Here is an 87780-nt window from a genome sequence, read left to right as displayed (position 1 = left end):
AGGGATCGCGGCCCGCGGGCGCTCCGCCGCAGGGCGGTGCGGCCCCGGCCGCCCCGCAGGGTGGTCGACCGACCCAGGCGCCGACCGGCCAGGCGCCGACCCAGGCGCCGGGACAGCGGCCCCAGCAGAACGGTGGCCCGGCAAACGGTGCGGGCACTCGTCCGGTCTCGCCCACGAGCGGTCCCGCGACGCGTCCCGGTGCTCCCGCGGGCGCGCCGGGCACGCGCCCGACCTCGCCCACGAGTGGTCCCGGTACGCGCCCCGCGGCGCAGGCCGGTGGTCCGGCGACACGTCCGGGTGCCGCCGCCGGTGCGCCTGGCACGCGTCCGGCCTCGGCCCCTGGTGGTCAGGGCACCCGTCCCGGTGGTGCTGCGGCCGGCAAGCCCGCGGCTGCAGCCCCCTCGGGGGACGACGCGGCGAAGGCGGCCCGCAAGGAGGCCGCCAAGGCCAAGACGGCGGTGATCGACGGCCCGACCCGGCACATCGACCGCTCCGATCTGGCGAAGGATCTGCCGGACCTGTCCGCGGTCAAGCATCCGCTGCCGGGCGACGCCCCCGCGGCGGCCGGTGCCGGCGCCAAGACGGGCGCGCAGCCCGCGGTCGTGGCCGTGCCGATCGACGCGGTCGCGGGTGACCCGTTGCGCGCGACCATCCAGGTGCGCAAGGTCGACCCCTGGTCGACGCTCAAGGTGTCCCTGGTGATCTCGGTGGCGCTGTTCTTCGTGTGGATGTTCGCCGTCGGATTCCTGTACGTCGTGCTCGACGGCATGGGTGTCTGGGATCGCCTGAACAACGCCTTCACCGACATCGTGTCGGAGTCGGGCGACGAGGGCCTCGTCAGCGCCGGGCAGGTGTTCGGCTACGCCGCGCTGGTCGGTGCGATCAACGTGGTGCTCTTCACGGCGCTCGCCACCATCGGATCGTTCATCTACAACCTCTGCACGGACCTGGTCGGTGGGGTCGAAGTGACCCTCGCCGATCGCGACTGACCAGGGGTTTTGGTTCCCCGCCGGGCCGGTTTTGGTCGCGGCCGGTCGGTGGGGTAATCTCATGCCTCGGTTCGGGGAGACAAGTTCAACGCGTCTCCCGGACCGAGGTTAAGGGCCTATAGCTCAGGCGGTTAGAGCGCTTCCCTGATAAGGAAGAGGTCGGAGGTTCAAGTCCTCCTAGGCCCACTCCCCGTGCCGACGAAGGGTTCGAGCATGAAGGTACTGCTTCTCACGGCAGCCGTTGTGACCGTTCTCTTCGGGCTGACCAAGCTGCGGTCGCGCCGCAGTCAGGACGTATGGCACGAGGTCACCAGCCGCTAGCGCGGACGGGGCCTTAGCTCAGTTGGTAGAGCGCTGCCTTTGCAAGGCAGATGTCAGGAGTTCGAATCTCCTAGGCTCCACAGCAGTTACACAACCGAACACGGCATCACATCAACACCCCTCACTTTCCGGTGAGGGGTGTTTTTTGCTGGGTGTGCGTCCCGACGCGGGGGCGGGCCAAGGTCACAAGCGGATCGCATGCCGGGGCAAGTTCATCGAATTGTGTTCGATATCACACGGTCTCGACTACTGTTCGGCTGGGGGAAATCGCAACCGAACCCGGGAGCCGACATGAAACTCAGGAAGATTGTCGCCACTGCACTGTTCGTGACGGCCGCGATGGGCGCCGGGGCGGTGACCGCGCACGCCGACCCAGCCGCGTTGGTCGGCGCCCAGATGCAAGGTCGGGACCAGGGCGTCGGGTATAGCACCGGGCTCGCGCCGGGCGGTAACTCGGTCGTCACCCTGCTGGACGCGGGCGTGTTCCGGGTCTCAGGGGATGGGGCCGGGGTGAGCGTGCTCCGGGATGACGGCTCGCCCATCGGCACGATTCCCCTCGCATATCGCGTGAACGGTGAGACGCACTCGATCGCGCCCGTGATCGGCGACGGCGGCCGGACCCTGACGCTGACCCCGAACACGATCCCCTCGCTCGCTCAACCGGTCGCCTGGGACAACCCCGCGGATCAGCAGCGCCTGATGGGGGAGATCCAGAAGGCCCAGATGGGCGGGATCGTCGGGCAGACCGTCGGCGGCATCATCGGGCTCCTCGTCGGCTGCGTGGTCGGTGTGCTCGCCGGCTGCTTCCCCGGATCGATCATCGGCTCGCTCATCGGTGGCGTGATCGGACTGGACATGGTCGGTGGCGAACCATTGCGGTCGGCGTTCTTCAACTTCGTCGGGCCGCTCCCGACCCTGCCGGGGCTGCCGGCACCCGCGGCGCCCTGATTCGCGCCCGCGCCACAACAGACTGCAGGCACACAGCCCGCGATCAGCTCCTGGTCGCGGGCTGTGCGCTGTGCCTCGCCGAGTGTGCAGTTGTTGGGGCATAAGCCGAGATGGGCCGACGGTAGCTGCACACTCGACGGCCGAGGTCGAGCCTGTGCAATTGTGAACAAACCTGTGCAGCAATTGGTTTCAGTACCGCGCGGTCGGGTGTCGACGCCCGCGAATCGGCACGTCCACCTGCCGAAATGTATGTGTTACCGTGCGTGCGGCTTCGCGACCGGAGTCAACGGACACGGGGCGGAGTCGACGGTGGACAAGAGGGTGCGCGCAAACGGTTGGCGGGGTGCGGTCGTCGCGGCCGCCATGTCGGTGGTCGTGGCCGCGATCGCGGCGCCCATTGCGGCGGCGGCGCCTGCGGACTTCTACACGCCGCCCGCCGACCTGACGGAGAGCGCTCCCGGCGACCTGATCCGTACCGAGCCGTCCGAACTCGCGCTCCGGGTGCCGGGAACCGACGGGGCGTTCCCCGCCGACGGCCGGCGCATCATGTACCGCAGCACCGACGCGAACGGCGCGGCCAACGCGGTCACCGGCACCTACCTCGAGCCGCAGCGGCCGTGGGAGGGCCCAGGACCCCGGCCCCTGGTCAGCCTCGCGGTCGGCACCCACGGCCAGGGCGACCAGTGCGCCCCCTCCAAGCTGCTGAACCAGCTCCTGACCTACGAGGGGCCGATCGGGCTGATGACCGAGTACGAGGTGCTCGGCATCAACGCACTGCTGCTGCAGGGCATCGCCGTCGTCGTCACCGACTACGACGGCCTCGGCACGCCGGGCATGCACACCTACGTCAACCGCGCGGCCGAGGCGCACGCGGTGCTGGACGCGGCCAGGGCCGCCAAGAACCTGCCCGGCACCTCCATCACCGCGGCAGGGCCTGTCGGATTCTGGGGATACTCGCAGGGTGGCGGCGCGGCGGCCGCCGCGGCCGAACTCGCCGCCGACTACGCACCGGAACTCCAGGTGAAGGGCACCTACGCCGGGGCGCCGCCCGCGGACCTCGCCGCGACACTGGCGCAGATCGACGGCTCATTCCTCACCGGCGCGATCGGGTACGCGATCAACGGCCTCGCCCAGGCCTACCCCGAGTTCCGCCCGCTCATCGCGGCCGAGCTCAACGACAAGGGCAAGGCGATGCTGGCGGCGACGCGCGACTACTGCGTCGTCGAGACCGGTGCGCGCTTCGCCTTCCAGAAGACCAGCGAGTACACCCGCAGCGGCGAATCGCTGTCGGTGGTGCTCGATCGGCTGCCGCTGGCGAAGGAGCTGCTGGAGCGGCAGCGGATCGGCAGGGGGACGCCGTCGGGTCCGGTCCTGATCCAGTCCGGCAACCACGACGACGTGGTGCCGTTCGGCCAGGCCGAACAGCTGGCCGGGGCCTGGTGCGGTCGCGGCGCGACGGTGCAGTTCACCGAGAACCCGCTCCCGAGCGTCCTGCCGGGCTCCGTGATCAACCACGGCGCGCCGCTGGTCCTCGGCCTGCCCGAGGCGCTGACCTACATGGTCGACCGATTCCACGATCGACCGGCACCGAGCACCTGCTCGTCCTGACGCCTGCTGGCCCTCCGGTAGCAGGGGCCACCGATACCGTGGGGTGATGTGCTGCCGTCGGCGCGGCGCGATGCTCGTGGCATGACGACCGACGCAGCCTCGCCCCGCAGCTGGGCGCCGACGACGATCTACGTGCTGGTGGCGTTTCTCGCGGGCGGTGTCCTCGTCGCGCTCCAGGCGGTGACCGGTCCCGACGCGGACCTGCTCGAACTGGTGCAGTTCGCACCGGCCATCGCGGTGGTGGCGGTCCTGGCGGTCTGGCGGGGCAGATGGCGGCCGCCGCTGGCACTGGGCATGTGGCGGCCCGACCGCGCCGCCCTCGCGGCAGCGATCGGCTCGGTTCTGGTCATTCTGGCGCTGCCGGCGGCGGTGCTCGTGTCCCTCGGCGCAGGCCCCGACTTCTCGGCCGTCCGGGCCGGCGGGGCGCCGCTGGGCCTGCTGGTCCTCGCGCAGTGCGCCGGGGCGTGTGGGGAGGAACTCGGCTGGCGGGGGTTCCTGCAGCCCTACCTGCGCACGAGGTATTCCGTGCTGGTCACCGGCGTGCTCGTCGGAACCGTGTGGGGGGTGTGGCACGTCCAGGTGTTCACCGCGGGCGCCGCGTACGCGACGGCCTTCCTGTCGGCGACGATCGCGATGTCCGTACTGCTGGCGGTGCTCCTCGACAACGGACGCAAGGGCAGCCTCTTGATCGCCACCGGGTTCCACGCGGCCGTCAATCTCGGCCTGCTGGTGTTCGGCGACGCCGGGGGCCGTGAGCCCCTGCTGTGGTCGTCGATGGCCGTCGCCGCGGCGGGCTGTGCCGCGGCGACAGCGGTGTTCAGGAGTTCTCGACGTCCCGCAGGCTCGGCGGCGCCGGCGCGACCGGCGGCATCTCCCGCCGACGCTGCTTGACGTACACGGCGCCGGCAGCCACGGCCGCACCGAGGCCGATGACCAGCAGCGCCCGCCTGCCGCGCCTGCGGCCCTTGACCTGCTCGGCGGCCACGGCCGCGACGGCCTGCTCGTCGACCAGCGCGAGGGCGGGGACGGCCTTGGGCCGGGAGGACAGTGCCTTCCTGGCCAGGGCGTAGCCCTGGCGGCCGAGGTAGAGGCTCAACGCCCCGGTGCTCTTGGCCACCACTCCGGTGCCCTTCGCGACACCTCCCGTGCCCCTGGCGAACCCGAGCGCCGCGAGCTGCGCGAGCCTCAATGCGCTGCTGACCGTGGAGGATTCGGGTGCGGGGGGTACGACCTCGAGGGTGGGCGCCTGGTCGGCCGGGGCGGGGACAGAAACCGGGGTGGACTTCGTCGCGCGAGTCATCTGTCCACTGTCGCACATGTTCCCTGGGACGGAATGGCACCATGGTGGAGTGACCTCACCGAATCAGACCGCAACCGCAACGCTGCACACCAACCGCGGCGACATCAAGATCGCCCTGTTCGGCAACCACGCGCCGAAGACCGTCGAGAACTTCGTCGGGCTCGCCGACGGCACCAAGGCCTACAGCACGGAGAACGCCTCGGGCACCAAGACCGGACCGTTCTACGACGGCGCCGTCTTCCACCGCGTCATCGACGGCTTCATGATCCAGGGCGGCGACCCGACCGGTACCGGCCGTGGCGGCCCGGGCTACCAGTTCGGCGACGAGTTCCACCCGGAGCTGCAGTTCGACAAGCCCTACCTGCTGGCCATGGCGAACGCCGGACCGGGCACCAACGGCTCGCAGTTCTTCATCACCACCGGCAAGACCCCGCACCTCAACCGCAAGCACACCATCTTCGGTGAGGTCGTGGACGAGGAGTCGAAGAAGGTCGTCGACGCCATCTCCGGAACCTCGGTGGACCGCACGGACCGCCCGCTGGAGGCGGTCGTCATCAACAGCATCACCATCTCCTGATCGGTACCGCGAGATGACCAACCCCGGTTGGGGTGGCGTGTCCGGTGACGGCACGCCGCCCCAACCGCGGTGCGTCCGGCACCCGGACCGGCCCACCGCGCTGTCCTGCACCCGCTGCGGCCGTCCCGCGTGCGTCGAGTGCCTCCGACCGGCCGCCGTCGGCCAGCACTGTGTCGACTGCATCGCCGCCGACGCCAAGACCACCCGTTCGGCCCGCACCGTCGCAGGCGCGCCGCTGCGGACCGGCCTGCCGACCCCGATCGTCACGTACGTCCTGATCGGGCTCAACGTCCTGATCTACGCGATCACGGTGCTCCAGTCCGGCAACGTGGCGAACAACCACCTCGGCTCGCCGCTGTTCACCAGCTGGGCGCTGTGGCCGCCCGCGGTCGCCGACGGCGACCTGGTCCGCGTGCTCGGCAGCGGGTTCCTGCACTTCGGCGCGGTCCACCTGCTGGTCAACATGTTCGCGCTCTGGGTGATCGGCCGCGACACCGAGATCATCCTCGGGCGTTCCCGCTACGTCGCGGTGTACCTCGTCTCGATCCTCGGCGGCTCGGCCGCCGTGATGGCATTCCAGGTGAACGCCGTCACCGCGGGCGCCTCGGGCGCGGTGTTCGGGCTGATGGGCGCGCAGGCGGTGATCCTGCTGCGGCTCAAGCGCAGCCCGGGCCCGGTCCTCGCGATCATCGCCCTCAACGTGATCATCAGCGTGACGATCCCGGGGATCTCGCTGTGGGGACACCTCGGCGGGCTCGTCGCGGGCGCCGCCGCCACCGCGGCGCTGATGTTCGCCCCTGGCAGCCTCGGCACCCCCGCGGAGCGTCAGAAGGCCCGCAACCTCGGCTGGGGCGGTCTCGCCGCCGTCACCGTGGTCTCGGTCGGTGTCATCGCGCTGCGGATGGCGCAGCTGCGGGCCGAACTCGGGATGTAGTCGCCTCGCCGGCTACGGGCGCGGCCGCTCCGGCGGCACCAGCCCGCGGCCGGCGAGCGCCTCGAAGACATCGGTGGGATCGGTGCCGAGGTCCCAGCGACCGAAGATCAGCAGCTTGTCGTCGTCGACGCCCGGCGGCCGCACGTCGATCTCCAGCATCGGCACCCGACGGCCCAGCCGCGGATAGCGCACGATCCTGACCCGGCTCAGCTCCGACGCCTGGTACTCGCGGCGCCCGCTCAGCCGCTGCACCGCGATCCCCCTCGAGTCGTCGAGCACGGCGAGCCGGGGCCGCTGACGCAGCCCAAGTGCGGTGATCGCCAGCAGCCCGAGTGCGCCGAGACCGATCAGCACCCGTCCCGCCGGATCCGACGGCACCGCCGCGGCGGCGAGGAGCATGGCCACCCCGCCGACACCGGTCGCGATCAGCGCACCGGTGGGTGTGGACCATGCGAGCGCGGGGTTGTGCACAGGGTTTTCGGGGTTGTGCACAGGCTCTCCACAGCTATCCACAGGGTTTATCCACATTGGGGATGAATGACAACGATGTAATTGACGCGGTTGGAATGGGGATATCCCCAGGTCAGCGCCATCTCATCGTCATGATGAGGCCGACAACCATGAAACCGAAGCCGATCAGGAAGTTGTAGGCCCCCAGGTCGTTCATCCAGGTGATCTGGTCCGCGGCCAGGTAGTAGACGATCAGCCACGCCAGCCCGAGCAGCATGAAGCCGAGCATCACCGACACGTAGAGCGTGCTGGAGGGGCCGACCTTGACCTTCACAGGCGTGCGGTTCGCGGGATTGATCGTGTAGTCGGTCTTCTTGCGGACCTTCGACTTGGGCATGACGTCCTCGTTGGTTCAGTGCGGATCGTGCGATTGCGTCGGCGTCGGCGTCGACGCCCACCAGGTAGATTCGAGATTACCGGTGGTGAGTACACGCTAGCCGAGCACAGACGTGCCCGGGCAGGGTCTGCTGGGTGGACCCGCGAGCGCAGGCGAGCGCGGACAGGGGGAGGGAGGTGAGGACCGTGGCCGATCCCGATCCGACCGATCCCGATCCCACCGCCTCCCATCGGCAGGCGGCGCACGCCGCGCCGCGGAAAAGGCAGCTCTTCTGGAAGATCTGCGTCCCGGTGGTCTGCGTGGTGACCGGGCTGCTGTTGGCGACCACCCGCGCGGTCTCGGAGGGCAACGAGCTGCGGCGTGGAGACACCACGAGGCTCTCCGACCTGGTGCGCAGTGCGCAGGCCGACGTGGACGACGCGGCGGGGGCGCGCGACGGTCTCGCCGCGCAGTTGGCCGCCCTGCAAGACCAGGCGGCCGGTTCCGACTCCGACGTCGCGGACGTTGTCGAGCAGAGCCGGGCGCTGGAGGCCGCGGCGGGGTTGAGCGAGGTCACCGGACCCGGCGTGCGGGTGACCCTCACCGACGCGCCCCGCGACTCCGACGGCAAGTTCCCCGCCGGCGCCTCGCCCGATGACCTCGTCGTGCACCAGCAGGACGTGCAGAGCGTGCTGAACGCGCTCTGGGCCGGTGGGGCGACCGCGGTCGGGATGCAGGACCAGCGCGTGGTCAACACCTCGGCGCCGCGCTGTATCGGCAACACGCTCTTGCTGCACGGGCGGACCTACAGCCCGCCGTATCAGATGACGGCGATCGGCGACCCGGCCCGGATCGAGGCCGCGCTCGCCGCGGAGCCCGGCGTGCGCACCTTCAAGCAGTACGCGGTCCGCTACGGGCTGGGGTACACCCAGGACGCCTCGGACTCGTTCACCGTGCCGGCGTATACGGGCCAACTGAGGACCAAGTTCGCGAACTAGGCGTCCGCGCCGCCCGTGCGTGTGACCTTCAGTGAAAAGTGGCGGGATTCTTCGAACTCCACACCCTCACCGCCGACGTCGTCGAAACCGCCCGCAGCACCCTCGTCATCGGCGCCACATAGCCCTGCCAAAACCCCGCTAGACGGACGCTCTCAGCGCCGCTGGGTGTTTCTGGGTCCGATCGCTGACCGAGGCCATCGACACATTGACTGCCGGGGCAAGCTGATCTTCCACATCTTCGGCGCGCTCGCCGATTTCGAGCGCAGCCTCATCCGAGAGCGAACCGTCGCCGGCCTCGCTGCCGCCCGCGACCGCGGACGCGTTGGCGGCCGCCCCGCAGCGCTCAGCCCAGCAAAGATGCGCCTCGCCAAGAAGATGCGTGCGGAGGGCACGCCGATGGCGGAGATTGCCGAAGTGCTCGAGGTGGCCCGAAGCACGCTCTACCCGGCACATCGGGTGAGCATGCGCGAGCGGCGAACGTGTAAGACTCGGATAGCCCCCGCGAATCCCCGTTGCCGTGGACGTACCTCCCCGGGCTCCGTTCTGCGTGCAGCTCGGGGAGGTACAGATTTGCCGCAGCCGCCATCGCGATTGTTGAGGCTACGAGATGAGACCTTGACGGTCTCTCATTTCGTAGGCGTCACGCCAGCGGCCGTGTCTTGTAAACGGCACGCAGGACCAGGAACGCTGATCCGGTGGCAATCACGCAAACCAACAACGTCGCGGTTCCTTTGGTCCAACTACCAGCCGAGGCGCCGAAAACGACGCCAAGGACTAAGGACAGAAGAAGCCCTGCGGTCAATGCCTGCCGCTCGTTGATCCTCATGTGGCTACCGTGACTCCTGACGCATTAACCAGTCTCGAACAGCGTCCAGCACAGCGTCCTGCATGCGGAGGCCCTTGGCTGCGCAAGTCATCTTCAGCTGGCGCTGCACCTCGACAGGAAGCCGAGTCCCGAAGGGTGCGAGCGTCGCTCCCTTCAGCGATCGATCCTCCGGTTGAAGTGACCGTTGTGGTCCCCCTTGCACGGGAGGTAGCGCAGCATATGAGACTAGTTCGCCTCGATGGGATCCATAGGGGTGGCCAGATGTTCCCCTGTCCGCATTTGGTAGATGTGACCCCCCGCTGGTCCCCACTTGCACTCCGTGTCTGATTTGTAAACTAAGAAACTTAGAGTACGTAACCTTAGTGCATTTCGGGGGGCATTGGCTTTACGGTTTTACGGCGAACATTCACAATCTCAGGTTGTTAGACGCGCGGTCGCACCCCTTTTCTAGAGCGGTGGGCGTGAACCTCTGGGCTACTTATCGCCCTCGCGCGATTGTCAGACGTGCCCAGATCTTCCCAACAAGAATGGGTGCCACAATGCCACCGATAATCAGACCCACCAGTGCGTCTGCACTTAAACGCGACGCCGCAACCCCGACGAAGACGGCGAGCGTCGCGATGAGCACAGCCCAACCGCCGAACCTGACAACGGGCGCCGTAGTCGGCCGCTCCAACCAACGGGCAGCCGTGGCCGTAATTGCGTAAGCGATTACAGCCACGACAGCCATTGCGATCATGATCCACATCAGCTGCAGTATCCACCCCGGTAGTAGTCAACACCCAGAATGCCGGCGCCGAATGGAAGCGGGGAGCCGGGCAGCAACGGGAGTCCGCCGAGTCCGAAGCCAACCTTGAACTGAACGCACTGACCGGTTGCCGTACCGTAAGCGGCAATGGCGGAAAGTGTCCGCCCACCCCACACCGTGGCGGGATTCGGTAGCCAGGAGGCCACAAATCCCCCGACCCCCATCTTGGCAGTCTCCTGCTTGTTGAGGTAGACGTGGCCGGACACCCATCCCCAGTTCCAGGAGGGGTCGGCGGTCACGGGGAAGGCTGTTTTCTCGGTGAAGTTGACGTACTGAACGAGGCTGTTTCCCTCTACTTTCAGCGAAGTGGAGATCGTGCCACCGTTCGCATCGGTCGCCCATGGCTTCGCGAAGCTGCCGACAGGAAGGCCGGCGGCGTTGTTCACTGTGATCGACCCATCTTCCTGAGGATCGGTGGTGAAGCCGGCCGGCAGGTTAAGGGGGAATTCGTAGCGGCTCGGCGCCGCCGGGTCGGGGATGGTGATCGTGGTCGAGACCTCGCCGTTCGAGCCAGTCTTGGTGTCGAACGACGGTGAAGCGCCGCCGCGTTTGGCAAGACCGTCGTTGGGGATTTGCCAGCTGATTTGTGAACCATCTGTTCCGGTCCCCTGAATCTCCTCGCCAGGAGTGGACGGCGCAGCATGTGCAACTCCGCCAAGAGGCAGAATTGCGGCCATTGCAATAGTGGTCAACGCGACACGAGAACGAACCTTCATGGATCTCCCTGGTTGGAGGATTGGCGGACTTATCTCCGCTCGGGCCAAGGATGCTTTATTCGTGTTTTTGCGTCAATGGCCAACCCGGAATGGGAGGATGAATCTTCGAAATTTATACGCGGGCTATCTTGTTAGCATTCCAAAATGGGAGGTGGCCAGCATGAGAATGTAATAAAGATAGAAATCTAACAACTTAACAATATTTTCAAATAGGTGCCGGCATCGCCGTCACCCGGGCTCTGGCCTCAGCTCGGCCCCGCGAGCGCGGCCGTGTCGGCGGACGTCCGTCAGCGCCGCGGTCGGCGCTCCCTGACAGAGTCCATCGATACGCTGTGACCTTCAGTGAAAAGTGGCGGGATTCTTCGAACTCCACACCCTCACCGCCGACGTCGTCGAAACCGCCCGCAGCACCCTCGTCATCGGCGCCACATAGCCCTGCCAAAACCCCGCCACCTTGGGCTGAAAGTCACAGCCCGTGCACGATCCGTACCCCAGGTGGGGTGCAGATCGCGCACAGCCGGCGAAGCCGCATATCCTGCTGCAATGCGCATCCTGGTCGTCGACAACTACGACAGCTTCGTGTTCAACCTGGTGCAGTACCTCGGCCAGCTCGGCACCGAGGCCACCGTCTGGCGCAACGACGACCCGCAGCTCGCCGACCGGGACGCCGTCGCGGCGGAGTTCGACGGGGTGCTGCTCAGCCCGGGACCGGGCACGCCGCAGCGGGCCGGCGCGAGTATGGACCTGGTCGCGGCCTGCGCGGCGGCCCGTACCCCGCTGCTCGGTGTGTGCCTGGGTCACCAGTCCATCGGTGCCGCGTTCGGGGCCACCGTCGACCGGGCGCCGGAACTGTTGCACGGCAAGACCAGCCAGGTCAGCCATGACGGCACCGGGGTGCTTGCCGGTCTGCCCGATCCGTTCACCGCGACCCGCTACCACTCGCTGACGGTGCTGCCGGAGACGATGCCGGACGAGCTGATCGCCACCGCGCACACCGACACCGGCATCGTGATGGCGATGCGGCACCGGGAGCTGCCGATCCATGGCGTCCAGTTCCATCCGGAATCGGTGCTGACCCAGGGCGGCCACCGGATGCTGGCGAACTGGTTGGAGGTGTGCGGGCAGCGGCCGCCGGAGGCGCTCGTCGCGACGCTGGAGGCCGAGGTCGCGCAGGCGCTGGGGTCGGCGCTCACCCACAACTGAACCACCGCCGGGTCGGCGCCGGGCCAATCGGACGGCGCGGCTGGTGTTCGGCGTTTGGGCACGAAATCATGGCGATCTGGCCATGGTCTTTGCCCCAAAGTCTGCCTAGCGTGGATCTGCGCGGCCAACGAGGAGTTCGGGCCGCGCGCGGCGGCCCCCAATCGGACGGCGGGCCGTGGCCACCGTTCGAACACTCGACCCGAGAGGTGGGCCAATCATGGCCGACAAGGTGAACATCGTTCTGGTGCACGGCGCTTGGGGGGACGGCTCGCATTGGCGCCACGTCATCCCGACCCTGCACAACGCCGGGCACAAGGTCGTCGCCGTGCAGAACCCGCTGACCTCGCTCGCCGACGACGTGGACCGCACGCGAAAGCTGGCGGAATCGATGGACGGGCCGACGTTGCTCGTCGGTCACTCCTACGGTGGCGCCGTCATCACTGGGGCGGGGCACGCCCCGAATGTCGTTGGTCTGGTGTATATCTCGGCCTTCGCGCCCGATGAGGGGGACAGCCTCGGCAGCATCTTCGCCCGCACCGATCAGCCGGCGGGGGCGGCCAACATCGCCCCCGATGCGCAGGGATTCCTGTGGATCGCACAGGACAAGTTCCAGGAGAGCTTCAGTCAGGACCTCGACGACACCGAGGCCCTGGTCATGGCCACGACGCAGAAGCCGATCTCGGGTCAGTGCTTCTCCGACCCGTCGGGCCCACAGGCCTGGAAGCAGAAGCCGAGCTGGTACCTCGTCTCCGGCCAGGACCGGATGATCCCGCCGGAGACCGAACGGTGGATGGCCGAGCGCATCGGTGCCCGCGAGACCGTCGAACTCGACGCCGGTCACGCCTCGCTGGCATCGCATCCGCACGAGGTGACCCAGCTGATCCTGACGGCGGCCGCCGCCGTCGGCTGACTCAGCAGAGTCCCCGGCCACCTGGCGCGGTGGCCGGGGACCGTGCGTGTCAGCGCTCGCTGCCGTCGCCCGAGGGTCCGTGTCCCATGCCGTCGGCGTACGCGCCGTGGCCGTGGGCCTTGTCCTGGACATCCTTGAGGATCGCCAGCTGATCGTGCTCGTTCTTGTGGGCGGCCGCGGCGAGGGCATCGGACTGCTCGGCCGGGTCGGCGACGAGCAGGCTGCCGGAGCCGGGTTTGCCTGCCGAGCCGAGCTTGTTCATCTTCTTCGGGACCGTGGTGCCCTGGTACTCCAGCGGGATCGGGTGGCCGTGGTCGTCCACGGGCCCGAGCGGCTGGTGGACCTCGACGTACTCACCGTGCGGCAGACGCTTGATCACGCCCGTCTCGATGCCGTGCTCGAGCACCTGGCGGTCGCTGCGCTGGAGGCCCAGGCAGAACCGGTAGGTGACGAAGTAGGCGATCGGAGGCAGCACCACGATGCCGATGCGGCCAATCCACGTCGTCGCGTTGATCGAGATGTCGAACTTGAACGCGATGATGTCGTTTACGCACATGATCGTCAGGATGGCGTAGAACGTCAGGGCCATCGCGCCGAGCGAGGTGCGCACCGGAACGTCGCGCGGACGCTGCAGCAGGTTGTGGTGAGCGTCGTCCTTGGTGAACTTCCTCTCGATCCACGGGTAGGCGATCAGCACCGTGAACACCAGGCCCATGATGATCGCGACCGCGAACACCGCCGGGATCGTGTAGGTGCTCCACAGGTAGACCTCCCACGCAGGCCACAGACGCGCCATGCCGTCGGTCCACATCATGTAGATGTCGGGCTGGACGCCCGCGGACACCTGGGACGGGTTGTACGGGCCCAGATTCCAGATCGGGTTGATCTGCAGCAGGCCACCCATCACGGCGAGCACGCCGAAGGTCAGCGCGAAGAACCCACCGGACTTGACCGCGAACACCGGGAGGATGCGGACGCCGACGACGTTCTGCTCCGTGCGGCCGATGCCGGGGAACTGGGTGTGCTTCTGGTACCAGACCAGCGCCAGGTGCGCGCCGATCAGCGCCAGGATGATGCCGGGCAGCAGCAACACGTGCGCCACGTACAGGCGCGGGATGATCAGATCGCCGGGGAAGTCGCCATCGAAGATCAGCCACTGCATCCAGGTGCCGACCACCGGGATGCTGAGCGTGATGCCCGACAGCGCGGCGCGGAGGCCGGTTCCCGACAGCAGGTCGTCGGGGAGCGAGTATCCGAAGAACCCCTCGAACATCGCCAGGATCAGCAGCAGGCAACCCATCACCCAGTTCGCCTCACGCGGGCGTCGGAACGCGCCGGTGAAGAAGATGCGCAGCAGGTGCACGACGATCGCCGCGGCGAACATCAGCGCCGCCCAGTGGTGGATCTGCCGGACGAACAGGCCGCCGCGAACCTCGAACGAGATGTTCAGCGCGGTCTCGTACGCCCGGGACATCTCGACGCCGCGCAGCGGCTGGTAGGCGCCGTCGTAGACGACCTCCGCCATCGACGGGTCGAAGAACAGCGTCAGGTACACACCCGAGATGAGCAGGACGATGAAGCTGTAGAGCGCGATCTCGCCGAGCAGAAATGACCAGTGCGTCGGGAAGACCTTGTTGATCTGCCTACGCACGCCTGCGGCAAGGTGGTACCGAGAATCGGTGCTCTCGGCCGCCTTGGTGGCGTGAGCGGAGACCTTGGACCCGCGACGGCTCATGTCGTGGCCCCTCTCCCACAGGAACCGCAAGTCCAGCGTCGAACCCGTGTCCGGCCTATGTCGTGGGCGCAGCGGCGGCCTGGCAAGGCCGAACTTGAGCGCGCAGCGCACACGCTTCTCAACTACTCAGTGCTCTTGCAGTTTAGTCCTGGCGGCGTCCCGGGTGAAGGGATACCCAGCACGACTCCGGCGCGTCTGTGGGCCCCGGACCTGCGCCGACTCCGCGATCACCGTCCTCGCGCCGGGTAGGGATCCATCGCCCGGCCCACGCCCTCGGCCATCTGATCCGGGAGCATCCGGTTGGCCGGCTCACCGCGCCCGCTCGCCCGCAACCGGGCGCGCGGGCGCCGGGGTGATCGGCGCCGCGATCGTCAGCCCGCGTCCCCGGACAGGAGCTTCGTGATCGGGGCCATGTCGAAATAGTCTCGCCACGAGATGATTTCGCCCGACTCGATCTCGAAGACGCCCATAACGGGCAACTCCACGTGCTTGTCGCCGAGGTCGAACCGGTCGGTGCGTTCGTTCAGGACGACGGCCCCGTTGGCAGCCTGGTGGTGGATGGAGAACTCGATGCCCCCGAATGCCGAGATGAAGCCGTGCAGGAAATCGGCGATGGCGGCGCGTCCGCGCAACGGTTCCATCGGAATGTTGTGGTACACAGCGTCTTCGCTGAAATAGCCGGCGATCGTCGTCGCGTCTCCGTCCCTCCACTCGGCACAGAAGGCGGTGACGAGGGCTGCTGGGTCGGTGTGCGGGTGCGCGGTGGGTGCATCCGGGGAGGTGGTCATTCGCGGTCCTCTCTGAGGCTGAATCGAGTTGTGGGTCAGTTGATCTGGAGCGGAAGACTGAGATGACGCCGAACGAAGATGCTCGGCACCCAGGCCGCGTCGTCGGCGAGGGCGATATCGGAGCTGCGTTTGATGAGCATCGTGACCGCGGCCAGTGCTTCCATCCGCGCGAGCGCCGATCCGACGCAGAAGTGCGTGCCCTTGCCGAAGGCGAGGTGGGAGCGGATGCTCGGGCGATCGAGGACGACCTCGTCGGGACGCTCGAACCGTGCCGGGTCGCGGTTGGCCGAACCCCACAGCAGGAGCGCGTGACTGCCCGCGGGCAGCGTCACCCCGCCCAGCGTGGTGTCCGCCACGACGTGCCGATGATGCGCCCGGAACGGGGACTCCAGCCGGAGCGCCTCGTCCAGGAAATGGTCGACGAGGGCGGGGTTGTCGCGGAGCCAGTTCTGGATCCCCGGGTTGGTGGCGAGCAGCCGCGCCGAGTTGGCGATCAGCCCTGCGGTGGATTCACCGCCCGCACCGACCAGTTGCACCAGGATCAGTACCGCGACATCGTCGGTGAGGTCGCCGTCGGCGCAGGCGCGCGCGAGGACACCCATGAAGTCGTCCTGCGGGTCCTTCTTGGCCCCGACGAACTGGGTGTGCAGGTAGCCGGCCAGCTCGACGGACGAGGTCACCAGCTGACCGAGCCGGTCCGCGGTGACCACTCCGCCGAGCAGCTCGGTGCTGTCGTACGCCCAGGTCAGCAGCTGCGGGACGTCGCTCTCGGGCAGCCCGACGAGGTTGGCGATCAGCGCGAGGGGGAGCTTGTCCGCCATGTCGGTCGCGTAGTCGATCCGGCCGTCCCGCAGGCCCTCGTCCCACAGCCGATCGGCCAGGCGGTCGACGGTCGGACCCAGCGCGCGAATCCTCTTGCCGAGCGTCTGCAGCACCAGCTTGCGGTGATGCGCATGCGTCGGATCGTCGGCGGTCGCGAGGACATGGATCGCCTGCCCGCCCCCGTCCATGTCGAAGGTCAGCGGCGGCCCGTCGGGCTGCTGGACGAGGACGCCGGTCAGGTTGGACGAGAAGTCGTCGACGCGCGCCGCGGCCTCGCTGACCAGTTCCCAGGTGGAGACGAGGTAGAAGTCGGTTCCCGGGACCCGATGGACGGGCGAGTTCTCCCGCAGCGCGCGGTACAGCCGGTTCGGATCGTCGAGATTCGCGGGGTCGAAGATGTCGATCCCCTCGAGCGGCAACGCGGTCATCGAGGCTCCCACCGATAGTAGAACTGGTTTCAGATGCCCCACCGTCCACCCGCTGCCGAGGGCCTGTCAAGGGTGCGGACGAAGATGAGATTGTGGGCCGTGACCTGCCCGAACGGGAAATCTCACGCTGCCGATCCGGTATGGCGCCGTCCCAGCTCACCGCGGTGTGACACGGGATGAGTTGTAGACTTGGAGACAGATTTGTCTCAACATGAGATGGACCCGAGACAGCGTTCGGAGGCGTTTCGTGGACGAATCGGACGCGGGGTCGGATTGGCTGGCCGGCGGCAACCGGCGCGCGCTCGCGGTGGCGAGGATCCATGCCGCCGCGGCGGAGTTGTTCCTGGAGCGGGGGCTCGATCGGGTCAGCGTCGAGGATGTCGCGGCCAGGGCCGGGTGTTCACGGGCCACCCTGTACCGCTACGTCGGCGGCAAGTCCGCCCTGGTCGGCGGGGTCGTCGCCGCGGCAGCGGCTGCGGTGGCTCAGCAGGTCGCGGCGACGGTCGAACCGCTCAGCGGTTCCCGACGGATCGTCGAGGCGATCCTGATCTCCGTCGCCGCCGTGCGAGCCGATCCGGCGCTCGCCCAGTGGGTGACCAACTCACGGACCGGCCGCGGCGACGACTATCTCGCGTCGTCTCCCGAACTCGGCAGGGTCGCGACGGCGTTGACGGGCATCGCGCCCGACTCGGAGGCCGCGCAGTGGATCGTGCGGGTGGTCATCTCGCTGCTGACCGTCCCGGCGGGCGACCCGGCGACGGAGCGCCGGCTCGTCGAACGCTTCGTGGAGCCGGCATTCCGCTAGCTCGCCTGCTCACGGTCCTGCCGACCGCGATCGGTGCCGCGTTCAGCCGGGCCTTCCGGAAGCGCTTCGCCGCCTCACCGCTCCGGTCGCGACGAACCCAGTCGTCCACTCCGGAGCGGTGAGGCGGTCCCGGCTAGCGGGGAATGCCGAGCTGACCGATCCCGACCGAGATGGTCGCGGTCTTGGAGATCTCCGAGCCGGACGGCTGCGCCTGGGTGACCACCTTGCCGACCTGATCGGTCTCCAGGGTGGCCTCGGGATGCTGAACGAGCTGGCTCGAGGATCCCGTCCAGCCCGCGCGCCGCAGGGAGTCGAGCGCCTGCGACACGCTCTGGTTGTTCAGGTTGGGCATCGTGACCATGTTGCCGTTCGACACCCGGATCTTGACCGTGGCGCCCTTGGTCGCCGCGCTGCCGCCGGTCGGGTCGGTGGAGACCACCTCGCCCTTGGGCTTGCCGGAGTCGATGTTCTCGACCTGGACCTTGAAGCCGGCTCCCTCGATGTTCGGCTGCGCGACGTCGAGGGTCTGGCCGACGACGTTCGGGATCCGGATCTGTTCCGGTCCGCTGCCGAGGGTGATCTTCACGGTGCCGTCCAGCGCGACGTTCGACCCGGCGTCCGGCTTCTGCGAGACCACCTTGTCCAGCTGGTCTTGCGTCGACGTGGCGGTGCTCACCGTCGGGTCCAACTGCAGCCCGATCGCGTTCAGCGCCTGCGCCGCCTGCGCCTGCGTCATGCCGGTGAGCGTCGGGACCTCCACCTCCTGCGGACCGGTGGACACGTCGAGGGTCACGGTGGTGCCCTCGTCGGCCCTGGTCCCCGCGACGGGGATGCTGGTGATGACGTTGCCCGAGGCCACCTCATCGCTGGCCTTCGGCTGCGTCTGTACCCGGAAACCGAGGTCCTGCAGCGCGTTCTGCGCCTCCTGTGCGGACTGGTTGGTGACGTTCGGGACGGTGACCTGCGCGGCCTTCGAGCCGGGGCCGAGCGACCACAGGAACGCGCCGACGATGCCGATCACCGCCAGCGCCGCCACCGACAGCAGCACCGCGCGTACGGCCTTGCGGCTGCGCGGTTGGCCGTCCTCCGGCCCTGGCGCGGCCGCCTGCGCCACCGGCGGGGGCGAGGCGGGGGGCGCCCCGTACCGGTTCGGCGCGTCGACCGCACCGAGGATCGTGGTGCGGTCCTCGTCGTTCATCACCATCGGCGCGCCGGGACGTTGACCGCCGAGCACCCGCACCAGATCGGAACGCATGTCGGCGGCGCTCTGGTACCGGTTGGCCGGGTTCTTGCTCATCGCCTTGAGGATCACCGAGTCGAGCTCGCGCGGCACGTTCGAGTTCACGCTCGACGGCAGGGCCGGGTCTTCCCGGACATGCTGGTACGCCACCGCGACCGGGGAGTCGCCCTTGAACGGCGGTTCCCCGGTGAGGATCTCGAACAGCACGCAGCCGAGTGAGTACACGTCCGAGCGGGCGTCGACCTGTTCACCACGCGCCTGCTCGGGCGAGAGGTACTGCGCGGTGCCGATCACCGCGGAGGTCTGCGTCATGGGGCTGGACGCGTCGGAGATGGCGCGGGCGATGCCGAAGTCCATCACCTTCACCGCGCCTGCGCGGTTGATCATGATGTTGGCCGGCTTGATGTCGCGGTGCACGATGCCGTTGCGGTGGCTGAAGTCCAGCGCCGCGCAGACATCGGCGATCACCTCCATCGCCCGCCGCGGAGCCATCGGCCCTTCGGTGCGGACGATGTCGCGCAGCGTGTCGCCGTCGACGTACTCCATCACGATGTACGGCAGTGGACCGCCGTCGGTCTCGGCCTCGCCGGTGTCGTAGACGGCCACGATGGCCGGATGGTTCAGTGCCGCCGCGTTCTGCGCCTCGCGGCGGAAGCGGAGGTAGAACGTGGGGTCGCGGGCGAGATCGGCGCGCAGCACCTTGATCGCCACGTCCCGGCTCAGGCGCATGTCGCGGGCGAGGTGCACCTCGGACATGCCACCGAAGCCGAGGATCTCGCCCAGCTCGTAGCGGGAAGAGAGCTTGCGGGGTGTGGTCATGGCTGTCCTTGAGGGGCCGGCTCGAGTTCTTCCGGCGTGGTCGTGGCGGTGGTGGTGCGGCGGGTCGTCGTCGTCGTGGTGGTGGTCGTGGTGGTCGGTTCCGTCGTGGTGGTCGTCGGTTCCGTTGTCGTGGTCGGTTCCGTCGTGGTCGGTTCCGTCGTGGTGGTCGTCGGTTCCTCTGTCGTGGTCGTCTGTTCCGTCGTGGTGGTCACGGGCGGGCGGGTGGTCGTGGTGACCACCGGCCGTGACGTGGTCACCTTCGGCGGCGCCGGATCGCTTGGCGCTCCGCCACCGCCGAACAGGAGGATCCCCACGGAGATCAGCAGGGCCGCGAGCAGCAGTCCGCCGCCGCCCCACGCCAGGATCTTCTGTCCCTTGGTCATGCCCGTCGCCACCGCCGGCACCGACCCGGAATCGGGGCCAGCATATTCGCGCTGGGACGTGGGCAACATCTGGGTCCCGACGATCGGCGGCACCACGCCCGTCCCCGGTCGCGGCGGCAGGCCGGCCCCCGGCAGCGGCGGCCGCGCGCCGGACCTGACCACGGCGACCGCGTCGGCGAACTCGCCGCCGCTGCCGTACCGCGCGGCCGGGTCCTTGGCCATCGTGATGTCGATCAGCTCGCGCACGTTGGGCGGCAGATCCGCAGGCAGCGGGGCCGGCACCTCCTGGACGTGCTTCATCGCCACCGTCAGCGCGCCGTCGCCGACGAACGGGCGCCTGCCTGCGAGGGCCTCGTAGCCGACCACGCCGAGCGAGTACACGTCACTGGCCGGTGAGGCGTCCTGCCCGAGTGCCTGTTCGGGTGCGATGTACTGGGCGGTGCCCATCACCATGCCGGTCCGGGTCACCGGGGAGGCCTCGACGGCCTTCGCGATACCGAAATCGGTGATCTTCACCTGGCCTGCGGGGGTGATCAGGATGTTGCCCGGCTTGACGTCGCGGTGCACCACGCCCGCCTCGTGCGCCACCTGCAGGGCGCGGCCGGTCTGCTCGAGCATGTCGAGCGCGTGCGGCAGCGCCAGCCGGCCGACCCGCCCCAGCACCGCGTTGAGCGGTTCGCCGTTGACCAACTCCATCACCAGGTACGCGGTGGACTGGCCGACGCTGTCGAGCGTCTCGCCGTAGTCGTAGATCCCCGCGATGCCAGGGTGGTTGAGCTGGGCGGTGGTGCGGGCCTCCGTGCGGAAGCGCTCCAGGAACTCGGGGTCGGCTGAGTACTCCGACTTGAGGACCTTGACCGCGACCCGGCGGTGCAGGCGGTTGTCGGTGCCCTCCCAGACCTGGCCCATGCCGCCGGTGGCGATCAGCCGCTGTAGCCGGTACCGGTTCGCGATCACCGCGCCGTTGTTCAGAGTCATCTCTCAGCCCCCCTGCCGCAGTCCGGCTTCGATGACGGCCCGCCCGATCGGTGCCGCGACCGAGCCGCCGGTCGCGGCGAGAGCGCGGTCGCCGCCGTTCTCGACCAGCACCGCGATCGCGATCTCCGGGTTCGCCGCGGGGGCGAACCCGATGTACCAGGCGTGCGGAGGGGTGTTGCGGGGATCGGTGCCGTGCTCGGCGGTGCCGGTCTTGGACGCGATCTGGACGCCGGGGATCTTGTTGCCGCCGCCGGTGTTGTTCTCCGAGCCGATCATCAGGTCGGTGAGCGTCGCCGCCACCTGCGGGGACACCGCCTGCCCCAGCGACTCGGGGTGGGTGGTCGCCAGGTTGGACAGGTCGGGACTCTGCAGCTGGGCCACGACGTGCGGCTGCATCCGGACGCCGCCGTTCGCGACGGTCGCGGCGATCACGGCGTTCTCCAGCGGCGTCAGCGCGACGTCGCGCTGGCCGATGCTGGACTGCCCGAGCGCGGCGTCATCGGGGATGGACCCGACGGTGCCGTCCGCGACCGGCATCGGGATGCCGGGCGAGTCGGGCTGGATGCCGAACCCGGCGGCCTTCTCCTTCAGCGCGTCGGCGCCGGTCCGGATGCCGAGCTCGACGAAGGCCGTGTTGCAGGACCTGGCGAAGGCCTCCCGCAGCGAGGCGGTCGGGCCGCTGCCGCAGGTGCTCCCGTTGTAGTTCTCCAGCGTGGTGTTGGTGCCGGGCAGCGTGATGTTCGGTGCCGCGGTCAGCTGCTCCTCCGGGTTGGCGCCGTTGCTCAGCGCGGCGGCGGTGACCACCACCTTGAACGTGGAGCCGGGGGGATACGACTGCGAGATGGCCCGGTTGAGCAGCGGCTTGTCCTCGTCCTCGTTCAGCGCCTCCCATGCCTGGGTGCTGACGGCGCCGTCGTGGCTGGCCAGCAGGTTCGGGTCGTAGCTCGGCGTGCTCACCATCGCAAGCACCTCGCCGGTGCTCGGCTTGATCGCGACCACCGAGCCGGTGTAGCCCTTCGCGGTGAGCTGGTCGTACGCCACCTGCTGGACGACCGGGTCGAGGGTGGTGACCACGTTGCCGCCGCGCGGGTCGCGCCCGGAGACCAGGTCGAAGAACCGGCGCCCGAACAGCCGGTTGTCGGAGCCGTTGAGCACCTGGTCCTCGGTCCGTTCGAGTCCCGTGCTGCCGTAGAGCATCGAGTAGAAGCCGGTGACCGGCGCGTTGGCGAAGGGGCTGGACGGTGCCGCCGGGTTCGGCGGGTACGTGCGCAGGTACTTGTAGCGGTCGTCGGTGGGGATCGACGCGGCCAGCACCTGGCCGCCCGCCGAGATCTGTCCGCGCTGGCGCGAGTACTCGTCGAGCAGGACCCGGGAGTTACGCGGATCGGTGCGCAGGTCGTCGGCCTTGATGACCTGCACGTACGTGGCGTTGGCCAGGAGTGCCACCACCATCACCATGACCGCCATCGCGACGCGTCGCAGGGGCGTGTTCATGGGCGCCTCAACATTTCGGTCGGTGCGTCCGCGATGGGGGCGGGTCCCTTCTTCGTTGGCTTCGGTGGGGTCCGCGCCGAGTCGGAGATCTTGATGAGCAGCGCCAGCAGCAGGTAGTTCGCCAGCAGCGAGGAGCCGCCGTACGACATGTACGGGGTGGTCAGGCCGGTCAGCGGGATCAGCTTGGTCACGCCGCCGACGACGACGAAGACCTGGATCGCCACGGTGAACGAGAGCCCGGCCGCGAGCAGCTTGCCGAAGCTGTCACGCACCGCAAGCGCGGTCCGCAGCCCGCGGATGACGAAGATCAGGAACAGCATCAGCACGGCGGCGAGGCCGATGAGCCCGAGCTCCTCGCCGATCGTGGCGACGATGAAGTCGGTCTTCGCGAACGGGACCTGGGACGGGCGCCCGCTGCCGAGGCCGGTGCCTGCGAGCCCGCCGGTGGCGAGCCCGAACAGCGACTGCGAGATCTGATACCCGGTGTTGTTGTAGTCGCCGAGCGGGTCGAGCCAGGTGTTCACCCGGACCCGGACGTGGCCGAAGAGCTGGTAGGCGAACACGAACCCGAGCGCGAGCAGCCCGCCGCCGATCAGCAGCCATCCGACCCGTTCGGTGGCGATGTAGAGCATCACCAGCACGGTGCCGAACAGCAGCAGCGAGGTGCCGAGGTCCTTCTCGAGCACCAGCACGCCGATCGAGACGATCCAGGCGACGAGGATCGGCCCGAGGTCACGGGCGCGCGGCAGGTCCATCCCGAAGAAATGCCTGCCCGCGGTGGTGAACAGCTCGCGCTTGGACACCAGGACCGAGGCGAAGAAGATGATCAGCAGGATCTTGGCGAATTCTCCTGGCTGAATGCTGAAGAACGGCAACTTGATCCAGATCTTCGCGCCGTTCACCTCGGACATGGATGCAGGCAGCACCGCGGGGAGGGCGAGCAGCACCAGGCCCGCAAGGCCGAGGGTGTAGCTGTAGCGCGCCAGCAGTCGGTAGTCCTCGAGGAACACCAGCACCGCGATGAAGCCGGCGATCGCGAGCGCGGTCCACAGCACCTGCTGATTGGCGTCTGGGGAGGGGATCTCCCACCCGAACGAGGCCGCCGTCGCGGCGTCGGCGAGGTCGAGTCGGTGGATCAGCACCAGTCCGAGGCCGTTGAGCAGCGCGACGATCGGCAGCAGCAAGGGGTCGGCGTACGGCGCGAACCTGCGCACCGCGAGGTGGGCGACGACGAACAGGACCGCGTAGGCGAGCGCGTACTTGGCCAGGTCGAGGGTGATCTTCTGCTCCTGGCTCGCCTCGACCAGGATCAGCGACAGGGTGGTGATCGCGATGGCGCAGCAGATCAGCAGCAGTTCGACGTTGCGTCGGTTCGATTGCACGGGTGCGGGCGCGAACCCTCCGGCCGGACTCGGGAAGGAGGGCCCCGATGGTGCCGCGGAGACAGACATCAGCGGCCGGTCCTGCAGTTCTGCCCGGGCACCTGTGCCTGAGCCAACTCGGAGGGGGTGGGCGTCGGCGGCGCCGCGGAGGGCGGCGGTTGGGTGGTCGGCGTGGCCGTGGCACCGGGCGCGGCGGGGCCGGCGGGTGCGCCGGTCGCCGGGGGAGCGGGAGGCACGGGGGTGGTGGTCTGGCACACCGGGAGCAGGTCGGCGGTGGCGAGACGGCTCATCTGCCGCTTGGCGTCGTCGAGGCTGCCCGACGGCAGGCCAGCCCGCACCTGTTCACGGGCCGAGGGCTGCAGGTCGTCGACCATCAGCATGGTGCAGTTCGTCGGCTCGGCGTCCGGGGTCACCAGGCTCAGCGAGCCGCTGTTGGTGATGCACCCGACGAGGTTCGCCTCCTGCAGTGAGTACCCGAACACGGAGCCGGGGACACCACGCAGCACGGTCACCCGGCTGTCGTCCGCACCCACGTAATAGTTGCTGCGGATCAGGCTGCGCCCGATCACGAGCCCCACGACCACGACGGCGATCAGCCCCAGCCCCAACAGGATCCAGGTCAGCCGTCGCTTCGGCTTCGCGGCCTCGGTGTCGACCGGGCCGGTCACCCGGCGCGGGGTCGCCCGCGGCGGGCGCATGGCCGCGGCCCGTCCTGCGGCGGTGTCCGGCGGCGGTGAGTCTTCCTCGTCCTCGTGGGAGGCGGCGCCGGCAACGATGGGATGGCTCTGGCCGTAGTCGAGGTCGATGACGTCGGCGACGACCACCGTGACGTTGTCGGGACCGCCGCTGCGCAGCGCCAATTCGATCAGCCGGTCGGCGGACTCGCCGTGCTCACCCTCGCCGAGCACCTCCGAGATCGTCTCGTCGCTGACGACATCGGAGAGTCCGTCGGAGCACAGCAGGTACCGGTCGCCTGCGCGGGCCTCCCTGACCGTGAGGGTCGGCTCGATCTCGTTGCCGGTCAGCGCCCGCATGATCAGCGAACGCTGCGGGTGGGTGTGCGCCTGCTCGGCGGTGATCCGTCCCTCGTCGACGAGGGACTGGACGAAGGTGTCGTCGCGGGTGATCTGGGTGAGCACGCCATCGCGCAGCAGGTACGCGCGCGAGTCGCCGATGTGCACAAGGCCGAGCCTGCTGCCCGCGAACAGGATCGCGGTCAGGGTGGTGCCCATGCCGTCGAGTTCGGGCTCGTCCTCGACCTGATCGGCGATGGCGGCGTTGCCCGCGCGGGTCGCCGCCTCGAGCTTGCCGAGCAGGTCCTCGCCGGGCTCGTCGTCGTCGAGGTGCGCGAGGGCCGCGATCATCAGCTGGGAGGCGACCTCGCCGGCGGCGTGGCCGCCCATGCCGTCGGCGAGCGCGAGCAGACGGGCGCCCGCGTACACGGAATCTTCGTTGTTCGAGCGCACCAGGCCACGGTCGCTGCGCGCCGCGTAACGGAGGACGAGGGTCACGGGCGCAGCTCGATCACGGTCTTGCCAACGCGAACCGGGGTACCGAGGGGCACCCGCACCGCGGTGGTCACCTTCGCCCGGTCCAGGTAGGTGCCGTTGGTCGATCCGAGATCCTCCACGTACCAGTCGGTTCCGCGCTGAGAGAGCCGAGCGTGCCGGGTGGAGGCGTAGTCGTCGGTGAGCACGAGGGTGGAATCGTCGGCCCGCCCGATCAGGACGGGCTGCGAGCTGAGCGTGATGCGGGTGCCGGCAAGCGCGCCCTGAGTGACGATGAGGAACTTGGCCACCTTCGGCTTGCCGAAGGAGGGCAGCACCGAGGAGCTACGCGAATATCGGGGCGGCACACGCACACCCGAGGCGGCGTAGACGTCGCTGCGCAGGGCCCGGAGCACGCCCCAGACGAACAGCCACAGCAACAGCAGGAAGCCCGCCCTGGTCAACTGCAGGATGAGTCCCTGCACGGCGGTCCACCTCCTCATTCGTGGCGATCGGGTGGTCCCGAACTCCGGCTTTTTACTGGCAGCATCTTATGGCGATACGGCCTGTGTCGATCGCTATATGGGTGCGCAACCACCATACGGAATCCGAAGGGGCTTCCGCTGGTTCGGTTGTTACCGCCGTGGCGGGTCAGAGGATACGGACCAGGATCTCGGAGTTGCCCGCGCGGATCACGTCACCGTCGGCGAGCTGCCAATCCTGAACCGGCGCGCCGTTCACGGTGGTGCCGTTGGTCGAGCCGAGATCGGAGAGCATCGCGACCTGGCCGTCCCAGCGGATCTCGATGTGCCGACGCGAGACGCCGGTGTCGGGCAGCCGGAACTGGGCCTCCTGGCCGCGGCCGATCACGTTGCGGCCCTCGCGGAGCTGGAAGTTGCGGCCGCTGCCGTCCTCGAGCTGCAGGGTGACCGTGAAGGTGCGGTCGGCATCGAAGCCCGAGTACGCGCCCGCGCCGTAGGGCTGCTGGTCGTAGGCCGGGTAGTCCTGGCCGTACGCGCTCTGCTGGTAGTCGTAGCTCTGCGGGGCCTGGGGGGCCTGCGGGGCCTGCTGTGCGGGGTAGCCGGAGCCCTGCTGCTGCGGCGGGTAGGCGGGGGACTGCGGCGGGTAGACCGGCGCGCCCTGCTGGTAGCCGCCCTGCGCGTACGGATCGCTCGCACCCTGGGCGTACGGGTCGCCTGCCCCCTGCGCGTACGGATCGCCCGCCCCCTGCGCGTACGGATCGCTCGCACCCTGGGCGTACGGGTCGCCCGCGCCCTGCGCGTACGGATCCTGGTAGCCGCCGCCGTAGGGCCGCTCGTAGCCGTTGCGCGGCTGCTCGCTCGCGTAGCCGTTGTTCCGCGGCTGCTCGCTGGGGTAGCTGTTGCCGTTGGCGTAGCTGTTCGAGGCGTATGCCGGCTGGTATTCGGGCCGGCCCTCGTTGTCCGCGGGCTCGCGGTTGGCGTCGTAGCCTGAGTTCTGCGTCATGGGGCCAGCTCCTGGGTTCGGATGAGCGGAGGGTCGAGGTAGCGGGACTGCGTGCACTTCCGGGCCTGGGCTACGAGCCGGTGGCCGCCCCGCATCGGGGTCCACCGTCCCGCTGGTCCGGAACTGGCCCGTGTGCAACGCCGGGCTCGGTTCGAACCGCACGGTGATGGGGCCATAGGTCTGCCATCCCTGGTCGCGGATGAAGCCCTCAAGGTGTCGGGCGAAGGCCTTGACTGTCAAGTCCCGGTCCGTCGCCAGTTCGTCGTGATCGGATTCGTTGATGGTGATCACGTACATGTTGGGGGCCAGCAGGTGTCCGCCATCGAGGTGCTGAACCCGGTCGGTGGCCTCCTGCTGGAGTGCGGATTCCACCTCTTGGGGCATGACGCCGCCGCCGAAGACCCGGGCAAAGGCATCCCCGACGGCGCCCTGCAGCTTGCGCTCGAATCGCTGGACGATCCCCATCGTGGCTCCTCTCCGGTCCCGGTGGCGTGTCGCGGCCTCGATGCCGCCCCTGCATGATATCTACCTTTGCCGGATGCCCGTGGGGGTGATCGCTTCCTTCGCAGGTCGGGGGGGCGAATCGTCATTCCCGACCGGTACGTGTTAATGTTTCCGGCGTCGCTCGGGCGAGTGGCGGAATGGCAGACGCGCTGGCTTCAGGTGCCAGTGTCCTTCGGGACGTGGGGGTTCAAGTCCCCCTTCGCCCACCATAAGCAGTTCGACGAACTGCGACGAACGAGGCCACGAACTCGAAAGAGATCGTGGCCTCGTTTTTTTGTCGGTCCGAGAGCGACAGGTCGCGCCCACTCGAACCCGATTCCCTCATCGACGGTCCGGTCGGTGTGCCGCTCGCCGAGCAGAGGTCCTGCGCGGTGATCGGCACTTGGTCTGGTGACCTTTACCACAGTGCGATCGAGTCACGATCCGGTCACGCTATGGTTACCGACAACACTGACCGCAGCTGACATGTTCGCTGCGGTCAGTAGTCATTTCGGGGCAATTTCGTCGTCATCCGAGCCTGGTCACCAGGCCGATCGCGACATCCCGCAGCGGCGTCAGCCGGGTTGCGGTCGCCACCCTCCCCATGGTCCTCGAGGCGCGCATCAGCGCGCGGGTGGGCCGTCGACGGCGCCGGTCGTAGCGGCGCAACGCCTCGGACACGTCCGCGCTCTCGGTCAGCGCCCTGCCGAGGGCCACCGCGTCGATCATCGCCTCGCACGCACCGCGGCCCAGGTTCGGTGCCATCGCGTGGGCCGCGTCGCCGATCAGGGCCACGTTGCCCCGCACGTACGACGGCAGCGCCGGGCTCTCGTAGAGGTCGTGGTGGAGCAGCACGGCGGGGTCGATCCGATCGAGGACCGCCCGGACCTCGGCGTGCCAGGTGCCGAACCGCTCGCGCAGGAACGCGGCTCCGCCGTCGGAGTTGTCTGGTCGTTCCGCAGGCTCCACTCCCGCGATGTCCGGTTTCATGCGGACCGCGGCGAAGAAGTTCGTCAGGCCGCCGTCGCGCGGGCTGATCCCGAAGAGGGCGCCGTCCCCCCAGGTCTCGGCGGAGTTGTCGGCGGTGCCCGGCACCCAGCCGCGCCAGGCGGCCATCCCGAGCGGGCGGGGTCGGTAACGCTCGCCGAACACCGCGTCCCGGATCCGGCTGTTGATGCCGTCCGCGGCGATCACGACGTCCGCCCCGTCGCCGCCCTGGTCCCCGGTGCTGTCGTAGTGCAGCACTCCCGGACCGAGGGGCGCGGCCAGGGTGCTCAGCAGCCCGGGCCGCGACAGCAGGGTGGTCGACCCGCCCCGCACCGTCACACGGGCGATCGCGGTGCCGTCCGGGCGCAGCAGCGAGCCGGACGACTGCGGCACACCGAGCTGGCGGACCCGGTCGCCGAGTCCGATCGCGTCGAGGGCGGCGAGCGCCTGCGGCCACAAACCGAGCGCGGTGCCGGTGGCGGGTGGTCCGTCCGCGCGCTCGTGCACCCGAACCTCCCATCCCGCCCGGATCAGGTAGTTCGCGGCGGTGAGACCGCCGATGCCGCCGCCGACGACGGTTGCTGTGCCCCTCATGTACGTCACGTTACTACGGATGTAGTGGCATTACTACTGTTGTAGTGTCGCGCTATGTCCGGTAAGCGTGAACGCGTCCTCGACGCCGCCATCGAGGTGCTCGGCACGCGCGGCATGCGCGGGCTCACGCACCGGGCCGTCGACGAGGTCGCCGGCATCCCGCAGGGATCCACCTCGAACTACTTCCGGACCAGGGGATCGCTGCTGGAGGCCGTCATGTTCCGGCTGGTCGAGCGCGATCGCGAGGACTGGCGCGCGCTCGCGGCGGTGCCGAGGCCCACCTCGGTGGACGAGTTCGCCGCCGGGCTGGCCGGGTTCGTCAGGTCGGCGACCGGGCCGGACCGGGTTCGGACCGCTGCCCGGTACGCGTTGTTCGTCGCCGCGGTGGCGGAGCCGGAGTTGGCGACCCCGCTCGGCCGGGCCAGGGCCGAACTACTCACCTGGGCGACGGACCTGCTGGCCGGGCTCGGGGCGGCCGAGCCGGATCGGGGATGCCGAATCCTGGCGGACTACCTGGACGGGATGATCCTTCACCAGTTATCAACGCCCGCAGCACAATTCGATCCCGCGAGTGAGATCGCGGCGCTCACATGCGCCCTGCTCGGTGCGGATCCTGGCCGCCCATGAGTGCCGCGAGTTCCCGGTCTATGCACTGGTCAGGCGGCCAAAAAGGCTAACCTAAGTTGGCGCGGCACGGGGGTGCTGAATTATCGTGTTCGGAACATGCTGGACACACAACCGTCCAGATAGTCACTCAGCCACGTCGGCGGAGGCGGGGACACATCCCGATCACCGTCTGCCGCCGCAGCTGAATGGGCGCGCCGGCCCAGTGTTGCGTCGGCGCTTTGTATTGCCACGTGATGGCCATCAGCGTTGCTGGTCGTCTGTGCATCTGACGCACACGAAGGCTAGGTATGAAGCAATTTCCAGGCCACAGGTCTCACGGACCCCAGGGCCTCTATGACCCCGCGAACGAGCACGACGCCTGTGGTGTCGCGTTCGTCGTCGACATGCATGGTCGCCGCAGCCGCGACATCGTCGACAAGGCCATCACCGCGCTGGTGAACCTCGAACACCGTGGTGCTGCCGGTTCCGAGCCGAACACCGGCGACGGCGCGGGCATCATGCTGCAGGTCCCTGACTCGTTCCTGCGCGCGGTCGTCGACTTCGACCTGCCCGCCGAGGGCGCCTACGCGACCGGCATCGGGTTCCTCCCGCAGGCCGCCGCGGCCGCCGACGAGGCCGCCGCAGGCGTGGAGAAGATCGTCGCCGAAGAGGGCCTGACGGTCCTCGGCTGGCGCGAGGTCCCCACCGACGACTCCTCGCTCGGTGCGATGGCGCGCGAGGCGATGCCCACGTTCCGGCAGGTCTTCGTCGCCGCGGCCGACGCGTCGGTCACCGGCGTGGCCCTGGAGCGGCGCGCCTACGTGATCCGCAAGCGCGTCGAGCACGAGCTCGGCGACGGCGGAGCAGGCGAGGACGGCCCCGGCCGCGAGTCGGTGTACTTCCCGAGCCTGTCCGGCCAGACCTTCGTCTACAAGGGCATGCTCACCACGCCGCAGCTCAAGAGCTTCTACCTCGACCTCCAGGACGAGCGGATGGAGTCGGCGCTCGGCCTCGTGCACTCGCGCTTCTCCACCAACACCTTCCCGTCGTGGCCGCTGGCGCACCCGTTCCGGCGCGTCGCGCACAACGGTGAGATCAACACCGTCACCGGCAACGAGAACTGGATGCGCGCTCGCGAGTCGCTCATCGAGTCCGACGTGTTCGGCGAGGGTGCGATCGAGAAGATCTTCCCGATCTGCACCCCGGGCGCCAGCGACACCGCGCGCTTCGACGAGGTGCTCGAGATGCTGCACCTCGGTGGCCGCAGCCTCCCGCACGCCGTGCTGATGATGATCCCCGAGGCGTGGGAGCGGCACGAGAGCATGGACCCGGCCCGCCGGGCGTTCTACGAGTACCACTCCGCGCTGATGGAGCCGTGGGACGGACCCGCCTCGGTGTGCTTCACCGACGGCACCGTGATCGGCGCCGTGCTGGACCGCAACGGTCTGCGCCCGAGCCGCATCTGGGTGACCGACGACGGACTGGTCGTGATGGCCTCCGAGGTCGGCGTCCTCGACATCGACCCCTCGAAGGTGATCAAGAAGGTCCGCCTGCAGCCGGGCCGGATGTTCCTCGTCGACACCGCGCAGGGCCGGATCATCAGCGACGACGAGATCAAGTCGGAGCTGGCGGCCGAGCACCCCTACCAGGAGTGGCTCGACGCCGGGCTGGTCCACATGGCCGACCTGCCCGAGCGCGACCACGTGCACATGAACCACGAGCGGGTGCTGATCCGTCAGCAGATGTTCGGGTACACCAACGAGGAGCTGAACGTCCTCATCGCGCCGATGGCCAAGACCGGCGGTGAGGCGCTCGGTTCGATGGGCACCGACACCCCGATCGCGGTCCTGTCGGCTCGTCCGCGCCTGCTGTTCGACTACTTCTCGCAGCTGTTCGCGCAGGTGACCAACCCGCCGCTGGACGCGATCCGCGAAGAGGTCGTCACCAGCCTCGGCGGCAGCATGGGACCGGAGGGCGACCTGCTCAACCCGGGCCCGGCGTCCTGCCGCCTGCTCGCGCTGCCGCAGCCGATCCTCAATAACGATGACCTCGCCAAGCTGGTCCACGTCAACGACGACGGTGACTTCCCCGGCCTGCGTTCGGTTGTCGTGCCCGGCCTGTACCGGGTCGCCGACGGCGGCAAGGGCCTGCGCAAGGCGCTCGACGACATCCGCTTCCAGGTCTCGCAGGCGATCGCGGGCGGGGCCCGGATCATCGTGCTGTCCGACCGGAACTCGAACGAGACGTTCGCCCCGGTCCCGTCGCTGCTGCTGACCTCGGCCGTGCATCACCACCTGGTCCGCGAGCGCTCGCGCACCAAGGTCGGACTCGTCATCGAGACCGGTGACGCCCGCGAGGTGCACCACATGGCCACGCTCGTCGGCTTCGGTGCCGCGGCCATCAACCCGTACATGGCCTTCGAGACGATCGAGGACATGATCGAGGGCGGCGACCTCACCGGTATCACCTTCGAGGACGCGGTCAAGAACTACATCAAGGCCGCGGGCAAGGGCGTGCTGAAGGTGATGTCCAAGATGGGCATCTCCACGCTCGCCTCCTACACCGGCGCGCAGCTGTTCCAGGTGATCGGCCTGTCGCAGGAGCTGGTGGACGAGTACTTCACCGGTCTGAACTCGCACCTGGGCGGCATCGGCCTGGACGAGCTCGCCGCGGACATCTCGATCCGGCACGCGTCCGCGTACCTGAACCGTCCCGAGGAGCGCGCGCACCGCGAGCTCGAGGTGGGCGGCGAGTACCAGTGGCGCCGTGAGGGCGAATACCACCTGTTCAACCCGGACACGGTGTTCAAGCTCCAGCACGCCACCCGCACCGGCCAGTACGAGATCTTCAAGGAGTACACCAAGCTCGTCGACGACCAGTCGGAGCGCCTGGCCTCCCTTCGTGGCCTGTTCAAGTTCAAGAGCGGTGTGCGCCAGCCGATCTCGATCGACGAGGTGGAGCCCGCCTCCGAGATCGTCAAGCGCTTCTCGACCGGTGCGATGAGCTACGGCTCGATCTCCGCCGAGGCGCACGAGACGCTGGCCATCGCGATGAACCGTCTCGGCGGTCGCTCCAACTCGGGTGAGGGCGGAGAGCACCCCTCGCGCTTCGAGGTCGAGGCGAACGGCGACTGGCGCCGGTCCGCGATCAAGCAGGTCGCGTCCGGCCGGTTCGGCGTGACCGCGCACTACCTCAGCAACTGCACCGATATCCAGATCAAGATGGCGCAGGGTGCCAAGCCCGGCGAGGGCGGCCAGCTGCCGCCGCACAAGGTGTACCCGTGGGTCGCCGAGGTGCGCGGGTCCACCCCTGGCGTCGGCCTCATCTCGCCGCCGCCGCACCACGACATCTACTCGATCGAGGATCTCGCGCAGCTGATCCACGACCTGAAGAACGCGAACCCCGCGGCTCGCATCCACGTCAAGCTGGTCTCCGAGGTCGGTGTCGGCACGGTCGCGGCGGGTGTCTCGAAGGCGCACGCCGACGTGGTGCTGATCTCCGGTCACGACGGTGGCACCGGCGCCACCCCGCTGACCTCGGTCAAGCACGCGGGCGCGCCGTGGGAGCTCGGCCTCGCCGAGACCCAGCAGACGCTGCTGCTCAACGGTCTTCGCGACCGGATCGTGGTGCAGGTCGACGGTCAGCTCAAGACGGGCCGCGACGTGGTCATCGCCGCGCTGCTCGGCGGCGAGGAGTTCGGATTCGCCACCGCGCCGCTGGTGGTCTCCGGCTGCATCATGATGCGCGTGTGCCACCTCGACACCTGCCCCGTTGGCGTCGCGACCCAGAACCCGGTGCTGCGCAAGCGTTTCGCGGGCAAGCCCGAGTTCGTGGAGAACTTCTTCATGTTCATCGCGGAGGAGGTGCGTGAGCTGCTCGCCGAGCTCGGCTTCCGCACCGTCAACGAGGCTGTCGGCCAGGTCGACGCGCTGGACACCACCAAGGCCCTCGAGCACTGGAAGGCGTCCAAGCTGGACCTGTCGCCGATCCTGGCGAAGACCGAGTCGGGCTTCATGGACCAGGATCTGTACTGCACCGGTTCGCAGGATCACGGTCTCGAGAAGGCCCTCGACCAGCAGTTGATCGCACAGAGTCGTGCGGCCATCGACAGCGGTCAGCCGGTGAAGTTCGAGTCGAAGATCACCAACGTCAACCGGACGGTCGGCACCATGCTCGGCCACGAGGTGACCAAGGTGTACGGCGGTGCGGGCCTGCCCGAGGACACCATCGACATCACCTTCACCGGATCGGCGGGCAACAGCTTCGGCGCCTTCGTCCCGAAGGGCATGACGCTGCGGCTCTTCGGCGACGCCAACGACTTCGTCGGCAAGGGACTGTCGGGTGGACGCATCGTGGTGCGCCCGCCGCTGCAGGCCGCCGACGGGTTCGTCGCCGAGGAGAACATCATCGCGGGCAACGTGATCCTGTTCGGCGCCACCGGCGGCGAGGCCCTGATCCGCGGCATCGCGGGCGAGCGTTTCGCGGTCAGGAACTCCGGCGCGACGGCCGTGGTCGAGGGCGTGGGCGACCACGGCTGCGAGTACATGACCGGCGGACGGGTGGTCGTGCTCGGCGCGACCGGACGCAACTTCGGTGCCGGCATGTCCGGTGGCGTGGCGTTCGTCTACAACCCGGACAAGTCCTTCGAGAAGGATCTCAACACGGAACTGGTCGATCTCGAGGATCTCGAGCACGAGGACTTCGGCTGGCTGAAGGGTGCCATCGAACGGCACCGGGACGAGACCGGGTCCGAGGTTGCCGCCCGCATCCTCTCGGACTGGTCTCAGCAGGTGAATCACTTCGTGAAGGTGATGCCGCGCGATTACAAGAAGGTGCTCGTGGCGATCGACACCGCGAAGAAGAACGGAACTGACGTGGACGAGGCAATCATGGAGGCAGCTCGTGGGTGATCCAACCGGCTTCCTCAAGCACACCTCGCGCGAACTGCCGGTCCGGCGGCCGGTGCCGCTGCGGCTGATGGACTGGAAGGAGGTGTACGAGGACTTCGATTCGAAGACCCTCCGCACCCAGGCCAGCCGATGCATGGACTGCGGTATCCCGTTCTGCCACAACGGTTGCCCGCTCGGGAATCTGATCCCCGAGTGGAACGACCTGGTGCACAAGGATCGCTGGCGCGACAGCATCGACCGTCTGCACGCGACCAACAACTTCCCGGAGTTCACCGGTCGGTTGTGCCCGGCGCCCTGTGAGGCGTCCTGCGTGCTCGGCATCAACCAGGATGCGGTCACCATCAAGCAGGTCGAGGTCGAGATCATCGACCGCGCCTTCGACGAGGGCTGGGTCAAGCCGGTTCGGCCGTCCAGCCTGACCGGCAAGAAGATCGCGATCGTCGGCTCCGGGCCTGCCGGCCTGGCCGCCGCCCAGCAGCTGACCAGGGCCGGTCACACCGTGACCGTGTTCGAGCGTGCCGACCGCATCGGTGGTCTGCTGCGCTACGGCATCCCCGAGTTCAAGATGGAGAAGCGCCACATCGACCGGCGCCTGGTCCAGATGGAGTCCGAGGGCACCATCTTCCGCCCGGGAGTCAATGTCGGCGTGGACATCTCGGCCGAGCAGCTGCGTGCGGACTTCGACGCCGTCGTGCTGGCCGGTGGCGCCACCGAGGCTCGTGACCTCCCGATCCCCGGCCGCGAGCTGGACGGCATCCATCAGGCGATGGAGTTCCTGCCGATCGCCAACCGCGTGCAGCTCGGCGATGCGGATGCACCGTCGATCACCGCCGAGGGCAAGAAGGTCGTCATCATCGGCGGCGGTGACACCGGCGCGGACTGCCTCGGCACCTCGCTGCGCCAGGGCGCGGAGCTCGTGCACCAGTTCGAGATCATGCCGCGTCCGCCGGAGGCCCGCGCGGACTCCACCCCGTGGCCGACGTACCCGCTCATGTACCGGGTCTCCTCGGCGCACGAGGAGGGTGGCGAGCGGGTGTTCGCGGTCAACACCGAGCAGTTCACCGGCGCGGACGGCAAGGTCACCGGGCTCAAGGCCCACGAGGTCAAGATGGTCGGCGGCCGCTTCGAGAAGCAGGAGGGCACCGACTTCGAGCTCGAGGCCGACCTGGTGCTGCTGGCGATGGGCTTCGTCGGACCGGAGAAGCCGGGCCTGCTGACGGACCTGGGCGTCGACCTGAACGAGCGCGGCAACGTGACCCGTTCCGGCGAGTGGGCGACCAACGTGGACGGCGTGTTCGTGGCCGGTGACATGGGCCGCGGCCAGTCGCTCATCGTGTGGGCCATCGCGGAGGGTCGCGCCTGCGCGGCCGCCGTCGACAAGTTCCTCGAGGGCGAGACCTCGCTGCCCTCGCCGATCGTTCCCACGGCGGCACCGCAGCGATGATCACGGGCCGGTAACGGCCTGTAACCGAACGGCAACCCGCCGTCCCGACCACTCGGGGCGGCGGGTTTGCTGCGTAATGGGTGATTTCCGGCGCTGTCGGTCAGATGGACGAATGTTCAGAAAAGCGGGGACGTCTCGGTTTGGTGACGGTTAGGCTTCGGCCGATTCTGTGATGTGAGTCACGCCACTGCAAACCCACTCCGGTGGGCCGTTCAGGAGGTAACCGTGCTCTTGTCCATGACCCGTCGCCTCGCGACACCCCTCATAGCGGCCGGTGCCGCGATGACACTGATGCTCGGCGGTGCGGCCACCGCCGCCGCTCAGGAGACACCCCCGCCGCCCGCGTCGTCGGGCGACAAGACGGCCGACAACTTGCGCTGGAACCTCAGCCTGACCGCCGTGAACGGGACCGCGGTCAACCCCGCAACGCCGGGTGTCAACGTCGTCCACCCGGGCGACACCGTGACCTACACCGCCAAGATCTGGAAGACCGCGGGCATCGGCCGGTACATGACCGCGATCCGGCAGATCCAGCCCGCGGGCTTCCAGTACCTCTCGCACACGATCAGCAAGCAGTCGAACGTCACCAACGAGGGCGCCGCGGGCGTCAAGGCGACGTGCACCGGCGGCGGCTGCAACTCGGTGCCGATCCTGGGCACCAAGGGCTACCTGGACAACGTGAACTTCGACGTCACCTACCAGATCCCCACGACCCAGGCCTTCGGCGACTACAACGCCGGCTTCGTGTTCGACGTCTATGCGTTCAGCACGCAGTCGGGCGCCAACCCCGCGGGCGCGTGGGTACGTGTCGTCGACCCCGCCGTGAACACCACAACGGACCTGCAGGTCCCCGCGACCGCCAAGACCGGCACCCCGGTCGACCTCACCGCCAACGTCGGGCCCGCCAACGCGGTCGGCACCGTGCAGTTCAAGGACGGTGCCGCGAACATCGGCGGCCCCGTCGGCGTGGCCAACGGCAACGCGACGCTGTCGCACACCTTCGACTCGGTTGGCGCGCACAACATCTCCGCCGTGTTCACCGCCGGTCCCGGCTTCCACGACTCGACCTCCGGGGTGAAGACCGTCGACGTCACCGCCGACACCACCACCGCGATCCAGGTCCAGGCCACCGCGCTGGTCGGCGACGACGTCCAGGTCACCGCGACGGTCACCCCCGCGACCGCGGTCGGCACCGTGCAGTTCAAGGACGGCGCGACCAACGTCGGCGAACCGGTCCCCGTGGTCAACGGCACGGCCTCGATCACCCGCAAGTTCGACGAGGCGGGCACCCACAGCTTCGTCGGCGTCTTCACCGGCACCGCCGGCTACACCGACTCGGTGTCCCCGCCTGCCGAGCTGACCGTCAAGGACGCCGACTGGGGCACCACCACCACCGTGCTCGAGCCGGTCACCGCGGTCGTCGGTACCTCGGTGAACCTGTCGGCCACCGTGCACCCGATCCCGACCGGCGGCACCGTCAAGTTCCTGGTCAACGGCACGGAGGTGGGCACAGCACCGGTGGGCACCGGTGACGGCGTCGCCATCCTGCCGCACACCTTCGGCGCCGCGGGCACCGCCAACGTGGTCGCCGAGTTCACGGGGACCACCGGCTTCACCGGATCCACCTCGAGTGGCTTCACCGTCACCGTGAACGAGCCGGACACCCGTGAGGCCACCACCACGGCCCTCGCGGTCACCGGCAACGCGGCCGTCGGACAGGCCATGCAGTTCAAGGCGACTGTCGCGCCCGCGGGTGCCAACGGCACCGTGCAGTTCAAGGTCGGCACCACCCCGATCGGTGGCCCGGTGGCCGTCGTCAACGGCGTGGCCACGATGTCGCACACCTTCGCGGAGGAGGGCACCTTCGGCGTCACCGCCACCTTCGTCGGCGGCGCCGGGTTCAAGGACTCGGTGTCCGGGCCGTCCGTGGTGAACGTCGCGGCCGCAGGCACCCCCGGTGGCACGGGCAGCCTCGACACGGGATCACTGTCCAGCCTCTTCGGTAGCTAGCCGACCCACCCCACCACCGGCCCTGGGCGTGACGCGTGCACGCCCAGGGCCCGGGTGGGATCCAGACTTTCCCTATCTCAGGAGAATTCATGCAGAACAGAAGAATTCGGCGGATAGCGACCCCGATCACCGCGGCGGCCGTCGTCGGGATCACCGTGTTCGGTGGCATGCCCGCCCAGGCCGCCCCGATCACCACCAACTTCACGGCCGCCTGCCTCGCGACCCCGTCGGCCGTCGCCGGACCGACCGTGCAGGCGCAGCCGTCGTCGGTGACGATCGACGCCCCCACGACGGTGGATGCCGGTCAGGAGTACGAGGTCACCATCGCGCCCCCGCCGATCACCTACCCCAACTCGGTGTCGGGGGCGAGCGTGCAGAACGTCTCGCGGATCAAGATCGACGTCGACGTGCCGCAGAACGCGGAGTTCCTCGGTGCGGACATCGTCCCGGGAACCAGTTCCGGACTCAGTGGTGTCGCACCTAATGTCTTGCGGGTCAACGAGAACGGCACTGTCGACCCCAACGGGACGATCATTCGTCTCTCGGGCAACAACGCCGTCATCGGTAACGGTCCCAACTCCAGCAAGAACTCCGAGGGCGGCATCGTCGCACCCGCGGCGAGCGGCGCGAACACCACCTTCCAGCTGCCCAAGGTCAAGGCTCGACTGCGGGCCGGGGCCTCTGGCAACGTCCAGATCAAGCTGCGCACCGGCGGTGACGCGGGGAAGTGGGCCAACGACAAGAACTTCCTGACGTTCCTGCCGAAGGCGACGCTGATCATCACCGCATGGGCCCCGACCCAGTGCACCCCGCGTGACAGCGAGACCGCGCCCCTCAACGGGGGTGCGGGCCCGCTGGCGACGACCAGCATCACCGAGGCGGACAAGGCCACCACCACCACGCTCGCCGGCCCTGGCACCGCCAAGAACGGCACCCCGGTCACCCTGACCGCCAACGTCGCTCCCGCGGCAAACGGGGGCACGGTGCAGTTCAAGGACGGTGACGCCACGCTCGACGACCCGATCGCGGTGGCAGGCGGCAGCGCGGCCCTCACGACGACGTTCACCGCCGACGGCGACCACTCGATCACCGCGGTCTACTCCGGCGCACCCGGATTCGTGGGATCCACCTCCGCGGCCAAGATCGTCAAGGTCACCACCGACGCGCCGCCGGACACGGTGACCACCACCACGGTGGAGGCCCCGGCCGACGCCAAGGTCGGCCAGGACGTGAACCTCACGGCGCGGGTCACCCCCGCCGGCACCGGCGGAACGGTGAACTTCATCGTCGACGGTGGGGCCCCGGTGACCGGCATGGTCGGCACCGACGGCATCGCCGTCGCCCCGTACACCTTCACCACGACGGGCACCCATCGGGTGGTCGCGAAGTTCAGCGGTGCACAGGGTTTCGCGCCGTCGACCTCGCTCGCCTTCCCGGTGAGCGTCACCACGCCCGCGCCCGCGGACGTGGAGACCACCACCACCCTCGCGGCACCCGGCACCGTGGAGAAGAACGTCCCGGTGACGCTGAGGGCGACGGTCGACCCGGCCAACGCCAAGGGCAAGGTGCAGTTCAAGATCGGCACCTCGCTGATCGGTGGTCCGGTCGACGTGGTCGACGGGGTGGCGACGCTGCCCACCACGTTCCACAACTCCGGCACCTACAACGTCACGGCGGAGTTCACCGGTGACGCCGGGTTCACCAGTTCCGCCTCGGCTCCGCAGACGCTGACGGTGCCCGGCGCAACCGGTCCGGGGAACGGCGGCGGACTCGGCAGCCTGGAGAGCATCTTCGGCTCCTGATCGAGGCCGAGTGCCCGGGTGCGTCGTCGGCTCACGGCCGGCGGCGCACCCGCGCTCGCTACACCCCTGCGGTGAGCGCGACGGTCAGCGGAACGACCGTCAGGCAGCAGATCGCGGCCGCGAAGAGGGCGATCACCACGCCGCGCCGCCAGCGTCCGCGGGCACCGCTGGCGGCGGTCACGAACAGGATGAACCCGACGCAGACGGAGACGATCGTCAGGATCACGGGTGTGTCGACCATGGTTCGATTCTGCCCGCAGGCGGGCTCTCGCCCGCGGCCGCCCCGGAGGCGTCGCAGAGGGTGGGATCGGCGCGCGAGATCACCGGTGGTTGCGGTAGCGTCTCGTTAATCGTCTGTGCATCTTTTTGATACCTCCCGATGGCAGCATGTGCTGGCCAGGCCGGGAATCGGAAGGAAAGAGGGGGCTCGCACAATGCGCCTGAAGAAGTCCATCGCAGTGCTGTCCGCGTTTGCTGCTGCCACCGTGGGGACGGTGCTCTCCGGTACGGCCGCCCAGGCCGCTCCGGCGGCAGGCAATTGCCCGAGTATGTACGTGGTGGCCGTCCCGGGTACCTGGGAGACGTCAACGCAGCCGGACAAGCGTCCCGGCCCCGGCATGCTCGCCGCCGTGACGAATGCGCTTCCCGCGTCGAAGATCCGGGCCGACTACGTCACCTATGCGGCGACCGCGTTCCCGTGGGAGGCCGAGGTGTACGGGGCGTCGAAGAAGCAGGCCACCGATAACGCGCGGGGCATGCTCGAAGCGATGCAACGGGACTGCGCCAACACACGTTTCGGCATCATCGGCTACAGCCAGGGTGCGGACGCGGCAGGCGATCTGGCCGCGGAGATCGGCACCGGCACCAGCACCATCCGGCCCGAGAGGGTGGCGGCCGTCGGGCTGCTGTCCGACCCGCGCCGCGCGGACAGCGATGTGCTGATCGGCCCGGCCGTGCCGGGCATCGGCTCGGGCGGCCCGCGAATCGGCGGTTTCGGCTGGCTCAGCGATCGCACGGTGACCTTCTGCGCACCAGGGGACCTGTACTGCGCGACCGAGCGCACCGACTTCGTCACCAGGCTGGCCGGATTCCTCGCGCAGAACTCGGATCCCGGCTCCTCGGATTCGCCGCGCTACGGCGACGAGGCGACGATGATCTGGAACGACCTGCTCGGCGCGGGCGGCATCCCGACCCTGCAGAACCAGCTCACCGACGAGGCGAACAAGGGCCGCCGTAAGCAGCTCGAGCGGTTCTACGGGTCCGGCGCCCACCAGGATTACCAGGGCTACGCGGTCGACGCCGCCGGGAACACCCCGACCTCCTGGCTGGCCGGCTGGCTGCGCGACCGCGCCTGATCCCCGAGGGGTTGCTCCCCGTCACCGCCTCCGATCCCGCGATGAACCCGCTTCATCGCGTGATCGACCGGCCCCGGCGCCGGACTCACCGGTTTCTCTGGTCAAGGAGAGCAGGGTCCGGCACAATGCCTGCGACCGGCGGACAGCCGGTCGGGCGTGAGGGAGCAGCGGCATGCGATCGTCAAGTGAAGCGGCCTTGGGTGCGCGGGAGCTCGTTGTCGCGCTCGCGTCGGCGATGGAGACGCAGAGCGAGGAACTCGCGGCGCGGGTGATCGACCGGCTGACCTCGGAGATGGAGGAGGCCCGGGATCCGCTGATCGCCACCATGCAGGCCGCCGCCACGGTGGAGTCGCTGGCGTCGATCCGCCAGATCCTGCAGCACCGGATCGAGGCGGGGCGAACGGATGCACCGGCTGCGGCGTTCGAGCACGTGCGGCGACTCGCGCAACGCGGGGTCTCGCCCGCTGCGATGGAGCGGGCCAACCGCCTGTCCACCGACACCGTGATGCGGTGGTGCCTCGAGCAGATGGAACTGCTCACCGACGATGCCGCGGTGGTCGCGCAGGCGGCGGTGCTGATCATGACCGACACCGCCGGTTACGGCGACCGGGTGGCGCACCAGCTGGCGGCCGCCTACGAGGTCGAGCGTGAACAGTGGCTGCGTCGCAGCAGCGTCTCGCGGGAAGCCTGCATCGGAACGCTCCTGACGGGCCGGGTCACGGACCTGCCCGCCGCCGAACTGACCCTCGGATACCGGCTGTCCCAGCGCCATCTGGGCATGGTGCTGTCGACCGAGCACGCCGGATCCGGTGACGACGAGACGGGCTTCCTCGAGCGTTCGGTCGGCGCCCTCGCGAAAGGGCTCGGCTGCGCAGGGCCGCCACTGGTCCTGCCGCGCGCCGACAACGAGGCGTGGGCCTGGTTGTCCGTCGCGGCGTCGGTCGACCTCTCGGCGATCGAGCCGATCGTGGCCGGCTGGGAGCGCCCGGTCACGATCGCGTTCGGGGTGCCTGCCGAGGGGGTGGCCGGGTTCCGGCGCACCCACGAGCAGGCGATGTCGGCGCAGCTGGTGGCGAAGAACTCGGCGCGTCACGGTCCGCTCGTCGTCTCCAGCACGGAGGTCGGCGCGATCGCGCTGATGTGCGCGGACATGCCGGCCACCGTGAGATGGGTGCGCGACATCCTCGGATCGTTGGCCGTGGACGATGCCGCGAGCGAGCGGCTGCGCGAGACGATCCGCGTGTTCCTGGCCAACGGTGCCAGCTACACCGCGACCGCGGAACAGCTGACAATGCACAAGAACTCGGTGGTGTACCGGCTCCGCAAGGCCGAGGATCAGCTCGGGCACAAGCTCAGAGACGGCCGTCTCGACCTGGAGATCGCGCTGGCGCTGTGTCACTGGCTCGGCGCGGCCGTGCTCGAGGCGGCACCGGATTCGGCCGCCCCGAGCACCGGCGGCTAGCGGACCAGGCTCAGCGGTTCCCGCGTCGCCGACCTGATGAAGTAGGCGATCTCGTCGATCGCGCGCTGTGCCTCCGGCACCACGTCGGCGGCCGCCTGGAATACGTGCACCTGCTTGCGCCACACCTGGAGCTCGCAGGGCACGCCCGCCTCGGCGAGCCGGTCGGCCATCAGCTCCGAATCCGGCAGCAGCAGCTCGTGCGACCCGACCTGGATCAGCACCGGCGGCAGGCCCCGCAGGTCGCTGTCGACCGGGCACATCCGCAGCAGGTCGCGGACCGACCCCGACCGGCTGTCGGTGCGGCCGGAGATGCGGGCGAGCTCGCCGAGCGCATGGCTCGGGAGCATGGCGTCGCGGCCTGCGTTGCGGTGCTCGGTCTTGCGGGCCGGATCCATCTCGGTGAGGGGCGAGAGCGCCACGATGCCTGCCGGACCGGGCAGGCCCTGCTCGCGGAGGGCCAGCGGGATCATGAAGGACAGGTAGCCGCCCGCCGAGTCGCCCGCGATGACGATCTGATCGGGCCGGTAGCCCTTGGCCAGCAGCCAGCGGTAGCCGTTGACCCCGTCCTCGATCGCGTCGCCGATGCTGTGCGCCGGGAGCATCCGGTAGTCGACCATCAGGACCGGCGCCTGTGCGGCGGCCGAGATCCGCGAGACCAGGCGCTGGTGGGTGCCGATCCCGCAGAACATGAATCCGCCGCCGTGTAGGTAGAGGACGACGCGATCGCTCTCGGCGCCGTCCGCCTTGACCCACTGTGCGCTGCAGTTGTCGAGCAGGATCGTGTGGCTGCGGGTGCCCTCGATCGGGGGATGCATCACGGCGCTGATGTCGTCGAGGAACTTCATCGGCCAGGGCAGCGTCGACGCCTTCGCCCACATCGAGATGACCGGGCGGACCGTCATTCGCAGCGCGTGGGCCAGCATGCGCGACTGCATGCTGGTGCCGTGGATCTCCTGGCGATCAACCGTGGTCGGGAGGTGTCCCGGCTGCGGCGCGACGGCGCCGTCGACGAACCGGGCCTGCACCGGACCGAACTCGCGGTCGCCGGCACTGGCAAATTCCACAACTTCACTGCTGGTCACGTTGACATCCTTGGGGCTTCGCAGGGAACGCGATCGTCATCGGTGCGCGCGGCGTTGACGCCGCCTGCGCGGTCAAAATGTGATGGCGGTCACTGACATTTCAAGGACATTAGGGCGGATCGCCCGCCCTGCCACCGGGCGCACCGCACGAGAAATCCGACGGCTTCTGTACTGAGCGTCCAGTTTTTACGTACAAGCGTCCAGTTTGGGGTTCGGATAAGCCCGACGAGGGCGCCCGAGGGCAAGTAGCGTGACCGGAAAGGGCCGCACGGGGTGGCCGTGAGGGAGAGGGAGTCGATGTCGGATCTGAAGGTGGTGGCCACCATCGCCGCAAAGCCCGGTTCGGAGCGGATCGTGCGGGACGGCCTGTCCACCCTCGCCGCCGCCAGTCGTGGTGAGGACGGCTGCCTCGGCTACGAGCTGTACGAATCGTCTTCGGCCCCCGGCACTTTCGTCACGGTCGAGGTGTGGACCGGTCAGGAGGCACTGCAGGCGCACATGGCGACGCCGCACCTGCAGGCCGCGCTGGGCACGTTCGGTTCCCACCTGGCGGGTGCGCCGCAGATCCACCCGCTGACCCCGATCGAGGTCTGAGTCCGGGATCCGGTCGCTACGGGCGGTGCCGGATCAGCAGGTCCCGCACGTGGCCGGTCTCGTTCACCGAGGCCACCCGCGCATTGCCGTTGCGGGACACCAGGACACGGGTGATCGACGCATAGTCGATCGGGAAGGTGAGCGGCCGGTCGAGGCCGAGCAGGCCCTGCAGGTACACGTTGATGACGCCGCCGTGCGCGAACACGGCCACGGTGTCGTCGTGGGCGGCCCCGGCGATCACCCGGTCCAGGCCCTCGTGGACCCGGGACCGGAACTCCGGCTCGTCGACGAAGTCGGGGAGGTGCCCGGCCAGGATGCGGGCGTAGGCCTCCGGGGCGATCGTCTTCGCCTCGTGGATGGGCACGTAATGCGCTCGGCGGTGGTCGTACTCGGCGAGCCCGGCATCGGCGGCCACGGTCAGTCCGCGGGCTGCCGCGACCGGGGCCGCCGTCTCGAGGGCGCGTCGCTGCGGGCTGCTGACGATCGCGGAGATCGGGTAGGGGTCGAGGGCGCCGGGGAGCCGTCCGGCCTGCGCGTGACCCTCCGCGGTGAGGCCCGGGTCCGCACCGTCGGCGGACTCGGCCGCGAGGATTCGTTCGGGCAGCGCGTGACGGATCAGCAGCAGTTGCACCCGGTCAGACTGTCATGCTGGCGATCAGGGCAGCGACCGAGGCCGGACGGTCCGCCATCATGTTGTGCCGGGCGGGCCGCAGCGATTCGAACCCGGCGCCGAGCCGGTCGGCGAGCCGCCGCTGCGCGCGGACCCAGCGGCGCGACCGGCCGGAGTCGGCCGCCACCACGAGGGTCGGGGGCAGGGGGCCGAGGGGGCGGAGCTGCTCGAGCTCCACGCCGAGGTCCGGGTACGCCGCGTTCTCGATCAGGGCCGATCGCAGGTAGTCGGGGTCGGTGAAGGTCTGCCGGATCCAGTCGACCGCCGCCTCGTCGGGAGCGCCGTGGGTGGCCAGGCGCACCCATGGACCGGCCAGCCGCTGGAGCCCGCACGCGGAGGCGCCTCGAGCGAGGCCGGTCGAGACGCCGAGCCGCCACCGGCGGGGGAGTGCGACGGGGTGGCGCGCGGGGATGCTGGTGTCCAGCAGCACCAGGGCCGCGGCCCGGCCGGGGTGCGTCCGGGCGAACCCCTCGGCGTACCAGCCGCCCATCGAGTGGCCCACCACCGTCACGGGCGCGGGCACCCCGACCGCGTCGAGCACCGCACCGATCCGGTCGGCTTCCCCGCGGACCGTCGGCGGCTCGTCGGAGGCGGGGCTGAGCCCGAACCCGGGCCGGTCGAACCGCACCACCGTGCAGGCCCGGGCGAGCAGGGCCGCGACCGCGTCCCAGTCGAACCAGTTGCCCGCGAGGCCGCCGACGAGCACCACCGGCGGGCCGGACCCCTCCACCAGCATGTGCAGGGATCTGCCGCCGACCTCGACGAAGGTTCCCGGTGGTTTCACGTGGAACCCCGTCGGCCTTCCTGCGCGGCGATCAGTGCGGCGAACACGATCCAGCCGGTGACCGCGATCAGCTGCAGTCGCTGTGCGTAGCCGAGGAGCCAGACCTCGTCGCCCCGACCGTCCATGTCGACGGCGAAGAGGGTCCACACGGTGCCAACCGTGTAGAGGCCGACGACGCCCAGCCCGTACCAACGCAGCGGCCGCGGCCACCCGTAGCGGTAAGCGGCGAGGATGAAGGCGAACACCGACACGGCCGCGGCGGTCGCGGCGGCCGAGCTGGTGATGGCGTGGAGCGACCGGACGGCGTGCAGCAGGCCGGCCTCCTCGCGGCTCGCGCACTCGCTGCTGCCGTGGGCGGAGCAGGCCAGCGGCATCCGGGAGTCCAGGAAAGTGCTGACCGCGAACACCGCGAGGCCGACCCAGCCGATCGTGGTCAGCAGCCGGCGTGGCCGCAGCGCCAGGCCGAACCCCGCCGCGGTGGCGAGCACTATGCCGGTGAGCAGGTCCCCGGTGCGGAAGAGGAAGCCGTACGGCTGATCCAGCGCGGCGAGTTCACTGACGTAGGCCCGGCTCGGGTCGAGGCCGGTCGGCAGCACCCACTCCAGCATCCAGGACGAGTACAGCACCGCCCCGAGCGCCAGCAGTCCGATCAGGATCCGGCGGACCCACCGCTGGGTGTCGGGCGCGGTGTCGGTGTCGGTCACTGTCGCGGCTTGGCCAGGGGGAACGCCAGTGATTCCCGGATGCTGCCGCCGGTGATGAGCATGACGATCCGGTCCACGCCCATCCCGATCCCGCCGGTCGGCGGCATCGCGTGCTCGAGGGCCTGCAGGAAGTCCTCGTCCAGCTCCATCGCCTCCTCGTCACCGCCGGCCGCCAGCAGCGACTGCTCGGTGAGCCGCCGACGCTGGTCGACCGGATCGGTGAGCTCGCTGTAGGCGGTGCCGAGTTCGACGCCCCAGGCCACCAGGTCCCACTTCGCGGCGACGCCGGGGATGGTGGGGTGCGGCCGGGTCAGCGGCGACATCGAGGTGGGGAAGTTGGTGTAGAAGGTGGGGAACTCGGTCTGGTCCTCCACCAGGTGCTCGTACATCTCCTGTGCCACCGCGCCCGCGTCCCAGTCGGACTGGTGCGGGATCCCGTTCTCGTCGCACAGCCGCCGCAATTCCTCGATGGGGGTCTCGGGGGTCACCTCGACGCCCAGCTTCTCGGCGACCGCGCCGTGCATGGTCTTGACCGGCCAGTCGCCGGAGATGTCGACCTCGACCGGCACGCCGTCCGGTCCGGGGCGCAGGATGACCTCCCGGCCGTGTGCGGCCACCGCCGCGGCCTGGATCAACTCCCGGCACAGCACCATCATCCGCTCGTAGTCGCTGTGCGCCTCGTAGGCCTCCAGGATCGTGAACTCGGGGTTGTGCTTGAAGTCCACCCCCTCGTTGCGGAACACCCGGCCGATCTCGAAGACCCGCTCCATGCCGGCCACGCACAGCCGCTTGAGGTAGAGCTCCGGCGCGATGCGCAGGTACAGGTCCAGGTTGTAGGCGTTGATGTGGGTGAGGAACGGGGCCGCGTTCGCGCCGCCGTGCACCTGCTGCAGGATCGGCGTCTCGACCTCCAAGAAGGCGCGCGAGGTGAGCGAGTCCCGCAGCGACTTCACCACCACGCTGCGGGCGGTGAGCAGGTCCCTGGCCTCGGAATTGATGGCGAGGTCCAGGTAGCGCTGGCGCACCCGGGTCTCCGGGTCGGACAGGCCCTTCCACTTGTCCGGCAGCGGGTGCAGGCACTTGCCGTTCATCCGCCACTCGGCGGCGAGCACGGACAGTTCGCCCTTGCGGCTGCGTCCGATGGTGCCGCTCACCTCGATGAGGTCGCCGAGGTCGAAGTCCGCGGTGAACTCGTCGAGCCGGTCGCCGACGGTGGTTCGGTCGAACAGCACCTGCAGGTCGCCGGACCAGTCGCGGACCTCGGCGAATGCGACGCCGCCGTAGGCGCGGATCCGCATGAGCCGCCCGGCGATCCGTACCCGGGTGCCCTCCGGCGACGAGGCGGCCGCGGCGACGGTGTGGGTGGGCGGGTAGGCCACCGGATACGGGTCGATGCCGTCGGCGGCCATCCGGTCCAGCTTGTCCATCCGTACCCGGACCTGTTCCGGGCGACGGGGGCCGACGGTCTCGGTGGCGAGCGTGGCGACGTCGTCGGGCGCGCTGCCGTCGGAGTGCAGCAGCCCCGACGCCGCCACCGCCTGCGGCACCGCGACGTGGGTGCCGGTGTGCTTGCTGATGTCGCGGCGCCCGAAGCGCGGCAGCGTGACGAAGCCCTCCGCCACCGCGGACGCCATGCCGACCTTCGGCAGCACCCGACTGTCGGAGAAGCACAGGTAGCGCGGGGCCCAATCCGGTTGGTATTTCACGTTGGAGCGGTACAGCGCCTCGAGCTGCCACCACTTGGAGAAGAACACCAGGATCGATCGCCACACCCGCAGCACCGGTCCGGCGCCGATCCGGGCACCCTCCTCGAAGACCGACCGGAACACGGCGAAGTTCAGCGACACCTTGTTGACGCCGAACCGGTCCGCGCCGGTGGCGAGCTCGGTCACCATCAGCTCCACGACACCGTTGGGCGCCTTCGGGTTCCGGCGCATCAGGTCGAGCGACACCCCGGTCGGACCCCACGGCACCAGCGAGAGCATGCCGAGCACCTCGCCCTCGGCCGAGTCCTGCGCGCCCGGGTCCGTCTCGCCGATGGCCTCGACCAGCAGGCAGTCGCCGTCGGCGACGTCGCCGAGCCTGCCAAGGGCCATCGAGAAGCCGCGCTCGGTCTCGGTGTCGCGCCAGGCATCCGCCCTGGCGATCACCTGCGCCATCTCCTCGGGCGGGATGTCGCGATGGCGTCGCATCCGGACGGTGACGCCCTGCTTGCGAACCCGATTGACCGCCTGCCGGACCTGACGCATCTCGCGGCCGTTGAGATTGAACTCGCGGGTGTGCAGGATCGCCTCGTCACCGAGCTGGAGGACGGTAAGCCCGGCGCGCGCGTAGGCGGTGGCGCCGAGCTCGCTGGCCCCCATCACGGCCGGGGTCCACCCGTATTTGGAGGCCAGGTCCAGCCACGCGTCCACCGCGTGCGGCCAGGCCTCCTCGTCGCCGATCGGGTCGCCGCTGGCCAGGCAGACGCCGAGTTCGACCCGGTAGGTGACCGCCGCCTTGCCGCTCGGCGCGAAGATCACGGCCTTGTCGCGGCGGGTCGCGAAGTAGCCGAGCGAATCGTCGGCGCCCGAGCGGGCGAGCAGTCCGCGCAGCGCCGACTCGTCGTCCCCGGTCAGTGCGTTGTTCGAGCGCTGTGACCGGAACAGGGTGATCACCGCGGCCAGCAGTGCGAGGGCACCGAACAACCCGAGCAGGGTGTTCACGAAACCGTGTGTGCGCCCGTCGAACTGCTCATTGTCCAAGACCACGACGCCCGCGACCCGGTTGAGCGACCAGAGGAGCCGCTGATCCGACGGCAGGGTTCCCGGGAACACCTCGACCAGGGCCCAGCCGACCAGGGTGCCGATGGCGAGGCCGAGGAGCAGCACCCCGAGCGCCTTCCAGCCCGCGCCGCGCCGGACCCGCGTGTAGAACTCCTTGCGCGCGGCGATGAGCACGCCGATCACCGCGAGGTGGACGACGAGGGCCAGCGCCGCGTTCATGTCCTTGTCGGCGATCGCCTGGGCGAGATTCGCGACGGCGATGAGCACCAGGTAGATGGTGAGCAACCACCACGCGATGCGCTTGCGGCTGGCCAGGGCCGCCGCGAGCAGCGCCAGCACCAAAGCCCAGGAGATGCTGGTGTCCGGTGCGTCGAAGTAGTAGGTGTCGATGTACTCGCGCGGGCCCCGGAAGAGGTACCGCAGCACGGGGGAGATGCTCCACAGGAAGACCAGGGTCGCGTAGATGCCGATCACCACACCGGCGATGTGCGGCACCTCCCTGAGGCGCCCGGTGGTGGGTCTGCCCAGGCGCTTGGGTGTCGGATGAGCGGACTCGAGCGACGTTTCGGTCGTGGTGGTCGGCGTCATCTACCCAGTGTGAAGGGTTCTCCCGCGGTGTGGGGGATGATGAACGAGTGCCTGCGCCCCAAGATGTACCGATCCGCGACGAGTCGATCCGCCTCGGCCAGTTCCTCAAACTGGCGAACCTGATCGAATCGGGCGCCGATGCCAAGGCCGTCATCGCCGACGGTCTGGTCAGCGTGAACGGCGAGGAAGAGGTCCGCCGCGGCCGCCAGTTGCACGAGGGCGACGTGGTGGAGATCGGTGGGATCAGCGTGCGGGTGTCGCGCTAGGTGGTCGCTTGAGTAATCTCGCCCTCGAAGTCGGGGTGCGGATTCGACACGATGAGAGCCGATCCGTCCATGGCGACGCGGCCGTGGGCGAGTTTGTCAGTCTGAGGAAGGCTGAAGAGGCCTGCGACGAACACTGCCACTGAGCTGAAGAAGATGATCGTCATCATCCCGTCCTCGCCTCGCCCTCTGAGTGCGAAGAGCGTGCAGAACAGAAATATGCCGGCTACGAATGCCAGCAGAGAGAATCCGAAGCGCCTCCGTCGGTAACGCAAGCATTCATCGCAGAACGGCCATTCATCCCAGAGGAAAAGAGACTGCGCGCGGATGCGGTTCCACTCGATGATTTGCCAAAAGGCGATGAAGCAAGTGATGCGCTTCCACCTGGGGTAACCCGGTCCCGTGAACGGCAGTACCGGCACTGACGAAAAATGCGTACTGCGGCGTCCTGCTGCGGCCTGTCCGTGCGCAACGCATACGTCCGGCGCAGGTTGGATCAACTCGTAATTTCGATCGCGCAGAAGGTGTTTCGTTGCTGCTGGCCCGTGGAGATCATCGTCGGCCTGTGGGCGAATCGGCAGACGAATCTCCGGAGGCGTGGCAGCTTGCACCGGCCAATGATTGCGTACGCGGTTGAAGTCGGCAACCAGTTCGTCCGTCGACGGGCCGGGTGGCCCGGCGTGGTAGCGTCCCGAATCCGGGGGTGGATTCAATGAGTGACTTGGTCGTCGAACCCGACGATATCGACAGGTTCGCAGCGCGAATGGGCGAGCTTTCCGAGCAATCCAGGCAGGCACTGGACTATCTGAACCGGTGGTTGGCGATTGACTACGGTGATGGGCGGATATTCGTCACGGCAGTGGAAGCCGCATCCTCGATAAGAGATTCACTCAGCGACACCTATCGCACTCTCGAACGACTGAACTCGGATGCCAGTTCTGAGCTGCGCAGGACTGCTCAGATGTACCGGGCTACCGAGAATGTCACGGCGTTCGAGCTGGACCGAACGTACGGATCGCGGCATGACTGAACAACCGAGCGCGCACCTCGCACAGCCAGGAGCGGCCGATCCGATTCCGGATGCACTCGAAGACATCGTTGGCCTCCAGTACATCAGTCCGTCGTATTGGTTTGAGAAGGCCCTGACCACGGTTTTCGATTGGAATCCGTACGAGCTCGCAGCACAGCAGGTTGCGGGCGATTGGGAAGCGGTGCGCAAGGCGGGTGATGCAGTCAAGAACCTCGCAGATTTCAACCTCGCGCATGCCGATGCGGTCAAGGCTGCTTCCGCAGATGTGGCTCATTCGTGGAGAGGCAACGCGGCGGACGCGGCTACGAGTTACTTTGCAGGGCTTGCTGACGGCTTGGATGCGCAGTCCCGTGGAATGAGCGCGATCGCTGGTCAACTGGACCAGATGGCTCTGGGAATGTACGAGACGCAGCAGGCGATCAAGGGGTTGCTCTCGACATTGACGGACCAACTAATTGTGTTCGGTGTGGAGCTTGCCGCCACAGCTGCGCTCAGTGCAACGGTTGTGGGCGGTGTTGCGCTGGGTGCTGCGGCGGCCTTCCAGGTCACTCGAATTCTGGCGACCTGGGACAGTGTCGTGACTTGTTGGACTGCGGCGTGGAACGTCGCGCAGGGGGCGATCGGCCTGATCGCCGGGTACCTTGCCGGAATCAACGGCGTCGACGTGGGGTCGCTGCCTGGGGCTTCGTACGATCATCCGGGGGCATAGGTGAAGGTTGAAGGTGGAGAGCCGGTAATCGATCTGGCCGGAGGCGACCCTGGAGTTTCCCGGCATCTGCGGGATGTTCTTCAAAAGCTGTCCGAGCGTAGCCATGACAGGGAGTTCAAGGAACTGGTCGAGGACGTCCTCTCCGGGCGCCGCGGGCTGCGAGATGTTGCCTCATCCCCCGTCTTTGCGCGGGAATTGGATCCTCTCGTTGCAGCAGGTGCAAGAAAGTTCACGGAGTTGTCCGAGGAACAGAGAGCTGACCTTGCCGCTGAAGGCGACAGACAACTCAGCCAGTTGGGGTCGGATTCTCGAAGGTCAGATCGTGCCTCCGTTCACCCCGATGTCGACGAAGCCGACGACGACTACTTTTCGAACCGGGGTCCGGTCTTGAGATCCGACTGGTAGCACCCGTCGCCTCAACTCGACGAGTCGAGCGTGCAGCTGTCGGGGCATCGTCCGAGTGGAGACGCCGACAACTGCACGCTCGGCGGTCAGACCACGAGCGGGACGAGGGCCTTGCGGTCGGTGGGGTAGTCCTCGAACTTCTCGCGGTACCACTTGTGGGTCGCGATCGCTCGGGGGATCAGGTTGCCCGCGGTGATCAGGAAGATGACGACGCCCGCCAGGGACCAGGTCAGCAGGGCGAACCCGGCCCAGGCGATGAGCTCGCCGAGGTAGGCCGGGCTGGTGACGAACCGGAACCCGCCGCCGTACGGGATCTTGTACTCGGTCGCGCCGGGGTTCTGCTTGTCCCGGAGATTGCGCACGATCGACTCGGACGACACCAGCAGGGCGAACCCGCCCAGGTAGATCACCACGCCGATGAGGAATCGGGGGTCGGTCAGCCACTCGGTTCCGTACTGGTTCAGGTAGTCGTGGCTGAAGAAGGCGCCGTTGAGGTAGCCGTGCATGCAGGTCACCAGCATGCCCATGCCGATGACGGAGACATTGAAGGTGCTGCGCTTGCCCGGGACCTGCCGGATCGACAGCGGGAAGAACCAGCCGCGGTTCGCGTAGTGCAGCAGCCAGATCCCGGCGAGGACCAGCGAGGTGGGCTCGAACCGGTTCGGGCCTGTCAGGAAGAAGATGGCGAAGACCACCGTCGCGGGGATCTCCATCAGCCACCAGCCCAGCTTCGGGTTGAGGTTGAACCCGAGGTTGGTCGAGCTGAATCGGCCGTACGAACTCTGGGCGAAGAAGCCGCCGATGATGACGAATGCCGCGAAGGCGAAGGCGATCGTCAGGACGGTGTCGTAGACCGTGTTCCCGGTGTACCAGTGCATCGAGATCCTTCATCGTGCGAGCGGCCGGCTCGGCCACGTTCGAGGTGGAGCCGCCCGATCGCGACACCAAACTGGAACACGTTCTACCACGTCTCGATTCTGTCCGCGGCGCTATCGCGCGATCGGTGCGTTGGCGACAAGCCCTGGAAAGGGCGCGGTTTGGCCGCTCAGGCGAGGCGGGGCGCACGAATCGGTGGCGCGCCCCGCTCGGCAACGTCCGAGAAAATTGAACGCGGGCGGGCCCTACTCGACGTATTGCTGCTCGAACTCCGCGGTGGGCGGAGTCGGGGTGATGATGTCGATGAGGATGCCGCCGGGGCCGGCGATGATGAAGTGCCGCTGCCCGAAGTCCTCCGTGCGGATGTCGAGCACCGCGGGGTGGCGTCCGAGTGTCACGAGGCGCTCGTACTCGGCGTCCACGTCCTCGACCTCGAAATTGAGGATGAGGCCCTGTGCGCGCGAGCGGTACCCGTCGGGGATGGTCTCGTGGGTGTGATCGAGGATCGCGAGTTCGAGGTCGGGTTCGCGTCGAAGGCTTACGTACCAATCGGATTCGAATGTCGACTCGAAGTCGAACCAGCGGCGAAAGAAGTCCGCCGATTCACCGACGGTGTCCGTGCAGATCACCGGATAGAAGCTCGTCTTTGCCATGAGGCTCTCCGTTCACGATAGATACGTACGCAATGTATGTGTCTGCACCATACGCATACACTGCGTACGTATCAATGGGTCAGCGAAGGGGTCGGATTGAGTCCGTCGAAGAAGGAGCAGACCGCGACGACGACGCGAGCGCTGCTCGCGGTGGCCGTCGAGATGTTCGCCGACCGCGGATACGGCGCGGTCGGACTCGACGACGTCGCAAGGCAATCCGGTCTCACGCGCGGTGCGGTCTACCACCACTTCGGCAGCAAGGCGGGACTGTTCGACGCCGTCGTGGAACAGGTGCAACGCGAGGTCGCCGAGCGTGTCGGTCACGCCGCGGCCGCGGCGGGGAATCTGTGGGACGCCCTCGTCGTGGGCTGCCACGAGTTCGTCCGCGCCGGGTCGGACCGCAGGGTCCATCGGATCATGCTGATCGATGCGCCTGCCGTGCTCGGCTGGCAGCGCTGGCGGGAGCTCGACGCGGCCAACTCGGGTCGCCTGCTGCAGGAGGTGCTCGACGAGTTGCAGGCGGAGGGCACAATCGCTCCCGGACTCGCCGAACCGGCCGCACACCTGCTGTCCGGTGCGATGAACGAGGCGGTGCTCTGGGTGGCCCAGTCGGAGGTCCCCGGTCGGGACCGGGAATCGGCGCTGGCGACGCTCGACCATCTGCTGGGCTCCCTGCGGCAGCGCTGACCTCGTCGAGAGTGCACCTACCGCACGCCCCACTCGGCCGATGCCCCGACAACTGCACAATCGGCGGGACACCGCGCCCGGGGCTCGCAGGGCACCGGATGGGTATCGGGCGCACAACTCCGCACGGGGTGTCCGAATTGTCCACGAATCCTTGGGCTTTCGCGTCGCGTGACGTGGACGTGAACCCCCGGCGTCAGTAATTCCCTCCCGGTTCACGGGGAGGACACGAAGCATGCACGAAGTGCGTCAGTGCACTGAATAGCGTCCGGTCATCGTTGTTCATCGATGAAGGGATCGGACGTGACCACCTCACCACTCAACCGCAGGGCGTTTCTCGGACGCACCGCGCTCACCGGGCTCGGCGTCGCACTCGCGGGAAGCGTTGACACCCTGTTCCGGCCCCAGGTCGCGGCCGCGGTGCCGGGGACGGCGCCCGGGTACGGCCCGCTCGTTCCCGACCCCAACAAGATCCTGTCGCTGCCCGCGGGATTCTCCTACACGGTCGTCTCTCGCTCGGGAGAAACCCTGCTCGACGACGGCTCGCCGGTCCCGAGCGACCCCGACGCGAACGGCGTGTTCGCGAACGGAAACGGTGCCACCATCGTGACGAATCACGAGGTCGGCAGCAACGAGCCCTTCGGTGTCCCGGTGGTCGACGGTCTCACCTACGACCCGGGTGCCCGCGGCGGCACCACCACCGCCACGGTCGGGCCGAACGGGGCACGTCAGGGCCAGTACGTCAGCGTGGCCGGAACCGTGAACAACTGTGCCGGTGGCATCACCCCGTGGGGCACCTGGCTCACCTGCGAGGAAACCGAGGCCCGCGCCGGATCGAACGGCTTCACCCGCGACCACGGCTACGTCTTCGAGGTCGCCCCGGCCAGCCAGGCTGCGAACGTCGGCAAGAGCCCGATTCCGCTGAAGTTCCTGGGCCGGTACGCGCACGAGGCGGTCGCCGTCGACCCGGCGACGAGTGCCATCTACCTCACCGAGGACGCATCCAACCCGAACGGCCTGTACTACCGGTGGACCCCGCCGCAGGGTTTCGTCGGCGGCCCTGGCGCGCTCCACGCGCTCGCCCAGTCGGCCGGCGGGGACACCGCGGGCAGCCTGCAGGCGATGAAGTGCCTCTCCGGCGGTACCCACGTGCCGGACCTGTCCCGGGCCACCGAACCGGGCGTCCGCTACACGGTGCAGTGGGTCGACGTTCCCGACCGGGACGCGAAGTCCACGTCGGTGCGCAAGCAGTTCACGAACGACCAGGTCACGCGCAGTCGCAAGCTCGAGGGTCAGTGGTGGGGCGATGGCGGTGTCTACTTCGTCGCCAGCTTCGCCCGCACCAGTGACGGCAGCGTCGCCGAGCACGACGGCCAGGTCTGGTTCTACAACCCCGCCACCGAGACGGTCGAGCTCAAGACCCTCTTCGGTGTGAACCCGGACCCGGCCGTCGACACCGGGAACTACGACGGCCCCGACAACATCACCGTTTCCCCGCACGGCGGCATGATCCTCGCCGAGGACGGCGAGGGCATCAGCCACCTGATCGGTGTGACGGAGGAGGGGCAGCCGTTCCCGATCGCCCGTAATGAGCTGAACGACAGTGAGTTCTGCGGCCCGGCGTTCAGTGCCGACGGGAAGACCCTGTACGCGAACATTCAGACACCCGGCCTGGTCCTTGCGATCACCGGGCCGTGGCGTCGCGCGGCGGGGGGTTCGGTCTTCGGCTCGTAGCGGCGAGTGTGCACCTGTCGGCGGATATCGCGGGTGGTCGCGTCGCCAGGTGCACACTCGGCTGCGGTGAGGGCGTCAGCTGCCGGGCACTGTTCTATGGCGTCTCGCGGTGCCACACTGGATGGGCCAGCCACGTCTTCTCGAAGGGCGGCACGGCGATGAGGACAACACCACAGCGCAGGACGTCCCGGTACGTTCGGGTGACCGTCACCATGATCGTGATGATGGTGCTGCACATGGGATTCGGCGGCGTCACCGCATCGGCCGTCCAGATCGGGCGGACGCAGGGCGGCGCGGTGTCCGCGGTCGCGAACGTCTCGACGCACCAGTTCACGGTCAGCATCGACGGGCAACCGGTGCGGACCATGCCGGCCTCGATGGGTAAGCCCGGCCACGAGACCCCGCTGGGGACCTTCCGGGTGCTGGAGAAGTTCCGCGACATGGTGATGGACTCGTCGACCTACGGCGTGCCCATCGACTCGCCCGAGGGATATCGGCTGTATGTCGAGTACGCGGTCCGCATCACCTGGGGCGGCATCTTCGTGCACGCCGCGCCGTGGTCGGTCGAATCGCAGGGGGTCGAGAACGTCAGCCACGGCTGCATCAACCTGAGCCCCGAGAATGCGCAGTGGTTCTACGAGAACGTGCAGATCGGCGACCTGGTCACCGTGGTCGGTTGAACCGACAGCCTCCGCGCACCCGCCGAGTGTGCACCTACCGCGTACCGCACTCGGCGGATGCGGCGGCGACTGCATACTCGGCGGGCCGGGGTTACGCCTCCGCGCGGACGACGACGCCGTCGTCGTCGCTGTAGACCATCTCGCCGGGGTTGAAGGTGACGCCGCCGAAGGAGACCGGCACGTTCTTCTCGCCCGAGCCGGTCTGGGTGCTCTTGCGCGGGTTGGTGCCGAGGGCCTTGATGCCGATCTCGAGGGTGCGCAGGATCGCCGAGTCGCGGACCGCGCCGTTGACGATCACGCCCGCCCAGCCGTTGGCGACGCCCTTGCCGCCGATGATGTCGCCGACCAGCGCGGTGTGCACGCTCGCGTCGCCGTCCACCACCAGCACGCCACCGTTGCCGGGCTCGCCGAGGGTCTGCTTCACCAGCAGGTTGTCCTGGAAGCACTTGATGGTGGTGATGCGGCCGGAAAAGACTGCGCGGCCGCCGAACTGGATGAACTGAGTGTCACAGCTGCGGATGTCGGGGCCGATCTCGTCGGCCAGATCTGCGGTCGCTACCTGCTCAGTCATCTGTTCTTCCCTTCGTCTGTTGAACGCATCCACCCTAGTTCGCCGCGGGCCCGCCGCGGCCGTGGCGCTGCTCATAGTCGTCGCGGGTGCTGTCCGCCCGACGCTGCGCCTTCTCGTTGAGCAGTTCCGGGTCCAGGCCGTGGGCGAGCAGCCGGTGCCTGCGGTAGATGTTCATCAGCGCGATCGCGAAATACAGCACGGGGAACAGCAGCAGCGCCATCATCGCCAGTGGGATCCACCGCTCGCCGGGGATGAGCAGGTAGAACGCCAGGAACAGCGGGATCAGCGGCAGTGTGAAACGCAGCACGTAGCGCACCGAGGCACCGGGGCCCACCAGGTCGTTGCGTACCCAGTCCTGCATGGAGTCGGGCAGGGTACGGCCGAACAGGTAGCCGAGGTACTGCGTGAGGGAGGGTTTGCGCTGGTCGGGCATGGTCATAGGGTAGGGCACCCGAGTCGGGCCGAACGCCCGCCGGGTGACGGATCGACCCGGCGGCGGTGCGCCATCGAAACCGCCCGCTCGAGGCGAGAGCGGGGGACCCGAGTTGCAGACCGACCGGTACGTGTCCTAAATTTCTGGTTTGCTCCCTTCCGGGAGTACCGGAGGCCTGTTGTGCGGCCCCGGAGGCAACACCGCAGCGAGACCGGCTCCGACTCGGGGCAGGCAATGTATTCCGGGGGGAATATGTATTTCGGGGGAATCGTCCCGCGCTTTGCGCCGGACCAGGTCATCTATCGCGTCCCGCGCCTTGCGGCGCTGACCCGTCGTGCTCTCGGCCGACACGGTTCTTCTCCTCTTCGCTGACCCAGCAACCACGTCATCCATTCGCGGTCACGCCGATCGGCGGCACCGCGCGGCCCATTGCGGCCTCGGATCGCGTCGGCACCATCGCGACCTCACGTGGTGGTGCCACCACCACGAAACTTCGAAGGAGAACCAATGAACCACCACAATGGCGCCCGTCATCGCGCGCGCACCGAGCGTGCGACGGTGGTGGGTGTGATCCCGCTGGCGATCGCGATCACCTGCGCGGGACCGGCTTTCGCCCAGCCCGGTGTGATGGTGCCGGAGGCCGAGCAGCCCGGCGTCGTGGCGGAGTCCGCCCCAGCTCCCGAGCCTGCGCCCGAGGTCGAGCCCGCCCCGGAGCCGAAGACCTACTGGATCGCGCCTCCGGTTGAGTACGCCGAGGTGCCCACCCGTCCGGTGCCCACCTACGACTACACCGAGCCCGTCGCGCCGGTGGAGTTCCAGGAACTGCACCTGCCCGTCGCGGTCGAGGTGGTGGCCCCCATCGAGGCGCCGAAGGAGCGGCTGCGGATCGGTGACTACGTCTCCGACCAGCCGAACTGGCTCTCCGACGAGTACCTCAACCGGACGAACAACACCTCCGCCGTGATCGAGGCGCAGGTCAACACGTTCTGGAAGTCCATCGGCGTGGATGCCAGCCGCTCGGACCGCATCGCCGCGGCGACGGTCGGCGGCGCGGCGGCAGGCGCGGTCACAGGCGCGGTCACCGCCGGTGTCCCGTTCGCGGTCGGCGGGGCCCTCATCGGAGGCACCATCGGCGGTAACGCGGGCCTGGCCGTCGGCAACGCGTTCATTCCAGGATTCGGCTGGGTCGCGGCCGGTCCCGTCGGCACCGCAGCAGGCGCCGCGATCGGCGCCGCCGCGGCCGGAATCCCCGCGGCTGCGGTTGGCGCGGTCGTGGGTGGCGTGGCGGGCGGCGCCGCGGGTACCGCCTTCGGCGCGGGCGACAGCCTCGGCACCCCGACCGAGCTCGTCCTGCCGAACGTCACCGAGCCCGACGCCGCGGCGCTGAAGCTGCAGGCAGGCGAGGAGTACGCCCGGCTCGCCATCGAGCAGCCGGCCGCGGCCACCGCCGTGGTCGATGCGGTCGTTGCGGCCCCGCAGCTCGCGGAGCAGGTCACCGGCCAGGCGGTCGTTGCCCGCGAGGCGACCCTCGCCCAGCCGGGTGGCGAGCAGGTCATCGCCGGACTCGACGCCGCCGCGGTGGAGCTGAATCACGCGTTCGGTCCCGCCGCGGGCATGGTCGGCGAGGCGTTGGCCGCGGGCCGGGACGGCCTGGCCGTCTAGGGCCGCCAGCGCACCGGCAACAGGAGGTTCGACATCGTGGGCACGCGACAACCGCCGCCCGGCGGTCGATTCGGCGAATCGTCGTCAGATCAGCGTCGCCCGCCCCCATGGGTCCCGATAGCCGGCCCGAAGCCGGGCACCTCCGACCCGGGCGCACCGGGTGCCTGGTTCGACAAACCGCAGGACGGTGCGCCGCCGGTCATCGACACCGGCTGGGTGCCGCCGCAGTCCCAGCCGGGGTGGCTGCGGCGGCACCGGGTCGACGTGGCACTGGGCGCCGTCGTCGCGGTGGTCGTCGCGGGCGGCGCGGCGACCGCGTTGCTGCTGGCCGACCGGGGGGCGTCCGACGGCATGGTCTCGCCTGCCACCTCTCCCGCGGCGTCCGACGCGTCCGACGAGCCCGTCGAGGCGACATGGTGCGCCGGATTCGCCGACGGGGAGCTGGTCTCACCCGACTCGTCGGACCACGGCGCCGCGACGATCGCGGGATTCGAGGACGCCTACTACGTGGCCCGCGACGGGGTCAGGGCCCGCACCTACGTCGCGCCCAATGCCCTCGTCGCCTCCGCGGAGCAGATCGGGCAGGGAATCTCTCAGATCCCCACCGGTACAACGCATTGCCTACTCGTGAAGCGGATCGGTGAGGGAAGGTACGCGGTCGACGTGTTCGACCGACGGCCCGACAACAGCGCCAATCACTACCGCCACACCTTCACCACCGCGGCGGACCCGGCGTCGCCGACAGGGGCCGCCATCACGTCCATCACGCTTCGAGAGGGGAAGTGACCCGGCATGAGCCGCGGCTACACGGATTCGACCCGCACCTGGGCGATCCACACCTACCGGCAGACCCGCGACCAGTACCGGTCGCGGCTGGAGTGCTGCGCCGCCATCGCTGCGGACGTGGGCGCGCACGCGAACACCGTGGTGCGCTGGGTCAACGACGAGCTGGGCCGGCCGCGAGTCGTGTCGGAGGAGGACCTCCCGCAGCGAGTCCGGGACCTCGAGGGTGAGGTCCGCAGGCTGAGGCAGGCGAATCGGGAACTGAGCGAACGTATTTCGCTCGGTCCGTGATCCGCGTCCGCTCACTGCCGGGAGCGGCGCCGCTGCCGCGCGTTGGCCATCCCGACCGCGGCGCGCAGGACGTGCGGTGCTCGGCGGGCGGTTTGCAGCACCGCCCGATCGATCATGTTCAGGCTCAGAGGCTTTCGCGATGCGGATGACGGCTCGCCCTCGGCCGGGGCGTCGGTGGCCGCCAGGGCGTACAGCTGCCATCGGCCGGGGACGCCCTTGAGTTCGTGCGTTCCGTGGTCGACGAAGGAGAGGCCGGACCCGACCACCAGGTCCCGGACGGTCCGCGAGACCAGCACCTCGCCCGGCCCGGCCGCGGCCCCGATCCGGGCGCCGATGTGCACGGTCATTCCGGTCAGTTCGGCTCCGATGCCCTCGACCTCGCCGGTGTGCACGCCCGCGCGCACAGCCAGCCCCAGGTCCTCGGCCTGCCGGCACACGATCCGGGCGCACCGGACCGCGGCCGCCGGGCCGTCGAACACGCTGAGCGTGCCGTCGCCCGCGACGTTCACCAGCCGGCCACCGGCCAGCTCGACCTCGTTGCGGACCTGCCGTTCATGGGTGGCGCGCAGGTCGCGATAGGGGCCGTCGCCGATCCGGGCCAGCGTCTCGGTGGACCCGGCGATGTCGGTGAACAGCACCGAGGCGAGATAGCGCTCGGCGTCGACGGGCCGATGGACCCCGGTCGCGACCTCCTCGATGTGGTCGATGATCGGTATCCAGGCCTCGCCGAGCGACGCACCGGGTGCCGCGGCCTCCAGCGTGTGCAGCGTGGCGTGCGGGATCGAGTCGGTGACGTAGCGGGAGACCGCCTCGGGCATTGAGCTGGCCGCCGGGTGGAGCACCCGCGTCGTGCACTGGACGAGGGGGAGGGCGTCGGAGCAGTCGATCCGGAGCAGCCACTCGAGGTGCGCGCGGGCGGCCGCGGGCGGCGCGGAGCAGCGTTCGAGCAGCGCCAGCAGCCTGCGATTGAACGGCGAGTCCTGGCTGGGGTCCCACATCGACATGAGCTGGCCGGAACCCCAGTTGTCGTAGACCTTCCGCCAGCCCTCGACGTAGCGGGCCAGGGAGTCGGGGTCCCAGCCGTGCGGGATGTCAGGGCCGTCGCGGAGCATGCCCTCGATGAACGGTTGCTGCAGCAGCAGGCCGTTCACCCGCTCGGGCGCGCGGGCGGCCAGCAGCACCAGGGGCCCACAGGTGCTGCCGATGCCCACCATGGTGGCGCGTTGCATGCCGATCGCGTCCATCACCGCGAGCACGTCGTCGGCCTGCTGTTCGAGGGTGGGGATGTGGTCGACGGGGTCGGACAGGCCGAGGCCGCGGCGCTGGAAGTAGACGGTGCGCGAGAAGGTCGCCGTCCGCTCGAAGAGGTAGTGGATGTGCGGATCGGTCCACATCAGGTCCGGGTGCAGACCGATCTCGAGGAACAGGACCACGTCGGCGCCGCTCTCGCCCACGACCTGATAGGCCAGCGCGTGCCCGTCGCGCTCGACGTACCTGGTACCCGGTGGGTCCATGATTCCAGGCTAGTCGGGTCAGTCGGATCGACGGGACAGTCGGCGCTGCCGCGCATTGGCCATCCCGGCCGCGGCGCGCAGGACGTGCGGGGCGCGGCGGGCCATGCGGAGCACCGCCCGATCGATGATGGTGAGGCTCAGGGTTTTTCGCGATTCGGTCGAGGAATCGCCCTCGGTCGCCGCATCGGTGGTGGCGAGGGCGTACAGCTGCCATCGGCCGGGGACGCCCTTGAGTTCGTGCGTTCCGTGGTCGATGAACGAGAGGCCGGAGCCGACCACCTGGTCCCGCACCGCGCGCGAGACCAGCACCTCGCCCGGCCCGGCCGCGGCCCCGATCCGGGCGCCGATGTGCACGGTGATCCCGGTCAGCTCCGTCCCGATGCCCTCGACCTCGCCGGTGTGCACGCCCGCGCGCACAGCCAGCCCCAGGTCCTCGGCCTGCCTGCAGACGGTTCGCGCACAGCGGATCGCCGCCGCCGGGCCGTCGAACACGCTGAGGGTGCCGTCGCCCGCGACGTTCACGAGCCGGCCATCGGCCAGTTCGACCTCGTTGCGGACCTGCCGTTCGTGGGTGGCGCGCAGGTCGCGGTAGGGGGCGTCGCCGATCCGGGCCAGCGTCTCGGTGGATCCGGCGATGTCGGTGAACAGCACCGAGGCGAGATAGCGCTCGGCGTCGACGGGCCGATGGACCCCGGTCGCGACCTCCTCGATGTGATCGAGGACCTCGATCCAGGCCTGACCCATCGAGGTGCCGGGCGGAAGCGGCGGAAGTACGTGCAGTGTGCCGTGCGGGATCGCCTCGGTGATGTGCCCCGAGGCCGCCAACGGGACCGCGCTCTGCGCGGAGTGGAGCACACGCGTCCCGCACTGGATGGACCCGAGCACATCGAAATAGTCGATCCGGAACAACCATTCGAGGTGTGCGCGGGCCGTGGCGGGGGTCGCCGAGCAGCGTTCGAGCAGCGCCATCAGCCGCCGATTGAACGGCGAGTCCTGGCTGGGGTCCCACATCGCGATGACCAGGCCCGAACCCCAGTTGTCGTAGACGGCCCGCCACCCGTCGACGAAGCGGTCCCGCGCCTCGACGGTCCAACCCCGGGGCAGGTCCACGCCCTCGCGGAGCGCACCCTCGACGAACGGCTGCTGGAACACCAACCCGACCACCCGGTCCGGGGTGCGGGCCGCGATCAACGCGAGAGCGCCGCAGGTGCTGCCGATGCCGACGAGGGTGGCGCGTTGCATGCCGATCGCGTCCATCACCGCGAGCACGTCGTCGGCCTGCTGCTCGAGGGTGGGGACGTGGTCGACAGGGTCCGACAGTCCGAAACCGCGGCGCTGGAAATACACCATCCGGCAGAAGGTCGCGGCACGCTCGAAGACATAGTGGATGTGCGGATCGGTCCACATGAGATCGGGGTGCAGGCCGATCTCGAGGAACAGGACCACGTCGGCGCCGCTCTCGCCCACGACCTGGTAGGCAAGCGCGTGACCGTCGCGCTCGACGTACCTGGTACCCGGTGGGTCCATGATTCCAGGCTAGTCGCCGGACCAACCCTGTCGGGAGGACCACCGCTGCCGCGCGTAGGCCATGCTGACCGCCGCCCGCAACACCTGCGGCGCCCGCCTGGCGGTCCTGAGCAGGGCCTGATCGATCAGGCTCAGGCGCGGCGCCTTCCGCGAGACGGTCCGTGGTGTGTGATCGGCACCGGCGAGGGCGTACAGCCGCCATCGCCCGGGCACTCCCTTCAGCTTCCGTTCCCCGTGGTCGACGAAGGAGAGCCCGGATCCCATCGACAGGTCGCGGGCCGCGCGCGAGACCAGCACCTCGCCCGCTGCCGCCGCCGCTCCGATCCGCGCGCCGACGTGCACGGTCATCCCCGTCAACTCCGGGCCTGCGCGCTGTACGTCGCCGGTGTGCACCCCCGCGCGGACCTCGAGGCCGAGTTCCCTTGCGCCCCTGCGCACCCGCTCGGCGCAGCGGATCGCGGCGACCGGGCCGTCGAAGACGCTGAAGGTGCCGTCGCCGGTGACGTTGACCAGGCTTCCGCCCGCCTGCTCCACCTCGACTCGGACGCTGCGTTCGTGCGCGGCCAGCAGATCGCGGTAGGCGTCGTCGCCGATGCGTGCCAGGACCTCCGTCGATCCGACCGGGTCGGTGAACAGAAGTGCGGCGAGGAAGCGGTCGGCGTGACCCGGGTGGTGCTCTCCGGTTGCGACCACTTCCACGTGATCGAGAATCGGCACCCAGGCCTCGCCCAACGAGGCGCCCGCAGGAGCCTGCGGCAGAAGATGGAAGCTGCCGTTCGGGATCAAATCGGCCACATGGCGCGACGCCCCCCTCGAGACCGGACTCGCGGGCACGAGCAGAACTCGGGTGGGGCATTGGATCGAGGGCAGGGCCTCGGAATAGCCCACACGGAGAATGTGTTCGAAGTGCGCCTGTGCGGTCGCGGGCGTCGATGTACAGCGCTCCAGCAATGCCATCAGGCGTCGGTTGAACGGTGAGTCCACCGCCGGATCCCACATCGGAACGCTCGCGCCAGATCCCCAGTGTGCATACGCCGATCGCCACCCGCCGATGAACCTCTCGATGTCGGCTGGATCCCAACCGGGCGGTGTCCCGGTCCCGAGCAGGCGCTCGGCGAACGCCTGGATGAGCACGAGGCCGGCGACACGCTCGGGCGCTCGAGCGGCGAGGAGCGCCACCGGTCCACACGCGCTGGCGACTCCGACGAGTGTTGCCGACCGCATCCCGATCTCGTCCATGACCGCGAGCAGGTCACCGGCCTGTTGTTCGAGGGTGGGGATGTGGTCGACCGGGTCGGACAGGCCGACCCCGCGGCGCTGGAGGTATGCCGTGCGGGCAAAAGTCGTTCCCCGGTCGAGCAGGTAGTGGATCTGCGGGTCCGTCCACAGCAGGTCGAGGTGCATGTTGAGCTCGAAATACCAGACCACGTCGACGTCGCCCTCGCCCACGACCTGGTAGGCAAGCGCGTGACCGTCGCGCTCGACGTACCTGGTACCCGGTGGGTCCATGAGTCCAGGCTAGCCGCCGGACCAACCGTGTCGGGAGGGCAGCGCGACGGTTTCGGGGCGTGTGGTCCGTTACGGGTGCGGGTGCGGACCGCTGTCCGGACCGTGCAGGTGGGCTCGTTCCCCGTCCCGGTCGAAGATGGTGAGGATCTCCACGGGGCCGCCGTGCGCCCCGATGGCATGCGGGACCATGGTCGAGAACTCGGCCGCCTCACCGGCCTGGACCAGCAGTGTTCGCTCGCCCAGGTGCAGCCGGGCGGTGCCGGACAGCACGGTGAACCAGTCGCGTCCCGGGTGCACCCCCAGCTGGTCCGCCGTGGTCGGACGGTCGGGGGTGATGCGCATCTTCGCCACGGTCACACCTGGCAGGGCCCGGTCGCGGGAGAGGAGCCAGGTCGTCACCCCCGGCGTGTGTTCGGGCTGCGGACGGATCACCACGTCCTCGTCGTCCGCCGACTCGACCAGTTGATCGAGGGTGGTGCCGAGGGCCCGGGCGATGGGGACCAGCTGATCGAGGGCGATCCTGCGGTGCCCGGTCTCGATGCGGCTCAGGGTGGAGGGGCTCAGGAAGCAGCGCGCCGCGAGGGCGTCCAGCGACCAGCCCCTGGCCAGGCGAAGGCCGCGGATGCGCTGCCGGATCATGGCGTCCATGGTGACTTCTTGCGTCATAGGCAAGATGGTATGCCTATTGCGCATGACGCGCCTAGGGTGGAGCCATGACGCAGCACTCCCACCAGCATGGACATACCCACGGCCACGCACACGGCCATCACCACGAACACGGACACCACGACGAGTCGGGCCTGGCGGACATGCTGGACCTGGACGCGGAGGTGCACGGCGCTCGCCTGGGTGAGGTGACGGACTGGGTGGGGCAGCTCGCCCCCGACGCCCCGCGCGCGGTCGCCGACATCGGTGCCGGGACGGGCACCGGCACACTGGAACTCGCGCGCCGGTTCCCCGAGGCCGAGTTGATCGCGATTGACTCGTCGCAGGCGATGCTCGAGCGCCTCCTGGCATCGGCACGCGAGGGCGGTCTGGTCGACCGGCTGCGCGTCTTGCAGGCCGACCTCGACGCAGGCTGGCCCGCGGTCGGCGAGGTCGACGTCGCCTGGGCCGCGTTGTCGTTGCATCATGTCGCCGACCCGGACCGGGTGCTCCGCGACATCTACGACGCCCTGAACCCGGGCGGCTTGCTCGCGGTCATCGAGATGGACGCGTTGCCGCGCTTCCTGCCCGATGACGTGGGTGTGGGCAGACCCGGACTGGAATCACGGTGCCACGAGGCCATCGCCCGGGCGAACTGGAATGCGCACCCGAACTGGCGGCCGCACCTGGAGGCGGCAGGGTTCGAGATCGCCGAGCAGCGCACCTTCACCTTCGACGTGAGTCCCTCGCAGGCGAGCATGGCGCGGTACGCGCAGACATTCCTGACTCGCGTGCGCGCCTCCCTCGGCGACAGTCTGGCCGCCGACGACCTCGACACCCTCGACCAGCTCCTGGGGGGTGACCGACCCGGCTCGCTGCAGCGGCGCAGCGACCTGAGGCTCCGGGGCAGCCGGACCGGATGGGCGGCCCGCCGACCCTGAGTTCCCGGGAGGCGAGACGCGGATGGCGAAGTCGTCTCGGGGAGCACATCATTCGTGTTAGCTGGTCGCGAACCATCTCATCTGAAGCAAGGATCTCGGTCGTGTCGCTCAATATTGCCGATCTGTACGAGGCGGTCGCGGACGCGATTCCCGACCGCGTGCCGTTGATCTTCGGATCGCCGGACCCCGCGGGCGCCGGTCCTGGCACGTCACAGCGCCGCACCTACGCGGAGCTCGAGCAGCGGGCCAATCGGCTCGCCCACCATCTGCAGTCGGTCGGGGTGCGGCCGGGCCAGCACGTCGGCATCCACATGCGCAACAGCATCGAGTACGTCGAGGGCCTGCTCGCCTGCCTGAAGATCCGGGCGGTGCCGATCAACGTCAACTTCCGGTACACCGACGCGGAGCTGGTCTACCTCTACAACAACTCCGAGATCGTCGCCCTCATCGTCGAGGAGGAGTACCTGCCGACCGCCACCGCCGCCCTGTCGCGCTGCCCTGGCGTGGGGCACCTGTTGACGGTCGGCGCCGACTACGAGGCGGCGCTGGCGGCGCAGTCCCCGGATCGGGACTTCCCGCCACGCAGCCAGGACGACCACTTCATCATCTACACCGGCGGCACCACGGGCATGCCAAAGGGCGTGGTCTGGCGGCACGAGGACTTCTTCTACGCCGCGCTGTCCGGCGCGAACCTGAGCGGCCCACCCCGCACCAGCGTGGCGGAGGTGGTCGAGGCCGCGGCGGCGAACACGAATCCGGCCGTGCTGATGCTCATTCCGCCGCTCATGCACGGGGCTGCGGTCTACTCGCTGCTGACCGCCTTCCTCATGGGGGCGCCGCGGGTGATCGCGCGCAGCTTCGACCCCGTCGAGGTGCTGCGGCTGATCGAGGCCGAGAAGATCGCGGGCATCACCGTCGTCGGCGACGCCATCGCCGGGCCGATCGCGGACGCCATGACGGCGCACGCGGGGGAGTACGACCTGTCCTCGCTCAAGCTGATCGGCTCCGGCGGTGCGCTGTTCTCGCCGCAGCTCAAGGACCGGCTGCGTGAGCTGGTGCCGGGGCTGGTCATCAAGGACGCCTTCGGCGCCTCCGAGTCCGGCAACGACGGGGTCGTCGAGTTCGGTGACGACGGCGCCAAGCGGATCAGGGCCAACCCGAACATGCTGCTCGTCGACGAGCGGGGCCGGGCCATCGCGCCGGGCTCGGACGAGATGGGCTACATCGCGCGCCGCGGTCACGTGCCGGTCGCGTACTTCGGCGACGAGGAGAAGACGGCCGCGACGTTCCCGGTGGTGGAGGGGGTGCGGATGGCCATCCTCGGCGACATGGGGCGGATGGAGGCGGACGGCACCATCGTGCTGCTCGGCCGCGGCTCGATGTGCATCAACTCCGGCGGCGAGAAGGTGTTCCCCGAGGAGGTGGAACAGGCCCTCAAGACGCACCCGGCGGTGGTCGACGCCCTCGTCGCCGGGGTGCCCGACGCCCGGTTCGGCGAGCGGGTCGCCGCGGTGGTGCAGCTGCGCGAGGGCGATCAGGGCGCCGACCCCGCCGAGATCGCCGAGTACTGCCGCGAGCACGTCGCGGGGTACAAGATCCCGCGGTCGATCGTGGTGGTGCCGTCGATCGTGCGGTCGCCGAGCGGCAAGGCGGACTACCGCTGGGCCAAGGAGACGGTCGCGCAGGGCTGAGGCGCACTCCCCTGTGACGCCGGCCACGGACCAGGTAGGTTGTGTGTAACCGCAAGAACTACTCACCAGTAGGGGTATGAAATGCCTGCTCCGTCCGCCGCGACCTTCGCGCGGCTCGCCGACCTCATCGCCATCCCGGATGCGGCGAGCCGCCCGACCCGCCCCGTCGTCGAGGCCTTCACCGGCCGCGAACTGACGACCGTCCCGGTCGGCACCGCGGAGGACGCGGTGGCCGCGATCGAGCGCGCCCGGGTGGCGCAGCGGGAGTGGGCCAAGCGTTCCGCCGACGACCGCGCCCGCGTCTTCCATCGCTACCGCGAGCTGGTGCTGGAGAACCGCGACGCGCTGATGGACATGGCGCAGGCGGAGACCGGCAAGTCCAGGGCCGCCGCCCTGGAGGAGGTCCTCGACATCGCCATGACCGCCCGGTACTACGCCCGGCTCGCGCCGAAGGCGCTCAAGCCGAAGCGGGTCCAGGGCATGCTGCCCGGCCTCACCAAGACCGTGGTGCACCATCACCCGAAGGGCGTCGTCGGCGTCATCTCGCCGTGGAACTACCCGATGACCCTCGCGGTGTCCGACGCCATCGCCGCTCTGATGGCAGGCAACGCGGTGGTCATCAAGCCGGACAGCCAGACCCCGTACTGCGCGCTCGCCTGCGTCGACCTGATGTACCAGGCCGGGCTGCCGCGCGAGGTGTTCGCGGTGGTCCCCGGCCCCGGATCCGTGGTCGGCACCGCGATCGTCGAGAACACCGAGTACCTGATGTTCACGGGATCCACCGCAACCGGCCAGCTGCTCGCCGAGCAGGCCGGCCGCCGGCTGATCGGCTTCTCCGCCGAACTCGGTGGCAAGAACCCGATGATCGTCACCAAGGGCGCCAACCTGCGCGAGGTGGCCGATGCCGCGGTCCGCGCCTGCTACTCGAACTCCGGCCAGTTGTGCATCTCCATCGAGCGGATCTACGTCGAGCAGCCGGTCGCCGACGAGTTCACCAAGCTCTTCGGTGAGCGGGTCAGGAACATGACCCTGGCCCCCGGCTACGAGTTCGGCATCGAGATGGGCAGTCTTGTCTCCGAGGCACAGGTCAAGACCGTGTCCGGCCACGTCGACGACGCCGTGGTCAAGGGCGCCACCGTGGTCGCGGGCGGCAAGGCGCGCCCCGACCTGGGCCCGCTCTTCTACGAGCCGACGGTGCTCACCGGCGTCACCGACGAGATGGAGTGCGCCCGCAACGAGACCTTCGGTCCGCTGGTGTCGATCTACCCGGTCCCCGACGTGAACGAGGCGATCCGGCTGGCCAATGACACCGAGTACGGCCTCAACGCCAGCGTCTGGGCGGGCAGCAAGGCCGAGGGCGAGGCCATCGCGGCCCGGGTCCGCGCAGGCACCGTCAACGTCGACGAGGGGTACGCACCCGCCTGGGGCAGCACCGCGGCGCCGATGGGCGGCATGGGTGTGTCCGGCGTCGGCCGCAGGCACGGTCCCGAGGGTCTGCTCAAGTACACCGAGTCGCAGACCATCGCGACCACGCGGGTGCTGAATCTCGGTGGGCCGCGCGGACTTCCGCCGAAGGTGTGGGCAAAGGTGCTGGCGCCCTTCATCAAGGTGCTGCAGTACGTCCCCGGACGCTGACCGGATGGATCGCGCGAGCGTTCTCATCGAGGCCACGCCGTCGGCGGTGTGGGATGTGGTCACCGACATCGCGGGCATGGGCCGGTTCAGCCCGGAGAACACCGGCGGCCGGTGGACCGGCGGTGAACCGGTGACCGCCGGCGCGACCTTCACCGGCAGCAACCGGCACGGCCCGGTGCGGTGGACCACGCACTGCACGGTGGTCGATGTGGTTCCCGGCGAGCGGTTCTCGTTCGAGGCGGACCAGCCGAAGGCGCGCTGGAGCTACCTGATCGAGCCGAACGGAGCAGGCACCCGGCTCACCGAGACCAGGGAGATCTACGGGACGCCTGCGCTGTGGGTGCGGATCGTGCAGCGCTCGAAGGTGCTCGGTCGTGACCGGGACACGCTGATGCGGGCGGGCATGGAGACCACGCTGGGGCGGATGAAGGCGTTCCTGGAGGCGTAGGGCACCTGCCCGGATCCCGCTCGGCGCCGCGGCGAATCCATCGAAAGTATGAAACTCGGCGCGCCCCCTGCATTTCGCGGCGACGGGGGGTGGTGGCGATGATGGAATCGTGGTGGCGCCGTTCGGCGCCCGCTGTTCACGTGGAAGGGGCACCCCCATGACCACCGAGTCAACCGACTTGGAACCGAGGGCCGACCGGCGCGCCTGGATCGGACTCGGGGTGCTCGCCGCGGGACTGTCCATGATCGTGGTGGACGGCACCATCGTCGGCGTCGCGCTGCCGGTGATCATCACCGACCTCGATCTCGACCTGACCGACGCCCAGTGGGTCAACAGCGTCTACTCGGTGGTGTTCGCGGCCCTGCTGCTCACGGCCGGACGGCTCGGCGACCGGCTCGGCCGCCGCAACATGTTCATCCTCGGTGTGCTGGTGTTCCTGGCGGGCAGCGTGTTCGCCGCGCTCGCCACCAACGCGACCTCGCTCATCATCGCCCGCGTCATCCAGGGCGTCGGTGGAGCATTCGTGCTCCCGACGACCCTCTCCAGCGTGAACGCGACCTTCCGCGGCAAGGACCGGATCGTGGCGTTCGCCGTGTGGGGAGCGGTGATCTCGGGCATGGCTGCGGTCGGCCCCCTGCTCGGCGGCTGGCTCACCACCTACTTCACCTGGCCGTGGATCTTCATCGTGAACGTCCCGATCGGCATCGCGGTGATCATCGGTGCCCTGTACGCGGTCCGCGAGACCAAGGCCACCATCACCGAACCCGGCCTCGACGTGGACGGGCTGCTGCTCAGTGCGATCGGCTTCGGCGGCGTCATCTTCGCCCTGATCGAGGGGCAGAGCCTCGGCTGGTGGAAGCCGATCGCTCCGTTCAGCGTGTTCGGGCTCGAATGGCCCGCGGACGCGCCGGTGTCGGTGGTCCCGGTTGTCGGCGCGATCGGCCTGGCGAGCCTCGTGCTGTTCGTGGTCTGGGAGCGGCACCGGGCCCGCGGCAGCCACCGGTCCGCGATCCTCGACCTGAGCCTGTTCTCGGTTCCGACGTTCAGCTGGGGCAACCTGACCGCGCTCACCGTGGCGATCGGCGAGTTCGGCCTGCTGTTGGTGCTCCCGCTGTTCCTCGTGAACGCGCTCGGCCTGACCACGATGGGCGCAGGTCTGGTGCTGGCCGCGATGGCGCTGGGCGCCTTCGCCTCCGGCGCCGCGGCCCGGCACGTCGCAGGCGCGATCGGCGCGCCGAAGACGGTGATCCTCGGCCTCGCGCTCGAGGCGGTCGGCGTGGTCGTGGTGGCGCTGTTCATCTCGGCGACGGTGTCCCCGTGGCTGCTCGCCGTGCTGCTGGCGGTGTACGGCGCGGGCCTGGGTCTCGCGTCGGCGCAGCTGACCGGGACCGTGCTCGCCGACATCCCTGCGGAGAAGTCGGGCCAGGGCTCGGCGACGCAGAGCACCGTGCGCCAGCTCGGCGCCGCGCTCGGGTCCGCGGTGCTGGGTGCGGTGCTCTCGGTCTCGTTGGCGCAGAACCTCAGCGACAGCCTCGAGCCGGTCACGGCGGTGCCGCCGCCGGTGCAGGAACAGCTCGTCACGGCGACAAGGGACTCCGCGGGCGGCACCATCTCCGGGCTCCGCGAGCAGGGCGAGGAGGGCAAGCTCGGCCCGTCCGGGCCCGAGGTGACCGCGGCGCTGTCGGAGGGATTCGGCGACTCGACCCGCACCTCGCTGTTCGTGGCGTCCGGGTTCCTGGCGCTCGGCCTGGTCAGCGCGACCGCGCTGAACGCGCGGTCCCGCAAGGAGACCTAGCCGGCCGCCCGGTCGCGGTCGTAGGCGGCGACCACCCGCTTCGGGGCGGTCAGCCGCCACGCCTCCTCGACGAGTTCGGCCAGCTCCTGCGGATCGACGCGGTCGAGGACGACGTCGATCCAGCCCCAGCGCCCGAAGAACGGGGCGACCAGGAAGGTCTCGGGGTCCTGCGCGAGCAGCGCGGCCTGATCGTCGCGGGTGGCCTTGAGGCACGCGGTGGGCGCGCCGTATCCGACCATCGCGAACATCTTCTTGCGCACCCGGAACGTCGGCTGGTTGCCCCAGTTGTCGACCACGATCTCCTCCGCCTCGGGGAGGGCCAGCATCAGTGCGCGTACATCCTGCTCGGAGGGCATGACGCAGTTATAACCTCGCCCGCCGACACCCGCACAGTTCAGGCGGTGGTGGCGAGCGCGGCGGCCAGTCCGAAGGCGACGGCCATCGCCAGCACCTCCAGCACCGCGCGCCGCAGCGAGTCGGCCGCCTGCATACGGTGCGCTCCCGCCGCGGGCACCCAGGTCCGTCGCCACCACCAGCCGAGCGCGCCGAGCGCGAGCAGCGCCGCGGACTTGGCCAGCACGATCCGCCCGTAGCCGGTGTCGAACAGCGCGCCGACGCCGCCGAGTTTGACCGCGGCGTCGATCACCCCGGTCACCGTCAGCACCGCGACGCACCGCCAGGCCAGCTCCGAGTAGTGCGGCAGCAGCGTGGCCCATGCGCCCCTGGCCCGCAGCAGCAACGCCATCGCGACGAGCGGTCCCAGCCACAGCGCGGCGGCGAGCGCGTGCGCGGCGCCGAGCAGCGAACCGAGGGTCTGCGCCGACATGTGCCCGGTGACGGGACGGGCCGCGAGCGCGACCGCGGCTAGCACCGCGACGGAGGTGATCGGCCAGTTCGCGCCGCGCCGGAAGGCCAGCGCCGCGATCACCGCGATCGCGGCGGTGCAGGCCACGGTGGCGCCGCCGATCTGGCCCGCGTTGACGTCGCCGAGAAACCGGCCGAACGTGGTCGAGGAGAGCGCGCCCGCCCCGATCTCGGTGGTCTCCGCCGCCGCGGCGACCACCAGGGCGACCTCGGCCAGGGTCCAGGCCCCGGCCAGCGCCGCGATCGGCCGCCACAGCTCGCCGCGCGCGATCACCGGCCGCGTCTCGGACCGCTGCAGCCACTCCAGTGTCGTCAGGCCGAGCACCGTCGCCCCGAGGAGGACGGCGAGCACCCGGATCAGGCTCGACGGGTCGGGGCCGGCCGGGTGGGCCAGCAGCCAGGCCATCCCGACCCCGGCCAGGCCGGCGGGCGCGGCGAACAGCAGCCATCGTGGCGAGATCTGCCACTGCCGCCGGGCGCCCGCCGAGGCCACCGCGGTCAGCTCTTGCCGCTGGGCCGGCGCAGCGCGAACGCCAGGCCGCCGCCGAACACCAGCACACCCGCGACGATGAACGGCCACATCGGCAGCCCGTCCGAGTCGCCGCCCTCGGCGTCGGCCTTGTCGCCGCCCGGCCTCGCGCCCGGGGTGCCCGAGCCCTGCTCGGTGAGGGTGAAGGTGCGGGTCCCGCTGACGGGGTGGCCGTCGGCTGAGGTCACCCGGTAGGCGATCGTGTAGACGCCGGTGGGGCCGAGCTCACCGACCGGGACGCTGACCGATGGGCCCTGCACGGTGGGCTCCCCCTTCGACCACAGGTTGCCGTCCGGGCCGACCACGGTGAGGGTGGCGAAGCTGGGCTGCATCGGTTCGTTGAACGTGATGACGGCCTGCTCCGGGCCAACCGCGACGGACGAGCCGTCCGCGGGGGTGGACGCGGTCACCACCGCGTGGGCCCCGGCGACGCCCGCGCCGAACAGCGCGGCCACCGCCGCGAACATCGTCACGGCCAGGACGCGGACCCGGGCGCTCATGAGCGCCGCCCGCGGACGGTCGCGCCGACGCCGAGCGCGGCGCCGAGCGCGCCGAGCACCAGGCCGATGCCGCCGAGCCAACGGGCCGTGGTGTCGACGCCGTCGTCGTCGCTGATGGCGGCGGAAGCGGTCGCAGCGCCGTGGCCGTCCTCGGACTCCGACGCGGGGGCCAGCGCGAGGGCGGGCGCCGGCTTGTCGGGCTCGCTGCCGTCGGGGCCGGGCTGCTGGTCCCAGTTCACGACCTGGCCGTCGCTGTAGGTCTGCGTGGCGGCGAAGGACACCTCGTCCTGCTCCGGCAGCGGTCCCGTGGACAGCAGGAACTGCTGGAACTGGCCGGGTCCGACGCTGACGCCGGGATCGGCGGTCCAGGTGACCGAGGTGGCCTCGCCGGAGGCGGCGTCCTTGGTGACCTGCGACGTCCAGCCGGGCATCGGCTCGGTGCGGGCGGAAGCCAGATTGGGCAGCGCCACCGTCAGCTTGGTGGTGCCCGCGGTCTCCGACTCGGTGGGCACCTTGAAGGTCAGGACGGTGTAGCCGCCCTGCTCGGCGCCGGGGGCGCTGACGGAGACGTGAGCGGAGGCGAGTCCGGTGCCGAGCAGCAGGACACCGCCGGTGGCGCCGACCGTGAGGAGGGCGCGGGAAATGAGGGTGGTCATGGGGTTCTTTCTCTCGAGAGGGAGGGCGGGCTCGGGTCGCCGAGTCCGCTATGCGGGTACCGCCGCGGGCGGTCCCCGTCTCGAGATGCAGAAGTACAGCAGTGTCACCGGCGCGATCGGGTCTGTCGGCGCGGTGCGAAGCGAGAAGTTGGTGCGCGGCAGCGGATTCCAGCGACGCAGGACGGACCGCAGCACCCGGGTGATCGGGCCGTACACGGCCTCCGCGGCCAGGATCAGTGCGGCACACAGCGCCGTCGCGACGGTGTGGGCGGCGAGCATCGTCAGCCCGCGGGGGGAGAGCTCCGGGGCGTGGAACTGGTGCGCGGTGAGGGCGGTCGAGAGCGCGAGATGCCCGACGAGCTGCCCGGCGGCCAGCGCCCCGAGCAGCGCGACCCGCCCGCCGCGCAGGCTGCCGGTGAGCGCGCCGACGGCGGCGCAGCACAGCACCAGCAGCGTCAGGGTCGAGGAGTCCGGGTACCCGCCGCCCGCGACCCCATGGCCGGCCACGGAGAGCGCCGCGGTGAGCGCCCCGACCGCCGCGGCGCGCAGGCGGGCGGGGTGGGCGGGGCGGGCGGTCGGCATCTTCGGAGTGGTCGAGCCTGGGGTCAGCGGACGCCGAGGCGGGCGAGCAGGTCGGCCTCGACGCCGTCGAGCTCGGCCGAGATCGCGTGGTGGGCGGCCCTGCGGCGCTGGACCGGCATCTGCTCGGCGGCGCGGACGGCCGTGTTGAGCTCGGCCAGCCGACCGAGGACGGCGCCGGTGAACCGGGTGGTCTCGGGGTCGGGGTACTGGGCGGCGATGGCGTTCGCGGACCGCTCGGCGCCTGCGATCCGGGCGCTGAGGTGGGCGCCGTGCCCGGTGTAGGTGCCCAGCTCCTCGGCGGCGATACCCATCTTGTTGGCGCGCTGCTGGTCGAGCTGGGCGCGCAGCACGGTGGCGCCGCGGTAGACGAGGGGGGCGAGCACCGGCGTCAGCAGCCGGGCGATGCCGAGGTACTTGCGGACCTGGCCGACGCTGAGCTTGCCGCGGGTGGCGGCCTTCTCCTGCGCCTTCAGCGTCGCGAGCTGAGCCTTCTCGACCTTCTTCGCCGACTTGGCCTCGGTGCGCATCTTCTTGCGATCGTTGCGGGCGCCGAGCTTCGCCTCGACCTTCGCCTTGTGCTTGAGGGCCTTCGCCTCGGCACGCCGGGTCGCGCGTGTCTTACGTTTCCTGAACAAACCCATGCGTAAGGCCCCTCATTCTTGGCGCTCGAGCTTCGGCACACCTCGTCCCCGACAGCCTATCCGCGACCGCCCCGGGCCACGGCGGCGAGTCCGGCAGGGCCCGCTCCGGCGCGGTCCGGTCGCTCCGCGGGCTCCGGTCCCGGTAGGCGCGGTGCGGGTTGTCGGTGCGACGGACCATAATCTCGTCATCGTGAACTCTTCGCAGGACCCCCGGGATCCGCACCAGGACGCCGAGCCGGGCCGTAACGGCACTCGGTCGGTGCTCATCGACCCCAGGACGCTCACCACGTGCCGGCACCGGGTCCACCTGGATTCGGCGTATCCCGAGCTGATCGCCTCGGCGCCGGAGGACATCGGCGTCCAGCAGCGCCGGGAATCGGCCCAGTCGCACCGGGAGGACATGCTCCGGCGGTTGATGGCGCCGGGCGGTCACAGCTGGGTGCTCATCGATCAGTCCGGCCCGACGCGCGAGCGGGCCGCGGCGACCCTGCGGGCGTGCGCGGAGGGTGCGGACCGGATCTGGGGCGCGGTGTTGCCGCTCGAGTTCGACACCGGCAGGCGCGGGCGGGCGGAGCTGTTGATCCGGGACGCCGACGGTGGGGGATACATCCCGGCCATCGTGGTGAACCACAAGGTCACCGACCCGGGCAGCGGCGCGGTCACCTCCGGGCTGGACGACTGGGCGCCGAGCGTGGACCCGGACCGGAAGGTGCGCGCCCAGCTCCGCGATCAGCTCCGCCTGGCCCACCTGCAGCGCATGCTCCAGGCGCAGGGCGTCGCGAGCCCGTCGATGCTCGGCGGTGTCATCGGGTACGGCGGCGAGCGTTTCCTGGTGCACGACCTGGCCGCGGTGATGGACGTCTACGACGAGCGGTTCGCCGACCGGCTCGCCGTCGCGCGTGGCGACCGCTTCACCTCCCCGTCGCAGATCGGCGAGTGCCGGTCCTGCCCCTGGTGGTCGCGGTGCAAGGAGAACCTGACTGCCGCGCGGGACGTCAGCCTGGTGGCGACGGGCTCGCGGGCCGAGACGCTGCGCGCGGCCGGGGTCTACACCATCGACGACCTCGCGGCCTGGGACGGACCGGCGCCGGAGGAGTGGCAGGGCAACGGGTTCGAGGACACGGTGGTGATCGCGAAGGCCTGGCTGGGCGGGGTCCCGCTGGTGCGGCGGCAGCCCGAGGTCACGGTGCGCCGGGCCGACGTCGAGGTCGATGTGGACATGGAGAGCTACCAGGAGCACGGCGCCTACCTGTGGGGCACGCTGCTGACCGCGGACGGCGTCACCCAGCCGTACCGGCCGTTCGTCACCTGGGACCCGTTGCCGACCCGGGACGAGGGTAGGTCTTTCGCGGAGTTCTGGGGGTGGCTGATGGGGGTGCGGGAGCAGACCCTCGCCGCTGGCAAGACCTTCGCGGCCTATTGCTATTCCCGTGCGGCGGAAGACAAGTGGCTGCTCGACTCGGCGACCCGGTTCGCCGGGATGCCGGGCATCCCGACGGTCGCGCAGATCCGCGCCTTCATCGACAGCCCGGACTGGGTGGATGTCTACCAGGCGGTGAGCGACCAGTTTGTCTGCCCGAATGGTAAGGGACTCAAGAAGATTGCGCCCGTCGCCGGGTTCAATTGGCGGGACGCGGACGCAGGCGGCGAGGCGTCGATGAGCTGGTACCGGGATGCCGTCGGCTACGACCACGAGCCGGATCTCGAACAGCGCGAGCGGTTGTTCGTCTACAACGAGGACGACGTGCAGGCGACGCGGGTGCTGCGGGAGTGGATGACCGAGCGCGCGGCGGCGGAGACCCCGCTGGCCTCGGAACTGTAGGCGCCTGCGGCGCCCGTGCGCGGTTGACGAGTCCTGGGACCCGCCGACCACGCACGGGCAGCGGAGCTGCCTAGCGCGGCGCCATCCGGAGCGCGCCGTCCATGCGGATGGTCTCGCCGTTGAGGTAGTCGTGTTCGACGATCATCTGCGCGAGCTGCGCGTACTCGGAGGGGTTGCCCAGGCGGGACGGGAACGGCACGCCGGCCTCGAGGCCCTTGCGGTACTCGTCGGTGACGCCCGCGAGCATCGGGGTGTCGATGATGCCGGGGGCGATGGTGTTGACGCGGATGCCGAACTGCGCCAGGTCGCGAGCGGCAGGGACGGTCATGCCGTGGACGCCGCCCTTGGAGGCGGAGTAGGCGATCTGGCCGATCTGGCCCTCGAATGCGGCGACGGAGGCGGTGTTGATGACGACGCCGCGCTGGCCGGACTCGTCGACGGTGTCGGTCTTGGCGATCGCGTCGGCGGCCAGGCGCATCACGTTGAAGGTGCCGAGCAGGTTGACGGTGATGACCGTGCGGAACAGCTCCAGGTCGTGCGGGCCGTTCTTGGACAGGATGCGGCCGGCCCAGCCGACGCCCGCGCAGTTCACGACGGTGCGCAGCGGCACGCCGGAGGCGACGATCTGGTCGACGGCGGCCTGGACCTCGTCGCCGCTGGTGACATCGGTGGGGATGAGGGTGACGCCGGCCGGGACGCTGTCGCCCGCGCGCTCGATGGACTGGGCCAGATCCAGCCCGAAGACGGTGGCGCCTGCGTCGGCGAAGCGCTTGGCGGTGGCGGCGCCGAGACCGGAGGCCGCACCGGTGACCAGTGCCGCGGTTCCCTGGAGTTCCACTGTTCGATCCTCTTTTCTGGCGGCCACCGTTGGCCGACCGGTAGTGACCTGAACGATAGCGCCCGGTCGTGAGTCTGGTTAACGACGGTTCACCGAACAGTGTGCCAGCCTGACCGTTCCGGCCGACGCTAGTCGTTGCGTATAACGGTTGACCTGCGAAGATGCCGATTCTCGATTTCGCTGCGGCGCCGGCCGGCCGGCCCTAGTCTGACGCGGTCGGGGGGCGTTCCGTGGGTTGTGGCCGCCCCGGTCATCACACTTCGAACGAAGGGGATTTGAATGTTGCGAAGCCTGGCGCGCCGAGGCGCGTCCGTCCTTGTCGCCGCGGCTGTGCTCGGCGGCGGTCTGGCCCTCGGCGGGGGCACGGCTTCGGCCGAGGAAGTCCCAGGAAGCGCGAGCGGCTCCGTCGAGATGATCAATATCCTCACTTCCGAGATGGCCAGGGCCTTCTCTTCCGTGCTCACCGCCGCCGCCGGCAGCTCCGAAGATGACGGCAGCGTGTCCTTTTCGTGTCGTGGGCAGGGCGCGGACTGCCCGATCTAATCGAGGCACTTCTCGCATGGTTGCGCGGGCGCGCGGCCGGTTCCCGGTCGCGGCATGGAACAGCCGCATCCATTCGGCCGCGATGCCGCCTGCTCAGGGTTCCTGGGCGGGCGGTGTCGTGTGTTGATCGTCGAGCCTTAGTGGTCATCCTCGTCGTGATGGACGGTGAGTCGTCACCCGGTCGTGTTTAACGCTTTGACCTGGGGAAATTCCATGCACGATTCGGCTGTCCGGCCTGGCCGCTTCGTCCTATGCTGGCGCGGTCGGGGGGCGTTCCGTGGGTTGTGGCCGCCCCGGTCATCAAACTTCGAACGAAGGGGATTTGAATGTTGCGAATTCTGGCGCGCCGTGGCGCGTCCGTCCTTGCCGCTGCTGCTCTGCTGGGCGGCGGTCTGGTCATCGGAGCGGGCACGGCGTCGGCCGATGAACTCCCCATCACCGGCTCAGCAGCCGTGGACGTATTACTTGGGAATGTGGGCGATGCGATCGGCTCCCTGGTGACGATCAGCCAGATACCTTATGACGCCTGGGTCAACAACGGGTCCATAGACACCGGCAGCGCCCCATCCGGCACTGTTTTTTGTACCCCGCGGGACGAGGACTGCCCGCTTTAGACGAGGCGCTCTCGCATGGTTGTAGGGGCGCGATCCGGTTCCCGCTTGTCACGGCGTGGAACAGCCGCACCCAGTCGATCGTGTACCGCCCGCCCGGGTTCCCTGGCGGGCGGTTTCGTGTGCTGATCGCCGGGTCCTCGTGTTCGTGCCCGGTGTTGTCGAGGCGTGCTTCTCCTGGTTCGCGTTTAACGCTTTGAACTGCGGAAAGTCGAGTTTCCGTTCGGCCGTAGACCTGGTCGATTCGTCCTATGCTGGCGCGGTCGGGGGGCGTTCCGTGGGTGTTGGCCGTCCCGTCATCACGTGGAACGAAGGAATCTTCATGTCTCGTACACTGGCGCGCCGAGGCGCGTCCGTCCTTGTTGCCGCGGCTGTGCTCGGCGGTGGTCTGGGCCTCGGCGGGGGCGCGGCATCCGCCGCGGAATCCTCCTCCGCCCCGGTGGGCTCCGTCGGCGGCGTCGTCGACCTCGCCCTCCTGGCCGTCGCCTTGGGCTCCCTCCTGGGTCTTGATTCCGCGCTCGGGGCGGTCGGCTCCGTCGAGCCCGGCAACGTATGGACGGGATGCGCGGCCAACTGCCCGCCTCCGGGCACCCCGATCGGATCGATTGCCTGGGACGACTGGATCAACGGGCGCCCTCCGGGTACCTCCATGCCCGATGGCGGTGGCACTTCGGGATAGTGCACGCCGTTTCGGTCGCCCGCCCGGGGTTCCCGGGCGGGCGGATTCATCTACTGAGTGGAAGGTGCTCACGGCCGCGCTCGTCGTCCTGCGATGTGCTGTCGCCCGGGTCGGGTTTAACGCTTTGACCTGCGGAGAGTCGCGGCTCGATTCGGCTGCGGGACTGACCGATTCGTCCTATTCTGGCGCGGTCGGGGGGGTGTCCGGCGGCTGTGGCGCCCGGTCATCGCATGTCGAAATGGAGAAACATATTGTCCAACAACATGATGCGCCGCAGCGCATCGATCCTTGCCGTCGCGGCGATCGCCACCGGCGGGCTCACGATCGGTATGGGCACCTCGGGTGCGGAGGTGAGCGCCGGATGCGGCTCGGTATGCCCGAGCGAAAAGCACCTGGAACAGATGTTGACCCACGAAGGCTTCGAGATCACCTATCGGTACCCCGAAAGGGCCGTCGGGGGCGATCCGGCGACCTTTCGAATCACCGTCAAGAATGTGGGCGACCCTGACCGGGGAATCACCAAGCTGGTCCACAACAAGCCGCTCAATTTCGCGTTGACCGGTGTCACCACCAATCGGATCAGTCATGTGACTGCCGGCAATCAGGACCGCCTCGACCCGATCGTGCTCGATCACGTGCATGATCCGGAGGCTCGCACCGGCACCTTCACCGATCCTTCCGGAAACCCGGTGAGAGTTGGCGACGGACTCCAGTTCGACCTCACCTACACAGCGGCCCATTCTCAGAAGTTGATCGAAGGCGCCGGTGTCAGCGGGTTCACCCTCGAGGGGCCCGGCTTCACTCCGGTTGTGTCGCCACCGGTGGGCACGGTGACGGGCGGCAACCTGATGGTCCCCCTCAGCTGATCATCTCGGGATGATCGGCGTGATCATCAAATATTGTTGTGGAACAAGCTATTTCGTGTAATTCTGGCGCGGCCGGTTGGCGCTCCGATGGGGTGTGGCCGCCCGGGTCATCACTACTTGAAACGAGGGAATCTTCATGTTTCGAACTCTGGCGCGCCGTGGCGCGTCCGTCCTTGTTGCCGCGGCACTGCTCGGCGGCGGTCTGGCCCTCGGTGGGGGCACCGCCTCGGCCGAGGAAGCCCCCGGCAGTGTGGGCGGACTCGCCAGCGGCTCCTTCGACATCCTGAACGGTGTCGTCTCCGCCCCTGTGCTGTTGTTTACTGATCTGATGAAGGTCGCCGCCGGCTCGTCAGATTCCGACAGCGTCACTAGTGGGCAGACATGCTCGCTCAGACAGGACCGGGATTGTCCGTTCCTCCCGTGACGGGGAGGGCGATGGTGGCATCGATCGTCGGCAACTGCTCCTGATCCACGGTGGTGGTCGCGGCCGAACCGGGCGCGACCACCACCTCGATTGCTGCCGCGACGGCCTAGGGCCGACGGGCGCCGTGTCAGGAGCAGTCGATGCAGCGCAATGCGGCGGGCAGCACGTCGAGCCGCTCGGCGCCGATCGATTGCCCGCACTTCACGCATATCCCGTAGCTGCCGTCGTCGACCCGGCGCAGGGCGGCGTCGAGATCCTCGAGGTCCTGCCGCGCGTCCCCGAGCAGCGATGCGACCTGGGCGCGTTCGAACGCGATGGTCGAGCCCTCGGGATCGTGCTCGTCGTCGTTTGTGCTCAGCTCCGAGCCATCGAGGATGTCGTTCAATCGGGCGTTCAGCGATTCGATCCGATGCACGGTCGCGGCACGTTCCGCCGCGATCCTGCCGCGGGCGGTGGCAGCGGCGGACTTGGTCATGTCCGGTACAACGCCGCGGCGCAGCCGATGCTTCCGTCGGGCCGTGACCCGGTCCCGTTCACGGCGCGTGGAAGTCTGTCAGCTCGTAGTGGAGCGTGGGGGTGCGCATGACCTTGTGCGCCGCCCGCACCATGACACGCTGCAGGATCGGGAAGCGGCGGTCGATGGCCTGGGCGGCGGCGTCGGCCTGGGCGCCGGTGAGCAGGTGCGCGGTCGCATCCGCCTCCTCGCCGGTCGGCTTGCCCGACCACGTGCAGGGCCACATCCGCACGTCGGGGAAGTTCCGCAGCCGCTTGTTCTTCGAGGCCCTGCCGGGTGTCCGGAAATACGCGTGGGTTCCGTCGACCGCGATGTTCACGGGGGTGTCGACCCAGCTGCCGTCCCGTTTGCGGGTCTGCAGCAGCACCACTTTGGCGGCCGCGATCGGTTCCGGGGGAACTCGTTCGGTCATGTCACCCCTCCTGTGGGTGCCTGCGAGACCCTTCCAGTATCCGTCGAATCTTCGGTTTGCGGCTGGCGGCCTCGTGCTCGGGAGCCCCGGCGCGGCGGGGACCGTTTCGGGACAGTGTTTAACGCTTTGACCTGCGCAAAAGCGATACGCGATTCCGACGCGGCGCGCCGTTTCGCCCCTTACTCTTGGCGAGTTCGTGGGGCGGGCGGTGGGCCTGTTCTCTCAACAGTGAAGGAGACATTGTCGATGGTCGGACAGCTGGTGCGTAGGGGTGGTTCGGTGCTCGCGGCGCTGGCCGTTGTCGTAGGTGGGGCGACGATGGGTGCGGGCGTCGCGGGGGGCGCGCCTGGCGGAGGGTTCGGAAGCTCATGCTCCGGGCTCTACGAAGAGCTATGCGGCGAGGCCTTCCTGGATCACGGCGCGAAAGGCAACATTCTGCTGGGATACCAGGGTCCCGCCAAGGCTGAAGTGGGCAGTGAGGTCACGTACTACCCGAGCTTCACTGCTCGGGATGGCATACCCGGGTTGGCAGTAATGAGCGTCACTCACCATGCTCCGCGAGGGTTTGAATTCGTCGGGGCCGAGGTGACTTCCCGCCCGCGATTCGCGGCGGATGCGAAGCTGGACTCGACCGCGGTGGTGGATCCCGTCACGGGGGATGTGACGGTAACGGCGCCCGCAGGTGGCTGGGCCATCCCGACGTCGGCAACCGATGCCGGCTCCCTCAGCGGGTCCCTGTTTGTCGGCTTGCGCTACAAGGTGGTCGAGTCGTATCTCGCTGGCACCACCGGGGTGACGTTCACCGGCACCGACGTCCCGGCGTCGGAGGGGTGGCTGGCGACGGGGGCAACCCGAGTCACATCGGGTATCGGTGGCCTCGGCAGCTCAGGAAACTGATTGCCAACGCCGCGCCGCCCCTGGGCGGCGTGGCGGTGGTGGTCTCGCTGCGGTTCACCCTGCCTGATGGTCGAGGGGCGGTGGGGGATTCCTCGTCTGGCCCGGAAGTGGACCGTTCTCGACAGTGTTTAACGCTTTGACCTGCGCAAACTGGCACACCAATTCCGATGCCGGGCACCAGTCTCGCCGCTTACTCTTGGCGGGCTACCGGGGCGGGGTGGGTACAGGGCTCGCCGGTGTTCCACGATCGAAGGAGATCAGGTCAATGGCAATTGCTGGACAGCTGGCGCGTGCGGGTGGGGCGGTGCTCGCGGCGCTGACCGTTGTCGCCGGGGGCGCGGGGCTGGGTACCGCGGCCGCGGCATCCACGGCCCCCGAATCGGCAGAACCGATGATCAATTTCTTGGCTCTAACCATGCTGGGAAGTACCTCGACGGACCACGCCACCTGTGTGCCAGGCGATCCAGACCCGATGCCCTGCGACAACGGTACGTTCCACAGCTCGAATCGCGGCGAGTTGGGGGCGGTCTTCAGTGGGCCCCACAGCCTCAAACGGGGCGAAAACGTCCAGCTCGATGCACAGTTCTTCGCGTTCGCGATGCCCAACGGCGGCCTACACCCCTCGCGGCCCGACAAGGTGGTCACGAGCGCCACGATCAAAAACCCGGATGGCTTCGTCTTCGCCGGCGGTGACGTCACGGCCTACACGCACGATGAGGCAGGAGCCGTGGACAGTGGCAGCGTGACCGCGCTCGACGCGACGTTCACGGTCGACCCCGTCACCGGCGACGTCACCGCCACGCCCCCTGCAGGGGGTTGGGACATCCCGAGCGTCGAACGCGCGGGGGGCGGTTTCTCATCCGGAATGGTCCACGTGAAGGTCAACTACCAGGCGACCGAGCTCGTGCGTGACGGGGAGGCGGCGGTGGGTTTCATCGGTACGGGGGTCCCGGTCACGGAGTGGTTGCCTTCGCCCACGATCGATGTCATGCCTGAGCTGGGTGGTTCTGGCAGTTAGCGACAGCGGTCTACCCCGTCACCGGTCGAGGGGCTCGCGGGTCTCCTCGACCGGTGCGGGGGCGATTGTTCTCGAGCGCGCCCAGCGGACGACGCCCGCCACGACCGCGACCGCGAGGATCGCGCCGCCGGCGATCGGGCCGGCCGCGCTGCCCGGGAACAGGCCCTGGAGCAGCAGCATCACGCCGAAGACGAAGAACAGGGTCGCGGCGGCGAGCTGGATGAACCGCTCGGGCAGGTGCTTGCCGAGCACGGCGCCGACGACGATCGCGAGAGCGTCGGCCGCGACCATGCCGACCGTCGAGCCGATCCACACGCCGACCCAGTCGTTGTCCGCGGCCAGCGTGATGGTGGCGAGCATGGTCTTGTCGCCGAGCTCGGCCAGGAAGAAGGCCGAGGCGACCGCGAGGAACGCCGAGGCGCCGACCCGGGAGGCCTTGTTCTGCTCGTCGTCGCTGAGGCTGTCGCCGCGAAGGGTCCACAGGGCGAAGATCACGAAGGCGATGCCGCCGAGGGTGCTGATCAGGTTCGTGGGAATGGCCACGCCGAGGTAGTGGCCGACGCCGACCGAGACCAGGTGCACGACGGTGGTGGCGACGGTGATGCCGCCGATCACCACCCACCACTTGTAGCGCAGCGCGAACGTCATCGCCATGAGCTGGGATTTGTCGCCGAGTTCGGCGACGAAGATGACGCCGAAGCTGAGCAGCAACGCGGCAAGCATGCGGACCTCCTCCGTTATCTGGTTTCGGAGGATGTTGGGAACTGTTCCTCCGGCCGCCGACGTGTGGACGTCGACAGCCGAAGGTCTCGCCCACCGTGCCTGTCGCGTGAACGACGGCGCCGGTTCGGGCAGCCGGGCGCATCGGATCTGACGATGCTGACCAGTATGTCGACTGCTCGATTGGGGGCTACTCCCCTTCGCTAGGCGTAAGACTACCCCAGGTCAACGAGATCGCAAAGCGCACAACAAGTTTGGGAGACCGAACTTTGTTCTTCCGGTCCGCGTCAGGAGGCAAGCAGCATGGCCAAAACGGCGGTGTCGGGGTCGGTGTTGGGATCGAGGCTCATCCGGCTGACCAGGGACGTGACGGTGCCGTCGGCGTCCGCCTCCACCCAGGTCGCCCGGTGGTCCAGTCCGAGATGCGGCACGCCCGGCAGCAACAGGCAGCCCGAGGCCGCGCCCACGCACTCGGGTAGAGACGGCATGGTCTCTGACGGCGGGTGCAGGACCAGCAGGGCGGGCGGTTGATGCTCCGCGAAACACCCTGGCGTGAGGGCGGATTCGCCGATCACCGGGCCCTCTGCGACCACGAGACCGACGGTGCCCGGTTCCGGGTCCTCGGGAACGTCTTCGTGAGCGCCGAAAACCGTTGAGGTGGGGAGTAATCCGGGTACGCAGGCGACCCGGACCGCGAACACCAGGAGCTGAGCCCACTCCTTGGTGGTGTCCGGCCACCGGCCGGAGATGATGAACCCGCGAAGGGCCCCGGCGGCATGGAACGGCGAGACGCCGATGTGTCCGTGCTGGTTCACGTCCGTCCCCCTTCCGCGCGACGGTGCCCCGGGAGCGCATCCCGTGACACCTCCAGGATGCGCCGAACTCGGCTGGCAGACAAGCGGGATGGAGTGCCAGCCCGGCCGTGGGACGTCCTACGCTTGCGGGGCGGGAACCCGCACCCGGACCCGCCGTACGGCGCCGCCCCTGTCTCGTTCCGCTTCCTCGGGAACCCACGTTTGGGCGGTGCAGACGAACAGGTCGCGACCGTCGGGCCCGCCCAGCGCGAGCGAGTAGGGGTTGGGCGCGGACAGGCGGTCCGTGATGGCGCCGTCGGCGTCGACGCGGAAGATCTCGTCACCGAACGGGGAGGCGACCCAGACGCCGTCCTCGGCGTCGATCGCGAGGCCGTCGGGTTGCACGGTGGCGTCGAACTCGGCGATCACCCGTCGCTGTTCGAGGCCGCCGTCGGGTTCGATGGTGAAGCCGGTCAGCCGGCCGGGGGTGGATCGGCTCTCGGCGACGATGAGGGTGGTGCCGTCGGAGGTCACGACCATGCCGCCCGCCAGCACCATCGCGGTCGCGACGTCGTGGACGGTGCCGTCGGGTTCGATCATCGCCAGGTCGGCGGGCCGCGGCGGCCGCGGGGGATCGCTGCCGTCCCCGGCGTTTCCGACGTACGCGCGTCCGAACCGGTCGACACACATGTCGTGCAGGTACCAGGTGGCGATGCCGGAGAGGTCGGCGTGCACGACCAGGGTGCCGTCCGATTCCCTGCGCAGCACGAGCAGGTCGCGGGTGGAGGCGATCAGCAGCCGTCCGTCGGGGAGGAAGCCCAGGCCCGCGGGTCGGCCGGGAACCTCGGCCATGGTGTTGAGCGCGCCCGTCACCGGGTCGTACGCCAGCACCTCACCGGCGTGCGTGTCCGAGAACCACAGGTGCCGGTCGTGCCAGCGTGCCCCATCGGGAAAGGTCAGACCCTCGACGAGGGTGTCCATCCCTCAACGATACGACCGTTTGCCGGAAACGACTCCGCCGCGCCCGGAGGTCGGGCGCGGCGGAGGGGGTCGAACTGTGCGTGATGTGCACCCCGATCGGGGTACGACTCACGCACGGGCGGGGGATCCGCTTAGACGATGAGGCCTGCGGTCTGGGTGCGGGCGCGGTCGAAGCGGGCGGCGACGTCGTTCCAGTTGACGATGTTCCAGAAGGCGTTGACGTAGTCGCCCTTGACGTTCTGGTAGTCGAGGTAGAAGGCGTGCTCCCACATGTCGAGCATGAGCAGGGGGGTGAGGCCGATGGAGATGTTGCCCTGCTGGTCGTAGAGCTGGACGATGATCAGTCGCTGGCCGATGGAGTCCCAGGCGAGGATGGACCAGCCGGAGCCCTGGATGGCGTTGGCGTTGGCGTTGAAGTGGGTGCGGAAGGCGTCGAAGCCGCCGAACTGGTCGTCGATGGCTGCGGCGAGTTCGCCTTCGGGCTTGTCGCCGCCGTCGGGGCTGAGGTTGTTCCAGAAGACGGTGTGGTTGGTGTGGCCGCCGAGGTGGAAGGCGAGGTTCTTCTCGTGCAGGTTGACCACGGGGGCGACGGCGTCGGCGGCGCGGAGTTCGGCGAGCTTGTCGAGTGCGGCGTTGGCGCCTGCGACGTAGGCGGCGTGGTGCTTGTCGTGGTGCAGTTCCATGATCTTGCCGGAGATGTGCGGCTCGAGGGCGGCGTAGTCGTAGGGCAGTTCAGGCAGCGAGTAGACAGACACGAGGG

83 protein-coding genes, 3 tRNA genes and 2 pseudogenes are annotated in these 87780 nt (G+C 69.1%); 45 read left to right on the top strand and 43 right to left on the bottom strand.

Annotated features, from left to right (window positions below):
* The 6 genes from RM1_RS17115 to RM1_RS17090 all read left to right on the top strand — a co-directional run.
* Positions 1 to 989 (top strand): DUF3566 domain-containing protein (locus RM1_RS17115; RefSeq protein WP_072752946.1); only part of this gene is annotated, 989 nt, incomplete at its 5' end.
* Between the two features lie 112 nt (positions 990 to 1101).
* Positions 1102 to 1175, top strand: a tRNA-Ile gene (locus RM1_RS17110).
* A gap of 142 nt (positions 1176 to 1317) precedes the next feature.
* Positions 1318 to 1390, top strand: a tRNA-Ala gene (locus RM1_RS17105).
* Positions 1391 to 1601: 211 nt separating this feature from the next.
* Complete coding sequence (locus RM1_RS17100) at positions 1602 to 2258, top strand: DUF8020 domain-containing protein (RefSeq protein ID WP_072752933.1); 657 nt, start codon at positions 1602 to 1604, stop codon at positions 2256 to 2258.
* 363 nt (positions 2259 to 2621) lie between these two features.
* A complete protein-coding gene (locus RM1_RS17095) occupies positions 2622 to 3866 on the top strand; it encodes a lipase family protein (protein ID WP_174562965.1) in 1245 nt (414 codons plus the stop codon).
* A gap of 81 nt (positions 3867 to 3947) precedes the next feature.
* On the top strand, positions 3948 to 4757 hold the full coding sequence (locus RM1_RS17090) for a CPBP family intramembrane glutamic endopeptidase (RefSeq protein ID WP_072752944.1): 810 nt from the start codon (positions 3948 to 3950) through the stop codon (positions 4755 to 4757).
* On the opposite strand, the gene RM1_RS17085 is transcribed toward RM1_RS17090, so the two are convergent.
* On the bottom strand, positions 4684 to 5166 hold the full coding sequence (locus RM1_RS17085) for a hypothetical protein (RefSeq protein WP_072752932.1): 483 nt from the start codon (positions 5164 to 5166) through the stop codon (positions 4684 to 4686). The genes RM1_RS17090 and RM1_RS17085 overlap by 74 nt on opposite strands.
* A 49-nt stretch (positions 5167 to 5215) precedes the next feature.
* On the opposite strand from RM1_RS17085, the gene RM1_RS17080 reads away from it, so the two are divergent.
* Both RM1_RS17080 and RM1_RS17075 read left to right on the top strand, forming a co-directional pair.
* Positions 5216 to 5743, top strand: a complete 528-nt coding sequence (locus tag RM1_RS17080) for a peptidylprolyl isomerase (protein WP_072752931.1) — start codon at positions 5216 to 5218, stop codon at positions 5741 to 5743.
* Between the two features lie 13 nt (positions 5744 to 5756).
* Positions 5757 to 6677, top strand: a complete 921-nt coding sequence (locus tag RM1_RS17075) for a rhomboid family intramembrane serine protease (protein ID WP_072752930.1) — start codon at positions 5757 to 5759, stop codon at positions 6675 to 6677.
* 12 nt (positions 6678 to 6689) lie between these two features.
* Here the strand turns inward: RM1_RS17075 and RM1_RS17070 are convergent, their stop codons facing one another.
* A complete protein-coding gene (locus RM1_RS17070; RefSeq protein ID WP_245816411.1) occupies positions 6690 to 7169 on the bottom strand; it encodes a PH domain-containing protein in 480 nt (159 codons plus the stop codon).
* A 91-nt stretch (positions 7170 to 7260) separates the two neighbouring features.
* The gene (gene crgA, locus RM1_RS17065) at positions 7261 to 7524 is read right to left on the bottom strand and encodes a cell division protein CrgA (RefSeq protein WP_027502149.1); all 264 of its coding nucleotides are present in this window, start codon (positions 7522 to 7524) and stop codon (positions 7261 to 7263) included.
* Positions 7525 to 7802: 278 nt separating this feature from the next.
* On the opposite strand from crgA, the gene RM1_RS17060 reads away from it, so the two are divergent.
* The 3 genes and pseudogenes from RM1_RS17060 to RM1_RS27275 all read left to right on the top strand — a co-directional run bounded on the left by RM1_RS17060 (position 7803) and on the right by RM1_RS27275 (position 9320).
* Positions 7803 to 8501 (top strand): DUF881 domain-containing protein, encoded by a 699-nt coding sequence (locus RM1_RS17060; RefSeq protein WP_072752943.1) that lies wholly within the window; start codon positions 7803 to 7805, stop codon positions 8499 to 8501.
* Between the two features lie 15 nt (positions 8502 to 8516).
* A pseudogene (locus RM1_RS27200) lies at positions 8517 to 8771 on the top strand (hypothetical protein); the annotation flags it as partial.
* An 87-nt stretch (positions 8772 to 8858) separates the two neighbouring features.
* Complete coding sequence (locus RM1_RS27275) at positions 8859 to 9320, top strand: hypothetical protein (protein WP_501193745.1); 462 nt, start codon at positions 8859 to 8861, stop codon at positions 9318 to 9320.
* Positions 9321 to 10074: 754 nt separating this feature from the next.
* Here the strand turns inward: RM1_RS27275 and RM1_RS26220 are convergent.
* Positions 10075 to 10851 carry a hypothetical protein gene (locus RM1_RS26220; RefSeq protein WP_143069520.1) on the bottom strand — a complete coding sequence of 259 codons (777 nt, stop codon included), beginning with the start codon at positions 10849 to 10851 and terminating at the stop codon, positions 10075 to 10077.
* Positions 10852 to 11394: 543 nt separating this feature from the next.
* Here RM1_RS26220 and RM1_RS17040 point away from each other — a divergent pair.
* Entirely contained in the window at positions 11395 to 12054 is a 660-nt protein-coding gene (locus RM1_RS17040; RefSeq protein WP_027502147.1) for an aminodeoxychorismate/anthranilate synthase component II, read from the top strand.
* A gap of 217 nt (positions 12055 to 12271) precedes the next feature.
* A complete protein-coding gene (locus RM1_RS17035) occupies positions 12272 to 12964 on the top strand; it encodes an alpha/beta hydrolase (RefSeq protein WP_072752925.1) in 693 nt (230 codons plus the stop codon).
* 49 nt (positions 12965 to 13013) lie between these two features.
* Here the strand turns inward: RM1_RS17035 and qcrB are convergent, their stop codons facing one another.
* The 3 genes from qcrB to RM1_RS17020 form a co-directional block, all read right to left on the bottom strand.
* On the bottom strand, positions 13014 to 14699 hold the full coding sequence (gene qcrB, locus RM1_RS17030; protein ID WP_072752924.1) for a cytochrome bc1 complex cytochrome b subunit: 1686 nt from the start codon (positions 14697 to 14699) through the stop codon (positions 13014 to 13016).
* Between the two features lie 371 nt (positions 14700 to 15070).
* Positions 15071 to 15487: a limonene-1,2-epoxide hydrolase family protein gene (locus RM1_RS17025; RefSeq protein WP_072752923.1), complete on the bottom strand. Its 417-nt coding sequence runs from the start codon at positions 15485 to 15487 to the stop codon at positions 15071 to 15073.
* A gap of 35 nt (positions 15488 to 15522) precedes the next feature.
* Positions 15523 to 16737: a cytochrome P450 gene (locus tag RM1_RS17020; RefSeq protein ID WP_072752922.1), complete on the bottom strand. Its 1215-nt coding sequence runs from the start codon at positions 16735 to 16737 to the stop codon at positions 15523 to 15525.
* 247 nt (positions 16738 to 16984) lie between these two features.
* On the opposite strand from RM1_RS17020, the gene RM1_RS17015 reads away from it, so the two are divergent.
* Complete coding sequence (locus RM1_RS17015) at positions 16985 to 17542, top strand: TetR/AcrR family transcriptional regulator (RefSeq protein WP_245816407.1); 558 nt, start codon at positions 16985 to 16987, stop codon at positions 17540 to 17542.
* Between the two features lie 133 nt (positions 17543 to 17675).
* Here the strand turns inward: RM1_RS17015 and pknB are convergent, their stop codons facing one another.
* The 7 genes from pknB to RM1_RS16980 all read right to left on the bottom strand — a co-directional run bounded on the left by pknB (position 17676) and on the right by RM1_RS16980 (position 27275).
* The gene (pknB, locus tag RM1_RS17010; protein WP_072752920.1) at positions 17676 to 19601 is read right to left on the bottom strand and encodes a Stk1 family PASTA domain-containing Ser/Thr kinase; all 1926 of its coding nucleotides are present in this window, start codon (positions 19599 to 19601) and stop codon (positions 17676 to 17678) included.
* Positions 19598 to 20962 (bottom strand): serine/threonine-protein kinase, encoded by a 1365-nt coding sequence (locus RM1_RS17005; RefSeq protein ID WP_072752919.1) that lies wholly within the window; start codon positions 20960 to 20962, stop codon positions 19598 to 19600. The genes pknB and RM1_RS17005 overlap by 4 nt, the downstream gene beginning before the upstream one ends.
* A 3-nt stretch (positions 20963 to 20965) precedes the next feature.
* Positions 20966 to 22456, bottom strand: coding sequence for a peptidoglycan D,D-transpeptidase FtsI family protein (locus RM1_RS17000; protein WP_072752918.1), 1491 nt, complete (start codon positions 22454 to 22456; stop codon positions 20966 to 20968).
* The gene (locus RM1_RS16995) at positions 22453 to 23907 is read right to left on the bottom strand and encodes an FtsW/RodA/SpoVE family cell cycle protein (protein WP_072752917.1); all 1455 of its coding nucleotides are present in this window, start codon (positions 23905 to 23907) and stop codon (positions 22453 to 22455) included. Before RM1_RS16995 ends, RM1_RS17000 begins: the two co-directional genes overlap by 4 nt.
* On the bottom strand, positions 23907 to 25349 hold the full coding sequence (locus tag RM1_RS16990) for a PP2C family serine/threonine-protein phosphatase (RefSeq protein ID WP_072752916.1): 1443 nt from the start codon (positions 25347 to 25349) through the stop codon (positions 23907 to 23909). Before RM1_RS16990 ends, RM1_RS16995 begins: the two co-directional genes overlap by 1 nt.
* Positions 25346 to 25810: an FHA domain-containing protein FhaB/FipA gene (locus RM1_RS16985; protein WP_027502765.1), complete on the bottom strand. Its 465-nt coding sequence runs from the start codon at positions 25808 to 25810 to the stop codon at positions 25346 to 25348. Before RM1_RS16985 ends, RM1_RS16990 begins: the two co-directional genes overlap by 4 nt.
* A 166-nt stretch (positions 25811 to 25976) precedes the next feature.
* Complete coding sequence (locus RM1_RS16980; protein WP_072752915.1) at positions 25977 to 27275, bottom strand: FHA domain-containing protein; 1299 nt, start codon at positions 27273 to 27275, stop codon at positions 25977 to 25979.
* Positions 27276 to 27437: 162 nt separating this feature from the next.
* On the opposite strand from RM1_RS16980, the gene RM1_RS16975 reads away from it, so the two are divergent.
* Positions 27438 to 27523: transfer RNA gene (locus tag RM1_RS16975), tRNA-Leu, on the top strand.
* Positions 27524 to 27821: 298 nt separating this feature from the next.
* Here the strand turns inward: RM1_RS16975 and RM1_RS16970 are convergent.
* Positions 27822 to 28874 (bottom strand): FAD-dependent monooxygenase, encoded by a 1053-nt coding sequence (locus tag RM1_RS16970; protein WP_072752914.1) that lies wholly within the window; start codon positions 28872 to 28874, stop codon positions 27822 to 27824.
* Between the two features lie 54 nt (positions 28875 to 28928).
* Between RM1_RS16970 and RM1_RS16965 the strand changes: the two genes are divergently transcribed.
* The 5 genes from RM1_RS16965 (at position 28929) to RM1_RS16945 (ending at position 39646) form a co-directional block, all read left to right on the top strand.
* Positions 28929 to 29501: a TetR/AcrR family transcriptional regulator gene (locus tag RM1_RS16965; RefSeq protein ID WP_072752913.1), complete on the top strand. Its 573-nt coding sequence runs from the start codon at positions 28929 to 28931 to the stop codon at positions 29499 to 29501.
* A 287-nt stretch (positions 29502 to 29788) separates the two neighbouring features.
* Positions 29789 to 34390, top strand: coding sequence for a glutamate synthase large subunit (gene gltB / locus RM1_RS16960; RefSeq protein WP_072752912.1), 4602 nt, complete (start codon positions 29789 to 29791; stop codon positions 34388 to 34390).
* On the top strand, positions 34383 to 35834 hold the full coding sequence (locus RM1_RS16955; protein ID WP_027502758.1) for a glutamate synthase subunit beta: 1452 nt from the start codon (positions 34383 to 34385) through the stop codon (positions 35832 to 35834). The genes gltB and RM1_RS16955 overlap by 8 nt, the downstream gene beginning before the upstream one ends.
* A 225-nt stretch (positions 35835 to 36059) precedes the next feature.
* Positions 36060 to 37844, top strand: a complete 1785-nt coding sequence (locus RM1_RS16950) for an Ig-like domain-containing protein (protein WP_245816405.1) — start codon at positions 36060 to 36062, stop codon at positions 37842 to 37844.
* An 89-nt stretch (positions 37845 to 37933) separates the two neighbouring features.
* Positions 37934 to 39646: an Ig-like domain-containing protein gene (locus tag RM1_RS16945; protein WP_072752910.1), complete on the top strand. Its 1713-nt coding sequence runs from the start codon at positions 37934 to 37936 to the stop codon at positions 39644 to 39646.
* A 58-nt stretch (positions 39647 to 39704) separates the two neighbouring features.
* On the opposite strand, the gene RM1_RS16940 is transcribed toward RM1_RS16945, so the two are convergent.
* Positions 39705 to 39887 (bottom strand): hypothetical protein, encoded by a 183-nt coding sequence (locus RM1_RS16940; RefSeq protein ID WP_072752909.1) that lies wholly within the window; start codon positions 39885 to 39887, stop codon positions 39705 to 39707.
* A 193-nt stretch (positions 39888 to 40080) separates the two neighbouring features.
* Here RM1_RS16940 and RM1_RS16935 point away from each other — a divergent pair, with 193 nt between their 5' ends.
* A complete protein-coding gene (locus RM1_RS16935) occupies positions 40081 to 41001 on the top strand; it encodes a cutinase family protein (RefSeq protein ID WP_083576784.1) in 921 nt (306 codons plus the stop codon).
* A 172-nt stretch (positions 41002 to 41173) separates the two neighbouring features.
* On the top strand, positions 41174 to 42463 hold the full coding sequence (locus tag RM1_RS16930; RefSeq protein WP_072752908.1) for a PucR family transcriptional regulator: 1290 nt from the start codon (positions 41174 to 41176) through the stop codon (positions 42461 to 42463).
* Here the strand turns inward: RM1_RS16930 and RM1_RS16925 are convergent.
* Positions 42460 to 43545: an alpha/beta hydrolase gene (locus RM1_RS16925; protein WP_343286939.1), complete on the bottom strand. Its 1086-nt coding sequence runs from the start codon at positions 43543 to 43545 to the stop codon at positions 42460 to 42462. The genes RM1_RS16930 and RM1_RS16925 overlap by 4 nt on opposite strands.
* A gap of 297 nt (positions 43546 to 43842) precedes the next feature.
* Here RM1_RS16925 and RM1_RS16920 point away from each other — a divergent pair, with 297 nt between their 5' ends.
* Entirely contained in the window at positions 43843 to 44139 is a 297-nt protein-coding gene (locus tag RM1_RS16920) for a putative quinol monooxygenase (protein ID WP_072752940.1), read from the top strand.
* Positions 44140 to 44155: 16 nt separating this feature from the next.
* On the opposite strand, the gene RM1_RS16915 is transcribed toward RM1_RS16920, so the two are convergent.
* From RM1_RS16915 to lysX, 4 genes are read right to left on the bottom strand one after another with little or no spacing between them, the layout of a single operon-like run.
* Positions 44156 to 44770, bottom strand: a complete 615-nt coding sequence (locus RM1_RS16915; RefSeq protein ID WP_072752907.1) for a histidine phosphatase family protein — start codon at positions 44768 to 44770, stop codon at positions 44156 to 44158.
* Positions 44771 to 44774: 4 nt separating this feature from the next.
* A complete protein-coding gene (locus RM1_RS16910) occupies positions 44775 to 45593 on the bottom strand; it encodes an alpha/beta fold hydrolase (RefSeq protein WP_245816403.1) in 819 nt (272 codons plus the stop codon).
* Positions 45590 to 46297, bottom strand: coding sequence for a DUF998 domain-containing protein (locus RM1_RS16905; protein ID WP_245816401.1), 708 nt, complete (start codon positions 46295 to 46297; stop codon positions 45590 to 45592). The genes RM1_RS16910 and RM1_RS16905 overlap by 4 nt, the downstream gene beginning before the upstream one ends.
* Positions 46294 to 49650, bottom strand: coding sequence for a bifunctional lysylphosphatidylglycerol synthetase/lysine--tRNA ligase LysX (gene lysX, locus RM1_RS16900; protein WP_072752906.1), 3357 nt, complete (start codon positions 49648 to 49650; stop codon positions 46294 to 46296). The genes RM1_RS16905 and lysX overlap by 4 nt, the downstream gene beginning before the upstream one ends.
* Before the next feature lie 47 nt (positions 49651 to 49697).
* On the opposite strand from lysX, the gene RM1_RS16895 reads away from it, so the two are divergent.
* Complete coding sequence (locus RM1_RS16895) at positions 49698 to 49916, top strand: RNA-binding S4 domain-containing protein (RefSeq protein WP_027502747.1); 219 nt, start codon at positions 49698 to 49700, stop codon at positions 49914 to 49916.
* Here RM1_RS16895 and RM1_RS16890 read toward each other — a convergent pair.
* Positions 49913 to 50524 carry a hypothetical protein gene (locus RM1_RS16890; protein ID WP_143069500.1) on the bottom strand — a complete coding sequence of 204 codons (612 nt, stop codon included), beginning with the start codon at positions 50522 to 50524 and terminating at the stop codon, positions 49913 to 49915. The genes RM1_RS16895 and RM1_RS16890 overlap by 4 nt on opposite strands.
* Before the next feature lie 101 nt (positions 50525 to 50625).
* On the opposite strand from RM1_RS16890, the gene RM1_RS16885 reads away from it, so the two are divergent.
* The 3 genes from RM1_RS16885 to RM1_RS26215 are packed head-to-tail and all read left to right on the top strand — an operon-like array spanning position 50626 to position 52057.
* Complete coding sequence (locus tag RM1_RS16885) at positions 50626 to 50943, top strand: type VII secretion target (protein WP_072752904.1); 318 nt, start codon at positions 50626 to 50628, stop codon at positions 50941 to 50943.
* A complete protein-coding gene (locus RM1_RS16880) occupies positions 50936 to 51652 on the top strand; it encodes a WXG100 family type VII secretion target (protein ID WP_072752903.1) in 717 nt (238 codons plus the stop codon). Before RM1_RS16885 ends, RM1_RS16880 begins: the two co-directional genes overlap by 8 nt.
* Entirely contained in the window at positions 51653 to 52057 is a 405-nt protein-coding gene (locus RM1_RS26215; protein WP_072752902.1) for a hypothetical protein, read from the top strand.
* Between the two features lie 86 nt (positions 52058 to 52143).
* On the opposite strand, the gene RM1_RS16870 is transcribed toward RM1_RS26215, so the two are convergent.
* Together RM1_RS16870 and RM1_RS16865 are read right to left on the bottom strand one after the other, a co-directional pair.
* A complete protein-coding gene (locus RM1_RS16870; RefSeq protein WP_072752901.1) occupies positions 52144 to 52935 on the bottom strand; it encodes a phosphatidylethanolamine N-methyltransferase family domain-containing protein in 792 nt (263 codons plus the stop codon).
* Positions 52936 to 53178: 243 nt separating this feature from the next.
* On the bottom strand, positions 53179 to 53586 hold the full coding sequence (locus RM1_RS16865) for a VOC family protein (protein ID WP_072752900.1): 408 nt from the start codon (positions 53584 to 53586) through the stop codon (positions 53179 to 53181).
* A gap of 96 nt (positions 53587 to 53682) precedes the next feature.
* Between RM1_RS16865 and RM1_RS16860 the strand changes: the two genes are divergently transcribed.
* The 3 genes and pseudogenes from RM1_RS16860 to RM1_RS16850 all read left to right on the top strand — a co-directional run.
* Positions 53683 to 54273 carry a TetR/AcrR family transcriptional regulator gene (locus RM1_RS16860; protein ID WP_092667911.1) on the top strand — a complete coding sequence of 197 codons (591 nt, stop codon included), beginning with the start codon at positions 53683 to 53685 and terminating at the stop codon, positions 54271 to 54273.
* Positions 54274 to 54573: 300 nt separating this feature from the next.
* Entirely contained in the window at positions 54574 to 56004 is a 1431-nt protein-coding gene (locus tag RM1_RS16855) for an alkaline phosphatase PhoX (protein WP_072752937.1), read from the top strand.
* Positions 56005 to 56291: 287 nt separating this feature from the next.
* Positions 56292 to 56684: pseudogene (locus RM1_RS16850) on the top strand (L,D-transpeptidase); the annotation flags it as partial.
* 91 nt (positions 56685 to 56775) lie between these two features.
* On the opposite strand, the gene rraA reads toward RM1_RS16850, so the two are convergent.
* A complete protein-coding gene (gene rraA, locus RM1_RS16845) occupies positions 56776 to 57255 on the bottom strand; it encodes a ribonuclease E activity regulator RraA (protein WP_027502742.1) in 480 nt (159 codons plus the stop codon).
* A 34-nt stretch (positions 57256 to 57289) separates the two neighbouring features.
* Positions 57290 to 57688 (bottom strand): DUF5313 family protein, encoded by a 399-nt coding sequence (locus RM1_RS16840; RefSeq protein WP_027502741.1) that lies wholly within the window; start codon positions 57686 to 57688, stop codon positions 57290 to 57292.
* 507 nt (positions 57689 to 58195) lie between these two features.
* Between RM1_RS16840 and RM1_RS16835 the strand changes: the two genes are divergently transcribed.
* From RM1_RS16835 to RM1_RS16825, 3 genes are read left to right on the top strand one after another with little or no spacing between them, the layout of a single operon-like run.
* On the top strand, positions 58196 to 59350 hold the full coding sequence (locus RM1_RS16835; protein WP_072752898.1) for a hypothetical protein: 1155 nt from the start codon (positions 58196 to 58198) through the stop codon (positions 59348 to 59350).
* Positions 59351 to 59386: 36 nt separating this feature from the next.
* Positions 59387 to 60136, top strand: a complete 750-nt coding sequence (locus RM1_RS16830; protein WP_072752897.1) for a DUF8176 domain-containing protein — start codon at positions 59387 to 59389, stop codon at positions 60134 to 60136.
* A gap of 6 nt (positions 60137 to 60142) precedes the next feature.
* Positions 60143 to 60424, top strand: a complete 282-nt coding sequence (locus RM1_RS16825; RefSeq protein ID WP_072752896.1) for a hypothetical protein — start codon at positions 60143 to 60145, stop codon at positions 60422 to 60424.
* 11 nt (positions 60425 to 60435) lie between these two features.
* Here RM1_RS16825 and RM1_RS16820 read toward each other — a convergent pair whose 3' ends face one another.
* The 4 genes from RM1_RS16820 to RM1_RS16805 all read right to left on the bottom strand — a co-directional run bounded on the left by RM1_RS16820 (position 60436) and on the right by RM1_RS16805 (position 65640).
* Positions 60436 to 61938, bottom strand: a complete 1503-nt coding sequence (locus RM1_RS16820; protein ID WP_072752895.1) for an adenylate/guanylate cyclase domain-containing protein — start codon at positions 61936 to 61938, stop codon at positions 60436 to 60438.
* Between the two features lie 18 nt (positions 61939 to 61956).
* Positions 61957 to 63465: an adenylate/guanylate cyclase domain-containing protein gene (locus RM1_RS16815; protein ID WP_072752894.1), complete on the bottom strand. Its 1509-nt coding sequence runs from the start codon at positions 63463 to 63465 to the stop codon at positions 61957 to 61959.
* A 9-nt stretch (positions 63466 to 63474) separates the two neighbouring features.
* On the bottom strand, positions 63475 to 64974 hold the full coding sequence (locus tag RM1_RS16810) for an adenylate/guanylate cyclase domain-containing protein (protein WP_072752893.1): 1500 nt from the start codon (positions 64972 to 64974) through the stop codon (positions 63475 to 63477).
* Between the two features lie 69 nt (positions 64975 to 65043).
* Complete coding sequence (locus tag RM1_RS16805; protein ID WP_072752892.1) at positions 65044 to 65640, bottom strand: helix-turn-helix domain-containing protein; 597 nt, start codon at positions 65638 to 65640, stop codon at positions 65044 to 65046.
* Positions 65641 to 65687: 47 nt separating this feature from the next.
* Between RM1_RS16805 and RM1_RS16800 the strand changes: the two genes are divergently transcribed.
* The 5 genes from RM1_RS16800 (at position 65688) to RM1_RS16780 (ending at position 72129) form a co-directional block, all read left to right on the top strand.
* On the top strand, positions 65688 to 66560 hold the full coding sequence (locus RM1_RS16800; protein ID WP_072752891.1) for a class I SAM-dependent methyltransferase: 873 nt from the start codon (positions 65688 to 65690) through the stop codon (positions 66558 to 66560).
* Positions 66561 to 66661: 101 nt separating this feature from the next.
* A complete protein-coding gene (locus tag RM1_RS16795; RefSeq protein ID WP_072752890.1) occupies positions 66662 to 68251 on the top strand; it encodes an acyl-CoA synthetase in 1590 nt (529 codons plus the stop codon).
* Positions 68252 to 68332: 81 nt separating this feature from the next.
* Positions 68333 to 69886 carry a succinic semialdehyde dehydrogenase gene (locus tag RM1_RS16790; protein WP_072752889.1) on the top strand — a complete coding sequence of 518 codons (1554 nt, stop codon included), beginning with the start codon at positions 68333 to 68335 and terminating at the stop codon, positions 69884 to 69886.
* Positions 69887 to 69890: 4 nt separating this feature from the next.
* Positions 69891 to 70334 (top strand): SRPBCC family protein, encoded by a 444-nt coding sequence (locus RM1_RS16785; RefSeq protein WP_072752888.1) that lies wholly within the window; start codon positions 69891 to 69893, stop codon positions 70332 to 70334.
* A gap of 157 nt (positions 70335 to 70491) precedes the next feature.
* Positions 70492 to 72129: a DHA2 family efflux MFS transporter permease subunit gene (locus RM1_RS16780; protein ID WP_072752887.1), complete on the top strand. Its 1638-nt coding sequence runs from the start codon at positions 70492 to 70494 to the stop codon at positions 72127 to 72129.
* Here the strand turns inward: RM1_RS16780 and RM1_RS16775 are convergent.
* Genes RM1_RS16775 through RM1_RS16750 form a run of 6 tightly spaced genes read right to left on the bottom strand, consistent with a single transcriptional unit; the run spans position 72126 to position 75901 of the window.
* Positions 72126 to 72485 (bottom strand): MmcQ/YjbR family DNA-binding protein, encoded by a 360-nt coding sequence (locus RM1_RS16775; RefSeq protein ID WP_027502730.1) that lies wholly within the window; start codon positions 72483 to 72485, stop codon positions 72126 to 72128. The genes RM1_RS16780 and RM1_RS16775 overlap by 4 nt on opposite strands.
* A 38-nt stretch (positions 72486 to 72523) precedes the next feature.
* Positions 72524 to 73495 (bottom strand): CopD family protein, encoded by a 972-nt coding sequence (locus RM1_RS16770; protein ID WP_501193744.1) that lies wholly within the window; start codon positions 73493 to 73495, stop codon positions 72524 to 72526.
* Positions 73492 to 74022, bottom strand: coding sequence for a copper resistance CopC family protein (locus RM1_RS16765; RefSeq protein WP_072752886.1), 531 nt, complete (start codon positions 74020 to 74022; stop codon positions 73492 to 73494). The genes RM1_RS16770 and RM1_RS16765 overlap by 4 nt, the downstream gene beginning before the upstream one ends.
* On the bottom strand, positions 74019 to 74678 hold the full coding sequence (locus RM1_RS16760) for a YcnI family copper-binding membrane protein (protein ID WP_072752885.1): 660 nt from the start codon (positions 74676 to 74678) through the stop codon (positions 74019 to 74021). Before RM1_RS16760 ends, RM1_RS16765 begins: the two co-directional genes overlap by 4 nt.
* Before the next feature lie 48 nt (positions 74679 to 74726).
* The gene (locus RM1_RS16755; RefSeq protein ID WP_072752884.1) at positions 74727 to 75260 is read right to left on the bottom strand and encodes a hypothetical protein; all 534 of its coding nucleotides are present in this window, start codon (positions 75258 to 75260) and stop codon (positions 74727 to 74729) included.
* A gap of 23 nt (positions 75261 to 75283) precedes the next feature.
* The gene (locus RM1_RS16750; protein ID WP_072752883.1) at positions 75284 to 75901 is read right to left on the bottom strand and encodes a DUF6474 family protein; all 618 of its coding nucleotides are present in this window, start codon (positions 75899 to 75901) and stop codon (positions 75284 to 75286) included.
* A 259-nt stretch (positions 75902 to 76160) separates the two neighbouring features.
* Here RM1_RS16750 and RM1_RS16745 point away from each other — a divergent pair, with 259 nt between their 5' ends.
* Positions 76161 to 77723 (top strand): TM0106 family RecB-like putative nuclease, encoded by a 1563-nt coding sequence (locus RM1_RS16745; RefSeq protein ID WP_072752935.1) that lies wholly within the window; start codon positions 76161 to 76163, stop codon positions 77721 to 77723.
* A 70-nt stretch (positions 77724 to 77793) separates the two neighbouring features.
* Here RM1_RS16745 and RM1_RS16740 read toward each other — a convergent pair whose 3' ends face one another.
* A complete protein-coding gene (locus RM1_RS16740) occupies positions 77794 to 78561 on the bottom strand; it encodes an SDR family NAD(P)-dependent oxidoreductase (protein WP_027502723.1) in 768 nt (255 codons plus the stop codon).
* 869 nt (positions 78562 to 79430) lie between these two features.
* Here RM1_RS16740 and RM1_RS16730 point away from each other — a divergent pair.
* The 4 genes from RM1_RS16730 (at position 79431) to RM1_RS26210 (ending at position 81684) form a co-directional block, all read left to right on the top strand.
* Positions 79431 to 79718 carry a hypothetical protein gene (locus RM1_RS16730; protein ID WP_072752881.1) on the top strand — a complete coding sequence of 96 codons (288 nt, stop codon included), beginning with the start codon at positions 79431 to 79433 and terminating at the stop codon, positions 79716 to 79718.
* Between the two features lie 319 nt (positions 79719 to 80037).
* Entirely contained in the window at positions 80038 to 80394 is a 357-nt protein-coding gene (locus RM1_RS16725; protein WP_143069501.1) for a hypothetical protein, read from the top strand.
* Positions 80395 to 80645: 251 nt separating this feature from the next.
* Positions 80646 to 81260, top strand: coding sequence for a hypothetical protein (locus RM1_RS16720; protein ID WP_092667912.1), 615 nt, complete (start codon positions 80646 to 80648; stop codon positions 81258 to 81260).
* A gap of 136 nt (positions 81261 to 81396) precedes the next feature.
* Complete coding sequence (locus RM1_RS26210; RefSeq protein WP_143069502.1) at positions 81397 to 81684, top strand: hypothetical protein; 288 nt, start codon at positions 81397 to 81399, stop codon at positions 81682 to 81684.
* Positions 81685 to 81811: 127 nt separating this feature from the next.
* On the opposite strand, the gene RM1_RS16715 is transcribed toward RM1_RS26210, so the two are convergent.
* Both RM1_RS16715 and RM1_RS16710 read right to left on the bottom strand, forming a co-directional pair.
* Positions 81812 to 82159 (bottom strand): TraR/DksA family transcriptional regulator, encoded by a 348-nt coding sequence (locus RM1_RS16715; RefSeq protein ID WP_072752878.1) that lies wholly within the window; start codon positions 82157 to 82159, stop codon positions 81812 to 81814.
* Between the two features lie 58 nt (positions 82160 to 82217).
* The gene (locus RM1_RS16710; protein WP_072752877.1) at positions 82218 to 82610 is read right to left on the bottom strand and encodes a PPOX class F420-dependent oxidoreductase; all 393 of its coding nucleotides are present in this window, start codon (positions 82608 to 82610) and stop codon (positions 82218 to 82220) included.
* 246 nt (positions 82611 to 82856) lie between these two features.
* Between RM1_RS16710 and RM1_RS16705 the strand changes: the two genes are divergently transcribed.
* Positions 82857 to 83507, top strand: coding sequence for a hypothetical protein (locus RM1_RS16705; RefSeq protein WP_143069503.1), 651 nt, complete (start codon positions 82857 to 82859; stop codon positions 83505 to 83507).
* Between the two features lie 265 nt (positions 83508 to 83772).
* Positions 83773 to 84525: a hypothetical protein gene (locus tag RM1_RS16700; protein ID WP_072752875.1), complete on the top strand. Its 753-nt coding sequence runs from the start codon at positions 83773 to 83775 to the stop codon at positions 84523 to 84525.
* Positions 84526 to 84543: 18 nt separating this feature from the next.
* Here the strand turns inward: RM1_RS16700 and RM1_RS16695 are convergent, their stop codons facing one another.
* The 4 genes from RM1_RS16695 to RM1_RS16680 form a co-directional block, all read right to left on the bottom strand.
* A complete protein-coding gene (locus RM1_RS16695; protein WP_072752874.1) occupies positions 84544 to 85248 on the bottom strand; it encodes a TMEM165/GDT1 family protein in 705 nt (234 codons plus the stop codon).
* A 284-nt stretch (positions 85249 to 85532) separates the two neighbouring features.
* Positions 85533 to 86060 carry a peptidase gene (locus RM1_RS16690; protein WP_072752873.1) on the bottom strand — a complete coding sequence of 176 codons (528 nt, stop codon included), beginning with the start codon at positions 86058 to 86060 and terminating at the stop codon, positions 85533 to 85535.
* A 117-nt stretch (positions 86061 to 86177) separates the two neighbouring features.
* Complete coding sequence (locus tag RM1_RS16685; protein WP_072752872.1) at positions 86178 to 87020, bottom strand: SMP-30/gluconolactonase/LRE family protein; 843 nt, start codon at positions 87018 to 87020, stop codon at positions 86178 to 86180.
* A gap of 131 nt (positions 87021 to 87151) precedes the next feature.
* Complete coding sequence (locus RM1_RS16680; RefSeq protein ID WP_072752934.1) at positions 87152 to 87775, bottom strand: superoxide dismutase; 624 nt, start codon at positions 87773 to 87775, stop codon at positions 87152 to 87154.
* Positions 87776 to 87780 lie beyond the last annotated feature (5 nt).

Origin of the sequence: Rhodococcus maanshanensis NBRC 100610 (assembly GCF_001894865.1) — a bacterium.
Classification (GTDB): Bacteria; Actinomycetota; Actinomycetes; order Mycobacteriales; family Mycobacteriaceae; genus Rhodococcus_G; species Rhodococcus_G maanshanensis.
Note: the sequence above shows the minus strand (reverse complement) of the source record. Positions and strands in the feature narration are given on the sequence as shown.

What these genes read in the sequence shown, in the direction of transcription:
- RM1_RS17100 (WP_072752933.1), top strand. Translation starts at nt 1,602, where the DNA reads ATGAAACTCAGGAAGATTGTCGCCACTGCACTGTTCGTGACGGCCGCG.
- RM1_RS17095 (WP_174562965.1), top strand. Translation starts at nt 2,622, where the DNA reads ATGTCGGTGGTCGTGGCCGCGATCGCGGCGCCCATTGCGGCGGCGGCG.
- RM1_RS17090 (WP_072752944.1), top strand. Translation starts at nt 3,948, where the DNA reads ATGACGACCGACGCAGCCTCGCCCCGCAGCTGGGCGCCGACGACGATC.
- RM1_RS17085 (WP_072752932.1), bottom strand. Translation starts at nt 5,166, where the DNA reads ATGACTCGCGCGACGAAGTCCACCCCGGTTTCTGTCCCCGCCCCGGCC.
- RM1_RS17075 (WP_072752930.1), top strand. Translation starts at nt 5,757, where the DNA reads ATGACCAACCCCGGTTGGGGTGGCGTGTCCGGTGACGGCACGCCGCCC.
- crgA (WP_027502149.1), bottom strand. Translation starts at nt 7,524, where the DNA reads ATGCCCAAGTCGAAGGTCCGCAAGAAGACCGACTACACGATCAATCCC.
- RM1_RS27275 (WP_501193745.1), top strand. Translation starts at nt 8,859, where the DNA reads ATGCGCCTCGCCAAGAAGATGCGTGCGGAGGGCACGCCGATGGCGGAG.
- RM1_RS26220 (WP_143069520.1), bottom strand. Translation starts at nt 10,851, where the DNA reads ATGAAGGTTCGTTCTCGTGTCGCGTTGACCACTATTGCAATGGCCGCA.
- RM1_RS17040 (WP_027502147.1), top strand. Translation starts at nt 11,395, where the DNA reads ATGCGCATCCTGGTCGTCGACAACTACGACAGCTTCGTGTTCAACCTG.
- RM1_RS17035 (WP_072752925.1), top strand. Translation starts at nt 12,272, where the DNA reads ATGGCCGACAAGGTGAACATCGTTCTGGTGCACGGCGCTTGGGGGGAC.
- qcrB (WP_072752924.1), bottom strand. Translation starts at nt 14,699, where the DNA reads ATGAGCCGTCGCGGGTCCAAGGTCTCCGCTCACGCCACCAAGGCGGCC.
- RM1_RS17025 (WP_072752923.1), bottom strand. Translation starts at nt 15,487, where the DNA reads ATGACCACCTCCCCGGATGCACCCACCGCGCACCCGCACACCGACCCA.
- RM1_RS17020 (WP_072752922.1), bottom strand. Translation starts at nt 16,737, where the DNA reads ATGACCGCGTTGCCGCTCGAGGGGATCGACATCTTCGACCCCGCGAAT.
- pknB (WP_072752920.1), bottom strand. Translation starts at nt 19,601, where the DNA reads ATGACCACACCCCGCAAGCTCTCTTCCCGCTACGAGCTGGGCGAGATC.
- RM1_RS17005 (WP_072752919.1), bottom strand. Translation starts at nt 20,962, where the DNA reads ATGACTCTGAACAACGGCGCGGTGATCGCGAACCGGTACCGGCTACAG.
- RM1_RS17000 (WP_072752918.1), bottom strand. Translation starts at nt 22,456, where the DNA reads ATGAACACGCCCCTGCGACGCGTCGCGATGGCGGTCATGGTGATGGTG.
- RM1_RS16995 (WP_072752917.1), bottom strand. Translation starts at nt 23,907, where the DNA reads ATGTCTGTCTCCGCGGCACCATCGGGGCCCTCCTTCCCGAGTCCGGCC.
- RM1_RS16980 (WP_072752915.1), bottom strand. Translation starts at nt 27,275, where the DNA reads ATGGGGATCGTCCAGCGATTCGAGCGCAAGCTGCAGGGCGCCGTCGGG.
- RM1_RS16970 (WP_072752914.1), bottom strand. Translation starts at nt 28,874, where the DNA reads ATGAGGGGCACAGCAACCGTCGTCGGCGGCGGCATCGGCGGTCTCACC.
- RM1_RS16965 (WP_072752913.1), top strand. Translation starts at nt 28,929, where the DNA reads ATGTCCGGTAAGCGTGAACGCGTCCTCGACGCCGCCATCGAGGTGCTC.
- gltB (WP_072752912.1), top strand. Translation starts at nt 29,789, where the DNA reads ATGAAGCAATTTCCAGGCCACAGGTCTCACGGACCCCAGGGCCTCTAT.
- RM1_RS16945 (WP_072752910.1), top strand. Translation starts at nt 37,934, where the DNA reads ATGCAGAACAGAAGAATTCGGCGGATAGCGACCCCGATCACCGCGGCG.
- RM1_RS16940 (WP_072752909.1), bottom strand. Translation starts at nt 39,887, where the DNA reads ATGGTCGACACACCCGTGATCCTGACGATCGTCTCCGTCTGCGTCGGG.
- RM1_RS16935 (WP_083576784.1), top strand. Translation starts at nt 40,081, where the DNA reads ATGCGCCTGAAGAAGTCCATCGCAGTGCTGTCCGCGTTTGCTGCTGCC.
- RM1_RS16930 (WP_072752908.1), top strand. Translation starts at nt 41,174, where the DNA reads ATGCGATCGTCAAGTGAAGCGGCCTTGGGTGCGCGGGAGCTCGTTGTC.
- RM1_RS16920 (WP_072752940.1), top strand. Translation starts at nt 43,843, where the DNA reads ATGTCGGATCTGAAGGTGGTGGCCACCATCGCCGCAAAGCCCGGTTCG.
- lysX (WP_072752906.1), bottom strand. Translation starts at nt 49,650, where the DNA reads ATGACGCCGACCACCACGACCGAAACGTCGCTCGAGTCCGCTCATCCG.
- RM1_RS16885 (WP_072752904.1), top strand. Translation starts at nt 50,626, where the DNA reads ATGAGTGACTTGGTCGTCGAACCCGACGATATCGACAGGTTCGCAGCG.
- RM1_RS16880 (WP_072752903.1), top strand. Translation starts at nt 50,936, where the DNA reads ATGACTGAACAACCGAGCGCGCACCTCGCACAGCCAGGAGCGGCCGAT.
- RM1_RS16870 (WP_072752901.1), bottom strand. Translation starts at nt 52,935, where the DNA reads ATGCACTGGTACACCGGGAACACGGTCTACGACACCGTCCTGACGATC.
- RM1_RS16865 (WP_072752900.1), bottom strand. Translation starts at nt 53,586, where the DNA reads ATGGCAAAGACGAGCTTCTATCCGGTGATCTGCACGGACACCGTCGGT.
- rraA (WP_027502742.1), bottom strand. Translation starts at nt 57,255, where the DNA reads ATGACTGAGCAGGTAGCGACCGCAGATCTGGCCGACGAGATCGGCCCC.
- RM1_RS16840 (WP_027502741.1), bottom strand. Translation starts at nt 57,688, where the DNA reads ATGCCCGACCAGCGCAAACCCTCCCTCACGCAGTACCTCGGCTACCTG.
- RM1_RS16835 (WP_072752898.1), top strand. Translation starts at nt 58,196, where the DNA reads ATGAACCACCACAATGGCGCCCGTCATCGCGCGCGCACCGAGCGTGCG.
- RM1_RS16825 (WP_072752896.1), top strand. Translation starts at nt 60,143, where the DNA reads ATGAGCCGCGGCTACACGGATTCGACCCGCACCTGGGCGATCCACACC.
- RM1_RS16820 (WP_072752895.1), bottom strand. Translation starts at nt 61,938, where the DNA reads ATGGACCCACCGGGTACCAGGTACGTCGAGCGCGACGGGCACGCGCTG.
- RM1_RS16815 (WP_072752894.1), bottom strand. Translation starts at nt 63,465, where the DNA reads ATGGACCCACCGGGTACCAGGTACGTCGAGCGCGACGGTCACGCGCTT.
- RM1_RS16810 (WP_072752893.1), bottom strand. Translation starts at nt 64,974, where the DNA reads ATGGACCCACCGGGTACCAGGTACGTCGAGCGCGACGGTCACGCGCTT.
- RM1_RS16805 (WP_072752892.1), bottom strand. Translation starts at nt 65,640, where the DNA reads ATGACGCAAGAAGTCACCATGGACGCCATGATCCGGCAGCGCATCCGC.
- RM1_RS16800 (WP_072752891.1), top strand. Translation starts at nt 65,688, where the DNA reads ATGACGCAGCACTCCCACCAGCATGGACATACCCACGGCCACGCACAC.
- RM1_RS16790 (WP_072752889.1), top strand. Translation starts at nt 68,333, where the DNA reads ATGCCTGCTCCGTCCGCCGCGACCTTCGCGCGGCTCGCCGACCTCATC.
- RM1_RS16785 (WP_072752888.1), top strand. Translation starts at nt 69,891, where the DNA reads ATGGATCGCGCGAGCGTTCTCATCGAGGCCACGCCGTCGGCGGTGTGG.
- RM1_RS16780 (WP_072752887.1), top strand. Translation starts at nt 70,492, where the DNA reads ATGACCACCGAGTCAACCGACTTGGAACCGAGGGCCGACCGGCGCGCC.
- RM1_RS16775 (WP_027502730.1), bottom strand. Translation starts at nt 72,485, where the DNA reads ATGCCCTCCGAGCAGGATGTACGCGCACTGATGCTGGCCCTCCCCGAG.
- RM1_RS16765 (WP_072752886.1), bottom strand. Translation starts at nt 74,022, where the DNA reads ATGAGCGCCCGGGTCCGCGTCCTGGCCGTGACGATGTTCGCGGCGGTG.
- RM1_RS16760 (WP_072752885.1), bottom strand. Translation starts at nt 74,678, where the DNA reads ATGACCACCCTCATTTCCCGCGCCCTCCTCACGGTCGGCGCCACCGGC.
- RM1_RS16755 (WP_072752884.1), bottom strand. Translation starts at nt 75,260, where the DNA reads ATGCCGACCGCCCGCCCCGCCCACCCCGCCCGCCTGCGCGCCGCGGCG.
- RM1_RS16750 (WP_072752883.1), bottom strand. Translation starts at nt 75,901, where the DNA reads ATGGGTTTGTTCAGGAAACGTAAGACACGCGCGACCCGGCGTGCCGAG.
- RM1_RS16730 (WP_072752881.1), top strand. Translation starts at nt 79,431, where the DNA reads ATGTTGCGAATTCTGGCGCGCCGTGGCGCGTCCGTCCTTGCCGCTGCT.
- RM1_RS16725 (WP_143069501.1), top strand. Translation starts at nt 80,038, where the DNA reads ATGTCTCGTACACTGGCGCGCCGAGGCGCGTCCGTCCTTGTTGCCGCG.
- RM1_RS26210 (WP_143069502.1), top strand. Translation starts at nt 81,397, where the DNA reads ATGTTTCGAACTCTGGCGCGCCGTGGCGCGTCCGTCCTTGTTGCCGCG.
- RM1_RS16715 (WP_072752878.1), bottom strand. Translation starts at nt 82,159, where the DNA reads ATGACCAAGTCCGCCGCTGCCACCGCCCGCGGCAGGATCGCGGCGGAA.
- RM1_RS16710 (WP_072752877.1), bottom strand. Translation starts at nt 82,610, where the DNA reads ATGACCGAACGAGTTCCCCCGGAACCGATCGCGGCCGCCAAAGTGGTG.
- RM1_RS16705 (WP_143069503.1), top strand. Translation starts at nt 82,857, where the DNA reads ATGGTCGGACAGCTGGTGCGTAGGGGTGGTTCGGTGCTCGCGGCGCTG.
- RM1_RS16700 (WP_072752875.1), top strand. Translation starts at nt 83,773, where the DNA reads ATGGCAATTGCTGGACAGCTGGCGCGTGCGGGTGGGGCGGTGCTCGCG.
- RM1_RS16695 (WP_072752874.1), bottom strand. Translation starts at nt 85,248, where the DNA reads ATGCTTGCCGCGTTGCTGCTCAGCTTCGGCGTCATCTTCGTCGCCGAA.
- RM1_RS16685 (WP_072752872.1), bottom strand. Translation starts at nt 87,020, where the DNA reads ATGGACACCCTCGTCGAGGGTCTGACCTTTCCCGATGGGGCACGCTGG.